This window comes from Bradyrhizobium sp. JR4.3, from assembly GCF_040547695.1.
Lineage (GTDB): Bacteria > Pseudomonadota > Alphaproteobacteria > Rhizobiales > Xanthobacteraceae > Bradyrhizobium > Bradyrhizobium canariense.
This window is the reverse complement of the sequence record NZ_JBEPQF010000007.1, coordinates 1-113,110: the sequence shown is the minus strand read 5'-3', so window position 1 is coordinate 113,110 and position 113,110 is coordinate 1. Positions and strand designations below refer to the sequence as shown.

Here is a 113,110-nt window from a genome sequence, read left to right as displayed (position 1 = left end):
AGATCTGTTCGGTGAATTGCCCCATCGGACCTGCCCGGACCATCAGAGTAAACAGCTGATGTCGGCGTTCGACATCCTCCCTGTCGCTGCGAGCGGCAATCAGGCGACGAGCGTCTGCAAGGACGAGGTCGGCGTGGTGGGAGAGCGCCGCGAGCCGGGTGGGGTCGCGCTCGGAGCTTGCGACTTGTGTCATCACCTCAATCATTCGGATCGAAATTGCAGGCTGGGCGCCTGCGCTTTGCCGGATCATATGAAACATCGTCCCGAGCAGTTGATCGTATTGCACATGCGGCACCACCAGCACCGGCTGACTTCCTCTGATCGACACTCCTGATGGCAGATGCAGGGGTACGAGATCGCAGAGCGCCGCACCCAGTCGATCCATGACCGAGAGCGCGGTGTGTGGATCGTTGATGCCGGGCGAAAGTGCCCTCACCGCGACTTCGACGAGTTGGCGAACGGCAAAGCGCAGATCGGAAGCGATGCTGCTTGTTGCGCCCAGCGCCGTCGCATTCCGGATAGCCGCTTCGGCACCGTCGACGGGAGGATTAACCAGAGCGACGGTCGCCCCCGGAAAAACATAGTCGCCGGGGCCGATCAACAGCCGAATGGTGGCTCTATGCTTGGCCGCCCAGGTGGCCAGGCCCTCTTCGTCCAGATGCTGCAGATAGCCGCGCCGCGAGTCCTTCAGGGGCAGGGAGCCGATCCAGTACTCGCCCGGCGGAGGCTTCGGCTGCGGATCCTGGACGGTTAGCTGGCGCATAGCGCTGCGGAGGTCTTCACTGACGAGTTCGACGACAGTTTCAACGTTGATCCGGCCGGCGACGTGACCGACGAAGTAGACGAGCGTCCCCACGCAGGCCAATGCGAGCAGAATTCCAACGCTCAGTGATAGATGAGGGACGAAGCCGCCTTCCGGCTCTGTCCGGATGCTTCTCAGCACGACGAGAGCGTAACAGAAGGTGCCGAGCAGCATCCCCAGCGTGAATTGATTGCCGCGATCGCGCGTGAAATTGCGCAGCAGTCGCGGCCCCATCTGACCTGCAGCGAGAGACAACGCGGCAATGGTGATCGAGAACACGGTTCCCGCGACACCGATCGTGGCGCCGGCTACGGTGCCGAGCAGGGTGCGAGCGCCGGTCGCGCCGCCGTCGTACATCCAACTCTGTAGATTTGAGAGGTAGACCGTGTTGCTCTGGTCAATATGAACGAGGGTGAAGGCGCCGATCAGGCTGCAAAGCACCATGACCGTAGGCACCAGCCAGAATGTCTCGCCAAGGTCAGCCAGCAGTTTTTGAGCGCGGGCGAGCATATTTTGAGCTGCATAACCACATCGAACCTGGAACCAACAGCCGGGAGGTGGAGCGGTTCCGCCCAACCGCTCCACCTCAGAAGATTACCCGTTGCTGGGGTACTTGAATTCAGGCGCCGACTTCAACTGGTCGGCCGTCGTGTCCATGGTCGCGGTCCACTTGTTGGCCGCATGATCGAACTTCAGATTGATTGCCGAAGGCCGCACTGCAACGTAATGGTCGCCAATGCCCAAGAACCCTCCCACCGAGAGGATATAGCCGTCGATGCCGTTCTCGTTCAGCGCGACGTCCTTGATCGTGCCAATGTCCTGCTTCGCGTTGTTGTACACCTGCAGACCCATCAACTGCGAGCTCAGGCCGTCCTTCGGCGGCACCGAGGTGAAGGCTCCGCCCGGGCGATCCGAAGTAGCATTGGCGCTGTTGCCGGATGAGTTCGTATTCGAAGACGACGTCTGCGCGTTAGCCCCGACCGTTTTCACCTCAGCGAACGTGTTTGGACCAACGAACATTGTCACCGGATTTCCTGATCGATCCCTGGCCTCCACCAGGAACGACTGCGGCCGTACCTTGACGTCGGTGAAACCTGCCTGTTGCAGATCGTTGACCATCTGTTGCCGAGTGCTCGCCCGACCAGGGTCGGACTGGACCGCGTCCGCCTTGTTGCCCCCCTTGTTTGCAGTGTCGTTTTCAGGGCGTTGGTCAGCCGACTGATTGCGGCTCGAGTTCTGCACGGCGCTATGGTCCGAACCGGTAGCTTGCGGAGCGCCTTGCGCCATCGCAAGCGATGATGCGCCGACAAGAGCTGCCGCCGCCAGGAATGAGGTCGCTTTCATATATGGATCTCCTTGCTCGAGTTCAAAAGTTGATGGCGTCCGAAACGGTCCGCGCCGGCAGAACGCCGTCTTGCTCAGGGACATGGATGCCGTATGCCGTCGTATCCCATGTAGGTCCCGGAGCTCGGGTCGTACGACTTGTATCGCTGGGAGCAGTAGGCGTTGTTCTCGGCAGCTTGCGCCCGGCTGTTGGCGACGGCGCTTCCAATCGCCGCACCTGCCACGAAGCCACCTAACGCTGGACCCCAGCCGCGGCTATAACGGTGCCGGTATCCGTCACGCCAGTGATGACGATGCCAACCCTGGTGGCGGCCATGCCTCCATTGAACTTCCACCAGGCTTGCGTGGTTCTTGGCCATCCCGCTCGCGGCCAACATAGGTGCGGCTTGCGCAGTAGTTCCGACCGGAATCGCGAGCGCCAATACGGCGACGGCAACGTACCATCTGTTTGCTTTCATAAACTCATCTCCGCGGTTTTCATTACCTGAAGAAAATGCGCGAGCTGCGGTGCCGTTGCAGAGACAGTTGGTACGTATGTGTACCCGGCCGGGAGCACCTGCTTCCGGCAGCAGCGGCAAGGCGGTTGAAGCACCACTGGCCCCGTGCGGCAGCGGACCAATTTATGCGGTCTGCAATCCGGCTCCGGGTTGATCACCGCGGCATCATCCATACGATAAGCAAGACTCGCGGGGCTTGCCGCAAGGTCATTGGAGTCCCAATGCGAATAGCCATAATCGAAGACGAATACTTCATCGCCGACGATCTCGCGGTCGAGATCCGACGCAGCGGTCATCAACCAATTGGCCCGTTTGCAGAGCTAAGCCCTGCTTTCCATGCAGCGGCTAACGCAGCTATCGATGCGGCGCTTCTTGACGTGGACCTGCACGGGCAGGCCTCGTTCGAATTCGCAGATCTCCTCTTGAACAGAAGTATCCCCTTTCTGATTTACACGGGATATAGCCGCGAAGTCATACCCAGCCGATTTGCCCGGTACGTGGTTGAAAAGCCGATTCCAATTCGTGATGTGGTTGATCGCTTGTGTCGCCATGCGCTTGTGCACGGCTCGCCGCGGGACTGGTATAGCGTAGGTCCGTAATTGCCGCGACAGGGGCCCATAGTGTTGTGGCTTGGCGTCTGACGTAGCGCGTACGCAGGTGCGCCGGGCATAAAACGTTCTGATCGGAACGCCGAATGCCCAGAACGATTGTCGCTAGGCAAGCCCGGAGCACCTTCGCAGTGGGTGTGCTTCCGAACCGGACTTGTGCATACCTCGACTGTAAAGAGGGCCGTAGGAGCTTGGCATGCTGAAGTGGGCGTTGATCTTCTTTGTGATATCGATCGTAGCCGGTTTCCTCGGGTTCAGCGGAATCGCCGCCGGTGCGTCCACTATCGCCAAGTGGTTATTTTTCGCGGCTGTTGCGATTTTTCTGGTGTTCGTGCTCCTCGCCTTCTTTGCGGGGGAGGTGATTCTTTAGCGCTGATAAACGGGCGCTCGGCACGTCCAGCAATCGCGAGGGTCTGCTCCGAAGGTGGTCCCACTTGGATCTTGGAGAGGCGCCGGGGCGATGGCCGGCGGCGCCTCCGATCTGTCAACACGCAACTACTTTGGAACTCCGACGGTTGCCGCTGTTGAGCTCCTCTCGGCTTTGCACTTCAAGAAAAAAAGTATGCAAGGGCCAGCACGACGTAAACTCCAATGAGCAGTACGCCCTCGAACCAGGTGGTCTCGGCGTCTCTGGTGATGGCATTCACGATGAACGCAGTGCCGGCGATTGAAAAGAGGTCGACGGGATTTTGGAAGACAAGGGTCATCGGCTTGCCGATCACCCAGGAGAAAATGACGAGAAGCGGAGCAACAACCAGCGCAATCTGAATGGCGGATCCAATGCAGAGCGTCATCACGAGTCCCATCCTGTCGCGCCGAGCGAACCAAACAGCCGCAAAAATGTCGGAGCTGGTGCCCACAAGAGCAAGCACGACGACGCCAAGAAAGAGTGGTGTCACACCCGTTGATTTGGCCGCTTCCGTCAGAGCGCCGGACACAAATTCGCTCTGCAGGGCCGCCGCGCCGGTGCACGCCAGTAACACGATCAGGCATGTGGTTGCCGACCACGCCGATTTTGCCGAAGCCTCCTCATTGGTCGCGAAGACATTCCGGTGGGTAACGAGGGTGAAGACAAGATTTCCGGAGTAGAGAATTAGCAGCACCACGGACACAGCCAGGCTAAGTAGCTCATCGGAGGCATTCACGTTATTGACATGACGGATGCTGCGACCCGTGTAGTCGAACACTGCCGGCAGAATAAGAGCGATCACCGACAGAACGAGCATGCTCGACAACAACCCAGCGCGCGCTTGGGTGAAGCTTTGGCGCTCGCGATTGAACCCGCCGGCGACGATGGCCAGACCCAACCCCAGCAAGCAGGTCGCCGCTATGGATCCGGTGATCTGGGCATGGACCACCTCGACATGGCCGCGCGCGAGAACAAATAGCGCAAGAATGAGCTCGGCCAAGCTTCCAAGACTGACGGTCAGGAGACCGCCTATGGCAGGACCGGTGTGGGAGGATAGCTGGTCGGTGGCTACGCGAATCCATTCAGCGAGTACAGCTATTGCGAGAACGCCGGATCCGAATATCCAGATCGGAGAAAGGTGAAAAATGTACTCGCCCATCGGGGTGAGCAGAACGAACACCAGCGGCGCAACGCGCGCGATGGTACCGTATTGCCCAAAGATATTCGTTGCTCTGGAGACGTTGGACTTTGGCAAGCTGGCGACTGGCTCCTGGCGATCCCGCAAGGCTCGCTACTTCGATCTTAGCGGGCACATCGGGCCATTCGCCGCCGACGGAGCGGGGCTTCTGCACCCACAAAGCTCTCATTCGATTCTCGGGCAGCTCGTGACGACTAACGAGGTAAGATACCCAGCGTTCGCTGCGCCGGCCTGAACTCGGTACGCAACCGGACAAGGCAAACGCATTGCGACGCCCAAGCCCTCATTTCTTCGCGCCATCAATCATGAGTTGCTTGCTTGTCGAGCATTGGCTGCATTGAGAGAGTTCTCATGTGCAGATAAAATCACGCGAGAGCAGTTGCAGGACAATTGCTCGAGTTGCGATTGATCCAGAATCTCGACTTGAGCGCGGCCTTGCTTGATGATGCCTCGCGCTTCCATTTCGCCCATTGTCGACGTGATACCTGCGCGCCGAACGCCAAGGGCCTGTGCAATGCATCGATGCGTGAGCGGGATTTCACTGGAGAACAATTTATCCGCTGCAACGAGAAGCCACCGAGCCAGTCGTTGCTGCAGACTGTGACGCGAGTTACATGCAGCGAGCTGCGAGCTTTGGATCAGGGTGGCCTGCACGTACCGCAGCAACAGCTTCTGGATCTCGACATCGCCCCTCACCAGCTCAATCAAAGCATCTGCCTCGATGCGCAAGGCTCTACCGGGAACCTGAACCATGCAACGGTGAGGGGAAACGCGCATGCCAAGGATCAGGGGAATGCCGATGAAATCCTTCGCTCCGACAGTCTGTATCTCGACCGGGAGGCAGTCTCCGGCTCTGGCCGTCAGCGAGGCCGCGCCATTTTCAAGAAAATAAGCATTTTGCAGCAGCACATTGCGTTCCTGCAGCATTTGTCTCGGTCGCAGCGTTACTTCGTCGCAGAGTTCGACTAGCCGGCTGCGTGATGAATGTGGAAGGCGGCGCACCAGATCGTTCGTGGCGTGGTGCGCGTGCGGCGTTTGATCGCGCTCTCGTGACGGCGCGAGAGATGGCGTCGGACTGTGCGTTGGCAGGACGTTTTCGAGTTCGTTGCTCAACATTTCGCGTCTCCTTGGAACGGCTATTCGCCAAGATGTGGGGCGCGCGCCGGCCTCCTCACAGTCGGGCTGAAGGTGAAGACTCGTCAGGAGAAACCTGACCTGGTCCTCAAGGCCTGGATCGTGAGCTTGCCTCTGATCGCGAGCAATTAATGAAGTACGTCGGCCGAGGCATGTGATGGCCTTGCCTGAATGTGCACGCATGGATCTGCGGTGCGTTTCCCAAGGGCCGGGTATTCGATTGGTCACTGCACTTTCTCCTTGGCACGGCAGCGGACCGTTCGCTCGACGGGGCCAGAACTTTGCGCATCGGAAACGATTATACGATCAATGGTAATGTTGGCGCGACGGATCGCAGGAGCACTGAATGGGAAAGAGCAGGATCACCCTTGCAATTGCCGTAGCTACAATCTCGACCTCCGTGCTGTTGGGTCCCGCATGGGCAGAGACGGCGACGCAGGCTACGACGGAACTGTCGGCGCAGTCACAGCAGTTCGCCAGCACGGTCTATAATGGATACCGTGCGTCGCGGCTGCTTGGGAGCGCGGTGTTCTCGTTGAAAGGTGAGTATTTGGGAGCCGTCCGGAACGTGACCTTGGCGGACGACGGGCAGATTGATTCTTTGCTCGTCGAAGGCTTCAGAACGAAGGATGAGCCGGAGTTCATCTCCCGAATTCCCTTCAGCCGGGTGCTGCGCCCGCTTCATGAAGGAGCTATCGTGGCCGACTTTTCCGATTTGAGGTCGCGAGAATACGGCCTCTTCGTTGACCCTGATCAGGCGCAAGCAGAGCCGCACGAATTCTCGGTCTCAAAGGTCATCGGAGACTATGCGCGGCTGCAGGCAGGCCAAGGCTATGGCTATGTCTCCGATCTCGTTTTCGACAGCGGGGGAAAGCTCGCGGCCGTTGTGATATCCCGCGAGGCGTCCGTTGGCGGAGGGACGTATGCCTTTCCGTACCCGGGTCAAACGGGGCGGTGGAGCCCGAAGCTAAGCTATTATGGTCTGCCTTACGTAACGGCAGAGCAAGCAAACAAAGCCGGTCTGCGGCTCAATATGAAGGAGTTTCAGAACTCGTGAGCCACCAACGTCCGCCTAATGGTCCCCGGCGGTGTGCCTCATGAGAGAGGCGCGCGGCTTCACGAGCGAACTGGTGCAGTCACGCCTTTGAGCGCAGCGAAAGTTCTCCTCTCCGAAGCTTGCGTTCGAACGTGGCTGCATCAGAGCGCTTTGCTCCCGTGCGTCAGATGCGTGCGAGAACATCAGCGAAGGTCAATGCGAACATCGCGATCACGAAAACAAGCCCCGAGATCGCCGCGATCCGGACCAGCGGCTTCGCTGAGGCGAGTTCCATGAAGAGCAAGACGACGAGGGTCGATTTCACCCCCGCAATGATGATGCCGCTGGCTGTTGTCATTCGGCCCATGGGAACATAGGCGGCGAGGAGGCTGAGCACGAGGAGTGCGAGGAGCGCTGCCCAGATCAAGAGGTTCCTCGCCCATAGGCGGCGCACAATACCACCTGATTCGCCCGGCCTGCTCATGATGCGCGCCCCGGCAAATAGATCAGCGGATAGAGGAAGATCCATACGATATCGACTAGATGCCAGTAGAGGGCTGTGACCTCGATTTCGGGATTATCTTTGGCCGGAAGTTGGCGCCGGAGCAGCACCCAGAACAAGCGGCTCACGAGAGCAATCCCGATGGAAAGGTGGATCGCGTGGACGCCCGTGACCAGCCAATAAAATCCGTAAAACAGCTGCGCTCCGGGCTGAGACAATGCAAACCCGGCTCCCGGCACGAGCTGCTTGTCAATGTCCTCCTTGTACTCGAAGCCCTTGATGACGATGAACGCGAGCCCGAGCATCGCGGTGAGCATGAGGCACGCGAGGACGAGCCGCCGCAGTGGTGCCGACTCCTCCGCCGCCTGCGCGGCGATCGCCATGGTGAGGCTGCTGGTCAACAGCACGGCGGTGTTGATCGTGCCGTACCAGATATTTGTCTCCCTCCCGGCTACAGCGAACGCCTCCGGATGCTCGACTCGACAAACCGTGTAGGTCAGCATCAAGGCTCCAAAGAACAGCGTTTCGCTGGCGAGGAAGACCCAGATGCCGAACTTACCTGCCTCGCGCTGCCGGCCGAAATTCGACCAGGGTTCTCTCAGCAGTGCGCTTTCGTCGCTCATCGCGTTTCTCTTGCGTTTTGCATTTCGGGAGGATCGGTTCCGGCCGACATACCTTCGGCGTGGTAATCATAGGGTCCGCGATCTACGCGGGGCTGCCTGTCAAAATTCTTCGGGGGAGGCGGAGAACCCGTGGTCCACTCCAGGCCTGTCGCGCCCCAAGGATTCTTCGCGGCGTTTCCGCCGTAGAACAGGGACCAGGTGAGATATCCCAGAGGCAACAAGTAGGCGATGGCGAGGACTGCCGCTCCCGCAGACGACATGACGTTGTAGATCTGAAACTCCGCCGGATAGGTATGATAGCGGCGCGGCATGCCGAGGTACCCGGCAAAGAATTGCGGCAGGAATGTCATGTTGAATCCGGCATACATCAGGATGGCCGCGAACTTCGCCCAGCTCTCCGGGTAGAGCTTGCCCGTAACCTTGGGCCACCAGAAGTGGAGCCCGGCAAAGAAGGCGGATACCGAGCCGCCCACCATGATGTAGTGGAAGTGCGCGACGACGAAGTAGGTGTCGGTGACATGGATATCCACCGGGATCGACGCGAGGAACAGTCCGGAGAGCCCGCCGGTCGTAAACAGACCGACGAAGCCAAGCGCGTACAGCATCGGCGATTCGAAGCTGATCTGGCCGCGATACAGCGAAGCGGTCCAGTTGAAAACTTTGATTGCCGACGGCACGGCGATGATGAAGGACAGGAAGGAGAACACCAGGCTGGCAAGGGCCGACTGTCCGGAGACGAACATGTGGTGGCCCCAGACGAAGAACCCGACGCCCGCAATCGCAAGCATGGCGTAGACCATGAAATCGTATCCGAAAATGCGCCGCCTCGCGAAGCACGGGATGATTTCGGACACGACGCCCATGGCCGGCAGCACCATGATGTAAACCGCCGGGTGCGAGTAGAACCAAAACAGGTGCTGGAACAGGATCGGATCGCCGCCGCGAGCCGGATCGAAGATCGGCAAGCCCAGCACGCGCTCCGCGATCACGAGCAGGAGCGAGATGGCGAGCACCGGGGTGGCAAGCACCATGATCAGCGACGTCGCGTAGATCGCCCAGACGAACAGCGGCAGCCGGAACCAGGTCATGCCGGGAGCGCGCAGCATGTGGGTGGTCGCGATGAAGTTCACGCCGGTGGCGATGCTGGCGAAGCCGACGACGAACACGCCGGCGGCGGCCGCGAAGACGTGGGTATTGGAAAACATCGACGAATAAGGCGTATAGAACGTCCAGCCGGTGTCGACGCCACCGGCGACAAGGGCATAAACGGTGAAAGCGCCGGCAGCGACGGTCAAATACCAGCTGAAAAGATTGAGGCGCGGAAAGGCGACGTCAGGCGCTCCGATCATCAGCGGCAGCAGGAAATTGCCGAACGTATTCGGGATCGACGGCACCAGGAAGAACCAGACCATGATGATACCGTGGAACGAGAACAGCTTGTTGTAAGTGTCCGACGTCAACAGCCATCCGTTCGGCTGGAACAACTCGAGCCGAACGGCGGTGATTGCGGCGCCTCCCAGAAAAAAGAAGAACGTGATGGTGATGGCGTAAAGGATTGCAATGCGCTTGTGGTCTGTCGTGGCAAGCCAGGACGAGATCGTCGACCCGTGGCGCAGATAGTCGGGGCGCGGCGGCAGAGGCAGCTCTCCGGCGAGCAGGGCGTCAGTCATTTTGCTGCTCCTCCCTGAGCGAGCGGATATAGGCGGTCAGGCTCTGGATCTCTCCGTCGTCGAGCAGCCCTTTGAAGCTCGGCATGATCGGCTCGAAGCCGGCCACGACGTCGCGCTTCGGCTGCAGGATCGAATCGCGGATGTAGGCATCGTTCGCGGAGACGGTGCGTCCATCCGCCAGCTGCACTGCGCGGCCGTAAAGACCCGCCAGGCGCGGCGCGTGGACGTTCGAGGAGCCGGCGTGGCAGCCCGAGCATCCCTGCGATACGAACAGTTTGGCGCCCTCATGGGCAAGGTCGTCGCCCTCCGGCTGCTGCACCAGCCATTTGGCATAGTCGTCCTGCCGCATGACGACGATCTTGCCTTGCATCACGGAATGGTTGGTGCCGCAATATTCAGCGCAGAGCAGTGGAAAGGTGCCGGTTTTGCTGGCCTGGAACCAGAGATCGGTGTCCCGTCCGGGCAGCACGTCCTTCTTGACCCGGAACGCGGGGACGAAGAAGGAATGGATCACGTCCTGCGAGCTCATCAGGAGATGGACTGGTTTTTCCAGCGGCACGTGCAGGGCATTGATCTCACGCGCGCCGTTTGAATGCTGCGTCTTCCACATCCACTGCTTGGCGACGACGTGAATTTCAAGTGCTCCCGTGGGCGCGGCAAGGCTGCTGAGGTCAGCAGAAGATGCCCACCAGAATAGGAAGGCGAACGTCAGCAACGTCGCGACCGTCCAACCGATTTCGAACTCGCGGCTGAGAATCTCAGGCATCGGGCCGCGCTTGGCAGCTGATCCGCGGCGGTACCGGACAGCAAACAGCAGGATGAGGCCGAACACGAGGACCACGGTTGCGCCGGACAGGACGAGCAACAGATAGAAGATGTGGTCCACCGTGACGGCGTGCGTGCTCGCTTCCGGCAGCCTGAACAGCGAGTTCATGCCGACGCTCCGCGACCTCTGCTGCGGACCAGCATCAGTCCGATGAAGGCGGCCATGATGGCAACCGTGGAGGCCCCGACAATCTGCAGAATGACGGTGATCCTGCGGGTGTAGATGCCGTGCACCGCGTCAAATCCGTAGCAGAGCAGCGCGACGCGGCCGGAAAGTCCGCCGATCCGACCGTCACCGGCTTCCAACAGAGCGAGGCGAATATCAACGGGCTGCAGCGCGAGGCTGGACAGCCCGCGGACGACCCGTCCGTCGGGCGCGAGCGTGACGAAGGCTGCCGGATGCGCAATCGCGTCATGCTTGTCGTCGATTTCGGTATGGTAGCCGATTGCACCGAGCAGCGCGGCAACGGTCTCCTGTGATCCTCTCAGGACCGATGTTCCTGCGCCCCCGATCTGCCCCTGGGTAAAGCGGCGGGCATCGTCAATGGTGTCGCGCGGATCGATGCCGACAACGACAAGGCTGTAGTCGCGTCCTGCGACAAGCCCGGTCTGCTGCAGCGCCGAGCTTGCGATCGTCAGCGCCGGCCCGCAAATCTGCTTGCAGGTGAAGTCCGCTGGAAGGAGCAGGGTCGGACGTCCGTCGATCGCATCGCGAAGGGTGACGGTGTCACCGCCGATCGCCCTAAACTGCAGGGATAACGGAACGTGCGCGCCCTGAGGAGGATCGAAGCCGACGCGCCCGATCTGCTGCTCGGTCAAACCGGCATGCGCGAGCCCCGGCCAGAGCGCAAGCGCCAAGACAACGATGGCCTGCCTCATGGATTGCCTCCACCTGCACCAGGCGTCGAGGCGGGCGCTGCCTCGAGGGCATCGTAGGCGTGCTGGCCGCGTCCAGAGACGAGCTGCATCGCCTCATCGATCGGGATGCTGGCAATGTTGTGGTCGCGATCGATCCAGGCATAATTGGAGAGCTTGGCGCGCTGTACGGCCTCGAACCGGGTCAGGTCGTCCTCCGGAGAGGTCTGGAGCTCCGGCGAGGGAAACCGGCGCTCTGCGCGTGGGGTGAGTGCGCCCGGTGCTTGGGTATTCAGGAATAGCAGCATTCCCGCAATCGCGGCCCCCACGAAGAGCAGGAAGCTACCCACGACGACGAGAACGGCACGGTTGTGAATGCCGGCCGGTTGCGGAAGCGCGCGGCTGCCCATCTCCTCATTCGGCATGGCGCACCTCCGCGGATGCGATGCCCTGCCCAAAGAGGACAGAACCTATCGTCAAGGTCAGGAGAGCGCCCAGAGCCGTGAGTGCAACAGGAGCTTGCGCCGGAAATGCGGGCACTAGCAGCCAAGCGAAATGCATGACCGTCCCGAAGAGCAGCAAAAGGCCGACGATGCGCAAGCCTGCAGGGCTGCCGCGCACGCCCTCGAACAGCAACATCGCAAATGGAAGCACGGCTCCGGTGACGAATGTCACGAGCAGAATGCCCGTCCATGCGTCCGTGCTGCGCCTCAGGAACCACTCGGCCTTGTGAGGCAGATCGCCGTACCAGGCCACCACATATGTCATGTATTCGAGGTAGACGACGCCCAGCACTGTCGCGATCAAAAGGTTGCCGATATCGCTCAGCGCTCTATCTTCGAAATTGGTCGTTGCAAGCACAGCGACAACTGCAAGCGCGGCGAGCAGCTGCTGTATTGCAACCATGGAGGCGAAGGCGGTGGAAACGTAGTGCGGCTCGACGGAGAGGAACCAATCGACCGCAACCATGCTGATGGTAAGCCCGAAGAATGCAAGTCCGAGCGCGGCCAGTAGCCGTCCACCTCGTCCGAGACCGAAAGTCACTCCGAGCACGGACCATCCGATCAATGCGATCCCGGCACGCAGGACAAACCACGGCGGGCCGAGGTACCAGCGCGCGATGTCGGGCTTGATCTGGCTGGCATCCGCGGCCCAGGGGTAGATGTCAGTCAGTCCGGCGAGAACGGGGATGAAGGCGATGGCGACGAGGGGCACCATGATTGCGAGGGGTCGCAGCACCGGTGCGGCCGCAAAGCCCCAGCGGCCGCCGGTCAAGCGATGAATCAGCAGCAGGGTCATGCTGCCGATGGGGGCGCAGCTCCAGATCGCAAATCCCAAGAGCCAGCCCTGGAGCAGGCTCGGATAGGGGCCGACCCTCCCGGCCGCGAGCACGAGCCCAGATGCGAGCAAGATCACCACGAGGCCCGCTGCAATTCGCGGCGTCCCGATTGCTCTCAGGGCAGGGCGGCGGAGCACGGCGGTCACGGCAGCTTGCTCCTCAGCTCCGGGACGTCGGCGACGTCGGCGTGTTGCGACTGCTGCAGCGCGCGGATGTAGGCGATGATGGCCCAGCGGTCGCGCGGCTCGACGCGCGCGGCATAGGAATACATCGCGCCGTAGCCATGGGTGATCACGTCGAAGAAGTGTTGAGCATCGGCCGAGCGGAGGCGGGCGGAATGGTAGGAGGGCGGAGCAGGAAAGCCACGCTGCACGATCATGCCATCGCCGTGGCCGGAGAACCCGTGACACGGGGAGCAATAGATATCGTAGCGCTCGTGGCCGCGGGCGAGCAGCGCCATGTCAACCGCGGGCGGCTTGGTGATCTGCTGCAAACGGTCGAGATCGCCCTGTGCGACGACCCCTTGCGGTAAGGCCTGGGCTTCGGTGCCATCCTTGAACAGCGCAGCCTTCGAGAACGTGGCGTAGCGATTCTGCTGAGACATGGAATGATCGCCACAGCCGGCGAGCGCCGATGACAGCAACAGCAGCCATGGCAGCGCGCGGGCGGTCATGGCGTGCGCAGCTCCGTGACCGCGACGGCGCCGGCGTCGCGGAGGACTGTTCTCAGCTCGTTCGGGTCGCCGTCAGAAGCGGCCAGCAGGAAGTAGCGATCCTGCGTTGCGCGTTCGAAGCCCGGAATCTCGAACATTGCATCGTGCAGACGAGGCAGGCGGCACGACCAAAGAAAGGTGATGGCGCCGGCGAGCGCCGCCGCGAGGACACCGACCTCAAACGGCACCAGCAGGAACACCTGCCAGGAGTTCAGTGGCCGGCCGCCGCTGTTGATGGGATAGTCGATCACGGCGCTGTACCATTGCAATGCGAAGGCGAATGCTGCAGCTCCGAGACCGCCGGCGAGCATCACACCGCGAATTGCGGATCGGCCCTGCCCAAGCTGTTCGGCGAGCCCTTCGATCGGATACGGCGCGAATGCTTCGAGTGCGGCGTGTCCCGCGCTACGCACGCGCTCTAGGGCCGCCTTCAGCGCTTCACCGTCGAGAAATTCCGCCACAAGCTTGGCCGTCATGCCGCGGCCTCCTGATGGGCGAGCTCGCGCACGTCGAACATTGATATGCTCGGGACGAGCCTCATGAAGATCAGGAACAGGAAGGCGAACAGGCCGAGCGGCGCGACAAGAAAGCTCCAGTCCCAGAACGTGAAGTGAAACGTCCGCCACAAAGACGGCATGTAACCGTGCGAAAGCGTGTTCCAGACGATGAGGATGCGCTCGAGCCACATGCCTATGTTGATCGCGATAGCAACAGGAATCAGAATGAAGAGCGACCGTCGCGCGAAGGGCCACCATAGCAACTGCGGGATCAGGCAGTTGCAGGCCAGCAAGGCCCAGTACAGCGGCGCGTAGGTCCCAGTGAACTCGAAGCGCACCACCTCACGGTCGGCATGCTCACCGCCGTACCAGCCCATGAACCACTCAGTCGCATAGGAATAGAACATGACGATGGAGGCCATCAGCAGGATGCGGGCCATCACCTCGAAGTGGCGGCGGGTGATGATCGCCTGAAGGCTGAGGCCCCAGCGGATCGCCGCCGCCAGCACCACGACCATCGCGAAACCGGAGTACATTGCGCCGACGACGAAGTAGGGTGGGAAGATGCTCTCCTGCCAACCGGGCATCAGGCTCGCCGCGAAGTCGAGACCGACGATCGAGTGCACCGAGCAGACCAGAGGCACGCCGAGGGCGGCCATCGTGGTATGCAGTGTCTGCAGCCGCGACCACTCGCGCGACGAGCCGCGCCATCCGAGCGCAAATGCGCCGTAGAGCAGTTGGCCGGCACGGCGGGGCGTGCGGTCGCGCATGGTCGCAAGGTCGGGGATCAGGCTGACATACCAGAACAGAATGGAGAACAGCAGGTAGCTCACGATGGCCCAGAAGTCCCACACCAGGGCGCTGCGCCATTGCGGCCAGAGCGCCATGGTGTTCGGATAGGGCGCGAGCCAATAGGCGTAGATTGGTCGACCGAGGTGAACGATCGGCATCAGCCCGGCGATCGCAACCGCAAACAGCGTCATGGCTTCCGCGAAGCGATTGATCGAGGCGCGCCATCTTTGCCGGGTCAGCAGCAGCATCGCCGAAATCAGCGTGCCGGCATTGCCGATTCCGATCCACCAGACGTAGTTGGCGATCGCGACTCCCCAGACGATGGTGGAGTTGATGCCCCAGATGCCGATGCCCTGGTAGAACAGCCACGCGATTGCAACGAACAGCCAGAGCACGAACGGCAGGGTGATCAGCAGCGCCAGCCACCATGTTTTGCCGAACCCGGTGAAGAGCGGATCTGCCACCGCCTGGGTAACTGCGGCGTCGCTCGCCCGCGCGGCCGAGATCCATCGATGCGCCGGTGGATGCTGGGGACGGAGAACTTCGCTCATGTCCGCCCCTCCGGCTCCGAAGGTGCGGGATTGCGCACGTCGGCAAGATAGGTGGTGCGCGGCCGCGTGCCGAGGTGGCCGAGCAAGGCATAGTGGCGCCGGTCGGCTTTCCTGTGGTTGATCTCTGCGTCAGCCTGGTTCAGGTCTCCGAAGCTGATGGCGCGGGTCGGACAGGCACTCTGGCAAGCCGTTCGTACTTCATCAGGACCGAGTGGACGGTTCTCACGTTCCGCCGTGCGCCTGGCCCCGCTGATCCGCTGGACACAGTAGGTGCACTTCTCCATCACGCCGCGCGCGCGAACGGTCACCTCGGGGTTCTTCTGCCCGCGATAGGATTCCGCGCCGAGATTACCGTATTCCTCGCCGTCGGCATAACCGAAGAAGTTGAAGCGACGGACCTTGTAAGGGCAGTTCGCCTCGCAGAAGCGGGTGCCGATGCAGCGATTATAGACCTGCGCGTTGAGGCCCTCACTGTCGTGAACGGATGCGGCGACAGGACAGACGGGCTCGCACGGCGCGTGCTCGCAATGCATGCACGGCACCGGCTGAAAGCCGATCTGCGGACTGTTCGCCGAGCCATGATCGTAGCCATCGACGCGCATCCAGTGCATGTCGCGCCCCATCGCAACCTGCTCGGGACCGACCACAGGGACGTTGTTCTCGGCTTGGCAGGAGACCACGCAGGCATTGCAGCCGATGCAGACCGAAGTATCGATCACCATCGCCCAGGCATGCCCGTCGCCGGGCTTCACGGCCGGCGGCATCAGGCTGGGTGGATCCGGGTCGACTGGCCCTGGCAGCGGCTGGCCGAGCTGAGACAGCGGATAGAGTTCGCGCACATCTTCCGGCGTCCGGACGATGTTCTGCGTCGTAAGGATCGGCTCGCGGCGCCCCGTCGGCTGGATCGAGACCTGCGGAAGGTGCCATCGGTGCCCGGACGTCCGGAGTGTATAGGCGTTGGCACCGACCCCATTGCCGATCGCGCCGGCCTTCTGCCGCCCCCCGCCGAGCGTGAGCGCGCCGACGCCCATGGCCATCCCAGGTTCAGTCAGCACCGGCACCTCGATTGATCGGCCGTTCGCGGCGACCGTGACGACGTCGCCGGACGTGACACCGAGGCGGGTTGCCTCATCCGGATGCAGCGCGAGCGCATTGCCCCAGACCTGCTTGCTGAGCGGTTTCGGACACTCCTGGAGCCAAGCGTTGTTGGCGTATGAGCCATCCCAGAGGCAAGGATCAGGGCGCAGAACCAGGCTGATCTCGTCAGCGCGCTTGTCGTGAGGTTCGGGATCTGCGAGTGTCGGCAGGAGCGGAGCAGCGAGGGAAACAGCAGTGGCGCCGCTTCCTGCAATGATCCCGTCGTGCAGCACGCGCTGCCACCATGCCTCGAAATCCGCAGCGGCCGCGGTCGGCCAGGTCTGCCGCACCAATTCGTAAGCGCCCGCGTCTTCTGCGCCGCTCAGCCAGGCGAGAAGCTCGTGCTCGCTGAAGCTCTCGTACAGCGGCTTGATCAGAGGCTGTATGATGCTGGCCGTCCCGTCGCCGGCCCGTAAATCCGACCATGTTTCGAGACGATGGCTTTGCGGGACATGCCAGTTGGCGATAGCCGCGGTTTCGTCGGCGTACTCGCCCATATGAAGGCGAAAGGCCGCTTTCTGTGCGCGGGCCCCGAAGTGCAAATCGGATGGTGCGTCATAAGCGGGATTGACGCCGATCATGACGAGCTGACGCACGCGGCCGGAGTCCAGATCGCCAGCGAGCTGATCAAGCGTTCCCGCCTGCTTGCCGGATGGAGTGCGATCAGTGGGATCGACGAGCCGAGCGGGCGCATCGAGCTGGGCATTGATCCAATGCACCAATGCGTGGACTTCCCTAGACATTGCCGGGCCCGCGATGACGAGCGCCTCGCCCTTGTGGGAGTTCAAGTCGGCCGTGATCTTCCGAAGCAGCAGGCGCTCGCGCTCGACAAGTTCGCTGGCGCTTGCACTCGCGCCGAGCTCCCGCGCGAGGCTCGCCGCGAACCGCTCGATCGCCTCGGGACGAAGCGCCAGACGTTCGTCCGCCTTTGCTCCGGTGAGCGTGAGTGCGCTCTCAAGGCAATAGAGACGCGAGAAGGCCTTCGGCTCCCCGCGGCCGATTGCGTAACCGCGGCCAATCCGTATCTGATCGGGGCCATGCCCGAGCGGATCGGCATCGAGCGCGACGATCACCCGGGCCTTTGCGAAATCGGCAATGCTGCGCACAGGTTGGCCATAAGCGAGCTGCCCGCCTTCATGCGCGTTATCGTCGTCCGTTGGATCGTACGCGTGCCACGAAGCGGCCGGAAACTCTTGAAGCAGGCCATCGATCTGGCGCAGCAGAGTCGGGGAGGTGGTTCGCCCGGTCAACAAGCGCAGGCCTTTACCCTGGCTGCTGCGGGTCTCGGAGAGTTCGGCCATCAGCGCTCGGTTCAACGCTTCACGCGGCGCAATCGCGCCATTGTGCAGGATCGTGCGCGAGCGGTCGGGATCATACAGCGAAAGAACGGCTGCTTCAGCGAAAACGTCGGTGGCACCCAGGCTGCCCGGATGACGCGGGTTGCCTTCCACTTTGATCGGCCTGCCGTCAATTGAAGTCACGACCACGCCGCGACCGATCCCCGCCAACGGAAGTGTCGTCGCGAATTTCAGCGGTTCCCCGGGAACGATGCGCTCCGGCATCCTGACATAGGGCAGAATCTGCTCGTCGGGTTTGCTGCAAGCCGCGAGCCCACCCGCAATGCCGGTCGCCAGCAAGTTGAGCGCCTGACGGCGATTGAGCTTGCTGCGCCCGGCAGGATTTGGCCGCGTCGGCAATTCCTTCAGCGGTGGCATATCGTGCAATCCGTCAAATGACCCGTGTTGATGTGATAGCCTGCGGCAAGCTTGGGCCCGACCTCGGCCTGGTTCTTCGGGGTCTGCCAGGTTGGATCGAAAACCGCTTCGCGTGGACGCAGGTAACGTTCAGGAGCGCGGTGACAATCGAGACACCATTGCATCGTCAGCGGCGCGGCCTGGCGCATCAGCCGCATCCCTCCCACGTCGCCGTGACAGGTGGTGCACCCAACCCCTTTTGCGACATGGACCGAATGATCAAAATAGACGTAGCCGGGGAGGCGGTGCACGCGCTCCCAGGCCATTGGCTGGTTCTTGGCAAGACTTTCGCGGACCGGCGCGAGCATCTGCGCGTTGGTCCATATCTGCGAATGGCAGGTCATGCAGGTCTCGGTCGGCGGGATGCCGGCGAAGCGCGCCTTCTCCACCGAGGTGTGGCAATAGCGGCAGTCTAGGCCGAGACCAGAAACGTGATGCTCGTGACTAAACGGCACCGGCTGGTTCCGCGTGATGTTCTGGTTGGTGACGTAAGGGGATCGCATCACCTCATAGGACAGTCCCATCGCAAGCACCGGCATCGCTCCAATCGCTGCGATCACCACCGTCGCAATCGTGTTCGCGCCGGGACGAAAAAGCTGCATTCATCGCCCCCCTGCCGCACGCCTTAATCACGGGCGAATTCGGACCGGTACCGACTTTGCGGCCGGCGTCTTCGAATGGATGTCGTGGTGCGACAGCGGGATCAGGGGATTCATTTCCGGATAATAGGCTCCAAGGCATCCATCCGGCAGCTTGAACGGCGTCACTTTGAGCGGCCCAACTTCACGCTCGATGCCGTCTTCTGCGTCGCTGACGAGATAGACCATCTGGCCATCCTGGAGTCCGGCGCGTGCAATCTCTTCGGGGTTCATCAGCAGCACATCCCGTGTGCCCTCGATTCCCCGCAGGCGGTCGCTGTACCCGTAGATCGTGGTATTGAACTGGTCATTGCTGCGCATCGTGAGCAGCCGGAATCGGCCGGGGGCGTCCGCGAAACCGGTGGAGCTGAGAGTCTCCGGAGCAGTAAATTCCGCCTTGCCGGTTTCCGTCTTCCAGATCCGCTCGCGCGCGGAGTTGCCGCGATAAAAGCCGCCGGGCGTGAACATCCGTTCATTGAAAGCGTGGAATTGGTCCGGGTAGGTCTCCGCGATCTCGTTGCGAATGAGATCGTAGTTGCCGACCCATTCGTCCCATTTCAGCTTCGGGTTCGTGGGCAGGGTCGCCTTGGCGAGACCTGCGACGATCGCCACCTCCGATTTCAGGTGTTCGCTTGCCGGCTTGCGCAACCCGATCGAGCCCTGGATGCAGCTGAAAGTATCCTCCATGCTGACGGCTTGCTGCCCGCTTGCCTGGATGTCTTCTTCGGTGCGGCCGAGGCACGGCAACAGATAGGCGGCCTTGCCCTGCACGAGGTGGCTGCGGTTGAGCTTGGTGGCAATCTGGACCGTCAGCTCCAGTCCGCGCCAAGCTTCTTCCATCTTCGATCGCTCGGGAATGGCACGGACGAAATTACCGCCGAGCCCGATGAACGCCTTGACCTTGCCGGCGAGGACGCCTTCGCAGGTCTCAACGGTGTTCATGCCCTTGTCGCGTGGCGGCTCGAATCCGAACTGCTTGGCGTATTTGTCGAGAGGGACCAATTCAGGCTTCTCGGAGATGCCGACGGTGCGCTGGCCCTGGACGTTCGAGTGTCCACGCACGGGCGAGATGCCGGTGCCATCTCGTCCGATGTTGCCCTTCAGGAGCAGCATGTTCACCAGCATCGCCACGTTCTCGAAACCGTGCACGTGCTGGGTCAGGCCCATGCCGTAGATCCCGATCACGCGATCAGCCTCGACATAGACCTGAGCTGCGCCTTCGATGGCCGATCGGCTAAGACCGGATGCGGTCTCGATCTCGCTCCAGTCCGTTGCCCGGACCTTGGCCTCGAACGCTTCGAAGCCGTGGGTGTGCTGTTCGATGAAGGGGGCGTCGAGAACTCTCTTGCCCTGCTGTTTGGTTGCGTCGTCCGCGGCGAAGACGTGCTTGCAAATTCCCATGATGACGGCAATGTCGCCGCCGGCCTTCACCTGGTGATACTGACTGCTGATCTGAGTCGCCTTGCCGGTCAGCATCTCCGTCGGATTTTGTGGATTGACGAAAGTTTCGAGGCCTTTCTCGCGGACTGGATTGAAGGTGATGATCTGGACGCCGCGCCTGGCTGCGTCCTGCAACGGATGCAAAAACCGCGGACTGTTCGACCCGGTATTCTGACCAAAAAAGAACATCGCGTCACAGTTGCTGAGATCGTCGAAGACCACAGTGCCTACGCCCGCGCCGATCAGCTTCTTGAGCGCGACGGACGTCGTCTCGTGGCACATGTTGGAACTGTCAGGCAAATTGTTGTTGCCGTAGACCCGCGCGAACAGCGCGTACAGGTACGATGTCTCGAGGCTCGCCCGCCCGGACGAATAGAAAATTACGGTTTTCGGATCGAGCGCCTTCAGCTGCGCGCCGATTTCTTGGAATGCGTCCTCCCAGCTACATGGCACGTAACGGTCAGTCGCGCTGTCATAGCGCAGCGGCTCGGTCAGCCGTCCCTGCTGTTCGAGATCGTAGTCGTTCCAGGAGCGAAGCTCAGTCAACGTATGCTTGCCGAAGAAATCCGGCTTGCATCGACGCGTGGTCAGCTCCCAAAGAGTAGCCTTGGCGCCATTCTCGCAGAACTCGAAGGCGTGATAGTCGGCCGGCTTGGCCCACGAACAGGAAACGCACATGAAGCCTTTAGGCTTGTTCTGGCGACGGAGCGTGTTCAAGGCCCCCGGCGAGTCCCACTCCTTGCCGAAGATTCGGGCTATTCCTTCGAGCGACCCCCATCCGCCAGCTGGACCGTCGTATTCCACCGTCTTCTCGGGGGGCTCGTCACCAGCTTCGCGTGCTCGCGTCATGATCTTGCTTCTCTTCGGGAACCGGCCAGCCTGTGCCTCGGCAACGTATGTTGGTGACGCGGGTTCCTCGGTCCGAGTTGTTTGACAGCAGAGGAAGCACAGCTACGGTCGCGCGAAAACAGCAGTGTGCTCAACGCCATGGACGGAAGTGAGCCTCTGTCTCTCCGCGCCGACGATAGTTTGCGCGCTGCCGTACAAAGGAATCTCGAGCTGGAACCCGGCTCGCCGGAAGAGGTTGCCAGACGCAAATCGGGAGCGGGACATGGATGATCGCTGCACACTGGACAAGCCGGAGCTGGTGTGGCGAGGCAGCCGACCAATCCCGTCCTGGCGCAGAGTGGCAGAGGAGCGGCCGATCGCGCTCACTTACAACGGCTCGACTTATGCGGTGATGATGGCCTCGCCCGCCGACCTCCTAGATTTCGGTGTCGGCTTCAGCTTAAACGAGGGCATTGTCGAACGTTGCAACGACATCATCAGCGTTGACGTCGTCGAGCTCGAGCTCGGTTGCGAGTTGCGGATCTGGCTCGACGACTCCCATTGTGATCGCCTTGCCACCAGGCGAAGAGCCATGGTCGGGCCGGTCGGCTGCGGCCTATGCGGAATTGAAAGCCTGGAGCAAGCTTCCCCGCCGCCGCCGCGCATCGTCAGCCAGGGTGGATTTCGCCCCTTCGACATCCTGACAGCGATGCGCGCCCTGCGCCCGCTCCAGCATCACAACCAGGCGACGGGGGCGATGCACGCTGCGGCGTTTTGGGACGGCAGTGCCATTCGATTGATAAAGGAAGATGTCGGCCGCCATAACGCCTTGGACAAACTCGCGGGAGCGGTCGCCAGGGCCGGCCTGGAGACGTCACAGGGAGCTGTACTTATCACCAGTCGGGTCTCCGTCGAGCTGGTGCAAAAGACCGCAAGAATGGGCGCGCCGCTCCTCGTCGCCGTATCGGCGCCGACTTCGCTGGCGATCGAGACCGCTGAGAGGGCCGGCGTCACGCTCGTCGCGGTCGCGCGTAACGATGGCTACGAGATATTCAGCCACGCCAGCCGACTGGCGTTTGGAGAAGGAGACTTGGTTTCAAAAGCCGTGCCCGTCCGCTCCTGAATTACTTCCTGCAAATTCACCGGAGAGCCTTGGGGAATCCTGGTCCGCGCGTCTGTTCGCTCTCGTACTGACTTCGGGTGCCGAAAGGGCTCCAGTCGGAACGTCTGGGGCTGGCCAGCGCTGTAGCTGTGTTCATCAAAACCAAAGGAGACAGCAATGAAGAACACGCTTTTGGCGGCCGTCTTGCTTACAGCGGCGGCTTCTAGTCCTGCATTCGCGCAAGGTGGCACCAATTCCGCGACATCCTCTCCATCTGCCGCCAACTCAGGCCAGAACACGGTGGTGCAGAAAATCCAGGATGATCTGAAGAAGGCAGGTTTCACCGACATCAAGATCGTTGCCGAATCCTTCGTCGTCCAGGCCAAGACGAAGGACGGCAATCCGATGGTGATGACGATCGGTCCACATGGCATGTCCGTGTTCGAAGCCATGAACACGGCCACGACCGGCTCGGGCTCCACAACCAACTCTCAGGGCACGACCGGGTCCAGCTCTTCGAACAACAACGCGGCTTCGAAGTAGTCCTCCATCTTTAGACGAACATCGCCACTGGTCCATAGCGGGCCAGCGATGTTCGTCTGCTGGCGCGGGATGGTGAGCCAATGAAGGCTCGGAGACGTACGCGAGCGTACAGAGATCCGCGAGAACCGGCCAGTAGCAGAAGGGTTTTAGCTACGTCTGCTGCGCGAAAGCGAGAAATCCAATGAACGTCAGCGAATTTGTTTGGCACCGGCTCTCCAAGTGGGGCTTGAGCAGGGTGTTTGGCTATCCTGGGGACGGGGTCGGAGGATTGGACGTCGCTCTGGAAGGCGCGAAAGACAAGATGGAATACGTGCAGGTCCGGCACGAGGAGATGGCCGCCTTCATGGCTTCTGCTCATGCCAAGTTTACAGGGCAGGTCGGGCTTTGTTACGCGACCTCGGGGCCCGGCGCGATACATCTCCTCAATGGTCTGTACGACGCCAAGATGGATCATGTACCTGTGGTCGCTCTCGTCGGCCAGCAGGCGAGGAGCGCGATCGGGGCGAGCTACCAGCAGGAAGTCGATCTGCAGGTCCTGTTTCAGGACGTGGCAGAATACGTCGGACAGGCGAGCGTACCCGAGCAGGTGCGCCACCTGATTGATCGCGCCGTGCGCATTGCCCACAACAAGCGCGCCGTGACTTGCGTGATCCTTCCTAAGGACGTGCAGGAACTGGACTACCGGGATCCGCCGCTGGCGCATGGGGCAACACATACCGGGACCGGTTACGCCGATCCCGCGAAACGTCCCGATGAAGCTCCGCTACGCGCGGCGGCGGAGGTGCTGAACAAGGGCAGCAAAGTCGCCATGTTGGTCGGAGCGGGTGCTCTGACTGCGACCGATGAAGTGATCGCAGTCGCCGAGCGCCTTCAGGCCGGAGTCGCCAAGGCCCTACTCGGCAAAGCCGCACTTCCTGACGACCTGCCCTTTGTCACGGGTTCGATCGGCTTGCTTGGTACCAAGCCGAGCTGGGACCTGATGAAGAACTGCGACACCTTCTTGATGGTGGGGTCGGCGTTCCCGTACAGCGAGTTCCTGCCGAAGCCAGGCTCTGCGCGGGGCGTCCAGATCGACATAGACGGCGCACGTTTGAGTCTTCGCTATCCCATGGAGGTCAACATCGTCGGGGACAGCTCGACGACCTTGCAGGCGCTGCTGCCCCTTCTGCAGCAGAAGCAGGATTCAGCGTGGCGGCAAGAGATCGAAGAGGGGGTGCGGGAATGGTGGCAGACCCTCGAACGGCGGGCAATGGATTCAGCAGAGCCTCTCAACCCACAGCGCGTATTTTGGGAGCTGTCGCCGCGTTTGCCGGAGAAGGCGATCATCACCGCGGATTCCGGCTCTGTCGCCAACTGGTACGCGCGCGATCTGAAGATGCGGCGCGGTATGAAAGCCTCGCTGTCCGGTGGTCTGGCTTCTTTGGGCGCGGGAACACCTTACGCTGTTGCGGCAAAGATGGCTTACCCGGACCGCACCGTGATCGCGTGCATGGGTGATGGTGCCATGCAGATGAACGGCCTCAACGTTTTGATCACCATCTCCAAATACTGGAAAAATTGGTCAAACCCTCGATTGATCGTGCTGGTTCTGAACAACCGCGATCTCAATCAGGTCACATGGGAGGAGCGGATTCAGCTCGGCTCGGGCAAGACGCTATCGACCCAGAGCATTCCGGATTTCCCCTACCACCGATATGCGGAGCTTATTGGCCTGAAGGGCATCTTTGTCGACAATCCGGACCGTGTGGGTGCTGCTTGGGATGAGGCGCTGTCCGCGGACTGTCCTGTGGTCCTCGAAGCGTATACCGACCCGAACGTGCCGCCGCTTCCGCCGCATATCACCCTCAAGGACGCCAAGAACTTCGTCAGCATGATTCCTTCCGAGCCCGAGCTTGGAAGCGTTCTGAAGAACAGCGCCAAGGAGCTGCTCACGAGTGTGATGCCGGGGAAGGGATGATGCCAGAGGTGCCGATCGAAAGGTTGCAGGCGCGGGCGTTCGAGGTCCCGACCGATCGGTCTGAGGCGGACGGCACGATCAGCTGGAGCTCCACCACTCTCGTGCTTGTGGAAGTCTTCGGCGGTGGCAAATCCGGGGTCGGCTACACTTACACCGATCGAAGTGCGGTCGGGCTGGTCGCGGGCAAGCTCGCGGGCTTGGTCCAGGGCAAGGATGCCTTTGCACCCCAGGCGGCGTGGCTGGCCATGCAGCGTTCGGTGCGCAATCTGGGCCGCGAAGGTCTTGCGGCAACGGCGATCTCAGCCGTGGATACGGCGCTCTACGATCTCAAGGCGCGCCTGATGCAAGTGCCGCTGGTTCAGTTGCTGGGAAGCTACCGGATGACCGTCCCGATCTATGGGAGCGGCGGGTTCACCTCCTATTCCGACGATGAACTCCGTCGCCAGCTGTCGGGCTGGGTCATGGAGCAGGGCTGTAGATTTGTCAAAATGAAAGTTGGCTCGGAACCGGAGCTCGATCCTCACCGCGTCGACGTTGCGAGGTGCGCGATCGGCGAGCGGGCGGAGCTTTTCGTTGATGCAAACGGTGCCTACGGCGTGAAGCAAGCGCTGCAGCTTGCTGGCGTTTTCGCAAGGCAGGGCGTGACATGGTTCGAGGAGCCGGTATCGTCGGATGATCTGCGAGGGCTCAGGGCGATCCGCGAGCGCGCGCCCGCAGGCATGGACGTGGCTGCCGGAGAATATGGTTATACGACCGACTATGTGCGGACGATGCTGGAAGCGTCCGCGGTCGACGTGCAGCAGGCGGACCTCACACGTTGCGGCGGCGTCACCGGGTTTCTGCAGGCCGCCGCGATTTGCGACGCGTACCACATCGACCTCTCTGGCCACTGCGCGCCTGCGTTGCATTTGCATGCAGCTTGCGCGGTGCCCCGGCTTCGCCACCTCGAATGGTTTCACGATCATGTTCGCATCGAGCACCTGTTGTTCGATGGTGCTCCGTTGGCGCGCAATGGCGCGATCGAGCCCGACCTGACCCGGCCGGGCAATGGTTTGATCTTCAAGGAAGCGGATGCTGCACGGTATGCGGTCTGAGCACGCGAGAATACAAAGAGCCCACGGCCTCACCCCAAACAGAGTGGCGGAGGAGGGGAGCACGCTCGCACGCCGCGAGTACGACAACGTGTTGGCGGCGCGACGGCTAAATCGGGCGGCGGGCACGCTCGCTGCATCGGTTCTTGCCGACAGTGCCGTGGAGCACTACCGCGGCTCTTTCAAGAACAAAGCCATGCTGACGCCGATCGTCGTCGCGGGCCTGACTTTGGCAATTAGCCTGCATGGCACGGCCGACAAGCGCCCCGTCGCTCACAACGCGCGCGACACCTCCTACCTACTGGCGGCTGGAACAGGCCTGCTTGGCACGAGCTTTCACATCTACAACGTCACCAAGAAGGTGGGCGGGTTCAGCTGGCAGAACCTCTTCTATGGGGCCCCGCTGGGGGCCCCCATGGCTATTCTGCTGTCAGGCCTGCTGGGCTTCTGCTCGGAGCGGCTGCGCGCCAATGGGCCGCGGCGCCGTCCCCGCGTGCTCAGCCTTCCGGCCGGCAAGACCGTTGCGACGGTTGCAGCGCTCGGCCTCCTGGGCACGAGCGGGGAGGCGGGTCTGCTGCACTTTCGCGGTGCCTTTCACAACCCGCTCATGGCCATTCCGGTCACCCTTCCTCCAATCGGCGCCGGGTTGCTCGGCGCCACCGCCGCCGGGAGCGGAAAGAGCGCGTACCGCGCCACCAGGTGGTGGATGCGGCTGCTCGTCGTAATGGGATTCGCTGGTGTCGGCTTGCACGCCTATGGGATCTCACGAAACATGGGTGGCTGGCGCAACTGGACCCAGAACATTCTCAATGGTCCGCCGCTGCCCGCCCCACCAAGCTTCGCCGGACTTGCGCTGGCCGGGCTTGCCGCGCTCGAGCTCATGAAAGAGTCGTCCGATGGCTGACAAGACCTCTCAGCGCGGCCCAGGGAATGTTTACCCCGGCTATGACGTCCTTGCGAAGTGGAACAGTCCGTCCTGGAATGACAAGACGCGGGACGTCATCTCGCATCGGCTTGCGGTCGCGAACGAGCCGCGTTTTTTCACGGCGGAAGAATTCGAATCCGTCACGGCGATGGCGAACCGAATAGTTCCGCAGGCCCGCTTGCCTTCGCGTATTCCGGTTGCGGCACTCCTTGATAGGAAGCTGCAAGATGGCGTCCTGGACGGCTATCGCCCAGCAAGTATGCCGCGAGATGGTGAGGCGTGGCGAGTTGGGCTCAATGCTCTCAATGCCGAGGCGCGAAGTCTTCACAGCTTGCGGTTCGCCGAGATCGCCGGGCCTGATCAAGACGCATTGCTGCAACGCTGCGAGGCCGGTGAATTGCATGCCCCCGAATGGGCCGGCATGCCGCCTGGCGCGTTCTTCAAGCACCGCCTGCTCCACGATCTGGTTCTGGCATATTACTCGCACCCGGCCGCCTGGAATGAGATCGGCTGGGGCGGACCGGCCAGTCCGCGCGGCTATGTGCGTCTCGATTTCGACGATCGCGACCCCTGGGAGGCCGCCGAAGCCAAGCCCGGAGATGAGGTTACCGCTCTGAGGATCAACCGCCATGTCCGATGATCCTCGGCACAGTCCCCGTGCCCGCAACGGTCGCGCGCCCGACGTTTTCCGGCCGGGCCGCTGGGTCAGCATGAGGGAATACGCCGACAACGAAGCGGTGGATTTCGTCATCGTGGGGACGGGCGCGGGTGGAGGAACGCTGGCCTGCAAGCTGGCCGAATACGGCTTCTCGGTCGTCGCACTCGACGCGGGCCCTTACTTCCGTCCTCTGGAGGACTTCGCCTCCGACGAATCCGAGCAAACCAAGCTCTATTGGACCGACGATCGCATCGTCGACGGGGACAACCCGCTGCAGCTCGGGAGCAACAACAGCGGAAAGGCCGTTGGCGGTTCGACGGTGCATTTTGCCATGGTGTCGCTCCGCTTCCGCCCCGAATGGTTCAAAGCTCGAACCAAGCTCGGCTACGGTGCGGATTGGCCGATCGATTGGCGCGAGATGTGGGCTTACTACACGGAGGTCGAGCAGGCCCTCAAAATATCCGGACCGATCAATTATCCATGGGGACCGCCGCGCCCGCGCTACCCCTACCGCGCCCATCCGCTCAATGCTGCAGCCCGCGCGCTGGCCCGCGGCTGCGAGGCCATGGGCATCGCGTGGACGGAAACGCCGCTCGCCACCCTTTCTGCTCCGCGCGGGCTGGCGCATCCCTGCGTCTATCGCGGCTTCTGTGTCGCCGGCTGTTCGACCAACGCGAAGCAGAGCGCACTCGTAACCTGGATTCCCCGCGCCCTCTCGGCAGGTGCCGAAATCAGGGACTTGGCGATGGTGGGTCGGATCGAGACCGACGACAACGGGCTCGCCGTTGGGGTGCACTATCATCGTCATGACAAGTGGCACTTCCAGAAGGCACGGAATGTGGTGGTCGCCGGTTATGCGATCGAGACGCCCCGGCTGTTGCTGAATTCTGCAACCGATAAGTTTCCGGAGGGACTAGCCAACAGTTCCAGCCTCCTCGGCAAGAATCTGATGGCTCAGGCGAACCAGGCGGTCTGGGGCGTCATGGACGAGGAGGTTCGCTCATACAAGGGACCTCCCTCCCTCGCGATCACCGAGCACTGGAATTATACGGACGAAGGCAAGGACTTCTTCGGCGGCTACTCCTACATGAGTCAAGGCCCTCTGCCGCAACTCTGGGCCAACACGCAGGCCAGCGCGCATGGACTTTGGGGAGCCCGGCTGGTCGAAGAAATGAAGCGCTACAACCACGTGGTTGGCCTGAAGATCGTCGGTGAAATGCTGCCTCAGGAGAAAAATCGGGTCACGCTCGCCGACGAGGTCGACCAATACGGGATCAGAATTCCCCGCGTCACGTACTCCTGGGGCGACAACGACAAGCGCCTCATCGATCATTCGATCGGCTTCATGAGCCGGGCCCTGACCGCCGCCGGCGCCAAGGACATTTGGGTCCAGCACGACGATACCTGTCACCTTAACGGAACAGCGCGAATGGGCAGCCGCCCGGAGAACAGCGTGGTCAACGCGGATTGCCGCAGCTGGGACATTCCCAATCTATGGATATGTGACGGCTCGGTATTCCCGACCGTTGGCGGCGCGAATCCGTCGCTCACGATTCAGGCGATCGCATGCCGCACGGCGGACCGGATCCGTTCGCTGGCGCGGCTGGGAGAGATCGGGTTTTAGCCACCAGGCATGGGAGAGAGGACCGATGCAGCACAAGCTTCTCAACGACGATGCTCAGCGAACCTATGCTGTTGTCCTGGACACCGGTGATGAGGCGATGGCGAGCATCCGTTCCTTCGCAGCAGCGCAGCAGCTTGCTGCAGCTCAAATCACCGGTATTGGGGCATTCAGCAGTCTCACGCTGAAATATTTCGATTGGGAGAAGAAGGCCTACCTGGAAAACCGGGTCGATGAACAGGTCGAGGTTGCATCACTCGTCGGGGATGTCGCGCTTGCGCCTTCCGGCGATCCTTCCGTTCACATTCATCTGGTCGTTGGCCGGCGCGATGGCACAGCGCTGGCAGGGCACTTGGGCTCGGGCGTGGTGCGCCCAACGCTTGAAATGATCGTCATCGAAAGCCCGGCGCATCTCCACAAGATGCACGATCCCGACACCGGGCTGGCGCTGATCAAACTGGAGCAATGACGATGACAAATCTCGGTTCGACGGTATGGGCGATCCCCGAAGGTTACATCCCCAGCGACAGCGTTAGCGATGCTCACGACCTTGTCTCTCACGAGGCGGCCTGCTTCCTGAACGCCGGAGATCGAGAGGTGCAGGTCGAGATCACGCTGTTTTTCGAGAACAGGGAGCCGGTCGGCCCGTACCGCGTGAAAGTGCCGGCTCGCCGCACCCTTCACCTGCGCTTCAACGATCTGAGCGACCCTGCACCAGTTCCGCGCGACACCAGCTACGCGTCTTTGATCGAAGCAAGCGCTCCGGTTATGGTCCAGCACACCAGGCTGGACTCACGCCAGCCGGCGATGGCGCTGCTGTCGACCATCGCCTACCCCGCTGCGCAGCCATGAAAAGGATAGCACCGAGTCCACGGAGTAGGAACGCGCCGGAGAAGCCTGCACCCTCGCCTCTTGTTGTCGTGATCACCGGGGCAACCGCCGGCGTCGGACGGGCGACGGCTCACCGTTTCGCGCGCGCGGGCTGCTCGATCGGTCTCATCGCGCGCGACCCCGAAGCGCTCGAGGAGGTGAGGCGAGAGGTCGAGGATCTGGGCGGACGAGCCATCGCCATGCCGCTTGACGTCGCAGATGCCGCTGCCATGTTCGCCGCTGCTGATCGCATTGCCGCGGCGTTCGGCCGGATCGACGTGTGGGTCAATGATGCGATGGTGACGGTGTTCTCGCCGGTTTGGCGCATGACCCCCGATGAATTCCGCCGCGTCACCGAGGTGACCTATCTAGGATTCGTGCACGGCACGATGGCTGCTCTTCGTCACATGCGGCCGGCCAACGGGGGAACCATCATCCAGATCGGATCGGCGTTGGCCTATCGCGGCATCCCGCTGCAATCCGCTTATTGCGGCGCCAAGCACGCCATCCGCGGCTTCACGGATTCGCTACGAAGCGAGCTCATTCACGAGCGGAGCAGGATCAACCTGTCCATGCTCCAGCTGCCGGCGGTGAACACGCCGCAATTCGATTGGGCACGAGCGCATATGCCCCATTCGCCCCGGCCGGTCGCCCCCGTCGTGGAGCCCGAGGTGATTGCGAATGCGGTCTATAAGGCCGTGCAAAAGCCGGCGCGGGAGTACTGGATCGGTCTTAGCACGCTCAAGGTCATTTTCGGCAACATGCTCGCGCCCGCTTTGCTGGATCGCTATCTCGCCCGAACCTGTATCGCCGGCCAACAGACCGATCGAGCCATCGATGAAAGCCGGCCGGACAATCTCGATAAGCCGCTGCACGGCCCTCATCGCACCCGAGGCAGCTTCGGCTCGGAAGCGGTCGATCACGCCTTCGTCGCGCCTGCGAGCCTGCTGCGGCTTGGGCCTGTTGCGGTATTGATCGGGGTCGTCGCAGTCGCGCTGGCCGCTCAAGCCAACGCGTCTCAACGCAGACAGACGAGGATCGAGCCGCCTCGTCTACGCAGCCCGCGATCGAGGTGAGCACGGGTGGCGGAGCCAAAGCCCATCGAAGATTATGGAATGATCGGGGACGGCCAGACCGCCGCCCTGGTTCATCGCAACGGTTCAGTTGATTGGCTGTGTTGGCCACGGTTCGATTCGGATGCATGTTTTGCGGCTTTGCTCGGAACGAGATCACACGGATGTTGGAAGCTCGCGCCGGCCGGTAGCAGCACTTCTTGCGGCCGCCGCTATCGCGCTGATACGCTCATTCTGGAGACCGATTTCGAGGTGCCGACCGGCCGCGTCCGGCTGATCGACTTCATGCCGATTCACGATGGCGCATGCGCCGTGATTCGGATCGTGCTCGGGCTGGCAGGACGAGTCGAGGTGCGGAGCGAGCTGGATCTGCGCTTCGACTATGGATCCTTGAGACCCGCGCTGGAAGTCGGCGACGATCGGGCGGTTGCGTTTGTGGGACCGGATCTTGTGGTGCTGCATTCTCCCGCGAAGCTTTCGCGCCAGGGATCGTGCATCCTTGGCGAAGTGGAAGTGCGTGAAGGCGAGCAGGTCGCCTTTTGCCTTCGCTACGGCAGCGCCACAGCGCTGCCGCCTCCGCCGCTGGCCGCGAGCGCCGCGCTGCATGCGACGGAAGACTATTGGCGCGGTTGGATTGCGAAGTTCGAAATCGAGACACAGTGGCCTGAGGCTGTCAGGCGCTCGCTCTTGACGCTCAAGGCGATGATCTTTCGAGCTTCAGGCGGCATCATCGCCGCTCCCACCACGTCACTTCCGGAAGCGCAGGGTTCGCACCTGAATTGGGACTACCGTTACTGCTGGCTGCGCGATGCGACGTTTACACTGAGCGCTCTGCTGGAGGCTGGCTATCGCGACGAAGCCAAGGCGTTCCGCGACTGGCTTCTCAGAGCCGCCGGCGCCGAACCGGAGAAGATCAGGATCATGTACCGGGTCGACGGCTCGCGCCGGTTAGAGGAATGGACCGCGTCCTGGTTGCCCGGATATGCGGGCGCTGGACCCGTGCGGATCGGAAATGCGGCCGCTTCCCAGCGTCAGCTTGACGTCTACGGCGAACTCTTGAACTCCATAGCTGCCGGAGCCAATGCCGGGATTGCGCCTACGGAGCGGGAAAGCGAGCTCATCACAGCTGTCGTCGATCACGTTGCGCGCGTATGGGATCAACCTGACCACGGTTTATGGGAGCTGAGGGGGGATTCGCGTCACTACACCTATTCCAAGGTCTCAGCCTGGGCTGCGGTGGATCGTTTCGTCAGTTGCGCTGATTTGCATCGCGCAGCCGATCGCCAGTTTCTCCAGCAGATGGCGGCGTTGCGCGACCGGATGCATCGCGAAATTTGCCAAAAAGCTTTCGACCGCAAGCGTGAAACCTTCGTGGAGTACTATGGAGCTGATGAGGTAGACGCCAGCCTTCTGAACCTTCCTCTGCTGGGCTTTTTGCCCGTTACCGACGAACGCATCCGCAACACCATCGCAGCGATCGAGCGCGATCTCGTGCATGCAGGCTACGTTCACCGCAGGTCGTCAGGTGCGATCCGTCAGGGAGCATTCCTGGCCTGCAGCGGCTGGCTGACGGAATGCCAGCTCATGCAGGGGAGGCGGGCTGAAGCGGAGAGGACCTTCGAGCATCTGTTGCACGCGCGAAATGAACTGGGGCTTCTCGCTGAGGAGTTCAACGTTCGTGATCGACGCCTTGCTGGCAACTTCCCCCAAGGATTGAGCCATTTGGCTTTGGTGCGGGCCGCCCTTCGTTTGGAAGAAAGCGCCTCAGACAGGAGCGGGGCACACGGAAAATAGTAGCATGCACGAAAAGGGAACCGCTGCCGGCTGAAGCGCATACTCTCTTAGGACTGGCGGACGGTTTCGAACTGGTCCCCGGACTAGGGGAGCATTGCAATGCAGGATGGCCAGGCGACAGGCCCGGATTCGGGCTCGATTGAGCTTAAAGGCACAGCTCGGCCCTTGCTGACGCGTAACAGGCTGTTGCGTTGCATTCCAGGGACCGAGCTGGCAGTGCTTCAGTCGATGGGGACGGATGTCGAGCTTAAGCCACGTCAGGTCCTCCATCATTGGCGTTTGCCGATGGAATACGTCTACTTTCTTGGCAGCGGCCTCGTATCCGTCTCAGCCAAGGTCGAGGCTGGACGCTTCGTGGAGGCTTGGCTGGTCGGCTCGGAGGGAATGATCGGCGCGCCCTGCGTATTGGCGCCTGAGGATCCGATGCCGCCGCACCGTCGGGTCGTTCAGGTGGGCGGAACGGCCCTGCGGATTCCGGCGCGGGACTTTCTCGCCGCGCTGGACGATCTTGGGGTACTCCGCGGAGTGATCCTCTCTTACATCAATCTTGTCCTGTTTCAGACTTCACAGGCGGGAGCCTGCAATTCGCTCCATTCTGTCAAGCAGCGACTTGCCCGGTGGCTTCTCGTTGCGGCGAACGCGATGGGGTCCAGCGAGCTGCCGATCACGCATGCGGTCTTGGCTCAATTGCTCGGGATTCGTCGAGCAAGCGTCAGCGAGTGTCTCGAAGCGCTCGAACAGGCCGGCATCATCCGCAACAGCCGGGCCGCGATAACTCTGGCTGACCGGGTTCAGCTGGAGCACTCGGCTTGTTCGTGCTCTGGATTGATACAGCGCGAGTATGATCGGCAGATCGGCCGCCGCCTGCCGGGTGAGAATTGAACGTCGAATACGACTTGTGCAGAGAGCTCGCCGATAAGGCTCTTGATCCTGGCCAACTCCACCATTCGAATTGAACGAAAGCGATCTTCAGAACGTTTTCGTCTCCGAGTAACGGAGGAGCCATGATTCCAGTTTGGCTTAGCGATGTGGCGCTGGCTAGTCTGGCCGTCGGACTTGTCTGCGCGGTTGTGATCGCGATCGACCTGATCCGCCATCCACAGCGCATGTGGATCATGAACATCGTCTGGCCAGTCAACGGTCTGTTCGGTACCGTACTGACCTTGTGGTTATACTACCGATTTGGACGGCTTGCGGCACGTGATGCAAGCGCGCGGAATAAGCGCTCCGAAAGCAAAGAGGAGATGCCTTTCCCAGTCATGGTGGCAAAGGGTGCCATGCACTGCGGAGCCGGATGTACTCTCGGGGACATCATCGCTGAAAGCCTTGCGCTTGCGTTCCCGGTGATTGCGATCTGGGCGGGATGGAAAAGTCTATTTTCAGAGAGGATGTTCGCGATATGGGTTGTGGATTACCTGTTCGCGTTCGTAGTCGGCGTCGCATTTCAGTACTTCACGATCAAACCGATGCGCGACTTGTCACCCCGCGCAGGTATCGTCCAGGCTGTGAAGGCAGACACTCTCTCCCTGACTGCCTGGCAGATCGGTATGTACGGCTTTATGGCAATCGCCCAGTTCGCGATCTTCAGGAATCTATTCGGGGTAAGGCTCGAGCCGTCGATGCCGGAGTTTTGGTTCATGATGCAGATTGCGATGATCGCGGGATTTCTCACGAGCTATCCAGTGAATTGGTGGCTCGTAGAGGCGGGCATTAAAGAACGCATGTAGGGCGCTAAGGATGAGCCTCGCTCGTTCGTCCCTGCCTTTCTGAATTCTCCAGCTGCGGATTGCGGCCGACAGGCTCCCGAGGAACCCAATGGCTTCCGGGGCGTCGTCACAGCGTCTCGAATTCAGCATGAGAGCAGAGGTGGAGCCCTCAACCGCAGCCGGCTTCAAGCTTTTCGGCGTGCCTCTGATCGGCGCGACGCCCGAAAACGCGCATAAGCTGCTCCTGACGATAGGTCTGGTAGCCTGCGTGCTTGCACTCGGGTGGGGGCTGCGTAAGGTCATCGCGCTCGGGCAAGGACTGGTCAATTGGCACAGGGTCCTGTTTTGGGTACGGCAGGCGATCAACCTTCTGCTTGCTGTGACCCTCGTTTTCGGTGTGCTCTCGATCTGGTTTGATGATCCGGCGCGGCTCGGGACCGCCGCTGGCCTTCTGTCGGCGGGGCTCGCTTTCGCTTTGCAGAAGGTCATCACGGCAACGGCGGGATACTTCGTGATCCTAAGGGGGCGAACATTCAACCTTGGCGATCGCATCGTCATGGGAGGCGTTCGCGGAGACGTGATCGCGCTGAGCTTCATGCAGACCACCATTCTTGAAATGGGGCAACCGCCACCCGTCCAATCGGATTCGCCTGCAATGTGGATTAGAAGCCGGCAATATACCGGACGCATCGTGACTGTGTCGAACAGCAAGGTGTTCGACGAGCCGGTCTACAACTACACCCGGGAATTCCCGTTCATTTGGGATGAGATCAAACTGCCGGTGCGATACCAGGATGACCGAGCAAAGGTGGAGCAGTTGCTGGTCGATGCCGCGCGGGCACATACCGATGGTTTTAGGTCGAGGGCCGAAGAGTTCTCGGACGAGATGAAGCGCGTCTACGGACACGCAATGTCGGACTTCGAGCCCCGCGTTTACTGGCGCTTGACGGACAATTGGCTTGAGCTGACGCTTCGCTTTCTTGCTCCCGTGCACGGTGTTCGCGAGCTGAAAGACGCAATCAGCCGGGACATCTTATCTGGCCTGGATGAAGAGGGAATCTCCGTGGCGTCCGCAACTTATGACGTTGTGGGAATGCCAACCTTGCGGATCTCGGCCGATGCTCGTCTCGGCGCCCCGCCTGCTTCTTAGGTGCGATTCAGCCAGGTCTGCTTAGGAACACGGCTGTTCAGGTGGCGTTGCGTTCGGAGTGGCGCCGAACAGGCCGGCGTCCAGTGGTGGCTCCGCCAACGCGAGAGGCTTGATTCTTCGATGTCCCTAGCGCTCACCGCCGGCTTATGGGGACTGTTGGGAGCCTCGTCCCTGATCGCAGGTGCTGCGGTGGCCTTTCTGCTGAAGATGCCCCGAACTGTTGCCGCCGGAATCATGTCGTTCGGTTGCGGAGTCCTCATATCGGCCGTGGCCTACGATCTGCTGGAGGATGGCTTCCACGAAGGCGGTATTTGGCCAATCGTGGGCGGCGCGCTCGCTGGATCGGTCTCGTACGCTGTCGCCGACTGGATCGTATCACAGCAGGGCGGCCATTGCCGCAAACGTTCCGGCAACGAGCAGAGAAACGCGGGCGAGGGAGGTGGCCTCGCAATAGCGATCGGTTCATTACTTGACGGAATTCCCGAAAGTGTTGTCCTCGGCCTCGGAGTACTCAGCGGCCAACGCGTCAGCATCGCCATGCTCTCCGCGATTTTTCTGTCGAATTTTCCCGAAGGGCTGTCCAGCGCCCTTGGGATGCGATCTGCCGGAAGGTCGGCCGGATATATATTTGGATTGTGGAGCGCTATTGCGGTGCTTTCGGGGTTGGCATCAGCGGCTGGCGCTGCGTTTCTGGGCGGCGCGCCGCCGGGAATTGTGGGGACGGTCGATGCGGTTGCAGCGGGCGCACTGCTGACGATGGTCGTCAATACGATGATCCCCGAAGCCGTCGAGGGCGATCGCAAATTCACGGGAGTACTGGTCGTTTCCGGACTCCTGGTGGCCTTTGCCCTTTCCAACGGTTCTGGTCCGGCCCATTGAACTGCGAAAGTGGTGACGCGGATTTCCCATTATGAGGACCGCCCATCGTCGGTGACGTCTAACAGCGCCGAAGCGCCCGGATGAACCGATTTAAGGACACTCAGAGAACCATTGGATTCGAGTACGACCGCATCAACATCTTCAATGCGGTCGATCCCCCGCGAGCGGACAGCGGCGCGGACATCCTGCTCCGCAATCCGGTGTCTCTTCATTCTTGAAGCGATGAATTTGCCGTGACGAAAGATAAGCTCGGGTGGAGGGTTAAATATGCCACGAAGACGAGGCCAGCGAGTGTAGATGGTGGCGAACATCAGCTGCAAGCTCAGGAGAAGAGCAAATGCCAGAGTACTTTGTAGGATTGAAACGCGTGCCGATAAGATGCCCGTTGCCATCGCAGAGCCGAGCGCGATCGTGACTATGAATCCGAAGGCGTTCCATTTTGCCAGCGCGCGCTGGCCGAAGGCGCGGATCAGAATGATGAGCACGAAATACGAGAGCACAGCGGCCACTGCGGCGTGGATGAGCGCTTGCCAACTCGGACCAAATCCAGTCATACAGTGGCTTTCCAGTAGCTTCCGAACAGAGTGCCTGTTGCCCGGCGCAGTTCTCCACTGAATGCCCCGGGCACTTTGCTACACCCAGAGCGCGTCACCACCGATGGTGCGCACGGATCACGCCGTGATGGTGGTGCCGATAGTGTCGCGGCGCCCAGCCGTAGCTATGACGCCAAGGTTGCGCGCGCCGGACCGTATATGCCCATGGCCTCGGCGCGGACCAGCCGTAGCTATAGCGCCAGGGGCGCGGGCCCCAAGCGTATGACCGCGGCCGCCAGCCGTAGCCGCCCCAGTAAGGTGTATAGGCGTAAGCCGGGTAGTACCCACCATAGCCGTAGGGGTATCTGTAACCATAGTATGGCGGATATTCCTCGTAGTACGGCGTCGCAATGGCAGAGCCGATCAAGGCTCCTGCCAGCAGGCCGGCGCCGATTCCCCAGCCGCTACCCCAGCGAACCTGGGTGAGATTATCCTGCACTGCCGACGTGTACACCGTCTGGCTCGCGGCTGCCGAGAGCGGTGTCAGAGGCGCAGCCTGGGTACTGCCGAAAGGAGATATCGCGATCAGGCCGGTGAGAGAAAGGGCAAGTGTGAGTCTCCGCATCTGCGGCTCCTGTAATTTCAGAATGCGGTCTCAACATCAGCCTGCAATGTTGGTTGCTCGGGTCAAGAGTCCGAGACACTTTGTCGCGCCGATTGCCGGTCAGACACACGAGTGTACGACACCGTACCAACTCCATGGGCTCCGTCCCTTTTCAGCAGTGTTTTTGAGCTACGCAGCCTGTTTACTCTCGCGCTCCAAAAAACCTTCGACATAGATCATGCGGACGGCAACGAGCAGGACAGCGATCAAGGGCGTGGCAACGATCAACCCGATCAGACCGAAGAGAGTGCCGAGAACGGTCTGGGAAAGGATCGTAAGTGCCGGCGGAAGCGAGACCGTTCGTTTCTGGATCCAAGGTGCGATGACATTTCCCTCCAACAGCTGGATCGTCAAAAATAAGAGGGCGACCCAGGCGGCGAGGGCAGGAGACTGTGCCAGAGCCACAAGGACCGCCGGCATTGCGCCTGCCAGTGCCCCGATGTATGGCACGAAGTTCAGAAGGGCCGCCAGCAGGGCCAGTGATAGTGGCAAGGGCGAACCCATGAGGAGAAGGCCCAATCCGAGGAGCAGGCCCACGATCAGCATGTCGATAAGTTGTCCGACAAACCAGAGCCTAAGCGTAGCACCGAGTTCTCCGGCAACTTCTCGGCCGCGAGGGCGCCAGGCCATCGGAAGCAAACGAAGCGAGCCTTCGAGATACAATTGGGGCGACGCAGCGAGGAATATCGCTGTCGCCACCGTAACGACGAGAGTGCCGCCTATGCCGAGAACGGAGCCAACGACGCCTGTGACGTAGCCGGTGAGGCCGGCGCGCAGAGACTTTCCGGCGATCTGCAACTGTTGAGCCAAAATCGAACCCCACGGGCTGTTTTGCAGTTCGCTCCAGATCCGTGCCAGTTGGGTTCTCAGTTGCTGGCTGATCTCGTCGGCTTGGATGAAGATGGCGCTGCCGCGCCACCACAGCAGCCCACCGAGTGCGAGGCCTGTTACGAGAATGACCGAAATCAAAGACGTGTACGGCCCGAGGCGCGTTACCCGACGGACAGCGTTGCCGGCGCCCTGCAGAACGCAGGCGATGACGACGGCACTGAACAAGAGCAACAGTATGTCTCGAAGCACCCAGACCGAGAGGGCGAGAAATAGCGCGATTGCGCTTACACGAAGGGTGCTCTCGATATGCCTCACATGAACAATCAACTTGTCTTCCAATTCGTCTCCTTTGTCGGAACAGTCCAGATTCCGAGGTTCGACATTGAAGTTGTGCTGGCGAGACTACTCGGAACATCGTCGGGGCGATCGCGTCGCGATGTATGTAATACTCTGTTGCGGCTTCAAATGTTCTTGTACGCAAGCGAATAAATCTCGTCCGAAGACCGCCGAAGCACCAGAGCGAGCTCGGGCATCGTGTGCTGATCGTCGTTCGTTTCTGAGGAGATGGCATGAACAGCGTTCTAATCTCCGGGGTTGGAATTGCCGGGCCCACGCTTGCCTATTGGCTGAAAGCAGCCGGCTTCCAGCCGACGCTCCTCGAGCGCGCCTCCGCTCTACGGAGCGGAGGCTATGTCATCGATTTCTGGGGGCTCGGCTACACCATCGCCGAACGGATGGGATTGATCCCGGAGATCAATCGCGACGGCTACTACGCCCAAGGATTTCGGATCGTTGATGAAGCTGGCCATCGACTTGCGGGCTTCGGTACCGACGTCTTCTCCGAGTTGACGAATGGACAATACGTTACTCTTCAGCGCAGTGACCTCTCGCGCATGCTGTTCGAACAGATCAATGGCGTTGAAGCCATTTTCGGAGACGAGATCATTCTCGTCGAAGAGAAACCAGATTGCGTCGAAGTCGAGCTGAAGCACGGCGGAAGGCGCAGGTTCGACCTTCTCGTCGGGGCAGACGGCCTGCATTCAGCCGTGCGCAATCTGGTCTTTGGTCCGCAGGCTCGGTTCGAGCGGCGTCTGGGGTATAGCGCGGCCGCCTTCGAAGCTCAAGGTTATCGACCGCGCGACGAGGACGTGTATCTGATCTACAGTCAGCCGGGCCGCATGGTAGGCCGCTTCACGCTGCGTGATGACCGTACCTTGTTTCTCTTGGTATTTGCCGAGCATCGCCCACTTTTGCCGGAAACGCCGGGCTCGCAAAAGGCGCTCCTTCGTGAAATCTATGGCGGAGATGGCTGGGAGTGCGATCAGATGCTTGCCGAACTGGAGCGCGCCGGTGAACTCTATTTCGACACCGTCAGTCAGATCAGGATGCCGAACTGGTCACGAGGTCGGGTGGCGCTCATTGGTGATGCCGCTTTCTGCGTCTCGCTCCTGGCGGGGCAGGGATCTGCGCTGGCGATGATTTCAGCTTATGTGCTGGCAGGCGAACTCGCCATGGTCGGTGGACGATATTCCGAGGCGTTTGCCGGATACGAGGCGCGGCTGAAGAGCTATATAGGCCGGAAACAGCGGGGTGCGGAGCGCTTTGCCGGGGCGCTGGCGCCGAGAACGCGTGTGGGAATGCTCTTCCGCAACGTCGTGGTCAGAAGTTTCTCGATACCGGGACTGGCGAGGCTCGCTATTGGGCGGGACATCGCTGACGAACTGGAGCTTCCTGACTACCGCTGGGCGGGCACCATGAATCGACGGACAACGACTAAGGGCGTCCAATGGCGGTGACGTGGAGGCTCGGTGGGCGCGGATCGTCGCCATGCCTCCTGGCAGGAACCGCCTTTCGGAAACAGAGTTCATATCGGTGTCTGGGCGCAATTGTGGTAAAATGCCCTCGGTCCTGACTTACGGCACGCGAAAAGCCTTGATCGGCAGCAGCATTAAACCGTTTGCTGAAGAGCGGAAGGTCAGCCTTCTCGTACTTTGCGCGCTCGCCTTGGTGATTGGCGTCATGACCGGACTTGGCGCCGTCGGCTTTCGCGCGCTGATCGGCCTCGTGCACAATTTGTCTTACAATGGCAGGCTGAGCGTCGTTTACGACGCAAACGTCAGTGAGGGCCCCAGTCCTTTCGGCGACTTTGTTCTTCTTGCGCCTGTGATCGGCGGCCTCATCGTCGTCTTTCTCGTCCGGCGGTTCGCTCCAGAAGCAAAGGGACATGGCGTACCCGAAGTGATGGACGCCATATTCTACAAGCGCGGCAAAATTCGGGGTTCGGTAGCTTTGATAAAGGCGCTGGCGTCCGCGATATCGATCGGAAGCGGCGCGGCCGTCGGGCGGGAGGGGCCCATCATTCAGATTGGCTCAGCCGTGGGCTCAGCCTTTGCCCAATTCATCGGGCTTTCCACCCGGCAGAGGATCACGCTGCTGTCCGCGGGCGCGGGCGCGGGCATTGCCGCAACCTTCAATACTCCGCTGGGTGGCGTGCTGTTTGCTCTGGAAATTCTTCTGCCGGAAGTTTCAAACCGGACATTCCTCCCAGTCGTCGTGGCCACGGGGGCTGCGACGACGATCGGGCGCATCCTGATCGGTCCGGACCCGGCCTTTTCGGTTCCGGATGTGCAATTCAGCATGGTCGCATCCTTCAATGCGCAGGAAGCTCTCGCATTTGTCCTGCTTGGCTTGTTGTCTGGAGCGGCAGCCTGGGCGTTTATCCGTCTACTTGTCTTCATGGAAGACGGGTTTCCGAAGCTGTCTGGCAACGAGTATGTTCAGAATATCATCGGCATGTCGTCAATCGGCCTGATGATGGTGGTGCTCACCCATGCCTTCGGCCACTCCTACGTCGACGGCGTCGGCTACTCCGTCATTCAGGAGATACTGGACCACAAGATGACGGCGGCGGGGTTACTGGCGCTGCTGTTCGTGCTGAAGCTGTTGGCAACGACGGTCAGCCTCGGCTGCGGGGCGTCGGGCGGGATCTTCTCGCCATCGCTTTACCTTGGCGCCACGCTGGGGGCCGCCTTTGCCGCTGCAACCAATTCAATCCTGCCTCATTCAGGGCTAACGCCATCTTCGGCCGCAATCATTGGAATGGCGGCCATCGTCGGTGCAGGTACGGGCGGCGTCATGACGGCGATCGTGATGGTCTTCGAGATGACCCGCGATTACGCAATCATCGTTCCGGTGATCGTTGCGGTCGCGTTGGCTGCAGGCGTCAGGCGTGCACTCGTCAACGAGACGATCTACACGGTCAAGCTGCGTCACCGCGGGCACCGCATTCCGAAGGAGCGGCATATCAACCTTTATCTGGTGAGGCAGGCCCAGGACATCATGGAGAGGCGCTTTATCGTCGCCGGAGTAGGAACGACGCTAAAACAGGCTATGGCTGCGGAAGATATCGATGATGCACTTCCTATCGTGGTTGAGCGCGAAGGCCGGATTGTCGGGCTGATCCCACCACGTTCCGGATTGTGGGCGGAGTCGCAATCGAATCCAGCCCTCATGGTCGAGCAATTCGTCGAGCGGCGGATGGTCATTTGCCGCGATCAGGACCTTTTGAGCTTGGTGTTTGCCAGGTTGAAGCGCCATCGGGCCGGCGCGGCAATTGTTGTCCGCTCTGCCTCGCGCCCGCGCGCGAACGATGTCGTTGGCGTCCTCACCAAACGCGTGATCGCCGATGCCGTCATCGACAGCTATGAGGATTGATCCGTGCAAAAATGAGACGCTTGTCGCCTGCACGTGAAGGGTCATTGGAGATGAGACCTATTGTCCCACAGTCCGCTTTGCCACCCAGCCCAGAGTCGAACCTTGAATGATGATGCTGAACAGGACGACCGCATAGGTTGAGGCGAGCATGGCTGCCTTGGCCGGGCTATCCGGGATTGATAGGGCGAGTGCAACTGAAATCCCGCCTCGAACGCCCGCCCAGGTGAGAAAGGGCGCGTTGCGCAGGGAAAGCAGTTGAGTCCATCCGAACAAAAACGGTTGGACTGAAACGGAGACAAACCGGGCGAAGAGAACGACTGGAATTGACGCTGCTGCCAGGCCAAGGCTGCGAAGATCAAAGCGCAGTATCAAGGTCTCGAGCCCGATAAGCAGAAAAAGGACGGAATTGAGGATTTCGTCGATGAGGGTCCAGAGCGCGAAGACATATCCTTGTGTCCGCTCGCTCATCGCATATCGCGGTCCTCGGTCGCCGATGAGGAGGCCTGCGGCGACCATGGAGAGCGGCCCGCTGACGTGCAGATGTAACGCAAATGCGTATGTTCCGGTGACGAGCGCGAGGGAGATCAGTACCTCTATGGCGTAGTCGTCGATGAGCCGCATCGCGCGATACGCAACATAGCCAGTCAACAAGCCCAGCACTATTCCGCCACCAGCTTCGCGAACAAGTAACTCAGCGACATCGGCAGCCGAAACCTGAGCGCCGTCTCCGGTGCTCGCAAAGCGAAGCATGATCGTGAACAGAACAATCCCGACGCCGTCGTTGAACAATGCCTCGCCCTCCGTCTCGATCTGCAGCTCTTTCGGCACTTTGGTGTTGCGAAGCGTACTCAGGACAGCAACGGGGTCAGTCGGGCTGATCAATGCGCCGAACACGAATGCCCAAGCCAACGAGACGGGTAGGTTCACAAGGCCGCAGATGAACCAGAACATCAGGCCTACGAGGACGGTTGAGATCGAGGTGCCGAGAACGGCCAGAATAAATACCGGAATGGCGCGGCTTCTGAGTGTGTCCAGATCTACGTGCAACGCGCCGGCGAACAGCAGAAATGCAAGCATTCCGTTGACGACGACTTCGGTAAAGTCGATCTGTTGGAGTCCGTCGGCAAGTTGGTTTAGCAGATGAGCTGTCGGGACCGCTGCATCCAGACCGATCATCAGCAGCGACGTCAGGACACTCATCAAAAGAAGACCTACGCTGCGGGAGAGCGGCAGGAACTTGTGATTGAGCCAGCCGAAGGCGGCAGACAATGTGAGCAGAACGGCAGCAATATCCATCAGCGAAAGCACGGCAGGCTCCCTTGTGCTCTGGCGAGAGTGCCTGTTCACTCCCTTCCGTCGAGGCCGCTGTTCGCTCTAGCCGGTGAGGGTAGTGCGTTCGAGATAGCGACTCTTGAGACGTGAATAAGCAAAAAGCAACTTCGGCAGTTCCTGCGGGACATCTAAGCGGATTGAGATAAGCCTCCAAGCACCTCTCAGCGGCGGGTCAGCTATCCATTCTGCATCTGCGGCGAAAGATCGCGACGACGACGGTCAATATTGTCGTTCACTCCGCATTCATTGGACCGACCTAGAAGTGCGGAGGGGGCGTGCGACAACGAAAAACGATGAAGAAAATCGCCTATGGATTTGCGGCCGCTGCTCTGCTTGCAGGCACTCAGTTCTTGGTTCCTGCCAATGCGATGATGGCGCCACCGGTCGGCGCAGCGGCAACATCCGAACGATGCAGGCCGGCTATCGCTATCATCATCATCAGAGGGTCTGCACCGTGCGAACCATAGTCACACGCGGCCATCATGGTCGGCGTATCGTCAAGCACGTGCGTGTCTGCCGATAAACGCAAACTTGGAGGGCCGTCGATCGAGGAGGCTCTCACCCCATAACAGCAATTTTCATCGCGCAGTGAGATGGGCGCGCCGCACATTACATCGGAAGCTGACGCTCAAAATAATCGAACGAGTTCCTGCAAGGGATCGGGATGATGAATCCGAGTTCGTGATTCTGTCGGTTGCCACACGCCTGTTGCCATCAAGCAATCGCGTACGCAGAGAACAGAAGACAGGTGATGTAGACGCAAGCGAGGCAAATGCCCGCGGTTCTGGTCGTGCGGGCATCTAGCCGCGAGTTCGTCCGAGTCGCGAGCTCGGGCAGTTTCTCATACTGTCCAAAGAGCTGACGACGGGCACGTCCTCGGAAAAGTACGTTTCTCATGTATGCCTCCAAACAACACTGATCCGTCCAAAAAGGTGCGGAGTGCAAAAGCCGTTCGGCCGGCGATTCGCGTTGGTTCTCTCGTCCGCTTCATGGAAGATAGTGGACGGCGTCCCATCGGGCAGTCAGGACATGAGCGGGGCCTGTCGGGATAATCCTGACGCCACGCAGGGCCGTTTGGCCCACCTACTTGCCGCTCAAACTTAATCCGCACTCTTTCCCGAATGGCTCAACCAGCCAAGGGCCACGCCGTAGCGCACTATGTCGGCACGCGTGAACAGTCCGAGCTTTTCGACCGCCCTCGCCTTGTAAGTTTCGACGGTCTTGATGCTGATGCTTAGCTGATTGGCAATTTCCTTGTTGCTGAAGCCTTGTGCGATGAATCTGAGAACCTCACTCTCGCGCGGTGTCAGCTCGCCGGCTGTGGAAGCGCCGGAAGACGAGTGGGCGCCCTGCGCGGATGGAAGTGCTTTCTCCGCTATTGCTGGATCCAGATACAAACCACCTCCAGCGATCGCGCGAACTGCGCGCTCGAGCTCGTCGGCCGCAGAGCGCTTCAGCAGATAGCCGCGAGCTCCCGCTTGCAGCATCGGCTGAACGTAGGCGTGATCCTCGTGCACGGTCAGTGCCAGAAGACGAACTTGAGGAAGCTGCTTCGCTAAGGTGCGAGCAACTTCGAGGCCACTGATACCGGGAAGTGAAATGTCCAGGATGGCAATGTCCGGTGTGGCCCGGCGAATGATGTCTAGGGCGGCCTGTCCATCCGTTGCTTCCCCGACGATCTCAATGTCCTGCACGTCCTGAAGCAACGCCTTCATCCCGGCCAGAACAAGCGGATGATCATCAGTCAACGTGATCCGGATCGGGCACATAGCCCATCTCCTCTATTGGCACCGGTATTCTCATGAAGAGGGAGGTGCCGCGGCGGGGTTCAGATTCGATCGCCAAAGATCCGCCGAGCAGCGTGAGGCGCTCCTCGATCACGGACAGGCCCAATTTCGCGTGGCGGGTCTCACCCTGCGAGAATTCCTGAAAGTCGAAGCCGTTCCCGTCATCTTCGACGACGATCCTAAGCTCGGCTGTGCGTCGGTCGATGACCACGCTGACGTTTTGAGCTTGGGCGTGCTTGACCACGTTGTTCACGGCCTCCTGAACGGCGCGGTAAACCGCGATTTCGACATCCTGGCCGAGACGATCTCTTGTGCCCAGAGGCTGAAAATCAACGCTGATCCCGAACCGGCGCCGGATCTCCGCGCAGAATGCCTCCAGCGCCTTGTAAAGGCCCAGGTCATCAAGGGCGGTCGGGCGCAAGTCAGAGGCGATTTGATGGATATCGCGCCCAATCCCTCTCGCGAGTCCTTGCAGCCAATTGAGCCTCTCCAATCCGAGCTTGCGTTTGGGGCTCGTGCCCAGAAGCGGCTCCAGGTTCTTCAGACCGAGAAGTAGACCTGTGACCGTCTGGCCGATCTGATCGTGAAGCTCTCTTGCGATTCTACGGCGTTCATTTTCTTCCGCTTTGGAAAGACGTCGAAGCAGTTGCTGTCGCTCCAGCTCAGCTCGCTTGGTCTCATCGATATCCAGAATGACGCCATATACGACGTCCAAGTTCTTATCATCGATGCGAGACAGCCGTCCGCTGGCCCGCAGCCACCGGCTGTGAGGGGGAGCGGTCCGGAAGTCGGCAATCGCCACGTTTCCCGAACGGCAACTCAGCAAGGAAGCCTCAAAGTTCCGCTGGTCGGCGGGATCAATACAGCTCAGTATCCGATCTATCGGAAGGATCGTATCTCCTTCGGAGCGCGAACCGTCGATCCGGAGCATCTCCCGGGCGCGGGGCGACACGATCGCTTCTCTGCTCGCAAAATCACAGCTGAACACGCCGAGATCTGCGGCATCGATCGTCAGCCTCCGTCGCTCTTCACTTGCGCTGAGTGCCAATGCTGCCTGCGCCTCTTGCTCGCGCCGGCGAAGCGAAATGTCGCGTATGGTGTACCAGGCCAAAGTCAGAGCCAACACGAAGCTCAATACCCCACCCCCGGCAAGGAAAATGGCTGAGCGCTGGACGGGACCATTCAGTTCCTGCGTCGGTATTCCGAAATGGACCGACCATCCGCTGGTTCCGGGGATGACTTTGTAGATTGAGTCGACTTGTTCGCCGGCAGGCGTGGTTTTGACGTAGCTTCCTTCTGGCGCTGAGGCTATCGCCTGGCGGACTGTAGCGCTGGCAGATTGTCCGAGTTCGGATTGTTCACCGAAGGTGCGGGCGACGATGTTCCCCTTGGCATCGACGACGAAACCCACCCAGCCGGCCGGGGCTCCTGCGCTCTTCAAAATCTGGCTTATTGCATCAGGCACCAGGGCCACCGTGAGTACAAACTTCAATTGCCCATCGCGCTCAACGGGGGCCCTGACGGCCACCACGCGTTTGCCGGTGATGGGACCACGTGGCCCAATTCCGCCGATTGCCGGCTTTCTCGTTTTCAGAATTTGTTCGAAGTTCTCTCGGTCGGCGGTGGCGCGCATCCCATCTCCGAGCGGACGGCTAACATCCAGAACCTGATTTCCGTCGGGATCGACGAGCTGAATGGTCTGCCAAAGAGGACGTGCTTCGTTGACACGCGTCGCTTCGCGATAGAACGCGTCAAGGTCCGGCTTGTCGAGTGTTGCGGAAGCCGCGACGGTCTCGGCGATCTCGAGCTGGAGGCTGATCTCGGAGGCAAGCCGGTTGACGACGCTATCGAGCGTCTCTACGGCGGCAGCCTGAGATCCCCTGCGCTGCTGCTGCGCGTTCAGGAAAACGACCCAACCCGCAAAAAGCGCAAGAGGCATCGCTGCCGCGATGAAGACGAGGATCAAGGGGCGCCGGGCTGCGCGCCGGGAGATTGAGGTGGGCGCCTCCTTGCGGGTGGGTATCAAATGAGACAGCAAAACGCCCACGTGCTGGCACTTCCCCGATATTTTTGGTTCTTGTCAGGTTTTTCCCGACACTTCTATCGGTCACCCTGACTCCCAGGATCGCTCGATCCATCCCATCGTACAGGCAATCCTTGTAGCGGTCTAGAATTGGGCTTGACATGGAACATTCTTCATCGCCGCTGCGGTTGATCGAAAACGAATTCAACCCGAAGCGGCTAGGTTTGGACGAGCCCTTCTGCGGTACTAGCCGCAACGAACTCGTCTCCCGACTGTCGGCTTCATCGCAGTGCCGTTTTCCAGGCACACGCTGCACCAGCGCCTCGCGCGGTGGCTCCTGGTTGCCAGCGACAGGCTCGGGTCTCGCGAGGTACCTTTCACGCATAGTTACATAGCCAATGCTCTCGCGGTCCGGCGCGCCGGCGTTACGGTCGCTCTCGGGAGTATGATGCGCGACGGAGTGATTGGATGTCGCAGGGCGGGGATCGTCGTCATGGACGAGGCCAGGTTGAAGACGATGTCTTGCGATTGTCAGGGGATCATCCTGTCGGCGCACAACCGTCCTTGTGCGGTGCCGCCCCTCCGCATTGCATATTCGTGAACGCAATTCCCTGCTGCCGTTAAGGCGACTGTACGGCAGCCAACAGAGTACAGATATTCTTGAAGCGATAGAGGCGGAGATGTCATCGCAAGAAAGCCGGATCCGAACCGATACCGAAGTTCTGGTGGGAGCCTTGGAGGAGGCCCAAAGGCTTCTTGCCGTTTACGAGAACCCCTGCTGCAATCGCACCAGGGACGACATTATCGCTATGGTCGAGTTCGTCATATGCAACCCTTCCGTGACACGTGCAATGCTTCATCAAAAGATGCGCAGCCGCCTCAAGCTGGTCGGATAAGTCTCGTGCGGCAGCGTACCTTCGCATTCAGGAAAACGAAACTTGCGAGCGTGCGATGAGTTGACGATGATCCAACACAACTAGGAGCAATCGTCATGAAGACATCACTTTGCATTCTTGCCTCCGCGATGCTGCTGGCTACGCCTGCCATGGCGCAGTCGTCCCAGAACAACGCGACGACCGCGGCGCCCAACATGCAGCCGGCTGCCTCGACCGCCTCCATGCACAAGGAAGGTGAATGGCGTGCATCGAAACTCGTTGGTGTGAACGTCTATAACAACAGCAACGAGAAGATCGGCGACATCAATGATCTGATCCTGGATTCCAGCGGGCGGGTTGCCAACGTGGTGATCGGGGTGGGAGGATTCCTTGGAATGGGCGAGCACAACGTCGCCGTAACGTTCGATCAGCTTAAATTCGCCAAGGAACCGGTGAAGACTGCATCCAGCGATGGCGCTGGAAAGACCGGCAATGCCGGTTCGACGAGCACGACGGGAAGCGCATCAACGTCGGCCCACCGAAGCGACAATTGGTATCCGGACCACGTGGTGCTGAACGCCAACAAGGATCAGCTGAAGAAGATGCCTGAATTCAAGTACTGAGCCGATTTCGGTCGGTATTTCCAACATGCTTATCGGCGGTGTCATCTGAGATGGCGCCGCCTTTTCCAGTTGTCTTTGATCCGGTCGGCTAGATTCGTGGAGCAGGAAGAGCAGTCTTGAATTTCCGCATTGAATCGATCAGCTTGCGTGCCGCTGGCTGAGGTCGACGATGTCTGATGAAGCACTGCCGGAAGAGGTAGAGGAGCTTGTCCGACGCTACATTCGCTCTGTGGCGCAGCTCGAAGCCCTTTTGTTCTTCCACAAGCGGCCCGGCGAGCGGTTCGACGTGGAATCGCTCGCTGCACGTCTTTACGCGGGCAAGATTGAGATGGCCGATGCTCTAGCGTCCCTGAGGAAGGATGGCTTCCTCGACGGCGAGGCAGGGATCTATGCGTTTGCGCCGCGGCCCGAATTGCGGCCAGTGGTCGATAGCTTGGCCTTGGCGTATTCGCGGCATTTGATCCCAATCACACATATCATCCACAACAGCCCACACCGCATCCAGGCATTTTCAGATGCCTTCAGGATTCGAAAGGATTAGTCATGGCTGCGGTGATTTACACACTTTGCGCGATCACGAGCGGCTTTTGTGCATGGCTGCTCATTCGGGCATATATCGGTAACAGGTCGAAGTTGCTCCTATGGAGCGCCGTCTGTTTCGCGGGTCTGACTTTCGAAAATGCTGCTCTCTGGATCGATAAGATCGTATTTCCTCAGGTTGATCTTTCCGCCGTGCGTCTATCGATCGGCCTGTTCGCCATGACGGTCCTGCTTATCGGCATGATCTGGGAGGCCGACTGATGGACCATTTGAATCCCGTTCTTTCAGGTGCGACGGCATTCGCATCGCTCCTGGCGAGCATATATTTCCTGAAGTTTTGGCGTAAGACGGACGACACCTTTTTCCTGCTCTTTGCGGCTGCGTTTGTGATCGACGCCGTTGCGAGATTTGTCCTGGCCGTGGTGCAAGTGACGAATGCGAGCGAGCCGGTGTACTTCATCCCGCGCCTGATCACATTCGGTCTGATTGCGCTTTCGATCGTCGGGAAGAATGCGCTGCCGAAGAAGCGCAAGTGAAGCGCGAATTCAAGAGGCGCTGACTGGCAAGATTGCTCGGGGTGCAAACGTACAACCGGTTTCGCGCTTTGAACGACGGGCAGGGGAATTGACCACTGACCTTACCCGGGACGGATGGAAAGGTCGTGCCGTCAGGAGAGGCGGACCCCAGCCGAGGAACGCTGGGATCCCAGCTCCCGCCGCGCGCTAATTCACCCGGGACGTTGGCGGGCTGCTGTGTGGGACAGGAGTGATCTTCGGCAGAGCGCGCACAGCCTGCTAGGCGACGAAACACGGTACAGTTCTGTACAATAGGCAGCCGATCTGCCCCGCTGCCGCTTGCTCGCGGGCGACCTCCGAAGGATATTGCGCAGGGGGCTTTCATGATCAGCAAATCGAATCAAACGGCACTCGATGTGTTTCCGCAAGCGTACTGCCTGTCTTGCGAGGAAAAGACGCCGCATCGGCATGAACGGCTGGCAATCCACGGTATGCAAATGGCACGTGCGACTTGTCTCACCTGCAACAGCGAGCGTACGGGCTTTGAGGCGGGGAGGCGGCTCGCCAATCCGAGCTAACAGCAGCCGTCCTTTGGTCTGGTATATATTCGCTTACTACCGCTTAGCGTAATCGGCAGTGCCCAATGCGCCGCGAGAGCTGCGCCTGCTAGACGGCGCTCGAGCAAATGCCTGCGGACAGTCGGGGTAGCTCCGGAGTGACCCCGATATCGTACAAGGAGTGCTTCCGCTATGGCATTTTCGACCTGGTGGTAGCCGCAGTCGTGGCGTTCGGTATCTCGCCATTTACCGGAGGAATCGTACAGCAGTAGTCGCGAAGCGATGTTGAAGCCAGATCCAAGCTGGTCTTCAACGCCATCCAGCCGTTGCTTAGTCGTGATCTGGAAGACCAGGCGTGGGACCGGCTCTCCGACCTTTTCAAGAGAGTGGCGCTCGACAAGAAGATTCTCGCGGTTGGATTTTGTGATCCGGAAGGCTCGTTGCTCGCGCCAACTCCGGAGATGCCGGCGAGCTTCTCCTGAGAAAAGTCGGCCAAATCCGAGAACGAGAGTTTCGCAAGCATCGCCAGCGGCGGGCGACGAATTCTTGTAGCTGCGTTTCCGATCTCGAGTAGCCGAGGTCGTTCCTACCTCGTCATTCTAACCGACCTCAGCTTCGCGGCGGCCAGGTCCAGCCAGGTGATGGCGTATCTGCTCGCCGCGCTTGCCGGCGTCGTTCTGGTCCTGACCGTTGGCACGATCATTTTCGCCGTCCTCATGATGCGCGGCTGGATGAAGGCATCGCGACGCGCGGTCGAGGAGGTCCGTCGAGGTGCTCAGGGAGTGCACCTTCAACTCGGTGGCTCGTCTATCGATCGAGAAATTCACAAGCTGTTGCGTAGCGCCGAACAAGTTACGTTTACAAGCCAGATCGAGTGGACGCCGAAATCGCTTCAAGAGGTGCTGCAAAGCGTCTTGCCGGGGGCCGAAGTTCTCGTCGTTTCCAATCGGGAGCCCTACATTCACAACACTTCGGAAGCGGGGACTGTGGTGCAGCGGCCGGCGAGTGGACTGGTCTCGGCCCTGGAGCCGATCATGCGTGCCTGCGGTGGCACTTGGATCGCACACGGCAGCGGCAGCGCCGATCGGGAGACTGTCGACGACCACGATAGGCTCCGCGTCCCCGAGGCAGCCCCGGCCTACACGCTTCGGCGCATCTGGATCTCTGAGAAAGAACAGGACGGATATTACTACGGTTTTGCCAACGAAGGGCTCTGGCCATTGTGCCATATCGTTTTCGTGCGCCCTACGTTCAGGTCCAGCGACTGGCAGATGTATCGGCAGATCAATCAGCGCTTTGCCGATGCAGTCGTTGCCGAGGCGCGGACCGAGGACCCCATCGTGCTGGTCCAGGACTATCACTTCGCGCTCGCTCCAAGAATGATCCGTGAGCGCTTGCCGAGGGCGACGATCATAACCTTCTGGCACATTCCGTGGCCGAATGCGGAAACCTTCAGCATCTGCCCATGGAAGGCGGAGATTATCGAAGGATTGCTCGGCAGCACCGTTGTTGGATTTCATACCCAGTTTCACTGCAACAACTTCATCGAGGGTGTAGATCGCTTTTTGGAGAGCAGGATCGATCGCGAAGTGCAGGCGGTCAGCCTTGGAGGACATGAGACCAGAATACGTGCTTATCCGATCTCGATCGAATGGCCGCCAAGGGAACTGGAAAAGCTACCACCTCCCACGGAATGCCGATCTAGCATCCTCGCCCAGTTCGGTTTGGCGGAGGATACGAGGCTGATCGTAGGCGTTGAGCGATTCGATTACACCAAAGGCATTCTTGATCGCATGCGGGCCGTAGACGCGCTTTTGTCGCGAACTCCGGCCTGGACAGATCGGCTTGCATTCATCCAGGTTGCAGCGCCGACACGCAGCAAACTCAGCTCGTACTCGAAGCTCCAGGTTGAAGCGGAGGAGCTCGCTGCCGAAATAAACCAGCGGCACCGCGGTCGCCAACCCGTGATGCACTTGATCGCGCGGCACTACGAGCGGTCAGACGTGTTCCGGCTGTTCAGAGGGGCCGATGCCTGCGTCGTCAGCAGCCTGCATGACGGAATGAATCTTGTCGCAAAGGAGTTCGTTAGTTCGCAGATGACAACGCTGGGGTCCTTATCTTGTCGAGTTTCACCGGGGCGTCACGAGAATTGTCAGAGGCCCTCATTGTCAATCCTTATGACACCGAAGAAATGGCATCGGCGATCGGGCTTGCACTTGCAATGCCGATCGAGGAGCAGGCCGAGCGCATGAAGCTCATGCGACAGCAGGTGAAGGGAGTATAACGTCTATCGCTGGGCAGGCGGGATGCTGGTGGACGCAGCGAGAAGTCGCACCCGAGAACGGGTTCTTGGTCTGGCTGCCAAGGCCCGTCATGGCGTGAAGCCGATCTGAGCGAACTCTCCAAATGCCGACTTTTCAAGAAACACCGTACTGAAGCGTACCGTTCCCTCTTTCCACGGCGAATAGCTCGCTGGCACTCTTGTTGTCCGCGTTGTTGTCTTGGGCATGTGGAAAGGAAGGCCAAAATGGACATCCTGATCGGAGCTGTCATGATTGCAGCTGCAGGCGTCCTGATTTTCATTGGGCTCCCGAGTCACGCTGGCGATCATCCAAAATTCCTGCGCTTCGAAGCCGCTCTGGTCCTGTACCCTCCAGTCATTCTGTCGATTCTGGGCCTTGGCGCCGCGGCGCTGATTTCAGGCCTGCTCACCAGATAATCGCCTTTCGAGCCGTGAGAGACGGCATAGCCGAGCCGATAGTGCCAAGCGTCGGTAAGCCTGAGTAGACGTGGCCTTCTCGGGGCTTAGCGCGCTGGGTTCGGCCCGCCAGATTTCCGGAACGACCTCAGCAGGCGATCGAGTGCCGGGCTCGCGGCACGGCGGAGCTCCTCAAGGTTTTTCTGCGAAAGTGCCCGCAGTTTTCGCTCACCTTTCCTGGTCAGTTTGAGGTGCACACGTCTGGCATCCTGCGGGTCGGCAACCCGATCTACCAGCCCAAGTTTGACCAAACGATTGATCAATTCGACTGCCGAGTGAGGCCGGATCAGCAGAAACCGCGCGACGTCGCCGACAGTCGCGGGGCCTGGGCGCACAAAGCCCTTGATGCCAAGCAGCGCCTGATGCTGCGTCGGCGTCAATCCCTGCTTTGCCGCGGCTGCCTCGCTGAAGGCCAGAAAGCTCCGGATCTGGTACCGGAACTGCGCCAGCGCAGCATAGTCGGAGTCATGCATCGTGTCGGTGGCTGCGGACGGCGCAGACCTGACCGCAGTCGCCCGCTGCGCCTTCTTCGCCTGAGCCATGCCGGGCCGCCTCCGTGCTTGCCACCCGGCAAAGCGGGCAGCCTAGCCAAAAGTAGCAAGCAGGAGCGCCCGTACCAAGCCGCGAGAACTCCGGATACACAGCTATAGGGCGCTCTACTCGAAGCTCGACAGCAGGATCTTCACCAAGATGACCTGAAAGGCGATTGGGATGCGAACGCTCTTCCGCCGGATCGAGCGCTGCAGCGCGCCGGCGATCTCGGCGCCGGTCAGGTTGCCTGCCGAGCCATTGGCGATCAGCTCGCTCCACATCTGCGACAGCGAACCGCCGGGCGGGATTACCGGCTTGATGGTCACGCCGCAGGCCTGCGCCCAGTCCACGATCTCCCGCATCGTATGCGGCCCGCAATTGCGCGCGGTGGCGAGGCGCTCGGCCGTGAGCGCCCGCAGCAATTCGCGCGACGGCGACCAATTCCCTTTCGGCGGCTGCTCGCCGTTGAGCTCGACTGCGAGCTCCTTCAGGACGTTCTGGGCGCGCACGCTCAGCTTCTGCATTGGACCGGGTGCGCGCTTCGCCTGAACGGGGCCGACGACGGGCCCGCGCCGCTCGGCCGGCCAGTTGCGCGGACCGGGCATGCGAGAGCCGTCGCCGGACTGCGGTATCGCCCGCTGCCCGTTCACCTCTTCCACCGGCCACGTCGCCTCCTGCCGCTCCGCACCTCGCGGCCATGACCGTCGCTTCCGGGTACCCGCCACTGTCGTTCGTCGCGCCATCTCTCTCGCCGAGCCCGCCAGCCTCGTACTCACAAAGGCTAATATATATCGTGATCCGATATGTTTTCACGAGATAAATTTCGGCGTTCGACCAAAGACGAAATTGACAGAGGGGCTTTACAAGCAATGCTTAAGGCCAAGAGCTACACGCGGATGTGACGTGCCCGGCGCAGCAGGCCTTTGGGTCGGCTGGCGCCGGACAGGTCGTGCTTTGCCTGCAAACAACAACGATGTTCGGAGGAAACGACCATGACTGACGATCTCATTCGCCGCGGCCTCTCGCGCCGTGGCCTGCTCCAGACCACAGCGGGCCTCATCGGCGGCTCGATGCTGCCGGCGATTCCGGCCTTTGCCGAGGACAAGCCGGCGATCGGCACCTATCCCGCGGGCGTGTCGGGTTCCACCGCCTTCATCGGCATCTCGGTGCCGCGCACTGGCACCTATGCCGTACAAGGTGAAGACGAGCTCAAGGGCTACCAGCTCGCGATCGAGCACATCAATGAAGGCCACGAGCTGATCAAGAAGATCTCGCCCAAAACCAGCAAGGGCGTGCTCGGCAAGGAACTGAAGTTCGGCGTCGCGGATTCCGCGGCCAAGCCGAACGAAGCGGTGCAGGCGCAGCAGCGCTTCATCAGCGAGAACAAGGCGATCATGATCACCGGCGGCACGTCCAGCGCCGTGGCAGTCGCACTCAACAAGCTCGCCCAGCGCGAGCATGTGATCTTCGTGTGCGGCATTTCGGGCTCGAACGACACCACAGGCAAGGACTGCGTTCGCTACGGCTTCCGCCAGAACTTCTACGGCCAGACGGCGGCTGCAGCGATCGGCCCTGTGATGGTACGAGAGTTCGGCAAGGGCAAGAAGGCCGCCTATCTCACACCGGACTACACCTATGGCCACACCGTCACAAAATCGATGCAGGATTTTCTCGCGACGGCCGGCTGGACTAGCGTGACCAACCAGGTCGCCCCGCTCGGCGCGCCGGACTATTCCTCTTACCTGCTGAACGTCGCGAACTCCGGCGCCGACGTGCTCATCAACGTCAATTGGGGCCATGACGCGGTACTGTCGACGCAACAGGCCAAGCAGTTCGGAGTACTCGACAAGATGAAGCTGGTCGTGCCGTACCAGGTGCCTTTCATCGCGCGCGAGACCGGCGGCCTGATGCAGGGCGTCTATGCCGCGACCGACTATTGGTGGACGATTGAGGACAAGTTCCCGCTGGCCAAGATGTTCAACGAAGCCTTCGAGAAGAAGTACGGCTACAAGCCCGAATGGGGCGCCGAGAACGCGTATGTCAGTTTCGCGCATTGGGCGCACATGTGCGAGCAGGCCGGCAGCTTCAATCCGCCCGACGTGATCAAGGCCTACGAGAAGGGCGAGACGATCCCCTCGCTGGTTGGCGACGTGCATTACCGCCCCGAGGATCACCAATGCGTCCGGCCGGTGATCATCGTCAAGGGCAAGCAGCAGAAGGACATGAAGAGCAAGGAAGATTGGTACGACGTGGTCGAGATCGTCCCGGGTGAAGGCCTGATGCAGAAGCCGGACGCCTTCGGCTGCCATCTCGGCGACTACAGCTGAGACCTGGCTAACCCCTTTGACGCCGCGGACTGCACTCCGGTCCCGCGGCGTCACCTTTTTCTGACGCGCACCCTCGCGCGCCACAACAGCGATTGTCGCATGATAAGTTGGCCCAACCTCGTTTCACAGCTTTTCAACGGGCTCGCGCTCGGCGCGCTGCTCGCGCTGATCAGCTCCGGTCTGACCATCATCTATGGCACCCTCGGCGTGCTGAACCTCGCGCACGGCGCGATGTTTATGATCGGCGGCTATGCCGGCTTTGTCGCCTACCAGTACACGGAGTCGTTCATCCTGGCCGTGATCGCGGGCTCCCTGTTCGTGATGTTGCTCGGCGTTCTCATGGAGCGCGTCATCATCCGCCATTTCTATCATCGTCCGCACGAAGATCAGTTGCTCGTGACCTTCGGGCTCGGCATCTGCTTCGTCGAGCTGGTGCGCCTGATCTTCTCGAGCCAGTCGCAGCTGGTGCCGCCGCCGGCCCTGTTCCGGGGCATCACCAATCTCGGCTTCATGTTCTATCCAACCTACCGCCTCGCCGTCGTCGGTATCGTCGCAGTCGCCCTCGGCGCGCTGTTCATCGTCCTCTACCGGACCCGGCTCGGCATGATCGTGCGCGCCGGCATCGAGGATTCGGTGATGGTCGATTCGCTCGGCATCAACGTCTACCGCGTCTTCATGATCGTGTTCGGCATCGGCGCAATGGCGGCCGGCTTTGCCGGCATCGTCAACGCGCCGGTGGTGTCGCTGACACCGGGAATCGGTGACGACATCCTGGTCCAGACCTTCGTGGTGGTGGTGATCGGCGGCGTCGGTTCGTTCCCCGGCGCGATTCTCGGCGGCCTGATCGCCGGTGAGATCATCAGCGTCACCTCCATGTTCAACCCCGGCTACGCCTATGTGATGCTGTTTGCGGCGATGACGCTCGTACTCGTGGTACGACCGCATGGCCTGCTCGGCGTCCAGGGCCGCGAGTAAGCGATCACCTGATGCTCAAGCAACGCCCCTTCCTGATCGAAGCCCTGACTGCGATCGGCTTGATCGCAGCCCCCTTCGTGCTGCCTCATCTCGGCTTCGCGCCAAATACCGTGAACCGGATCCTGGTCTGGGGCCTGTTCGGGCTCGGCTTCGACATCCTGTTCGGCTTCACGGGCCTGCTCTCGTTCGGCCAGTCCGCCTTTTACGGCACGGGCGGCTTCGTCGCCGCCTACCTGCTGACGCGCGCCGGCTTCGGCAACGTGCTGGGCGCGCTGATCATCGGCATGATCGCGGCCGCCGCGACCGGCTACCTGATCGGCCTGATCGCATTGCGACGCACCGGCATCTACTTCGCGATGATCACGGTGGCGATCGCAGAGGTGTTCTTCTTCGTCGAGTTCAATCCGCTGTCGGACTTCACCGGCGGCGAGAACGGCCTGCCGGGCGTGCCGACGCCGAGCTTCAATCTCGGCTTCACCACCATCCACTTCACCAATGGCTGGTCGCTCTATCAGTTCATCGCGCTTTGCTACTTCGTCGGCGTCATCATCGCGCTCAGGATCGTGCGCTCGCCGGTCGGCGCTATTTTCAGCGCGATCCGGGACAATCCGCTGCGCGCTACCGCGGTCGGCCACAACATCCACGGCTACAAGCTGACGGCTTTCGTGATCGCGGCGGCTTACGCCGGTCTCGCCGGCGGCCTGCTCGGCGTGCTCCAGGCCTTCATGCCGCCCGACGCCTTCACCTTCGACACCTCGGGCCAGCTCGTGATGCAGACGGCCATCGGCGGCAGGGGCACGTTGTTCGGGTCGCTGGTCGGCGCGACCGTCTGGCTGTTCCTGCAGGATTTCCTCCAATCCGCGCTGGGCCTCGGCGCGGCCTGGAAGCTGGTGCTGGGTGTCGTATTCGTGCTGCTGGTCTGCTTCCTGCGCGGCGGCATCATCGGCGGTCTTGCCGATCTATATCGCCTTGTCTCGGACGGGCGGAAGCGGGGGGAAGCGGAAGTGGGGCAAGAGGCCGCTGACAGCGAGGCCGCGCAGCAACTCCCGCCCGCGCCGATGCAGGCGAAGGAGGTCGCGCATCCCGTCTATTCCGGGCCGATCCTCAAAGCCAGCGGCCTCACCAAGCGCTATGGCGGCCTGGTCGCCAACAGCGACATCGATTTCAGCGTCAATCAGGGCGAGCTGCGCGGGATCATCGGCCCCAACGGCGCCGGCAAATCGACCTTCTTCAAGATGCTGACCTGCGAGATCGCGCCGAGCTCTGGTCAGATCGTGTTCGAGGGGCGCGACATCACCGGATTGAAGGTCACCGAGGTCTGCCAGCTCGGCCTCACCAAGAGCTATCAGGTCAACCAGCTCTTCACCGGATTGACGGTGCGTCAGAACCTGACGATCGCCGCGCTGGCCGAGCTGCGCGGGAAATTTCGGCTCGACCTGTTCCGTAAGCTCTCCAGCGTCAAGGGCCTGACCGAGCAGGTGGAGCACACGCTTGCCCTCGTCAATTTGAGCCGCCGGGCCGATACGCCGGTATCCGAGCTCGCCTATGGCGAGAAGCGGAGACTGGAAATCGGGCTCGCGCTCGCCACCTCGCCACGCCTGCTGCTGCTCGACGAGCCGCTTGCGGGCATGAGCCCACGCGAGCGGGTCGAGACCGTCAAGCTGCTCAAATCGATCGCGCGCGGGCGCACCATGATCATCATCGACCACGACATGGATTCGCTGTTCGAGCTGGTCGAGCGCGTGACGGTGCTACAGGAAGGCAAGGTTCTGCTCGACGGCACGCCGGAGGAAATCAAGTCCAACGCCGCCGTGCAGGAAGCCTATCTCGGCGGAGTTCACGGAGAGATCGCCGCATGAGCCTGATCGAGGTCAACGGCCTGAACAGCTACTACGGGGACTCCCACATCCTGTTCGACGTCGCCATGCATGTCGAGCGTCACGAGGTGGTGGCACTGCTCGGCCGAAACGGCGCCGGCAAGAGCACCACGCTGAAGAGCCTGATGGGTGTCGTGACTCCGCGTAGCGGCAGCGTGAAGTTCGACGGCATCGATATCGCCGGCCGAAAGAGCCACAGAATCGCGCAGGCGGGCATGCAGCTCGTGCACGAGGAGCGCCGCATTTTCGGCAGCCTGTCGGTGGAAGAGAATATCCTGCTCGCCGGGATCACGGCGCCCAAACGCTGGCCTCTCGACCGCATCTACGAGATGTTTCCGCGACTGAAGGAGCGGCGTAGCAACCGCGGCACCGAGCTGTCGGGCGGCGAACAGCAGATGCTCGCTATCGCGCGGGCGCTGGTGCGCGATCCCAAGATCGTGCTGCTGGACGAGCCGTTCGAGGGGCTCGCGCCCGTCATCGTCCACGATCTCGTCAAGGCCTGCCGCGAGCTCGCCGCCGCCGGCCAGACCATCGTGCTGGTCGAGCAGAATTTGGCGGCGACGCTGGCCCTGGCGAGCCGGATCTACATCATCAACAACGGACACATCGTGCACGACGGGCCAGCTCGGGAGCTCAAGGCACAACCGGAGCTGCTCCAGCGCTATCTCGGCGTCTAGTTGATTTGACCCAGCGCGACGTGACGACGCGAAGTCCTGACGACCTCGCGCTGAAATCGAAAAGGAGGAACACGTCAAATGAAATACATTGCGGTAAGAACGGTTCAACTGCTGCTCACAGCGTCAATGGCGGTGACGACTGCACACGCGGCCGAAAACAAGGTCGTGATCGGCGATATCGACGACATGTCCGGCCTCTATGCCGACGTTATCGGCCCCGGCGGTGTCGAGGCGGCCAAGATGGCAATTGAGGATTTTGGCGGCAGCGTTCTGGGTAACAAGATCGAGTTCATGGTCTCCGATCACCAGAACAAGCCCGATGTTGGAGCGCAAAAATTCCGGGAATGGGCTGACCGGGACGGCATTACGATGATTCTCGGCGGATCGAACACGGGAGTTAGCCTGGCGATGAACAATGTCGCCAAGGAGAAGAAAATTCCGTTCATCGCTATCGGCGCAGCCGGCGCATCACTGACCGGCAAGGACTGCACGCCGTATACGGTCCACTACGTCTACGACACGACTGCGCTCGGCAACGGTACCGCCAAGACCATGGTGAAGCAGGGCGGTAAAACCTGGTTCTTCCTCACGGCCGACTACGCCTTCGGCACCCAGTTGCAGGAGTCGGCGTCGAAGGTGGTCGAGGCCAATGGCGGCAAGGTCACTGGCGCCGTGCGCGTCCCGCTCTCCACGTCGGACTTCTCGAGCTATCTGCTCCAGGCGCAAAACGCGGGTGCGCAGGTGCTTGGACTGGCCAATGCCGGCAACGACTTCACCAACTCGATCAAGGCTGCCGACGAGTTCGGCATCGCCAGGACAATGAAGCCGGCCGCATTGCTCGCCTTCATCAGCGACATTCACAGCCTCGGCCTCAAGACCGCACAGGGCCTGTACCTCACCACCGGCTGGTATTGGGATCTCAACGAGAAGACCCGCGCCTTCGCCAAACGCTATTATGAGAAGACGAAGCGCGAGCCCACCATGAATCAGGCGGGCTACTATTCGGCGACCATGAGCTACCTCAACGCGGTCAAGGCTGCCGGCTCCACAAATTCAGAGAAGGTCATGGCGGAGCTCAAGAAGATGAAGATCGACGACATGTTCACCAGCAATGGCAAGATCCGTGCCGATGGCTTGATGGAGCATGAGATGTACATCATGCAGGTCAAGAAACCCGATGAGTCCAAACAACCTTGGGACTACTACAAGCTGGTTCACACTATGTCGGGCGAAGAAGCATTCGGGAAATTATCCGACTCGGCGTGTCCGCTGGTTACACACTGATAGTCGTGTTCCGACAGCGTCGTCGCATAAGAGGAGCGCACCAGCAAGTGCGCTCCTCTTTGTAGTGCGGAATGGGCGCGCGTGCGCGGCGGCACATCCGTGTCGCTTGCTCTCACTGCCGGACAGCCCGACCAAAACGCCGGACTTGGCTCCAACCTATGCTGCCGTGCTGTTCAGCACGATTTGCTGCGAGGTTATACGTTGTCATACGCGCGCAAACTGACGTCGCGACGGCGAATGCAGCGCCGTTAAGCAGATCGAAATTCGGTACAAATACGTACCGACCGATCGATCATTTTGCATTCGAGCGTGTTTTGCATACGTGGGGACGAATTGAGAAGCCGCGAGCTTCAGAAGTTTAGCCCGGTAGGAGATTGCAGATGCAGAAAGCGATTATCGCGGCGGCAGTGCTGATCGCCGCGTTAGCCACGAGTGCCGGAACTTCGAACGCCGTCGAATTCAGTGTCGGTCCAAACGGCCTGCGTGTCGGGCCAAATCATCATCGCCGTCACTTCTACGATTCCTATAACCGAGATCGCGATTGCCGAATTGTTGTCCGTCACCGAATGAATCGATATGGCGAGCGTGTTACGGTCCGCAAGCGGATTTGCGAATAGTTTCCGACCCTTTGGGATATAGCCGCTTTATCGAGCTGGGTACGGTTGCGCGCCATCCCCGGCTTCCATCGGTACTGCTGGACAAGCACACATGTCACCCTTTTAAGGGAAAGCGGGTCGGCCGGGAGCTGCCTTGCTCGGGGCTGCGGGCGTCCTCATCTTCATCGGGATACCCAATCCTAGGGACGGGCGGCGCAAGATGTTGCGCCTCGAAGTTGTGCTGGCCTCAATTCTGTCGTTCATTGGACTTGGCGCCGCACTTCTATTTTCAGGGCTGCTGACCGGTTAGTACACAACCGAAGATGAGGGGCCTCCCGGGCATCAGCTCTTATTACAAGCCTATGCCTGCAGCCCGAGGCTTGCCGGCATCTACACGCGAAGTTTCTCGGCTCTACGGCCGGGTAGTTTCTAATGCTGCGCAAAAAGTTGCCGGTTCGGCCCCTCGAAAACCTACGTTTTCACGGGAGTCTCCACGAACGATCACTTCAGGCGCAACCGAATACAGTGATTGCAGCTCGCCAGGCAGTCTGGAGATTGCTTTTCGACTGTCGGGAAAACCCTGACTATCAACACACCCATTCGGGCGGGAAGGTTTGGTCGTGAATGTGGCTCTGTGTCAAAACCTCGACTGGCCGCGGGCATCTGCATTACTCTACTTGCCTATGCCGCAACCATGGCTTGGCACATTCGTAGTGTCCGTCGGTGATCAGACTAGGGAAGCACACAGTCTCCGCGAGCCTAGTGCAACACTGCCGGTGGATGTGCGGCAGCACGAAGCGCCTCGTGCGCTGCACGATGGGAATCGTGCGAGGAGTGGGAGCATGCTTCAGCGTGTGCCAAAGACGGGCGCTTGAACGCCGCACAAAATTACATCAGCATGGAGAGGCCGCTCTTCAGGGCGGCCTTTCCAGGAGGTTAGGAGGAAAGGCAAATGCATCTAACGGCTTGTATCGATCGTGACGCGGAAAGGTCGCGCAAGAGGGCGCTGTGGTTGCATCAACTAGCCGAAGGGACGGCTCACCCGCAGTTCGCTGAAAAGCTCAAGGATCTCACTGAAGAATATGACGGACTTGCCGAAAAATTAGAGCAAGAGGACCAGTAGGGCCGTCTCGCGACCGACTTCTGGGAATACTGGCTACCGAGTCGATGCGGCGGCCGCGAATACCTCTACTTCCCGTCTTTCATCCATCACGCCGCGCAGGTGATGACGTTCCTGCTGCACTAGGTCAGGACCTGACGGATCAGGTCGGGTCTTGAGCAGAACGTGGCGGTGGACATCGCCCAGCATCTTACCATTCGTGCTATTGACGAAGTGGAGCCAGCCCCGAACCGCCGACGCAATGAATCAGTTGAGACGGGTCAACCCGAACCGCGGAGCCCAGTCTAGGATTGATCCGCAGCGGCCACTACGGCGCCGGTGTGTGGCGAGGCGAGCCTTGGACACCTAGACAGTTCGGCTCCTGCGTCTCGCTCGCTCACTCGGCACTGCTAGAGAACCCAACAGCGAGTTCTAACATTCGAAAACCGGCATGGCGGCACTGCCATGGCGCCCAAGCTTACAAGCGTCACCGTTCCTGACGTTTCAAAAAAGATAAGAACAAAAACCGCCTCACGAGGTTAGAGAGCAAACTCGCGAGGTGAGATCATGCGTCGATCAGACATGGCCGCAATCCTTTTTGTAGTCTCCAGTTTCATTCCCGTTGCGGCCTTCGCTCAGCAAACAGGGCCAGATGCTAATCAAGCCTCTCCCCAAGCTCGGCCGGAGGTAACCCCGCAACAGCCGGACCAAGTCCAATTGCAAAAGGCTCCAGTCCAGCCGGAGCGATCACCGCAGCAATCAGATCAAGCGCGCGAACGAGATCGTCAGAGCGCCGAGGGCACGCGCATTAATCGCGATTGGACTACCCGGCAGGATCGTGGAGACGACCGCATGGATATGGATCGCATGCGTCAGATGCATCGGCAGATGGGCCGTATGATGGACCAAGATGAGGATCATCGAACCACGGGACGAAACTGGCGTCGCGACGATGATGATATGGATCGCGGTTCTGGATACCGGTCGCCGGGCCGCGGCGAAGGCCGGTATGAAGGCGGGTTTAGTAGGGAAATGCGGTCTTACGCTCGGGTTAAGACCTGCATCGAGTATGAAAACGGCGACGAGTTCTGCCGGTATCGAGATTAGCCGGTAAGCATTAGCGTGCCAGACATGGCACGGCGACTGGCGGGTGACGTGATTGCGGATGTGATCCTCGAGCAGTTCGGACGTCAGCCCGGTGACGGCGTCCCGGACCGAAGCTACCAGCATCAGCACGTCGGAATCGTGATTGTGGTTGCAGGGAGTGGTCCTAAGACAGGGCAAGGAAAGCGCCTCGCCGGCCGTCGGCGAGGGGCGCCCGCAGGGTCCAGGAGGACGCAGGGTCTGGAGACCGCGTACGCAAGGCTAGACGAGCACCCTCAGAGCATCGAGACGCTTGCGCAGAAATGCCAGCACCATGATCTCGTCGGAAGTGAGCTTGGCGTGCTGGCGCTTGAACTTTTGCGCGATCTTGGCTTCAATCATCTTCACGAGGTCACCTGACATGTAGGCGTTCAGGACTTCCGGGTGCACGTAGCACTTTCGGCAGATGGCCGGTGTGTTGCCGAGCTGCTTCGAGACGCTTTCGATCGCGGCGACGACGTTGCGCTTCGCCTCGGCCTGGCTGTCGTACTTCTTGAATTCGGCCAGCGCCAACGCCGCCAGAACCGTTCCCGCCCAAGTCCGAAAATCCTTGGCACTGAAGTCCTCGCCCGTGATGTCCTTGATGTAGGCGTTGACGTCGCCGGAATCGACCGTGCGGGGCTTTTCGTCGTCGTCCAGGTACTTGAAGAGTTCGTGTCCCGGGATCTCCGCACAGCGCTTCACGATCGCGGCTATCCGCTTGTCCTCGACGCGAAGCTTCCATTGCTTGCCCGACTTGCCCGTGAAGTCGAACCGAAGCACGCCGCGCCCGACCGCGACGTGCTTGCGGCGCATGGTGGTGAGCCCGTAGGACTTGTTTTTCTCGGCGTACTCGGCGTTGCCGACCCGGATCAACGTCTTTTCCAGAAGACTAACGATCGTGGCCAGCACCTTCTCGCGGGGCAGTCCGTCCCGCTTCATGTCGGCAGCGACCCGTTCCCGCAGCGCGGGCAGCGCGGCAGCGAACAGGACGATATGCTCATACTTGTTCTGGTCTCGGAGCTCGCGCCACTTCGGATGGTAGCGATACTGCTTGCGACCCCGCGCATCGAGCCCGGTTGCCTGGATGTGGCCGTTCGACGACGGGCAGATCCACACGGACTCGTAGGCCGGCGGGATGCCGATTGATTTGATGCGTCGGATGACGGCGGCATCGGTGATGCGCTTGCCGTCCTTGTCGTAGTAGCTGAAAGTGGTTCCAGTCCGCTTGCGCGTGTACCCCGGCGCGGAGTCGCTGACGTAGCGGAGGCCTTCTTCCGCGATGGTGGCCGCGACCTCGGCGGTGCGGTCCAGAACCTCTTCTTCGTTGCTGGCTTGGCGGAGCATGGGCCGGCCCCCTCGGAAGCACCCGGGAATCGAGGCTCCACTCTTTCTCAAGGGATGAAGACACCGGTTGGTTCCGCTCTGAGGTCGAACGCGAGGTCTGGATCAGTGGCCCTCCAGAATAGCGAGACCTCAGATGGCGAGCCGGTCCGGTTCCTTTCGACAAGGCGCTGCGCAGTCGATGACGGCATGGTCTAGCTTCAGACAATCGCCACAAATTTCACCGACACGCTTCCCACAGTCAGTCTTCACGAAGGCCACTATGCCCCAGTATTCGCTCGATGCGTTGCGCCGGCGCTATGTCATCGAGAAAAGACCGCTCGAGGCCGGCGTCGAGCAGATCTTGCGGGCCGACACCCGCGCGGGAGCCCGTGCAATCCTGGCTTCAATCGACAAGCGGCGCTCCGAAAATAGGTCGGAAGGGCAGCGCCTCCGCAAGATGCTTCGCTTCGAGAGCTCTCTCTGGGAAAGCGGCCATCATGCGGTGGCAGGCGTGGACGAGGCGGGAATGAGCCCTCTCGCCGGGCCAGTTTCCGCTGCCGCCGTGATCCTGAAGCCCGGGACGCGGATAGTTGGAATCGACGACTCGAAAAAACTCGACGCCGCCACTCGCGAAGAACTCGCGAAGGAAATCAAGGAAAAGGCAGAGAGTTGGTGTGTAGCATTCGTCGAGGTCGAGGAGATCGACGAAATCAACATCTATTGGGCAGGCATCCAAGCGATGCAACGTGCGGTCCGGGGGCTCGGGTTGGCACCGCAGCACTTGCTGATCGACGCGAAGCGGTTGAAGGAAATCGACATCCCTCAGCAGCCCATCATTAAAGGTGACGCCAAGTCCGCCAGCATTGCGGCCGCCTCCATCCTAGCGAAAGTCGAGCGCGATACGGTCATGCGGACACTCGAGGTGCGTCACCCCGGCTACGGCTTCGCGGATCACAAGGGCTACCCGGTGCCGGCTCATTATGAGGCGCTCGCCAGGCTTGGTGCATGCGCAGCTCACCGGAGGTCGTTTGGACCTGTACGCAAGGCTCTCGGGTTGCCGCCCCTGCCGCCTTGGCCTTCGGCAGCCGAGCGCGCAGCCGGCTGACCGGGTCGGACGTCTCTTCTCGGGTCCGTTATTTTCGCGACCAACTCTTTTCGCGAACGACGTCCTTGGCCTTTTTGTCGGACCGCAGTCCTAGATAGACCGGCTGGCGCAGCTCTCCCTTGCTGGTCCACTCGGCGAACTTCACTTCCGCGACCAACGAAGGACGCACCCAGGTCGTGACCTGCTCATCCTTCACCTTGGCAGCGAACGGCGATTTGGTTGTCTTGAGCCTCACGAGCTTGCCGTGAAGCTCTTCGAGAACCTGGTGACTGAAGCCGGTGCCGACGTGGCCGATGTACCGCCATGCGTCGCCTTCGCGTACCGCCAGCACGAGGGCGCCGAAGAATGGCCGGGTTCGCCGCGGCGCCGTGAAGCCGGCGATCACGACCTCCTGCCGCTGCGCCGTCTTCACCTTCAGCCAATCGGCGGTCCGGCGTCCGGATGCATACGGGCTGTCGGCACGCTTGGCCATGATGCCTTCGAGGTGTCTCCGCTCTGCTTCTGCGAAGAATTTCGTTCCGTTGCCTTTGCGGTGGTCGCTGAACGCGATCAGCTTGTGGCGCGGCAGGAGGGCGTTGAGCCGCTTCTTGCGCTCGAGAAGCGGCAGCGCGCGCAGGTCCTCGCCGTCCGCGAACATGAGGTCGAACGCGCAGTACAAAAGCTTAGCCTCGTGGCGCAGGGCGTTTTGAAGCAACTGGAAATGGGATACGCCGTCCTTCCCGATCGCAACGAGCTCGCCATCGATCACGGCGTCCGCCTTCACTCCCTCAAGTGCTTTCGCAACCTCGACATAGGAGTGGCTGATGATCTTCCCGTTGCGGCTGTAGAGCGCGACCCGACCACGCCGGATTTCCGCCACCATGCGGAAACCATCGAATTTGTCCTCGAAGACCCAATCGGGATCGTCGAACGGCGCATCCGTAAGCGTGGCCAACATGGGCTGCAGACGATTAGGCAGGGTCGATTTGCGGGTCATGGTAGGCTCTTCTACACGGCCGGCAGAGGCCGAAACGAGGAGGACGGAGGGCGAGCCCGCGCGGTATCACCAGCCGCGACCATCCCGCCGGCCCGTACCACGCCCAGCACCCCAGATTTGAACGGAGGGCCCGTTTCCGCCGACGAGAGCACCTGTTGCTTAAGGCCGGGCTGGAAGCGGTCGATCAGAACGCAAGGCGTCCGGAGGCCGGTCAGCTCCACGATCGCCGTTGGTCCAAGCTCGATGAGCGTCCGGAGAGGCATCCGCTCAAGGTCCAGACCGGCAGTGGTGATATTCTCGCCCAGGTCCCCCGCTGCGACCTGGAAGCCGGCATCCGAAAGGGATGCAAAGAGCTCGGTCGGGATGAGGTGCACCTGCCGGAGATTGGGTAGGCGCGGCTGCCGACGGGCGAGATACCGGTGCTTGACGAACGAGCCGGCGTGGGCGTCGCCTTCGACGCCATGGCCTTCCACCAGCATGATGCGGTCCTGGAGCGGTTTGCTGAAGTGGTGACTGCGATCGGCGGCAACTGCGACCACGGTGCCCTCCAGCGAGAAGCCGTGCCCTTGCTGCATCAGGCCGCCCGGGCGAACGAGCGCCGCTTCTGGCGCAGGTAGCGCGTGATCTCCGGAAGAGCCATCGCGTTCAGGACCCGGTCGGCGGGGACACCGCCCTTCCGAGCCATCTCGACGCCCCAGTGCATGTGGTCGAGCTCGGGGATCGAGTGCGCGTCCGGATTGATGCTCATCAAGCAGCCGAACTCAAGGGCGGCCTGGTGCCAGCGCCAATCCAGGTCGAGGCGCCACGGGTGCGCATTGATCTCCACCACGACGTCATGCTTGGCACAGGCGCACAGCACCTTGTCGACATCGATCTCGTAGCCTGGCCGCCGCTGCAGCTGGCGCCCGGTCATGTGGCCGATGATGGTGGTGTGAGGATCGGAGATGGCGCGCAGCAGCCGCTGCGTCTGCGCCTTGCGATCGAGTTTGAAGCGGCCGTGGATGCTCGCGACCACGAAGTCGAAGCGCTGCAGCACGTCGTCCGCATAGTCGAGCGAGCCGTCGGCCAGAATGTCGGACTCGATGCCTTTCAGGATCCGGAAATCCTTGCCGAAGCGCTTGTTCAACCGGTCGGCGTCCCGGTGCTGCTGCCTGATCTCTTCCTCCGAGAGGCCGCCCGCGTAGTGCGCGGACTTGGAGTGGTCCGCGACGCCGAAATACTCGAAGCCGCGCTGGCGCGTGGCCTTGGCCATCGTCTCCAAGGTCTCCGTGCCGTCGGACGCATCGGTGTGGCAATGAAGGATTCCGCGCAAATCCTTGTCGGTGACGAGCTTCGGCAGCTTGCCCTTCAGGGCCAGCTCGACCTCGCCGCGGCCCTCACGGAGTTCAGGATCGATGAACGGCAGGCCGAGGGCACTATAGATTTGGGCTTCGTCGCCGGCGATCAGGGCGCGACCCTTGTGCAGCCCGTCGCTCTCCAGCCGCATTCCTTTCTCCGCGGCCAAAGCCTGGAGCCTCTCGATGTGAGCGGCTGAGCCGGTGCCGAAAAGAAGGGCGGCGCCGAAGTGCTTGCGGTCGGACAGGCGGATTTGCAGTCCGTCCGCAGCGGATGCCTTCGAGGTCTTGTCGAGCTTGGGAGCCTCCGCTACGATCGTGAGGTCGCCGACGAGTTCGCAGCCGCGGCGGAAGTCGCCTGCGATCGTCACGCGCTTGAGCTCCGGCCGAGCCTTGCGCAGCGAGTCCTTGGCGTGCGCGAGCAGGGCGACGGCACGATGCAGGTGGAGGCGACCTTCTCCGCTTTTTGCGATCGCCAGATTTTGCAGAATTTTGGTCTGCAGCGCGGCGCCGAGGCCTTTGGCCTTCTTGATGCGGTCGTCCTTGGCGGCGGTCTCCAACTCCGCGAGCGAGGTGATGCCGAGATCCTTGTAGAGCCGAAGCACCTTCTCGGGGCGGAGGCCGGGAACGGCGAGCATCTTGAGCACGCCCTCGGGTATCTCCTTCCGGAGCTTCTCAAGGCTTGGATGAGAACCCGTCTTGTGAAGCTTGGCGATAATGTCGGCGATCGCCTCGCCGACGCCGGGGATTTCCTTGAGACGGTCTTCCGCGATCAGCACATGCAGAGGGACGGCAAGGGCTGCTAGGCTGTCGGCGGCCCGAGAATAGGCTTTTGCCCTGTAGGGGTTGCCGCCGCGCAAGGCGGTACGCTGCGCGTATTCCCGCAGGAGGCTTGCTACACCACGGGTGTCGAGGGAAGGCACTCAACAAGCCTCCCGTCCCGCGTCCTGCGACCTCGGCGGACTAAAGCAAGTCCCAGCGCCCGAGCCTTGGCCAGGCGGACGATCGAGAGACCTCTCCAGCCTCTGGGCTGCCCGGAAGTCTTCAAGGTGCTGCGCATTCGGGCCGTAAGCGGCCTCTTTCTTGAGAAGATTATAGATCCGCCCGGCCAGCAGCTGCAGATGCTTCATCCTGCCCCGCGGCATCGACCGCGCTTTGCAAAGAGCCCGCACGGCGTAGGCGCGGAAGTAATCAAATGCGTCAGACATGATCTCGGTAAACGCAGGCCACGGCCGATGGTTCGGTCGGCAACGGTCGGGACTCGAGGCCGGTTCGGCTGGTCCGTTAGGAACCTAGTGCGTGGGCGCGATGCCAAAGGTTCGCGGATAGATCGCATAGTCTCTCGCTGTTCGAATATGAAGCAGAGACGGGTGCGTCTCTCACGGTCTAAGGGCTTATGGCAACAGCGAGGAGCTTGGGGAACCTCCGGAATCCTCAGGGCGTTGCACCGCCATCAGATTCGCAGAAGGAGGTGCCGATGGCAGCCGCGAAGAAGAAGACCGCGCGAGGACGCAAGCAGGACCGGGCGCGCGTCGCCGGCGGACAGAAGTACGAGGTCGGCTATGAGGCGAAGAAGACCGGCCGATCGGTCTCCGCCGTCAAGAAAGCGGTCAAGAAAGTCGGCAATTCCCGCAAACGGGTCGAGAAGCGTCTCGGCCGCTGAGGCCCGCGCTCTCGCTCCAATCCAGAGGCGGCCTGCTCCAAGCTGGCCGCTTAAACGCGGGTGGAGAAGCGGGTGAAGGCGGTCAGCGTCTGCAGGCGCGGCTCCACGTCGCGCAGGTAGATCTCGGTCCGGAGAAACGCGAGCTCGGTGTCCAGCGCGGACTCGCGGACGTCGACGTACCAGGACTTTGGCCGACCGTCCGTGCCGTCGCTCCAGCGATAGCCGCGGCGCTTCAGCGAATCCTTGAGTTCGAACGGCGACTGTTCGGCCCAGATCCGGACGGTTTTCTGTCGTGCGGTCTCGAGCAGGACGGCGAGCGCGGGCGCGCCGGTCGTTGGTAGGTCGAAGTCCAAGATCTCGAGCAGCGCGTGACAGTCGTCAACCGCGCGGTGCGCCTGGTGGAAATAGCCGGCGCCATTCAGAAGGTAGCCGAGCTTCGCACCATCGAAGCCGTGCTGCCGCCAATCGACCTCGGTCGCGGAGCATGCCCACGCCTTCCGCTCGAAGACGGGCCAGTAGCGCTCGGAAAATTTGCGATCAAACCCGCTGTTGTGCGCAATGACGACGACCACGGAGTCGTCGACGAAGGCGTTCACGGCTGCCTCGTCGATTTTGTGGCCAGCCACCATTTCGTCGGTGATGCCAGTAAGCGCCGTGATCTCGGCCGGGATCGGCTCGGACGGCTCATTGAAGGCGGAGAACGTCTCCCTGACCTCAATGATGCGCCCGTCCGGCGTGTAGCCGAACTTGACCATGCCGAGCTCGATGAGTTCGTCCTTGCGGTGGTCGAGGCCGGTGGTTTCGGTGTCGAGCAAGATGCCGATCTTGGTTTCCTGTCCAGAGGCCGGTATGGACGTCGGCCGCGGCACCAGGCGCCGCAGCACCCGGTAGTCGCTCGACCGGCCTAGTGCCTCGGCCATCGCGGCCAGATCCGATGCGTCTTGAAACATCTCTTCTCGTGTGGGCCGATGAGGTAGTCCCGTGAGGCCCCACAATATCGGGAGCTCCCGGCACGAGATATCTGAAAGACAAAGCAATTCACGGGCTTTTGGGAGTGTCGGTGCAGTTGGATTCGCTTGCGGGACGTTCGCGCAGGCCTCGATCGCTCCGGAGGTGCCCGCCTATGAATGGGGGCGGATCGGGCGGGGCATCTGCGGACGGCTCGACAGCATCTGCGTATGGTTGCCGACCCCGGATTGCTACGGTCCCACTGGTGCGTGATCGTTTACGATCTGCAGCTATATTTGTATCCATGGATCTCGAGTACGACCCCAAGCGCGAGGCCGCCGCGGCGATGAAGCTTGCCGCCGAAGCAAAGGGCGCAGAGCGGCAGAGATGGATCACTGCCGCGCTCGCGTGGTCAGAACTCAGTTCCCTGCGCGGGGCTGCCGAGCACAACGTGCCGGAAGGGTAGCCTACGCGGCAGCTCGTTACCGGTGCAAGGCGCAGCACCTTCCCGGACCCCCTTCCAGGGCGCTAGGATCGCGTTCAGGGGAAACGCGATGCCGCACCCGCTCACGGCATCAAATCGTCGCAGGTGAGGCCAGGACCACCGGCTGGGTACGCGAGCTTGGTCCTGGGGAAGCGTCTGTCGGCAGATCCCTTCGCGCACTGTGGGACGGCCGCCAGGCTTCATCGGCTGCGCGCTGCCGCACCATCGAGAACGACACGGGTGTGGGCGTCATGCCTCGCCGGCCCAGAGAAAATCGCTGCAGGCGGCGTCGTGCGAGGCGTCGGCAGCTCGGTCGGTCCGGATGCCGAGGGCTGACCGCCCCTGCTGTCATACCGTTTGGCGAGATCTAGGAGACGACGCCGGGTGAACGGATCGGCCTTCTCCGCCATACCTCGGACCCTTTGGGCCAGACCTCGGTAGAACTCCTGCTCCATGACACGCCCCTCAACATCACTGCCCAGAGTTGAGTGCTGTGCGGCGGCGGAGTCAAGAAGGCGCGCAACAGTGCGTGAACCCGACCTAATTTTTATCGGCCAGCTTGAGCTCGCGATCTCAACTGAACTAGAGTGCCATCGCAGGGGGAAAACAGATGGCCATGCTCCATCCGGTCCGGAAGGCGTGCCCGGGGTGCGGCAAGCCGATGAAAGCTGTGTCCGACGAAGCTTCGGAACGGCGGCCGCGGTACGTGTGCACCAATTGCAACGATGACCCGCTACACGACCCGGATGCCCGCAAGTGGGCGGATGGCCCGCTGCGGCCTCCGGACCCCTAGGTCTTCGCTGCGCGCGGGCTTGAGTCGAGCATGGAACGGGCTCGGCCGAATACCGTTGATATGGCGGGCCCGCGCGAATGCACGGCCCGCGTGGCTCCGCCATCAAGCCCCCCAGCCCCCAAAAGGCGGGGCCACGCTCATTCTTCACGTTCCGGCGGGATTTTTCGGCACGTATCTCAGACGGGCGGGTTCAGCAGGACGGCTGGTCGCCGCCATGCAGACGTGAAGTCGATGGGGAGCAGGGTCAGGCCGCTCGCACAGTAAGCAGGAAGCGATCGAGTTCGCTCCTCAGCCGGTTGCTCTCAGTCGACAAGGAGCGTGCTGCCGCAAGCACCTGTGTAGATGCAGAACCGGTCTCAGCTGCCCCGTGCTCAACTTCTGTAACATTTGACGAGACCAGTTGCGTGCCCTGCGCGGCCTGTTGGATGTTGCGTGAAATCTCTTGGGTCGCGGCGCCTTGCTCCTCGACGGCGGCGGCAATGGTCGATGACACCTCGGACAATAGCTCAATGGTGCCCGAGATTTCCTTGATGGCCTGCACGGATTCGTCGGTGGCCGACTGGATGCTGCCGATCTGCTGACCGATCTCGCCGGTTGCCTTGGCTGTCTGCTCGGCCAGGGCCTTAACTTCGGAGGCGACGACGGCAAAACCGCGGCCCGCGTCGCCGGCGCGCGCAGCCTCGATGGTCGCGTTGAGGGCCAACAGGTTCGTCTGCCCGGCAATGGTGTTGATCAGCTCTACTACGTCTCCGATTTTGGCGGCGGCCTTCGAAAGCTCGCTGACCTTTGCTGTTGTAGTCCTGGCTTGGCCCACGGCTGCAGTGGCCATACGTGCTGAAGACTGAACCTGCCGGCTGATCTCGGTCACTGAGGATGTCAGCTCTTCTGTTGCAGAAGCGACCGACTGGACGTTGGTTGAAGCTTCCTCCGAAGCGGAAGCGACGTTGGTTGCAAGATCCTGGGCGTGCTCGGCCGTCTTTGTCAGCGTTGCTGCCGATGCTTCGAGCTCGGTGGATGCCGAGGACACGGTTTCGACGATCTCGCCAACCGCCGCCTCGAACTCGCTCGCCAAACGATTCATATCCGCCTTGCGCTGCTCGGCCTGGCGTCGCGCACTGTCCGCTTGTTCCGCCCGCAGGCGCTCGGCTTCGATCATGTTGGATTTGAAGACGTCGACGGCACCGGCCATTTCGCCGATTTCGTCATGGCGGCCGACGCCGGGGATGGCGACGGTCATATCACCCTTCGCAAGTCGGACCATGGCTTGGACCATGGACACGATGGCTTTGGTGACCGCCCGGGAGATCGTCAGCGAGAGGCTCGAGACAACCAGTACCATGAGGGCCAAGGTTATCAGCATCCAGCGCTTGATGCTCGCAATCGTTTCCGTCTCTTTGGCCTGAGCCGCGTTGTACCGGTGCTCGATGTCGGTTGCGATCTGTTCGATCCGCGGCTCCATCTGTGCATAAGCTTTGGACATGGCGATTGCACTGGCGGCCGCCTGCTGTGCGCCGTCGGCCCAGGCATTGAAGTCGGCCCGATACTTTTGAAGTTTACTCTCGATGTCACCCTTCATCGCTGGAGCGAGATCGGATGTTTGCACTGCCTTTGCAAATTCGTTGGCGCTTTTCTCGAATTGATCGACATAGACGCGGTCGCGACGGAGCATGAAATCCTTCTCATGCCTACGCATCATCAGCATGCCCGCGGCCAACTTCGAGTTGTCCAGCTGCGTCAGCTTCGCCTCAATATCATGTACCGAACTGCGCAGCGCTCCACTGAGCCCCAACTTTTCGTTCAAACCAAGCTTGCCTTCGTTCTGCTCCAGCGCAGAAAATTGCTTGGAATATTCGGTAAAACCTTGCGCAAGCACACCAACTGTTTCGGCCAGAGCGGCGAACTCGCCAATCCTGACGGCCTTGCCGAGGTGATCGATGTCGCTGTTGATGGTCGTAGTCAATGCGGCATGGCGCTTGGAGGTCTCCTCGTCTCGCCGAAGCAGAAAGTCCTTCTCGGCCCGGCGCGCATTTAACAAGTCCCGCCCAAGTTTATCGTTCAGCGTGGAAACCTTACGAGCCTCTTCAGCGACCGTTCGCGCTGCTTCCTGCGAAGCATTACCGTTCAGATAGATGCCGCCGAAAACGATTAGTCCGGCGATGCCGACGATCCCGATGAGCAATATTTTATGGCTCAGTCGCAGCGAGAGACCCGTCATGAATACACCCTAAAGTGGCTGGAAATGAGAGCAAGTATCTGGTTTCCCTTGTAAAATGCGGTGCCTTCCAGAAAGGAAGCGTAAACGAAAGCGGGCTGCCGTACTTCTACGGATGATCTCGCGACGTTGCCCTGCCTGGCTTGGCACCGACAGACGGCATGAACACACTCGGCAACCGGTCACAGTTGGCCGGTTCCGCTCATAGTCGGAGCTTCCGCTTTGCGCTGGTAAGCCGGGGTGAGTACAGGTCCTAGCGTACGCTTACGCGTGGACCGACAGCCTCGCGTCTAGGTACACCTGATCGACACATCGCTGTACCGGTGCCGGATACTCTCGCTCTACCCAGGACGCATCGGCGAAGCGAACGTCGTCGACCTTCGACAGCCGAAGGCAAATCCATCTGCTTGGACCAGACGCTTCGTGCTCGAAGTTGGCTCCACAAAGAAGCGCGAGCGCGCGCTCCTCCCCGGCGGCGTGGCCTAATATGAATATGTGTGGACAGACCATCTGGCGCTGGCCGCCATTGCTCACGTGCACGGGCCGACGTACGAGAGGCGCCTCCCGGAGCGCCGTGAAGACCTCGCTGTGGCCTTCGCTCAGTATCTGGAAAGGTCGCTCGCGACCGCGGCGGGCTCGGTATGCGGCGAAGTCCGGGTTGAACGTCGCGGCTCCGGTGGTCCCCAGGCGCTCCATCAGCGCAAAACTCGTTCGGTCGATCAAGGAAAAGCTCTCGTCCGGAAACCTTGCGTCAATCTCCGAAGCCGCATCCAGATCGGCGCGGACGACGGGTTCGACCCGAACTCCGCTGTCGCGCAGACGCTCCCAGAAAGTGTCCGCAACGTCCTTTCCGAACTTGGCCTTGAGCAGTTGCCAAGTCTCGGTCAGCAACAGGTCGGTGGTAAGGTGCTGGTCGATGCTCTGGAGGATCGATTTGGCGCGCCCATCTGAGCATCCCGCTTGGCGGCGGCGACGCGACATTTGGGAGTACCCTGTTCAGGAGTGACGCGGATGAGTGCGTTCGTTGACAGCTCGGCGGTTCGGCTCGTTGGCCTCAACCCACTTCTTCGCGCTGTCTTTGGAAACAATGAGCCTGACCCAATCGGCGTCCCCAACGTCTCGGGAGCCCGGGTCCGGTGAGTAGAGCCAGACCGATCCTTCGGCTGGACCACCTTCCACTTCGTATTCCCAGGCCACGCCTTCAGGGTCATTTTCCTTGAACCACCTGTCGGCGACGTCGGCGGACGCAAACACCTTTATCCATCCGGGCTCGCCTGCCGCGTGCGTTCTGCCGTCCTGGTAATCGTCGAGGTAGAGCCAAACGGTTCTTCCCTCGCGGCGAGCCTCTTATGGTGGCGGACGGCCTCGTTCACCCTCTGCCGGTCGGAACGATCGTCTTCAGGCAGGGACATCACCGCGGCGTAGAGTTCGGCAGGAATGCTCCGCCTGTCACGGGAAGGTTTGTGGCGCCATTCCACCCATCGATCAAATGCATCCGACATGTGGCTCACCTCCTCGACTTCGCGCGGAATGGACTGCCGATGGTGAAGGCGTCCGGCGCGATCCCGCTCTCGACGCGCTTCCAGGTCACGGGCGCTGCGATCGGAAATCCCTGCCGCACACGCGGGGAATAGGTGCCGATGGCCGTGGTACCGCGGCCATTGCGCAGATAATCGAGGAAGATGCGATCGCGACGCTTTGCCTGAGCAGACAGGAGGTAGCGGTCTGGATGACGCGTTGCGAGGGCGGAGACCAACTGATGCGCGACCCGATGCGCTTTGTCGTGCAGCACCGGCTGGTCCAGCGGCGCCATCAGATGGATTCCTTTGCCGCCGGTGAGCTTGGGCCATGTCTCGAAGCCCTCGCGTTTCATCAGCGTGCGCAGGTCGAGCGCGGTTTCCACCACGGCATCCCAATCGACGCCCTCTCCGGGATCGAGATCGATCACGATGCGGTCGGCATGTTCGAAGTCCTCAACGATCGCATTCCACGGGTGCAGCTCGACGGCCCCGATCTGGACCAGTCCAAGGAAACCATCCAGGTTGTCGACCCACAGGCGCGTTCCCTCACCACCCTCGCGCTTCTGAATCCGGAGCTGGTGCACGGCGGCCGGAATGTCCTTCGGCAGCGGCCCCTTGTGATAGAAGGTGGTGCCGTGCACGTGACGCACCAGCTTGAGCGGACGATGCCCGAGGTGCGGGAGGGCTTTCTTCCAGACCCGGCTCCAATAGTCGGCGAGTTCTTCTTTCGAGGGGACAACCGCTTCGGGCAGAAGCTGCAGGATGTTTTCTCGGGGAACGCCCAGCTTCGGCCGGCCAGCCACGGAGGGCACCAGCCGCGGCGCCTTGACCTTGCGCACCGCAAGATCATCGCGAAAGCCCTTGAATACGGCCTCTCGGAGCAAGCCATCATCGGTCCGCGCGCCATATTGAACCTCGATTTCAAGGGTCGGCTCGACCCAGGTCGCCTTCGGCTTTTTGACGGTCACATCGAGCGGAGAAGCCTTGCGGATCAATGGATCAAGCCGCTCGCGCAGTTCGCGCGCGGTCGTCTCGGTGTAGCCGGTACGCACCTTGCCGGCGTAGAGCAGCTTGCCGTTGTCGTGTCGGCCGACGTAGAGCGAGGCGACTTTCCGGGGGCGCGCCCCTAGCTTCTCCACGAACGCGATGATCGGGAAGGTCTCGCTCTTCTTGCATTTGAGCTTGATCCAGCTCTCCTGCCGCCCCGAGCGATAGGGTTCGCCGAGCCGCTTGCCGATCAGGCCTTCCAGCCCCAGCTGGCACCCTTTTTCGAGGATTACGTTGCCGTCGCCCGCAAGCGCTTCGACATAGATGAATGTCTCCGGTGCGCCCTTCAGAAGGCGCTGCAGCAGGCGCTTGCGTTCCTCGTACACGACGCGGCGCAGGTCGTACCCGTCAAGGTACAAGAGATCGAAGGCGTGATAGCGCACGCGCTCGCTTTGCTTCGGGCCGAGCTCTCGCCTGAGCTGCTGGAAGTCCGGCAGGCCGCCACTGCCGTACACCACGGCCTCGCCGTCGATGACGAAGCTGTTTGCCTTGAGCAGCTCGGCGCTCGCTGCGATCGAGGAGAACTGTTCGGTCCAATCTAGGCCCGTGCGCGAATAGACTTTGATGTCGCAGCTTCAAGATGCAGTTGCGCACGGTAACCGTCCGCCTTGATCTCGTAGACCCACTCTTCGCCGCGAGGCGGCTTCTCCCGCAATGTGGGATCACACGGCTCGATGTAACCAGGGATAGCAACTTTGATGGCGCCGTGGACACGCGATACTCCCGAACGAGACTGACGCAACGCCACGGCACACATGCCGATTCAACGCCGTCGCCCTGATTCGTTCCGTGTCTCGCTGAGGACCCGTTCGGAACGCGGGTTGTCTCCGAGCGTTGGCGGCTGTGGGCGCGGGTAGGAGCGGTGCGATGATAGAATCGGAGACCCTGCTGGAGAAATGTCCCCAATGCGGTGCATGGCCTATGGCGGCAAACATCCAAAGGTCTGCTTTCGCGCTACGCGAAATCCAGTTCAGGTGCCCGAGGTGCCAGGCGGAGGAGGCCGGCCGGCTCCGCCGACCAACGTCCCCGCGGCGCGCTGCCTGACAACGCAGCCAAAGAACCGGAGGAGCTATGACCGCGCCTTTCGAGGTGCCGGGTTCCGGCGGGCGTCGAGACCGAGCTGACCAAGCTCGGTTCCAGTAATCGCCACAAGGAAGGTGAGTGGCTCGCGCGTTCCGGCAGCATCAGACGTCTGGAACGTAATTGACGATCCGGCTTTTTGCTCCGTGTCGGTCGGAGGGAAGTGCGATGAAATCGATGAGCGCTCTCGCCTTTGCATTTGTCGTCTCGACAGCGACGGCCTCGGCGCAGCCGGTGCGATGGACCAGGTACACCATTCCCCAGACCGGCACCTCCATGGATTTTCCCTCCTCGATCTTCACGGAAGAAGCTGGCCGACCCGACGGATACGGGCAACGGTTCCGAAGACCCGACGGGCGTGCCGACATCACGATCCAGGCCGCGCCCAACGTCGAGAACGATTCACCTGCGGCCTTTCTCGCGAAAAAGCACCCGCCTTCACGCATTCAGTACAAGCGAGTGACACCACGGTTCTTTGCGGTCTCCAGCTACAAGGGCGACAAGGTCTGGTACAACCGCTGCAACTTCTCGGGGCGGCTGATCCATTGCGTGTTGATCGACTATCCCGCCGAGGAAGAGCACGCCTGGGACAACATCGTCACTCGAATGAGTCTGTCGCTCAGCGGAAGGTAGTCGCCTTGCGGGTCTCTTCGCAGCACTTCTCCGCGCGTCCCTTCACAGGGTGCTCAGGTCTTCCGGCAGGTCGCCGAACTTGCGGATCACCGTTGCGTCTCCGAATTCGCCCGTAGCCGGATCCCCGCTGCGGCTGAAGGCCACCGCTCCGACAACGCCGTTCTTTCGCGAAAGCGCCTCGGCTTTCATCACGGCGGCGTTGGGATTGAAGCATTCGACGGCCTCGCCGGCAGCGACACCGTCATCCGAAGGGAGGAACGGCAGAGCCACATAGTAGGTCACCGCGGGCATGTCAGTCGTACCAATCCTTTCGGTCGCGCGGTACGTCGAACCGGCCGCGCGAATAGCCGGCAGAAATCGAAGCCCGCAGCTCTTCGAGCCGCGCCTCCAGGAAGCCATTTGCGACGATGAGCGCCTTGAGAGCTTCCCGGGCGCCGCCCCCACAGGCCGCAATCGCCTGGTCGGCGTCCTCCAAGTCGAACCTGGCCGGTCCGGATGGCATGGGTTGGGTCATCAGCGCATGTTCTTATTTTGTTCGTAAGAGTCAAGGCTGTCCCCCACGTCCGCCGGGCGCTTGACCGGAAGTGGCATCAATTTGCGGTGGACGCCTGCCGGCGGTGTCGGAACTGTGTCGCGCCGTTCGTCTTGAGTCCACGTCCCCGCACCTGGAGCGTTGCGTAATCATGGCCCCCCGCGCGAACTGGAAAGGCTTCCTTCGGCTGTCTCTCGTGACCTGTCCGGTCGCGCTCTACCCGGCGACGTCGGAGAGCGAGAAGATCTCCTTCAACCAGCTCAACCGGCAGACCGGCCATCGTATCAAGTACCTGAAGGTCGACGCCGACACTGGCGACGAGGTCCCCAACGAGGACATCGTGAAGGGCTACGAGCTCGAGAAGGGCCAGTACATCGAGGTCTCCAAGGAGGAGCTCGAGGAGATCGCGCTAGAGTCGACCCGGACCATCGAGATCGATGAGTTCGTCGACCGTAGCGACATCGATCCGCGCTATCTAATTAGGCCCTACTACATCCGGCCGGACGTCAAGGTCGGGCACGACGCCTTCGCGGTGATCCGCGAGACCATCCGCGAGATGGACAAGGTCGCGATCGGGCGCGTGGTGCTGACCAACCGCGAGCACATCATCGCGCTCGAGCCCATGGACAAGGGCCTCGTCGGCACGCTGCTGCGCTACCCCTACGAAGTGCGCTCAGAGCAGGAGTATTTCGACGAGATCCAGGACGTGAAGGTAACGAAGGACATGCTCGATCTCGCCAGGCACATCGTGAACCAGAAGGCGGGCAGCTTCGAGCCGGAGAAGTTCGAGGACCACTATGAGACCGCGCTTATCGAGCTCATCAACCAGAAGCGTGCCGGCAAGCCGATCACGCCGAAGGATCGGCCGAAAGGCGAGAACGTCGTCGATCTGCTGGACGCGCTACGCAAGAGCGTCGGCAGCGCAGCAGCCAAGACCGAGGCTCCGAAAAAGCCTGCCAAGAAGACGAAGAAAGCTGCGGCAGCTCAGAAGGAGATGCTGATGCCGATCGCGGGCAAAAAGCCCGCGAAGGAAGCGGCAGCAAAGAAACCCTCCGCAAAGCCGCAGCGGAAGTCCGCCTGAAGCGAAAGGAGAGCACATGGATATCAAGGAAGCCTCGGCAATGACGGAAGCTTCCGGCTTGGTCGACGAGCAGGGTGGGATGGAACGATCTTCTGGAGCGACATCCAAGGCTGACGCGGGAGCCGCGCGCCGGTCAAGCCCGCCGTCTGCTTCGGATGCAGCGATGCGCTTCGCAGATCAGCTCCGCGAAGTGACCGTGAAAGCCCCGCTACGTTCTCTGCTTGTCGCCTTTCTGATGGGAGCTTGGATTTCACGTAGGCGGTAGGGCCGACGGGCGGTTCAATTCAGCGGCCGGACCGGAAGCCTCACGACCGTCCTGCACCCAGCATGTCGCGGGTCGCGCGACAAATCGCCCTGCATCTGAGCGGCCAACAAGCGCACCAGGCGGGATCCCATCCCCTGAGAAGGCTCCGGAGGACAGCCGACGCCGTCGTCCTCTACGACGAGTTCAACGCCGCCGCCGGTTTGGGAGAGACTGACCTTGACCGTGCCTCCGCGATCATCGGGAAAAGCATATTTGATGGCATTCGTGACGAGCTCGTTGACGATCAGGCCGATCGAGACAGCATCGGACGAGTTGACCTCGAGCTTGTCTGCGCTCACCAGCACCGCTATCGGCCGCACATCCCGGAGCATGTCACCCAGCGTGCGGCAGAGGTCTTCGAGGTAGGCGGCCATTTCCACCGAGCCACCGTCATTGTCACCCCGCAGCCGCTCCTGGGCGCGCGCGATCACCGCGACGCGGGCGACGGCGGCCTGCAACGCGGCTCTCACATTGGGATCGCTCTGCGCCCTCGCCTGCAGCGTGAGAACGGAAGAGACCATGAACAGGTCGTTCTTGGTCCTGTGGCTCAGCTCCTCCAGCAACAGGCTCTTCTGCGTCTCGGAGCGGGCAAGTTTTTGAATAGCCTGCCGCAGCGCCTCGGTGACTGCCGAAATGGTGAATTCCGTAACGATGAAAATCGACAACGGCACGAATTCGCGGATGTCGATCTCGAAGCTCTCACTTGGAGCGATGAACAGGTATGCCGCGACGACAGCGCTTACGATCGTCGCGAAAAAGCCCGAGCCTCGATCGAACAGAAGAGCCGATAGAAACACCGCCGGGAAGAACAACAGAACAGGGTAATGTTGAAGTGCGTCCGAGAGCGACAGGCGCAACAAGGTTGCGACGCCCACGATCAGCAGGGTGGCCGCATATCGGACCGCCACCGAATATTGTTCTTTGGGAAGCAGGCTGACCAGCAGGTTTTCCATAGAGGATCATGCGCGGCGCCATGTGCTAGTTCCAAGGACTGACCCAGCAAAAAGGGGTTCATCAGAATGGCCGGCCTTCTTTCGTCGACCATCCGACCACAACGGGTCTTCACACAGATTGAAGAGGCATGGAGAACGTAAACCGGGTCTCCTCAGACGTCGAGGTCACGGTCAACTTGCCCTTGTGAGCTTCTGCGATCTGGGACGCGATATAGAGGCCTAGCCCTAGGCCCTGACGGCTGGCGCGGGCCTTTCCGCGAAAGAACGGCTCAAACAGCTTGTCCATCGCTTCCGGCGGGATGACATCCCCCGCATTGGAGACCCAAAGTTCGAACGTGGTCGCGGTCGTCTCGGCATAGACCACGACCGGTTTGTTCGAGGACCCATGCGTCAGCGCATTGCCCACGAGGTTTGACAGAAGCTGACCTATCCTGGTGCGGTCGCAATTCACGGGCCGATCGATCTCGAATTCGGCTTCGATCACCCGGCCGGGCGTTGCCAATCTGAGCTCGTCGACCACCTGGGCAAGGGTGCGTTCCAGCGGTTCACTCGTGTTGCGGTCGAGAGATATTCCGCCGCCAAGCCGGCCGCGCGCGAAGTCGAGCACGTCGTCGATCAGCGCGGACATCCGCATCACAGTCGTCTGCATCATCGCGATGATCTGGCGCTCCTTCTCGCTCTGGACGGTGCGGTCCAGGATGCGAGCGCCGGCGCTGATGGAGGCGAGCGGATTGCGGAGGTCATGGCCGAGAACCGCGATGAATTGCTCGCGCAGTTCGGAGGCTTGGTTCTCGCGCTGAAGCCGCTCCTCGATCGCCTTCTCGGCCGCTTTGGCCAGCTCGCGCGCCGCGAGCAGCTCCTGCTCGTACCGCCGCCGATCCGTCGCCTTGATCAACGCAAGCCGTATCAGCAGCAGCTTGCCGTCGGCATCCCGGCGCTCGTTCGCGTTGGCGATCATCTGCAACGGGGTGTCGTCCGCGGCCAGCATGTCGATGGCGAACTCCTGAAAGGAGCCCTGCATACGCAAAAGCGGCGCGATGTGGGTCTCGTAGTAAATGCGGCCCGGCATGGTCAGGAAGTCGCTGAAGCGCTTGCCGATCATCTGCTCGGCCGAACGCCCGCTCCAGTCCAGGAATGTCCGGTTCACCTGGTCGACGCGACCGTTCGCCTGCAGGGTGATGTAGCCGCACGGTGCGTTCTCGACCAGGTCCTGGAAATCGGAGCGGGAGACGTCCACTACACGAATGTCCGCATCGCCTCGACCACTTCGTCGGGCGCGCTGAGGTTGGGACAGTGGCCGGTCGCCTGCAGAACGATCATCCGGCTCTTGGGAATGTTGCGGTTGACGTAGTCGCCAACCTGCTCGGATGCGATGATGTCCTCACTGCACTGCAGGACCAAGGTGGGCACCCCGACGCCCGGCAGATCCTTGCGGTTGTCGGACGTGAAGGTCACCCGGGCGAACGCCTTTGCGATCTCGGGATCCGTTCGGCAGAAGCTGTTGGTCAGCTCCTCGCCAAGCTCCGGCCGATCAGGATTGCCCATGATCGCCGGCGCCATCTGCGTGGACCAGCCCATGTGGTTGGACTCCAGGAACTGCAGTAGTTCCTCGATCTGCTTGGCGCTGAAGCCGCCCACGTAGCCGTCGTCGTCGATGTAGCGGGCCGAGGGGCCGATGAGCACCAGCTTTCCGAACATGCCCTGCGACTTCTGCTCGGCGAGCACGCCGATCATGCTGCTGACAGAGTGCCCGACGAACACCGCATCCTTAAGGTCCAGTTCCCGGCCGATTTCCACCACGTCGTCGGCATAACCCGCCAGGCTCGAATACTTGCTACGTTCGTACGCGGAAAGATCCGAACCGCCGGCGCCGACGTGATCGAACAAGACGGTCGTGAATTCCTTCTCGAAGGCCGGCGCCACGAAGCGCCACATGTTCTGGTCGCATCCGAAGCCGTGGGCGAAGATCATCGCCCGGTTGCCCTCGCCGCGGAGGTGCACATTGTTGCGTTCGATCACGCCTGCCATCGGCACTCCTGACCCGTTTTGGGATGTAGTCGGACTTTAGCCATGCTCGTTGCGGAATTGCGAGTGCCGTGTGCGCAACCGAGATGCCCAAATTGGCCGAGCTAGTGCGAGATGCCTGGGGTTCCCCTCGCCATCTCTCGCACCGCGCTGACGATCGCGTCGGGATGGTACGGCTTCTGCAAACATCGGCTGCCCGGCACTGGACGGGCCGCGACGGGTGAGTAGCCGGTCGCGTAGATCACGGGCAGGTCGGGATCATGCTCCCGGCAGCGCTCCGCGATCTCCCATCCATCGATGCGGCCCGGCAACCTGATATCCGTGACGAGAAAGTCCGGCTCGTGTCCTCCGTACCAGGCCAGCGCCTGCTCCCCGTTCTCCGCCTCGACAACCTCGAATCCTTCCTCGCGCAACGCCTCGACGACGAATTCTCGAATTAGTTCATCGTCCTCGACGACAAGTATGCGCACAGGCGGTGCCTCAAACATTGATTTACGTGCGGAATCAGGAACGGCCGGAGACCTGGGATGTTCCGGCCCGATCTGTCCAGGCACTCAGGGCAAATGTCGCCAACCGTCGATTCGTTGGTCGGGCGTGCCGCTGTGCTGCAGTTGCTCAATCCGGTCTGGCGAGCAATTCGGCCAAAGCGGATTGTAGTTCACCTACCTTGAACGGCTTGTGAAGCATGCGCGAATGTTTGCTTTCCTGCACAGGAGTGAGCGCTGCGGTTTCCGAGTAGCCACTCGCGAAGATGATCGGAAGATCGGGCCGGGTCTGTCGAGCCCGCTTCGCCACTTCCGCACCGTTCATGCCGGGCATCGCGAAGTCCAGTATCACCGCTGCAGGAGCGATCCGTTCGACCACCTTCAGCGCCGACGCGCCGTCCTCCGCGACGACGGACGAGTACCCCAGGGTCTCCAGCGAATCTGTCAGGAAGGTGCGCACGTCCGGATCGTCATCGACGATCAGCACCGTGGCCGCAGGCGCGAGGTCTGCCGGGACCGAAAGCTCCTCGGCTCGCCGCGGCTGGATTTCCGTCCTGCGTAAGTAGAGCCGCACGGTCGTTCCGGTACCTGGCGCACTCTCGATCCTCACGGCGCCTCCAGATTGATGAAGCGTGCCGTAAACCTGACTGAGGCCGAGGCCGTTGCCTTTGCCGACGTCCTTCGTCGTGAAGAACGGTTCGAAGGCACGCTCCGCGACTTCTGCGCTCATGCCGGTCCCCGAATCCTTCACCGACAGCTCCACATAGTCGCCGTCCTGTAGGTCGGGCTCACCTGTGAGGCGGCACCGGCGGGCGGCGATGAAGAGCTCGCCTCCGCCCGGCATGGCATCACGCGCATTCAAGGCGAGATTGAGCACGGCCAGTTCGAGCTGCGTCCGATCTCCCTTGGCGAAGACGCCGTCCGTATCGAGATCCATGCGGAGGTCGATCGACGGTCCGATGGTCCTGCGCAGCGTGTCGGCGAACCCGGCGAGAGCGCTCGATATGTCGATCGATGCGATATCCAATTTCTGGGTGCGGGAGAACGCGAGCAGCTGTCCGGCGAGGCGCCCGCCGCGGTCGGCGGCCTTCAGTCCCGCCTCCGCCCATCGGCTGACACGGCCCGCATCGTCTGGCTTGCGCCGGATCAGATCGAGGCTGCCGGTGATGCCTTGGAGAAGGTTGTTGAAGTCGTGAGCTATCCCGCCCGTCAGCTGGCCGACAGCCTCCATCTTCTGCGCCTGGCGCAGCGCGACGTGGGCGCGCTCGAGTTCGCGGCTCCGCTCCATGACCCGCTGCTCGAGCTTCTCGTTCAGGTCCCGCAGGCGAGCCTCGCTATCCCGGAGTGCCGCCTCGGCGCGCACGCGCTTGGTCGTCTCCGAGACGATGCACAGCACGCCTCCGACGCCGCCATCGCCGTCCGGAACGGCCGAGTAGGAAACGTCGAAATAGACGGTCTCTCCGAAGCCGTGCCGCTCGATGTAGAACGGCCGATCCTTGGACGAAAACGTTCTTCCGGTGTCCCGTACGCTCCGGAGCAGCGGCTCCAGATCGTCCCAGAGCTCGCTCCAGCTCTCCTTTGCCGGGCGACCGAGAGCGCGAGGGTGCTTGTCGCCGATGGTGGGGGCGTAGGCGTCGTTGTACAGGGCCACGAACTCCGGACCCCAAAACAGCACGATCTGGGCTTCCGCCCGAAGCAGCATGGACAGGGTCGTCTTAAGCTCGGCCGGCGGCTGCCCGTCGAAAAGATCGCTGTCTCGGAGGAGGTCCCCATGGTGCCCCGGTCATCGAGCGAGCCGAGGCTCGAATGGATTACGTTAGAAATGCAATCCTTCACAATGCTTTAGGGGCCGTTTGGTTCCGAGGCTGCGCGACCCGCTTCCGAGCTCGCCTGCTCCCTGCACGGCCGCAAGGTTCTGTCGGTAGCCTTGATGCGCAGAAGCGCTATCCGCTGTGGATCGGACCTGCGGGCGCTTACGCCCGAGCGCACTCGGCGGAGGAGTCAGTCTATTCCATGTCGGAGGGGCATTCCGGGCAGGTATCGCCGATCGAGTCCAGCACTTGGCGGAGCTCGGCCACCGCGTCATCCGGAGACAAGCTGGTTGGTGGCTCCTGTCTGGCCAGATCCAAGGCGTGCTCCCGCGCATGTGGGTCGGCACGGTCCTTCGCCCAGCCGTGCTCATCGCATTCGTGGATGGCGCCGGCCTCCTGCAGCACCGAGATGGCCCAGCCGCGCAGCGTCCGGATCGCCTTTGGTTTTTCCCTCGTCATCAGCTTCAGAGAGCTCCTGCCGAGGACGAATCCTTGGGACCACCGCCTCGTTCCTGGCGGTTAGCACGGGTCAGGGATTCCGGATTGCTGAGGCCCCGGTATGTCCACCTGTTCCGCCGAGCCTGTGCAGAACCTCACGGGGTCTGCGCCGGGTCTTCCTTTACACCACCGGCAACGATGCGGAGCGCGCCGTCCGGAAGCGGGCCGCTGCGTGTGGGCACGCTCGCGGCGCCCCTGATGCCTGGATCCTCGAAACCGAGACCAGCGCTTGCAGATTTCGTACGGAGCTAATGCCAGACCGCATAGAGCGGTGTCCGGACCGTTAGCAGATAGGCTGCCTTCGGTCCCCAGGCGATCTCTGCGGTGCTTGAGCGCGGCGCTCGCCCGGATGAGCGAGGTGGCGCCGCTGGTCTGGTCTTGCGAGCGTGCAGGACGTTCTGGCGGCGTAAGGCTGGGAGCTAGGGCTTTCGAGGTGGCTCGGCGGCTCGAAAGCGGCAATCGTTCCAAGATGTGCGCCGCTCCGACTATCTTGCTCTTCCAGAGAGGCGCCGTCGTCGGCTTGTCCGCAAGAAGCCCGATAGTGCCTGATATGAGCTGCCAGCGGTTCGACTGTCCGCGAGGAGTATCATGAAGATCGACGACATGTTCACCAGCAACGGCAAGCTCCGTGCCGACGGCCTGATGGAGCATGAAAATCATGCAGCTCAAGAAAACCGAGGAGTCCAAACAACCTTTGGACTATTATAAACTCGTTCAGACTATGTCCGGCAAAGAATCATGGGCCTGTCCGCTGGTTGCACACTGATAGTCGCTTCTCAAGAAGATGGATTTGAGGGTACTCGCACCGGGCCGTGGGGTGACCCGACGGCGAGCCGCTGTAATTGCCTCGGGTAACACAAGATTGGGTCTTTCTGCACGCCAGAAGGTTCTTATGTAGTTTCGCCGCGGCTCGCCGACCTCGACGGTCACGGTCCGTACCTCGAACTTGGGGGATCAAGGTCCGTCGCGATCTCGGCAACCGCCGTAGCTGCAACCAAATTCGGGTACCCGCCAACCTTGCCTGGTACCGCATTGTTTACAGAATAGCGGGTCGGCTGCGGCGGGTCGGCCAAGCAAGGTTCTTCAGAACTGGTCACTCTCGCCTCGGCACGAGCTGCCTCGAGTTCACGCTCGAGTTCAGCGCATTCAGCCTCCAGGCGAGCGACTTCCGAGCGCGCCGCGCGTTCCTGGTCACGTCGTTCCATGGCGGGGGTCTTCTGGCCCGTGCGCTGGTAGTGCAGGACGTGCCAGTGCGGTAAGCGGACTTCGGCCGCGGGCAACCCGCGCTCGACATTCGAGCGGGGGTCGACCTGACAGTCCACGCCCTTGCTTCGGCAAAACTCGTTCAACATCTCCGCCATTTTGTAGCGGACGACTTTGGCAGCGCCGTGGAAAATCTTATTCCAGTGGCGCGCCTTCAGGCGCGAAAACGTTCCGTCTACGATCTCGCGCATCGTGGTCATGAAGTGCACGTGAGGATTGATGTCGCCGACGGACGCCATGGGGCAGTGGATGCCCACCTGCACGATCATGCCGTGAACAGCGAAGGCGCTGGCTACGTGGCGCGCAAGCTCCACCCAGTGCTTTTTTGGGATGGAACGCGGGATCGTCAACTCGAAGAGTCGGGCTTCCTGCGCATCCGCTCGCTTCTCCGCCGCGACCGCGCGCCTCCACAATTGCGTGCTGTCGGCAGCCCAGGCCGGCGCGCCTTTCGGCTTCACGACGAAGGCGGCGACAACGTCATTTCGCGCCGAAAAGTCGACGACTGAGCCGTCGGCGAGGCGCGCCGAACCGCCGCACACATAGGCGGAATGCCAGAGCGCATCGCCGCCTCGCGAGCGTTGCACCAAACCCATGTCGAACCCGAGGCTGCTGATCACGTTGGAAACCTATGTATAGATGAAGCGCGCCGTTCTGCTTCTGGATACCGGGCATCCTAGACCCGCAGGCCGCAAGCTCAAAACGGGCAGCGGAGACAAAACACAGGACGCCGGTTCTGGGTCATTCGACGTCGGCACGATCAGCTCCAGAGGGGCCACCATGGTCCTTGTGCCGATCCCGCGGGATACGGCCGAGCGGAGCAGAGCCCGCCCGCTACCAGGAGTGCGACCTCTCGGCCTCCGAGGCGGTCTCCGTTTCGGCGCTGTATCCGGAAAATGGCCCCCGCATCGTTCGCTCGGAATAGCGCCTTGCGAGGGGGTGGCGACTTGCTGCTCCAGCTGGATAATGAGCCGCTCCGGTAACCCGATCACATCCACAGGAGCTCTAGATGTCTGCCTTCCCCCGGCCCGCGCCCAGCTATGTCAGTGTCAAAACGGATCCGAACCCGCGCGAGCTGCCGCGCAGCCGGGTCGAGATTGCGGAGGAGCGCGTCGCTGCCGTTCGCCGCCAGCTCGCTCTCGGCAAGCGTCGGCTCCGCAGCGCGTCGGTGCGAGAGCAGGGCATTCGCGATGGTGAGGTCGGGCGAGCGGTGTGGCATCTGATCGAACAGGCCGAGCTCGGGAATGCCGTGATTGATTTGATCCGCACCGAATTGCGCGCCAGTCTGACCCCGGCGCAGGCCGCCGCCTTCCGCGGCACCATCTTCGAGCAGTAGCGCGCTTGGCAAGCTGCTTGACCGGACGCCCGTTGCCCAAAGCCGCGGCTTGCGTTGCCGGCGCACTGGTTCCGCTCTGCGGCCGGTGCTCCTTCGGTGGAGGGCCCCGCGCGCTCCCAGCCGCCGCTTCCGTCGACGTGGAGGCCGTTGCCGAGGCTGCAGGCCCAGAGCCTGCTGCCCGCCACGCGTCAGCCCGCGATCGACGGCGTGTTCCTGAGCATCGTGGGCGTTCCAACAAGCGCACGGCCTGACGACGCGCTGTCCTCGTCGATTGCAGTGTCATCGAGGACAGTTTTCATCGCCACAGCGCAGTTCGTAACCCCGATCATTGGCGCACTTGATGGTGAAGCACCGGGGTGATACACACCCCTTGATGTCGCCCCAATTTGTCTGATTTTTCAGGTATATAGCTGCCCCGGCGAGGTGACCGGAATGTGGGTGGGGACCCTCCCGCCCCAGCCAGCGCTTAGCTCGCGGCGCTTACTCGGTCGCTTCCATGTGGTTTTGGTCGACGACCCGCAGCGTCCGCCGCACCATGCCCTCGACAATGACCGTCGACTCGCTTGGACGCAGATGGATCGCCGTGGACCTGAGCAGCCATGGCAACACCGACTGCTCGAGCCGCTCTTCATAGGCGTGGCGCATCATGTCGAATGCCATCAGGCCTGGACCCGCCAGGATGACATGGTGCGGCCGCAGCACCGATATGGTTGCGGCGACCGCCTCCGCGAGCGCGCGACCCGCCTGCAGGAACAGGTGCTCGAGACGTGGATCTCCGCCCAGTGCGCGCTCGCGCAACAGAGCCATCTGTCCTTCGGACGGCTGCTGCGAGTCCGCCGGCGGCAGATCGAGAAAGGTGCGGGCGTCGCGGTAGAGCGCATAATCGGCAAGATAAGCCTCGATGCAGCCGCGCTGGCCGCAGCGGCATTGCGGGCCGTCCGGCGCCAGCTTGACATGGCCGATCTCGCTGCCGGCGCCCCAGCGTGCTTCACCATCGGCAACGACGCCCATCCCGATGCCGTGACCGACCATGATCGTGGCCGAGAGGCCTTGCGCCAATGCCGGTTCGGCGGACGTGAGGGCGAGCGCGACCGCGACAGCGTCGTTCGCCATCACGACCTCGACCCCGAACGCCTGACGTATCGGCGTCGCCAGATCGACTTCGGTGATCGACAGCGCGGGACTCCACAGCGTCGTGCCGGTGTCGACGTTCACGATGCCTTGCAGCGCAATCCCGATTCCCAATAGCCGATGGCGCGGCGTCGCCGTCGCATCGAGCAGCGCATTGATCTGCGCGATCACGAGATCGCGCAGCGCGTCTGCATCGAGCGCGCGCGTCGACAGTGCAAGTCGCGACTGCGCCACGCCGGAGCCCCGGAAATCCGCGATCAGCGTCTCGATCAGGTTCATACGCACGGAGATCGCGACGATGCGCCCGAACTCCGGGTTCAAGGTCAGCAGCACGGCCGGCCGGCCGCGGCGACGGCCATTCGGCCCGTCCGCATCCTCTTCGTCGGGATCGTCGGACCATGCGGTTGCCGCTGTCTCGGTCTCGCACAGCATCTCTTCCGCGATCAGCCGCGACGTCAGGCCTGAAACGGCCGGGAAGCTCAATCCCGTGTTCCGGGCGAGCTCCACACGCGGCAACGGCCCTTGGCGTCGCAAGACTTCGACCAGGCGGCCACGGTTCGAGCCGCGGGCCACGGTTGAAACGCGTCTCGGCGGCTCAGTCTGGTCAACCATGTTGCCCCTTTAATTCTATTGGTGAATTTAATATGCGCGCGGTGCAGTACTGTGGCGTAAAAAGCACATTCGGAAAACGTCTTTGGGCGCCATGTTTACTAATATCGTACCTTATGTACTATTTACGCTTGAATAAGACGCTCGTACATCCTGATCTTGACACTTTGCGCTGCGTCATTTCTTCGCGGCGTAAATAAAATAAGGGCGCAAAAGCGCTGTGAAGCCCCGGAGTGGGTGAACAAAGGGAGATACACATGAACGGATCAATCAAGAAATTGATAGTGCCGCTGCTCGCGACCGCCGCCGCGCTCGCGATGGCCACGGGAATGGCGCAGGCTCAGCAGAAAAAGACCATTGCGCTGGTCACCAATGCCGCGGCCGATTTCTGGACCATCGCGGGCCGTGGGCTCGAGAAGGCTCAGAAGGAGCACCTGGAATACGACATCCAGTTGATCGTCACCAACGAGGCCACCGCGGCCGGCCAGCGGCGCGAGCTGGACGACCTGCTGGTGCGCGGCGTCGCCGGCATTTCCATCTCGGTGGATGATGCGCCGCACGCAACCGAAGAGCTCAACAAGGTTGCGGCCAAGACCGTGCTGATCACGACGGACAGCGACGCGCCGCAGAGCAATCGCCTTGCCTATATCGGCACCGACAACGTCGCGGCCGGACGCCAAGCAGGCGAGGAGATCAAGAAGGCGCTGCCGAACGGCGGCAAGATCGCGCTGTTCGTCGGCACGATGGATGCGGACAATGCCCGCGAGCGGGTGCAGGGTATCAAGGACGCGATCGCCGGCACCAAGGTCGAGCTGGTCGACGTGTTCACCGACCAGGTGGACTTCGCCAAGGCCAAGGCGAACATGGAGAACGTGCTCGTCAAATATCCCGACATCGCGCTGTTGTCCGGGCTTTGGAGCTACGAGACACCGCTGATCTATGACGCCGTCAAGGCGGCGGGCAAGGCCGGCAAGGTGAAGATCGTCGGCTTTGACGAGGACCAGCGCACACTGCGGGGCGTTTCCGACGGCACGATCGAATCGACGGTGGTGCAGCAGCCCTACGAGTTCGGCTATCTCTCCGCCACCAACATCATCAAGACGCTGAACGGCGATAAGTCCTGGATCCCGGCGGGCGGCAAGCTGATCGTGCCGACCAAGGTAATCAGCAAGGCCAACGTCGCGGCGTTCACCGCAGACATGAAGAACCTCCTCAAGAAGTGAGTATCAGGCGCCCGGCGGCACGTCCGCCGGGCGTCGTGCGGGAGGAAATGAATGGCGGAAATCCTGTTCGAACTCGCCGGGATCAGCAAATCCTATCCCGGGGTCATGGCCCTCGATGACGTCAGCCTGCGGGTGTACCGCGGCGAGGTGTTGGGCCTGATCGGCGAGAACGGCGCCGGCAAGTCGACGCTGATGCGCGTGCTCGGCGGCGTGATCGCGCCGAGCGAGGGTGTGATCCGCATCGGCGGTAACGACTACGCGCGGATAACGGTGAACGAGGCGACGCAGGCCGGCATCGCCTTCGTGCATCAGGAATTGAACCTGTTCGAGAATCTCGACGTCGCCGCGAACGTCTTCATCGGGCGCGAGAAGCTGGTGGGCGGGCCGCTGAAGCTGGTGGACAGCGCGCAGATGCGCGCCCGCGTGACGCCGCTGCTGGAGCGGCTGGGTGCGGATTTCGCGCCGGATACGCTGGTCGAAGACCTGTCCATCGCCGAGCGTCAGATGGTGGAGATCGCCAAGGCGCTCTCGATCGACGCCCGCGTGATCATCATGGACGAGCCGACCTCCAGCCTGACGATTTCGGAGACGGAACGGCTGCTCGAGGTGATTGCCGACCTGAAGGCACACGGCATCTCGGTGATCTATATCTCCCACCGGCTCGGCGAGATCATGACCTGCGCCGACCGCGTCGTGGTGCTGCGCGACGGCCGCACGGTGGGAGAGCTGGCGCGGAACGAGCTAAGCCATGCCGCGATGATCCGGCTGATGATCGGCCGCGACCTGAAAGCGCTGCATACTCCGCCGAAATACCCGCCGCAGCCGGGCGGCTGCGACATCGTCGGCGTCGTGACATCAGCCTTTCCCGACCGGCAGGTCGATCTTTCGGTGCGGCATGGCGAGATCCTGGGCCTGGCGGGGCTGGTAGGCGCCGGCCGCACCTCTCTTGCCCGCGCGGCCTTCGGGGTTGACCCGCTGCTGGGCGGCGAGATCAGGATCGACAACGCGCCGATCGCAATCGCATCGCCGCGCGACGCGATCAGCCAAGGCATCTATCTGGTGCCGGAGGATCGCAAGAAATCCGGGCTCGTGCTGGAGCTGCCGATTCGCGAGAACATGACGCTGGCGAGCCTGTTGGATCATGCGCGGATGTGGCTGGTCAGCGGCGCGGCCGAACGCAAGGTCGCGAAAGAGCAGGTCAGGCGCCTCTCCATCAAGGCGCCGAGCATCGACATGGAGGTGGTGACGCTCTCCGGCGGCAACCAGCAGAAGGTCGTGCTCGGCAAATGGCTGTCCATGCAGCCGCGCGTGATGTTCTTCGACGAGCCCACCCGCGGCATCGATGTCGGTGCCAAGAGCGAGATCTACGCGCTGATGCGCGACCTCGCCGACCATGGCGTCGCGATCGTGATGATCTCCTCGGACATGGAGGAAGTCATCGGCGTCTCCGACCGGGTGGCGGTGATGCATGAAGGCAGCGTCAGCGGCGTGCTCGAGCGGGAGCAGTTCAGCGAATACAACGTATTGCGACTGGCCATTGGCCAGGCGCTCGAAACCGCGGAAGCGGCTGCGCCATGATCAGGAAAGAGCTCGGTCTGGGATTGCTGCTGGTGGTGATCGCCGCCATCACGGGCGCGATCAATCCCGCCTTCCTGTCGCTGGTGAACCTCTTGAACATGGCCAATCTGATCGGCCTGTTCGGTGTGTTCGCGCTCGGCGAGGGGCTCGTGATCATAACCGGCGGCATCGACCTGTCGCTCGGCTCGATGTTTGCGCTGCTCGGCGTCGTGTTCGTCGACCTTCTGACGACCTACGACGTGCCGTGGCCTCTGGCGCTGGCGGCCGTGCTGCTGGGCGGGCTGGTGCTTGGCGGCATCCAGGGGTTCCTGATCACCCGGCTGAAGATGCAGCCCTTCATCGTGACGCTGTGTGGGTTGCTGATCTATCGCGGCGCCGCCCGCTACTACACGAGCGATTCGACCCGCGGCTTCGGTTATGGCGACGAGGCGGCGACACTGAGCAACATCGCCTCGGGCAATGTGGCGGGAATCCCGAACACCTTCATCCTGCTGATCGTCCTTGCGCTGATCCTCGCTGTGCTGCTGCACCGCTCGGTCTACGGGCGCTGGCTTTATGCCGTCGGCAAGAACGAAGAGGCGGCGCGCTTCTCGGGCATCAGCACAAACGTCGTGATCGCAACCGCCTATATCATCAGCGGCGGGCTCGCCGGAGTTTCGACGGTCTTGTTCGTGTTCTACACGAACTCGGTCTCGCCGAGCTCCTTCGGCAATTTCTACGAGCTCTACGCGATCGCGGCCGCCGTCCTGGGCGGGTGCAGCCTGCGCGGCGGCGAGGGGTCTATTCTCGGTATCGTGCTGGGCACGGCGCTGCTGCAGGTGTTGCAGAACCTCGTGAACATCCTGGGCATTCCCAACTCGCTGAACTTCGCGGTGATGGGCACGGTCATTCTGATCGGCGTGTTGGCGGATCAGCAATTGCAGGCACGACGGCGCCGCAAGCTGGCGCTGGCCGGCCTCGCCCGTGCGGCGCCGAAATCGACATTGGCCGAGCAAGTCCAAGGCGCGTCACCGCGCCCCGCGGATGCATTGCCGGCGAGAACGGGTGATCGGGCATGACAGATCCACGCTCCAGTTGACACAAGGCCGCCTGGTCGGCGGCCGCTGGGGGAGGGAGCGCGTTCCAGGCTCGAGGGCTTTGGGCAGGGGCGTGAGGCGAAACAAGCAAAGCCTGAGACGGCGGGAGGACGAGACAAATGTTGCGCAGGTTTATAAACACCGCAGGGGTGTGCGGTGTGGGGATTGCTTTCTCATCGCTGTTTTGCGGTGGAGTACATGCGGCCGATTTTTCGACGAAAGCTGCACCTGTTCCTTATGCGGCTGACGATTTCTGGACGAGACCGTATCTGTTCGGCGATCTCGGCAGGACCAGGCTGAAGGAGCAGGGCATCGATATCGGCCTGACGCTCGGTAACGAATCCGTCGGCAATCTCTCCGGCGGAAGCAGGAACACTGCGGCCAACGCCGGTCAGTTGTGGTTTGGCGCGAAGCTGGACATGGGGAAACTCGCCGGCATCCCCGGCGGCACCGTCGGTCTCACGCTGGTCGACCGCTTCGGCAAGAATCTGAATACCGAAGCGGACATTCCCGCCCTGCAGCTGACGAACGAAGTGTTCGGTCGCGGCAATATTCTGCGCCTGACGCAGCTCTACTACTCGCAGAAGCTTTTCGATGACCGGCTTGAACTCAAAGGCGGCCGTCTTCCGGTCGGCTCGGACTTCTTCTTCGGCCTGTGCGAGTTCATCAACCTGACCTTCTGCGGCGGCCAGCCCGGCAACATCCAGGGCGGCTACATCTACAATTGGCCGGTGAGCCAGTGGGCCGGTGTCGTGCACTACAAGATCGCGCCGGAATTCACGGTGTCGGTCGGTGTCTACGACGCCAATCCGGGTTACCTGACGACGTCGGACCCAGGCGTCTACTTCTTGCCCGGCATTCCCGCCTCGAATCGCGCCAGTGGCGTGATGGTGCCGGTGGAATTGGTTTGGACGCCGAAGGGGCCCTTGACCGGGACCTGGAGACTTGGCGGCTGGTACGACAGCGCCTCGTCTATTGATGGTGGCCTTCCGGGTGTTATCAGCACCATCCCGGGCGTCGGTGGTGTGCCGGATCAAAATATCAGCGATCAACGCGGCCGCTTCGGCGTCTACGAGTCGATCCTGCAACGATTGACTGTTGACGGTCCCGGTGCGGTAGGTTGGTACACCTTCCTCAATACGACCGTTGCCGATCACCGGACGTCGTACCAGGATTACCAGATCGCCCTGGGCTTCAGGCATACCGGTACGTTCTCCTGGCGTCCCCAGGACGAAGTCGGCTTCGCGGTGGGCACGACCCACGTGAACACGGCTGCCCTCAGTCCCAACGCCGGCGGCAACGAAGTGCCGCTCGAAGTCTGGTACGGATGGCAGGCGACCGGCTGGCTGAACCTCAAGTTCGACGCCCAGTATGTCATCAATCCCGGCGGGCGCGGCTATAACGGGGTGGGCGTGAAGACCGACAATGCCGTGGTTCTTGGCATGCGCACCGAGGTCCACTTCTGACGGGACGCTCACCCGTCTGATGCGAAAGGTGGGGCATGCCCGTCCCACCGGAGCGCACGCAACATGTGGCGGCTCCGCTCAGCGGAGCCGCCCGGCCGCGCCTTCGGTCATTCCGACGTTGCTGCGGCTAGGCGCGGGACTTGGTTATCACCTATCCCTCGTATTGATCCGGCCCCATCGCCCAAAGCGCCTGATCGTGGCCGGATGCATAGTTCCGATTGTTCAGCGCCGGATTGCGATTGACCATCGGCCGCATGAACATCGGGTGGGTGGCGCTGCGCACCTCGTGCTCGACCGTGAACAGCGGCTTGCCGCTGTCGAGATCGACGATGTCGCAGAAGCGGTACTGGTACTGATTGTCCTCGCGCGAGATCAGATCGCGGGCCAGCAGCTTGCGATAGGGGCCGGAGAAATCGGTGATGTACATCTGCACATGGTGGCCGTCATAGTCGCCTTGCGGCCGATCGGTCTCGCGAAACAACAAATGCTGGTCGCGGCCGGTCTTCACGGCGGCAACCGTGCCGTCGCCGTTCCGCAACTCGGATGGCATGCCCATGATCTCGGGGTAGAAGGTGCAGATGCGCGCGGCAGATCCCACCGGCACGTCGAACTCGACATAGGGAATGCCGAGCGCGACGCGACCGAAGCGCGCGGCGTCGGGCTCGTAACAGCGTAGCCGGTTGCCCCACGGACAAATCGCTTCGACATGGTCGTTACGCTCGGCGAAGGCGAACGCCGTGCCCTCGAGCTTCTTCGCGACTGACGCCAGTCGCGCCAGCAGCGCCTCGCGGCCCGCGATGACCAGCCCGACATGACCGCGCAGCACCTGCGGCCGGCCGCTCGGCAAATGAAACTGGCTCCGTCCGGCGTTGATCCACATGTTGGTGTCGGACACCATGAGGTAGGGATCACGGGTGAGCCCGAGGCCTGCGACATAGAACAGCGTGGCGAGGCGCTGGTCCGGGACCTGGATGTTGACGTGCTCGAAATGGATCGCGTTGCCGAGATCTTCTTTGGATCGATCGAATTGTTGCGGCATGGACGGGGCTCTGATGCGGGAGGGGCAGGTCCATACTAGAGCACAATTTCCGCCAGTCGAAATGATTCGCCGATCACATCTCGAGGGCGGGGCATGGCGTCTGTTGCCACCTTGCCGCAAATGCCAATCCCTGTAAGCTGACGAACAGCACAAAGGAAAGAGATCGATGGGAGGGGTTCTGGACGGCGTCCGGGTTCTCGATTTCGGGCGCTATATCGCGGGGCCCTATTGCGCGACCTTGCTGGCCGAATTCGGCGCCGAGGTCATTCGCGTGGAAAAGCGCGACGGCAGCGAGGATCGCTTCGTGGCGCCGGTCGGCGAAAATGGCGAAGGCGCGCTGTTCCTTCAGGTCAACCGCAACAAGAAGTGCCTCACGCTCGATCCGATGAAGCAGGAAGGGCAGGAGGTGATGCGCCGGCTGGTTGCGACCGCGGACGTGGTCGTCGCCAATTTGCCTCCGCAGACCTTGCGCGCGATGAAGCTCGACTACGATTCGCTCAAGGCGATCAAGCCGGACATCATCCTGACGACGGCCACCGCGTTCGGCGGGCCGGGGCCATGGTCCGACCGCGTCGGCTTCGACGGCGTAGGCCAGGTCATGTCGGGCTCGGTGTACATGACGGGCGCCGGCGATCCGCCCTATCGCGCCGCGGTCAACTGGGTCGATTTCGGGACCGCGCTGCATTGCGCGTTCGGCACGCTCGCCGCGCTGATCGAGCGCGGCAAATCCGGGCGCGGGCAGATCGTCGAGGGCGCATTGCTCGCAACCGCCTTGTCCTTCACCAATGCCACGCTGATCGAGCAGGCCGTCATCAACGTCAATCGGGTGCCGACAGGCAATCTCGGCCAGACCGCGGCGCCCGCCGACATCTACCGCACCAGAGACGGCTGGGTGCTGTGCCAGGTCACGGGGCATCCGTTGTTCAAGCGCTGGGCGAAACTAATGGGCGAGGAGGAGGTCTGGCTGAACGATCCGCGCTTTACCGACGACATCAGCCGCGGCAACAACGGCCCTGTCATCAGCGAGCGGATGGCGCGCTGGTGCGCCGAGCGCACCACGCAGGAGGCCGTCGACACCCTGGGCAAGGCCATGATTCCGACCGGCCCCGTGCTGAGCCCGCAGCAGGCGCTGGATCATCCGCACGTCCGCGCCGCCGGGTTCATGCAGGACGTCGACTATCCCGGCCTGCCGAAACCCGCACCGGTGGCACGCGCCGCCGTCCGCCTGTCGGAAACGTCCGGCGAAATCGCGACGCGCCCGCCCACGCTCGGCGAGCATACCGACCTTATCCTGAGCGAGCTCGGCTACGACAAGGCCGCGATCGCGGCGCTCCGGCAGGGCGGCATCGTCTAGCGGTGAACAACGGCGCCTGCACGGCGGCTTGCCGTCGTGATCGCCGCGCTTTGCCGCACGTTGAGCAATTGCTTCAACGCCTGTGCATCGGCCGGCGCCGCGCTCTTCTGGTCGTTGTCGAAATAGACGTAGACGTCGCAGCCCTGCCGCTTCCAGGACGTGATGCGCCGCGCCCATTGCGCCAGCGTGGGTTTCGTATAGTGCCCGTGATAGCGACCGCTTGGTCCGTGTCCGCGCACATAGACGAAATCCGCGGTGCGCTTCCACGGCGCCGGCGCGTCGTGATGGTCGGACAGGCACAGCGAAATGTTCTCGTCGGCCAGCATCCGCAAGATGCGCGGTTGATACCAGCTCGGATGACGGAATTCGAAACTGTAACGCCGCTTCCGCGACAACAGCTTGAAGAAGCCGGCGAGGCGGTCCGCGTCGGCTTCGAATTGCGGCGGCAGCTGGAACAGGATCGGGCCGGCCTTGCCGCCGAGCCGTGAGATGCGATCCTCGAGCAGCTCGAGGCTGTTCACCGAGCGATCCGAGAGGCGCTTCCAATGCGTGATGAATTTCGAGGCCTTCCAGGCAAAGACGAAATCGCGGCCGGTCTGCGCCCGCCAACCCTCGACGGCCTCCGGCGTCGGGGTGCGGTAGAACACGCCATTCAGCTCGGTGGTGTCGAACTGTCCGGCGTAATAGCTCAGCTGCTGCTTCAGCGTCACGCCCTCCGGAAAGAACGGACCTCGCCAGGAGGCGTAATGCCAGCCGGAAGTTCCGATCAGAACGCGCGCCATGTTTGACGTGTCCATCCGTTGCGATTTGCCGGATGGGAACGTCCGTGCGGCCGATACGTTGCTCGTGAGATTGATCAACGCAGGACCGGAACCGATGTACGCGCTGTTCGAAGGCAATAAGCAGATCGGCGACCCCTTTCCCTCCGAGAAGGAAGTGTGGGAAGCCGCCTTGATCGAGGGGCTGGTGACCGACGTGCCGGTCGCGGACGAGGAGGGCGGCCGCCTTCTGCCCGCCGGCTATCACGTTGCGCAGGTCGAGGAGACGTTCGAGCCGAAGCCCGGCTGGAAGCTGCCGCGCGAGATCTCGTGAGCGGGCGCGTGTTCGCAGGGCGGTGAGCTTACTACGCGCAGCCAGGCTTAGCCGGATGAATGCGCAAGACCCGGTGAGTTCGTTATCGCTTGAAGCACGGCAAGACGGTCGGGCCTCAAGATGATCCGCCGCGGCGGCTGATCGCCGACTTTCGAAATTGGTCCGTCGACGAAGTAAGTGGCGCACCTCGTTGAGGCCCGTTCAGCGAGGCATGACGGATTTGGATTTGCTCAGGTTCAGTTTTTCGATGCCGCTATCGCGATGTCGGGCCGAAACCCGAAAGCTCGTCGAGACCATCACATGGTTTGCATCGAGGTTAAAATGATACTTGGCAGATCTGACGGCATTTGGCTGAATGAGCCGAAACAATGGACCGAGAAGGGCAACAGCCTTGAAGTGGTCACTGACAATGCCACCGACTTCTGGCGCGAGACTCATTACGGCTTTATCCGCGACAACGGACATTTTCTCGGGTTTCTGGCCGGGGATGCCTTCACGGCCGAGTTGCGGGTGCGAGGTAATTTCCAAGCGCTCTACGATCAAGCCGGCATCATGGTGCGCGTAGACGCTAATCGCTGGCTTAAGGCCGGAATCGAATTTGCGGACGGACGGGCCATGCTTTCGAGCGTATTGACGGATGGGCGGTCGGACTGGGCAACAGCACCCTATGAGCACGACGCACGTGACTTCCGATTGCGGGTAACCGTTGCTCATGGCGTTCTTCGTGTGCAAGCTTCGAACGATGGCAAGGTTTGGCCTCTCATGAGGCTTGCGCCGTTTGCCAAGAAACCTTCCTATCTTGTTGGACCGATGGCTTGCACGCCGGAGCGGGCCGGGCTGGAAGTGGCTTTTTCGGAGTTTCGGATGACGGCGCCGCTCGGCAAGGACCTTCACGATCTAGAATGAGGCTGCTGGCGCGGCCGGAGGCAGCGCTGAAGTCTGAAGTCGCCCATCGCCGTCGGTTGGCGCATTGCAGCGGCAGGTGTGGAGTCGGGGTAGGGCAGAAGTCGTTGCCCGGTGCAGACCGCCGCCTTTGACCCGTCGGAAGCATGGCGGGCATCAAGTGCAGTGTCATTCATGGATACACACTCTAGTTCGAGGCCAGCGCCGCCTTGGCGACTTCCACCATCCAGCTCGATGCCACCGGCAAAATCGCGTCGTTGAAATCATAGCGCGGGCCGTGCAGCTCGGCGCCGTCGCGCAATTCGCCGTTGCCGATCCAGACGAAAGCGCCGGGGCGCCGCGAGAGATAGTGGGCGAAATCCTCACCGGCCATGCTGGGCGCGAGGTCGCGTCGGAGCTCGGCCCGCACCTTGTCCGCGGCGAGGCGCGCGAGATCCGCCTCGGCCGGCGTGTTGATCACGACGCCGACGCCCATGACGATCTCGGGCGTGACCTTGACGCCGAAGCTCGTGGCAATCCCGGCGCAGATCTGTTCGATCCGCGCCACGACGGTGTCCTTCACCGCATCGCGATGGTAGCGCAGCGTGCCGCCGATCGAGACGCGTCCGGCGATTTGGTTGCGTGCCGTGCCGCCTTCGAGCGTACAGAGCGAGAGCACGGCGGTGTCGAGCGGATCGACGCTGCGCGAGACGATCGATTGCAGCGCCACGATCAAATGGCCGGCCGCCATCACCGGATCGCGCGTCAGATGCGGCATGCCGGCGTGTCCCGCATGGCCATCGATGGTGATGGTGATGCGCCCGCCGGAGGCCATGACGACGCCGTCATGGACCGCGATGGTGCCGGCGGCAAGCCCCGGCCAGTTGTGAAAGCCGAACGCCCGCTGCATCGGAAATCGCTCGAACAGCCCGGCCGCGACCATCGCGCGCGAGCCGCCATAACCTTCCTCGGCCGGCTGGAAGATGAAATCGACCGTCCCGCTCCAGCTGGTGTCGGCGGCGAGCAGCGCGGCGGCGCCGAGCAGCGAAGCGGTATGTCCGTCATGGCCGCAGGCATGCATCACACCGGGATTTTGCGAAGCGTAAGCTAGCCCCGTATCTTCGGTGATCGGCAGCGCATCCATGTCGGCGCGCAGGCCGACGCGGCCCTGGGCGTGGCCGCGCGTGAGGGTCGCGACGATACCGTGGCCGCCGATGCCTGACACGAAGGGAATGCCGAGCTCGGTGAGCTTGTCCTGCACGAAGGCGGCGGTGGCTTTCTCCTGGAGGGACAGTTCGGGATGCGCATGCAAATGCCGGCGCCACGCGGTCAGTTTCTGGTGCAGCTCGGGTGTCAATGCGGGAATCTCTCGGCTTGTGTGTCGGCATCGACACCATAGCCGAATAACCGCAGCTTGCATCAAGCGTCAGCGAATGCCTCGCGTGCAGCAACGCGTTAGTGATTGCCGGGGCAGACCGACTGCGCTCCACTTCACCTCTCCCGCTTGCGGGAGAGGCCGGGAGAGGGCTCGATCGTCATTGGGGATCTCACTGCGGAGACACCCTCTCCCCAATCCTCTCCCGCAAGCGGGAGAGGGGGCGCACTCGCGGTCGTGGCTCCGCGCTACGCCGACAGCTTCGCCAGCCCGTCCCAATCGAAGCTGATGCCGTGGCCGATCCGGTCCGGCGCGAGCGCAAGCCCGTCCTCAAGCACCAGCGGATGCTCGATATATTTGTCGAGCCCAAAACCGTGCGCCTCCAGATACGACCGGTTCGGGCAGGCTGCGAGCAGGTGCACGGTGATGTCGTGCGCGCCGTGGCTGGTGACGGGCAGGTTGAACGCTTCCGCCAGCCGCGCGATCTTCATGAAGGCGGAGACGCCACCGCAATTGGTGACGTCAGGCTCGGGATAGGACACCGCGCCTGCGACGATGTAGTTCTTGAACTCCCACAGCGAACGCAAATTCTCGCCCGCCGCGATCGGCACGCCGCCGGCCTGCATGATGCGGGCGTGGCCCGCGACGTCGTCGGGAATGATCGGCTCCTCGAGCCAGGTGAGGTCGTAGGGTTGGAATGCGCGGGCGGCGCGGATCGCTTCCTCGACCGTCCATTTCATGTTGGCATCCACCATCAACGGAAAGCCGTCGCCGAGATGCTGTCGCATCGCCGCGACCCGCGCCACATCCGATTTGAGATCGGGCCGGCCGGCCTTCATCTTGATGGCGCGAAAGCCCTTGGCGAGATTGCCGTCGGTCTGCCTGAGCAGGGCCTCGACCGAGAGATCGAGGTCGATGCCGCCGGCATAGCAGGGCACGCGCGCATCGAAGCCGCCGAGCAATCGATACAGCGGCAATTTCGCGCGCCGCGCTTTCAAATCCCACAGCGCGATGTCGAGCGCCGAGAGTGCCAGCACCGCCGGCCCGCCGCGCCCGCCATAATGCAGCGCCCACCAGACCTGATGCCAGATCGCTTCGGTATCATCGGCTTCGTGACCCTCGACCAGCGGCGGGATTTCGCGCTTGAGGATGTCGGCGACGGCGCCGCCATTGCGCCCGACCGTGTAGGTGTAGCCGACGCCCTCGGCGCCATCGGCATCGCGGATGCGGCAGGTGATCAGCTCGAACGCGGCGATGTCGCCGTGGGTCGAGTCGGAGAGCATGACGGGGAGGGGGATCCGGTAGAATCCGGTCTCGATGGTCGAAATGCGCGGCATGCGGCCTCCCTTATTTTTTTCTTGTAGGATGGGTAGAGCGCAGCGAAACCCATCATCGTCATCTTCGCAAGTAGCGATGGGTTTCGCTGCGCTCTACCCATCCTACAGGCTACGTGCTCACCGCATCGTTGCGAGCTGCACGGCCAGCGCGCAGGCGCGGTCATATTCGTCGAGATTGATCCACTCGTCGATCGTGTGCGCCTCGTTCTGGCCGGCGCCGAAGGTCACGGTCGGAACGCCGTGGCGGACCATCCAGTTGGCATCGAGGCCGCCATTGGCGGTGCGCACGTTCGGGGTACCGCCGACGGCGGACACGGCCTCGACAGCGCGTTTGACGACGGGCAAATTGTCCTTCATGCGGAACGGGAAATAATCGGTCTCGGCCTTGAACTTGACCTTGCCGGACTTGCCTTGCGCGTTGGTGACTTTCTTGGCCGCCTTCTCGAACGCGGCCTTGTAGGCTTTCGTGATCTCCTTGAAGAACTTTCCGTCATGGCTGCGGCTTTCGCCGCGCACATGCACGTAGTCGGTGACGACGTTGGTGGCGTCGCCCGCAGGCCGCCCCTCGCCGCCGGTGACGGGGCCGACATTGCTGGTGCCTTGCTGCTTGCGCTTGACCACCTTGCCGAACCAGCCGCCGGCCTTCACGTCGGCGAGCGCGAGGGCCATGATCATGGTCGATGAAATGCCGCGCTCCGGCGCGACGCCGGCATGCGAGGCGCGGCCGAAGATTTCGACGGTCCAGCGGTCGGCGCCGACTGCGCCGATGACGACGTTGGAGGCCGAGCCGCCGTCATAGTTGAACGCCATCACCGGCGAGCCGAGTTCGTCGAGCTTGACGTGGCGCGCGCCGTAGAGCCCGCTCTCCTCGCGCACGCAGAACAGCAACGTGATCGGCGGATGATCGAGCTGCTGCTTCTCGAGCTCGGCCGCCAGCGTCACCAGCACGCCGCAGCCGCAGCGATTGTCGCCGCCGAGTGCGGTCTTGGCCTCGTTGACGATCTTGCGACCCGACTTCTTCGGCTTGGCGCCGGCGCACAGCGGCACGGTGTCCATGTGGGTCATGAACATGACGCGCGGCTGGTTGTGCAGCGCGCCGCGGCCGGGCAGGTCGACGATGAGGTTGCCGGTCTCGGTCGGCACCGGAATGCGCGTATTGGCGTCGTCGAGCCGGATCGCCTTCGCCGGCACGCCGCTCTCCTTCAGCGCGGCCGTGAGCTCATGCCCGATCGCCGCCTCCTGTCCGGTGACGCCCTCGACGGCGAGAAAGCGCATGAGGCGTTCGGTGGCGGCTTTGGTGTCGACAGGCATGAGATGTCCCTTTGATGCACGGTGCCTGCCAGCATCCCCTGCGGCAGCTTGTTTCGCAAGGCGGCCTCAACGCATGAACTGTGGCGCCGCGTTGCTGTGCGCGCATGGTCCCAGAACCAACCGCTATTCCCGTCCGATCAGTCGTGCACGATGGCCGTCGCCTCTATTTCGACACGAGCCCGGGCGGGGGTTAAAGCGGCTACCTGAACGAGCGTGCTTGCCGGACGCGTCGCCCCGAATGTTTCGCTATGCGCGCGGGCGACTTGGTGTGTGTCCGCCATATCGAGAACATAGACGACTGTTCTCACCACGTGCCGCAGCTCCGCTCCAGCATCTGCAAGCGCCTCGGCGACTATCGCGATTGCGCCCAGCATCTGTATGTACGCATCCCCTTCGAGTGCTGGAGGACGAGCCGTCGTTCCGGAGACGAAGACATGGTCCCCGACACGGACGGCACGCGCATAGCCGTAGCTGTCCTCAAAAGGATAGCCGGACATGACGCTTTTCCTGATCAAAACGATTTCCCGCATCTGCATCTACGACATCAGCACGCCTTCCGCACCGGATGTCTGCGAATTGACATCCTCCGGTCGGGACTTCGCCGGCTACATCTGCCGGGCCGCCCCGGAGACCCGGATGCTCGCGCCGGCTTCGGCGCTGATCTCGGCACGCAGCCGCGACGGCACGCCCATGTCCTCGCCCTGAACGATACCAATCGTGCCGCCATGAGGCCAGCCAAGGTCCCGCAGATATCCGGCGAGGGCCGCGGCCGCGGCGCCTGTCGCGGCATCCTCGTAGACCCCGCCGGCTGCGAATGGATTGCGGGCGTGGAACAGCGTGTCGGTCTCGGCATGGACGAGGCTGATGGTGACGAGGCCGGCTGCAGTCATCAGCTGCCGCCCTTGCTCCAGGTCATAATGCATCGCGGCCAACTTCTGCCGGCTCGCCAAGGCCAGGACGAGATGCCGGGCGCCGGCCTCGGCGATCGCGGGAGGCAGGCGCGGGTCGAGATCGGCAACGCTGTACGAAAACAGGCCGAGCGCGGCCGCGACCAGTGCGTCGGGCGCCTGCGCGCTGCGCGTGCGCGGCGATTGCAGCGCCGCCATCAGTGCGGACTGCTTCCGCCAGCCTGTCACTGTGATCGCTGTGTCGTTGAGCTGGAGCGCGAAGGTGCCTTCGCCATGGGCAAGGGCAAGCGCGGCCCCGAGCGCGATCGTTGCATGGCCGCAGAACGGCACCTCGATCTCGGGGGCGAAGTAGCGTACCCGCCAGCCATCCTGGTTTGGCGCGGCGAAGACCGTCTCCGAATACCCGACCTCCGCCGCGATCGGCAGCATCCGGTCGGCCCGAGGCAGCGCGTCGCAGAGTACGACCCCGGCAGGGTTGCCCCCGTTCTCTCCTTGCGAAAAAGCGGCGATCCGCTGCACGTCCATTCGTCCCTCCAGAATGAAGACCAGGAACTCCGAGCCTACCGGTTTTGGACGGTCCGCGTATAGGCCAGAAAGATGAGCGTACCGAACAGAAGCATGGCTGCCATGAACAACAGCACCGCCGGCAGTCCCGCGAACGCGGCCACCGCGCCGGTGATCGACTGCATCAGCGCCGCGCCGAGGAAGAAGGCGAGATTGATCGCCGCGAGCGCCTTGCCTGCCACTTGCGCATCGACCAGCTGCCGCGACATGCCGAACAGCAGAGGCTGTGCCGAGGTCGCCAAGCCAATGAGCACGAACAGTACGAGGTCGTATTGCGGCGGCATCACGGGAAGGCCGAGCAGCTTCGAGACGGCATAGTGCGGCGCCCCTAACGCCATCAGCGCCAGCAGCAATGCGCCGACCAGGTGCGTTCCCGCCACCAGCGCGCGGCGGCGGCCGATCCTGCGGTCGATCATGCCGACGAGAAGCGGACCTGCGATCATCGCCAGCGTGAACGCGCCGAGCTGGTTGCCGGCCTCGACCCGCGACAATCCCTTGACCTGCATCAACCACGGCCCACCCCACAGGCCGCGCAGCACCAGCGAGGTCGCAAGCGACACCAGCGCCAGCGCGATCAGGCCGCGCAAGGGCCGCGACAGTCCGAGCCTGAGCACCTCGATCATCTGCGACAGCGGCGAGGATTCGTCCTTGTGCTCGGCCGGCTGGTTCGGCACCAGCAGGAACACCGCGAGCGCCACGGCGACGCCGCCGAGCGCCGAGATCCAGAACCCGGCGCGCCAGCCGTAGGTGTCGACCACGAAGGCGAGCGGGCTCGACGACAACAGCATGCCGATATTGCCGATCGAGAGGATCGCGCCCGACCAAAGCCCGAAGCGGGCGGCCGACAATTGCTTGGCCGCCAATGTCATCGGGCACATCAGCATGCCGGAGGTGGCGACGCCCAGCAGCACCTGACCGACCGCGAAGCTTTCGGGGCCCGTCGCGAATCCCGACGCGATGGCGCCGACCACGGTTCCCGCAAGCAGGCTCAGCGACACCGGCCGCACGCCAAAGCGGTCCATCGCCGCACCGACCGGGATCTGCGCGGCCGCAAACGCGAACGGATAGACCGAGGTGAGGCTCGCCAGCGCCTGCGGTTCGATGCCGAAATCCGCCGCCATCAAATCGAGGCTGACCGCCGGAATGGTGCGCAGCAAGGTCGAAAGCATGTGACCGCAGGCGAGCGCGAGCAACGCGAGGATCAGCGCGCGGGTAGCTCCCGCGTCGTTGGTGGCGGCAGTGGTCATGGGCGTTGCGTCCCGAGAAGGTTTCGGGTGGGGTTACATGATTGACGGGTGCGTGCCAACATCGGGAACGCCATGGCCGCAATGTCATGGATGCACAAGGCAAGTGACATCATGTATCTCGGCATCGACCTCGGCACCTCTGCCGTCAAAACCGTTCTGGTCGACGACGCGCAGCGCGTGGTGGCGAGCCGCAGCCGGTCGCTGACGGTCTCTTCGCCGCGTTCCGGCCATTGCGAGCAGGACCCGGCGAAGTGGATCGAAGCGACGTTTGCGACGCTGGACGCGCTGAAGGCAGATCACGCGCGCGAACTGGCCGCGGTCGAGGGCATCGGCCTGTCCGGCCAGATGCACGGCGCGACGCTGCTCGACGCCGGTCACATGCCGTTGCGGCCCTGCATTCTCTGGAATGACGGACGGTCCGTTGCGGAATGCGCCGAGCTGGAGCGGCGCTGGCCCGCCTTGCGGATGACGACAGGCAACAAGGCGATGCCGGGATTCACGGCGCCCAAACTGTTATGGGTCGCCAGGCACGAACCTGAGATCTTCGCGGCGACAACACTCGTGCTGCAACCCAAGGCCTATCTGCGCCTGGTGCTGACGGGCGAGGCGATTGAGGATGTCTCGGACGCCTCGGGTTCGCTGTGGCTCGACGTTGGCAGCCGCGATTGGTCGGATGTGGGGCTTGCCGCGACCGCGCTGTCGCGCCGGCAGATGCCGCGTCTGGTCGAGGGCTGCGCGCCGGCGGCACGGCTGCGCAGCGAGATGGCGCAGCGCTGGGGCATGACCGGGCGGCCGATGCTCGCCGGCGGGGCCGGCGACAATCCGGCGGGAGCCGTCGGCATCGGCGCCATCAATCCCGGCGCAGCCTTCATTTCGCTCGGAACCTCCGGCGCATTGCTGGTGCCGGCCGAGACGATCGCGGCCAACCCGGAGCGCGTCGTGCACACGTTCTGTCACGCCGTCCCCGACAGGTGGATACAAGCCGGCGCGATCCTCTCGGCGGCCTCGTGCCTGGCCTGGATCGCGCGGCTGTTCGGGACCTCCGAGGCCGACCTGCTGGCGCCGCTCGGGTGCCGCCCGCGGGCGCCGTCGCAGGTCAGCTTCCTGCCGTACCTCTCCGGCGAACGCACCCCGCACGATGATCCGGATGTGCGCGGCATGCTCGACGGGCTCAGTCACGCCACCGATCGTGATGCGATCGTGCAAGCCGTGCTCGAAGGCGTCGCCTTCGCGCTGGCGGATTGCCGGGACGTCCTTGCCGAGACCGGATTGGCGATCGCGGAGGCGGATGTCATCGGCGGCGGCTCGCGGTCGCGGTTCTGGCTTTCGGTGCTGGCCAATGTCCTGAACATCCCCATGCATCGCTTTGCCGACGGCGAGACGGGCGCGGCGTTTGGTGCGGCGCGGCTTGGCCGCCTCGCCGTCACCGGGGAGGCGATTGATGCCGTCTGCACTGCACCACGGCGCGTCGAGACCTTCGAGCCTGAGCCCGCGCTTGCGCAGGCCTATGCCGAGCGGCTTCCGCAATGGCGCCGCCTGTACCGGCCGCGGCGCTGATCGCGATACGCGATGATGTGGCGAAGAAAAGGCATCACGCGTGGGATCGGTTCCGTCTGCAAAAGATAAAAGCAGCGCCGGACCGTTCGTCGGCATGCGTGAGGTATTGCCCTGCGCCACAACCTTTTGTTTAATGCTTGCACCCGCGCCAGGGACCAACGAGACGCGGGTGAGATTGCGATGCCGCCGTCGGCGCATCGGGGAGGTGTGATGAGCGAGCCCATCCTCGAGATGCGCCGGGTCTCTAAATCGTTTTTCAGCATCAAGGCGCTGCGCGACGTCGACCTCACCGTCTACGCGGGCGAGATCCACGCTTTGATGGGCGAGAACGGCGCCGGCAAATCCACCCTGATGAAGATCCTGTCGGGTGCCTACCGGCCGGACCCGGGCAGCGAAATCCGCATCGACGGCCAGCCCGTGCAGATCAGCGGTCCGCTCGGCGGCCGCGCGGCCGGCATCGCGATCATCTATCAGGAACTCTCGCTCGCCCCCAATCTGAGCGTTGCGGAGAACATCTATCTCGGTCGCGAGGTCTCCCGCGGCGGCTTGCTGGCGCGCGAGGCGATGCAGGCCGGCGTCGGTCCGATCCTGGCGCGGCTCGGCGCGGATTTCACGCCGCAGACGCAGGTCGCCAATCTCTCGATGGGCCAGCGCCAACTGGTCGAGATCGCGCGCGCGCTGCACGCCCGCTCCAGGATCCTGATCATGGACGAGCCGACCACCGCGCTGTCGGCCGGCGAGAGCGAAAGGCTGTTCGCGCTGATCCGCCAGCTGCGCGCCGAAGGTCTCGCCATCATCTACATCTCGCATCGCATGGACGAGGTCTATGCGCTCGGCGACCGCGTCACGGTGCTGCGTGACGGCACGCTGGTCGGTTCGCTCGACAAAGGCGACATCCGCGCCGACACCATCGTCCGGATGATGGTGGGTCGCGACGTCTCCTCCTTCTACAAGAAGGAGCATGATCCCAGGAATGATGCGCGGTCGGGAGCTCCCGTGCTCGCGGCCGTCGACATCGCCGACGGCAGGCGCGTCAAGGGATGTTCGCTGACGGTGCATGCGGGCGAGGTCGTCGGCCTTGCCGGCCTGGTCGGCGCCGGCCGCACCGAGCTTGCGCACCTCATCATCGGCGCCGCGCCGATGGTCTCCGGTCATGTCGAGATCGAGGGGCGCACGGTCTCGATCCGCACGCCCGGTGAGGCGCTGGATGCCGGCATTGCCTATCTCACCGAGGACAGGAAGGCGCTCGGCCTGTTCCTCGACATGTCCTGTCTCGACAACATCAATCTTGCGGTGCTCGGCCGGGATGCGAAATTCGGCGGCATCCTCGATCGCGACAAGGCCCGCGACCGCGCCAAACGCGCGTTTGCGGGGCTCGGCATCCGTGCTGCCAATGTCGGTGTTCCCGCCGGCGGGCTCTCCGGCGGCAACCAGCAGAAAGTGCTGCTGTCGCGGCTGCTCGCGATCGGCCCGAAGATCCTGATCCTCGACGAGCCGACGCGCGGCGTCGACGTCGGCGCCAAGTCCGAGATCTATTCGATCATCGACAATCTCGCGAAGTCGGGCACCGCGGTTCTCGTCATCTCGTCCGACCTGCCCGAGATCATCGGCATCTGCGACCGCGTTATCGTGATGCGTGCGGGACATATCGCCGGGCAGATCCGGCGCAACGCGACATCGCCGCTCAGCCAGGAGGACATCATGGCCCTCGCCACCGGAACGGAGCAGCTCGATGCCTGAGAACGGCGCTTCCTCCAGCACCGCCCCCGCCAAAGCCGTCCCCGTCGCGCCCGGTCTTGCCGCCGCGCAGGAGACGAAGCGGCAGCGGACGCGGATGATCATTCGCGCGGTCGGCATGCTGCCGGTGCTGCTGCTGCTGTGCATCGGTTTTCACGTGCTGTCGGACGGCCGCTTCTTCACCGGCCAGAACATCGGCATCGTGGTGCAGCAGTCCGCGGTCAATACGGTACTGGCCGCAGGCATGACCTTCGTCATCCTCACCGGCGGCATCGACCTGTCGGTCGGCTCCATCCTGGCGGCGTCGGCGATGGCGGGGCTGATCATCTCCAAATTCCCCGATCTCGGGGTGCTGTGGTTGCCGGCCGCGGTGCTCACCGGCGCCGTCTTCGGCATTCTCAATGGCGGCTTGATCGCGCTGTTGCGCCTGCCGCCCTTCATCGTCACGCTGGGGTCGTTGACCGCCGTGCGCGGCGCGGCGCGGCTGCTCGGCGCCGACACCACGGTGTTCAATCCGTCGATCCCCTACGCCTTCATCGGCAACGGTGCCTTGACCCTCATTCCCGGCGTGTTGTCGATTCCCTGGCTCTGGGTGATCGCGTTGCTGGTCATCCTGGTGTCGTGGCTGGTGCTCAAGCGCACCGTGCTCGGGGTCCACATCTACGCGGTCGGCGGCAACGAGAGCGCGGCGCGGCTCGCCGGCATCAAGGTCTGGGCCGTGCTGATCTTCGTCTATGGCGTGTCCGGCCTGCTCGCGGGCCTCGGCGGCGCGATGCAGGCGGCGCGGCTCTACGCCGCCAATGGCCTGCAGCTCGGCCAGTCCTACGAGCTCGACGCCATCACCGCCGTGATCCTGGGCGGCACCTCCTTCGTCGGCGGCATCGGTTCGATCTGGGGAACGCTGGTCGGCGCGCTGATCATTGCGGTGTTGTCGAACGGCCTGATCCTGATCGGCGTGTCCGACGTCTGGCAATATGTGATCAAGGGCCTGGTGATCATCGGCGCGGTGGCGCTGGACCGCTATCGGCTGCAGGGCTCGGCCCGCACGTGAGCGCGGAAAAAATGCAGCGGGCGCTGCGCCGTCATGTTCATTTCGTCACGGCAACTGGTCGCCGTGCCGGAGCTTCAAACGGACCAGGGAGGAAGCCAATGTTGAAGTCGATCTCGTTTGCCGGCGCCGCGATGGCGCTCGTCCTGAGCTCCGCGCCGTCCTTTGCGAAGGAGCTCAAGTCGATCGGCGTTTCGCTGGGCTCGCTCGGCAATCCGTTCTTTGTCGCGTTGTCGAAGGGCGCCGAGTTCGAGGCCAAGAAGACCAACCCCAACGTCAAGATCACCACCGTCGGCTTCGAATATGATCTCGGCAAGCAGGTCACCCAGATCGACAATTTCATCGCCGCCGGCGTCGACCTGATCCTGCTCAACCCCGGCGATCCCAAGGCGGTCGGACCGGCGATCAAGAAGGCGCAGGCCGCCGGCATCGTCGTGGTTGCCGTCGACACCGCGGCCGAAGGCGCCGACGCCACGGTGACCACCAACAACGTCCAGGCCGGCGAGATCTCCTGCCAGTACATCGTCGACAAGCTGGGAGGCAAAGGCGACGTCATCATCGAGAACGGCCCGCAGGTCTCCGCGGTGATCGACCGCGTCGTCGGCTGCAAGAACGTGCTCGGCAAGAACCCCGGCATCAAGGTCCTGTCCAACGACCAGGACGGCAAGGGCTCGCGCGAAGGCGGCCTCACGGTGGCGCAGGGCTATCTGACCCGCTTCGCCAAGATCGACGCCATCTTCGCCATCAACGATCCGCAGGCGATCGGCACCGACCTTGCCGCGCGCCAGCAGCAGCGCACCGGCATCATCATCACCGCGGTCGACGGCGCACCCGACATCGAAGCAGCCCTCAAGGATCCGCAGGCGGCGCAGATCCAGGCCTCCGCCTCGCAGGACCCGTTCTTCATGGCCCGCCGCGCCGTGCAGGTCGGCGTCAACATTCTCAACGGCCAGAAGCCGGCGTCCACGGTCGAGCTGCTGCCGTCGAAACTGGTGACGCGCGACAATGTCGGCGAGTACAAGGGCTGGACCTCGGACCGGACGCAGTAGCGGGCGCGAGACGGCCGGCGCCGGATGTGGCGCTGGCCGGCTTGCGTGGCGTGGTGCTAGCTCGGCATGTAGCGTTTGACCGGGGCTGGGTCGACCGCGCTCTCGTTAGGCTCATGATCTTGAGGTCGCAGGTTCAAATCCTGTCCCTAATCATACCCGCAGACTCAACCACCCGACGTCCGCTTTTCGACACGAAGCGGGCCCTGGCTTTCGATGCACCAGTTCAGCTTGTGTGAAGGGTTTCGGATGCCGGCCGCATGATTGACGGCGCGGCACATTCGGGCGGCCGGCGTCCGAAAGCCTCCAAGGGAGGAAACCGCG

The 113,110-nt window shown here is 62.1% G+C and carries 105 protein-coding genes and 2 pseudogenes (1 of these 107 cut by a window edge); 52 read left to right on the top strand and 55 right to left on the bottom strand.

All coding sequences use genetic code 11. The features are described 5' to 3' along the window. The 3 genes from ABIB91_RS13910 to ABIB91_RS13900 form a co-directional block, all read right to left on the bottom strand. Window positions 1–1,312, bottom strand: the 5' portion of a protein-coding gene (locus ABIB91_RS13910; RefSeq protein WP_354161820.1) for a DUF2254 domain-containing protein. It extends 71 nt beyond the left edge of the window; only the first 1,312 of its 1,383 coding nucleotides appear in the window; the start codon lies at window positions 1,310–1,312; its stop codon lies off the left edge, out of view. Between the two features lie 84 nt (window positions 1,313–1,396). Continuing rightward, window positions 1,397–2,146, bottom strand: a complete 750-nt coding sequence (locus ABIB91_RS13905) for a PRC-barrel domain-containing protein (RefSeq protein WP_354161817.1) — start codon at window positions 2,144–2,146, stop codon at window positions 1,397–1,399. Between the two features lie 74 nt (window positions 2,147–2,220). Next, window positions 2,221–2,505: a BA14K family protein gene (locus ABIB91_RS13900; protein ID WP_354162134.1), complete on the bottom strand. Its 285-nt coding sequence runs from the start codon at window positions 2,503–2,505 to the stop codon at window positions 2,221–2,223. 359 nt (window positions 2,506–2,864) lie between these two features. Between ABIB91_RS13900 and ABIB91_RS13895 the strand changes: the two genes are divergently transcribed. Both ABIB91_RS13895 and ABIB91_RS13890 read left to right on the top strand, forming a co-directional pair. Next, a complete protein-coding gene (locus ABIB91_RS13895) occupies window positions 2,865–3,242 on the top strand; it encodes a response regulator (RefSeq protein WP_354161815.1) in 378 nt (125 codons plus the stop codon). Window positions 3,243–3,447: 205 nt separating this feature from the next. After that, on the top strand, window positions 3,448–3,621 hold the full coding sequence (locus tag ABIB91_RS13890; protein WP_354161813.1) for a DUF1328 domain-containing protein: 174 nt from the start codon (window positions 3,448–3,450) through the stop codon (window positions 3,619–3,621). Window positions 3,622–3,799: 178 nt separating this feature from the next. On the opposite strand, the gene cax is transcribed toward ABIB91_RS13890, so the two are convergent. Together cax and ABIB91_RS13880 are read right to left on the bottom strand one after the other, a co-directional pair. Further along, window positions 3,800–4,915: a calcium/proton exchanger gene (gene cax, locus ABIB91_RS13885; RefSeq protein WP_354161810.1), complete on the bottom strand. Its 1,116-nt coding sequence runs from the start codon at window positions 4,913–4,915 to the stop codon at window positions 3,800–3,802. A 246-nt stretch (window positions 4,916–5,161) separates the two neighbouring features. Next, window positions 5,162–5,974: a Crp/Fnr family transcriptional regulator gene (locus ABIB91_RS13880; protein WP_354161807.1), complete on the bottom strand. Its 813-nt coding sequence runs from the start codon at window positions 5,972–5,974 to the stop codon at window positions 5,162–5,164. A gap of 364 nt (window positions 5,975–6,338) precedes the next feature. Between ABIB91_RS13880 and ABIB91_RS13875 the strand changes: the two genes are divergently transcribed. Beyond that, window positions 6,339–7,049, top strand: coding sequence for a PRC-barrel domain-containing protein (locus tag ABIB91_RS13875; RefSeq protein WP_354161804.1), 711 nt, complete (start codon window positions 6,339–6,341; stop codon window positions 7,047–7,049). Window positions 7,050–7,212: 163 nt separating this feature from the next. Here ABIB91_RS13875 and ABIB91_RS13870 read toward each other — a convergent pair whose 3' ends face one another. The 13 genes from ABIB91_RS13870 to ABIB91_RS13810 are packed head-to-tail and all read right to left on the bottom strand — an operon-like array spanning window position 7,213 to window position 21,212. Further along, window positions 7,213–7,512, bottom strand: coding sequence for a cytochrome C oxidase subunit IV family protein (locus ABIB91_RS13870; protein ID WP_354161801.1), 300 nt, complete (start codon window positions 7,510–7,512; stop codon window positions 7,213–7,215). After that, on the bottom strand, window positions 7,509–8,153 hold the full coding sequence (locus ABIB91_RS13865) for a cytochrome c oxidase subunit 3 family protein (protein WP_354161798.1): 645 nt from the start codon (window positions 8,151–8,153) through the stop codon (window positions 7,509–7,511). The genes ABIB91_RS13870 and ABIB91_RS13865 overlap by 4 nt, the downstream gene beginning before the upstream one ends. Further along, entirely contained in the window at window positions 8,150–9,823 is a 1,674-nt protein-coding gene (locus ABIB91_RS13860) for a cytochrome c oxidase subunit I (protein WP_354161796.1), read from the bottom strand. Before ABIB91_RS13860 ends, ABIB91_RS13865 begins: the two co-directional genes overlap by 4 nt. After that, window positions 9,816–10,757, bottom strand: a complete 942-nt coding sequence (gene coxB, locus ABIB91_RS13855; RefSeq protein WP_354161793.1) for a cytochrome c oxidase subunit II — start codon at window positions 10,755–10,757, stop codon at window positions 9,816–9,818. Before coxB ends, ABIB91_RS13860 begins: the two co-directional genes overlap by 8 nt. Further along, on the bottom strand, window positions 10,754–11,527 hold the full coding sequence (locus ABIB91_RS13850) for an SCO family protein (protein WP_354161791.1): 774 nt from the start codon (window positions 11,525–11,527) through the stop codon (window positions 10,754–10,756). The genes coxB and ABIB91_RS13850 overlap by 4 nt, the downstream gene beginning before the upstream one ends. Then, on the bottom strand, window positions 11,524–11,928 hold the full coding sequence (locus ABIB91_RS13845; RefSeq protein ID WP_354161788.1) for a hypothetical protein: 405 nt from the start codon (window positions 11,926–11,928) through the stop codon (window positions 11,524–11,526). The genes ABIB91_RS13850 and ABIB91_RS13845 overlap by 4 nt, the downstream gene beginning before the upstream one ends. Continuing rightward, a complete protein-coding gene (locus ABIB91_RS13840) occupies window positions 11,918–12,988 on the bottom strand; it encodes a hypothetical protein (RefSeq protein WP_354161785.1) in 1,071 nt (356 codons plus the stop codon). The genes ABIB91_RS13845 and ABIB91_RS13840 overlap by 11 nt, the downstream gene beginning before the upstream one ends. Then, window positions 12,985–13,515 carry a c-type cytochrome gene (locus ABIB91_RS13835; RefSeq protein WP_354161782.1) on the bottom strand — a complete coding sequence of 177 codons (531 nt, stop codon included), beginning with the start codon at window positions 13,513–13,515 and terminating at the stop codon, window positions 12,985–12,987. Before ABIB91_RS13835 ends, ABIB91_RS13840 begins: the two co-directional genes overlap by 4 nt. Continuing rightward, on the bottom strand, window positions 13,512–14,030 hold the full coding sequence (locus ABIB91_RS13830) for a DUF3341 domain-containing protein (protein WP_354161780.1): 519 nt from the start codon (window positions 14,028–14,030) through the stop codon (window positions 13,512–13,514). Before ABIB91_RS13830 ends, ABIB91_RS13835 begins: the two co-directional genes overlap by 4 nt. Continuing rightward, window positions 14,027–15,394: an NrfD/PsrC family molybdoenzyme membrane anchor subunit gene (gene nrfD, locus ABIB91_RS13825; protein ID WP_354161777.1), complete on the bottom strand. Its 1,368-nt coding sequence runs from the start codon at window positions 15,392–15,394 to the stop codon at window positions 14,027–14,029. Before nrfD ends, ABIB91_RS13830 begins: the two co-directional genes overlap by 4 nt. Then, complete coding sequence (locus ABIB91_RS13820; protein WP_354161774.1) at window positions 15,391–18,246, bottom strand: 4Fe-4S dicluster domain-containing protein; 2,856 nt, start codon at window positions 18,244–18,246, stop codon at window positions 15,391–15,393. The genes nrfD and ABIB91_RS13820 overlap by 4 nt, the downstream gene beginning before the upstream one ends. Next, a complete protein-coding gene (locus ABIB91_RS13815; RefSeq protein WP_354161771.1) occupies window positions 18,234–18,887 on the bottom strand; it encodes a cytochrome c3 family protein in 654 nt (217 codons plus the stop codon). The genes ABIB91_RS13820 and ABIB91_RS13815 overlap by 13 nt, the downstream gene beginning before the upstream one ends. A 27-nt stretch (window positions 18,888–18,914) precedes the next feature. Beyond that, the gene (locus ABIB91_RS13810; RefSeq protein ID WP_354161769.1) at window positions 18,915–21,212 is read right to left on the bottom strand and encodes an FdhF/YdeP family oxidoreductase; all 2,298 of its coding nucleotides are present in this window, start codon (window positions 21,210–21,212) and stop codon (window positions 18,915–18,917) included. Window positions 21,213–21,474: 262 nt separating this feature from the next. On the opposite strand from ABIB91_RS13810, the gene fdhD reads away from it, so the two are divergent. The 15 genes from fdhD (at window position 21,475) to ABIB91_RS13735 (ending at window position 36,560) form a co-directional block, all read left to right on the top strand. Beyond that, complete coding sequence (gene fdhD, locus ABIB91_RS13805) at window positions 21,475–22,314, top strand: formate dehydrogenase accessory sulfurtransferase FdhD (protein ID WP_354161766.1); 840 nt, start codon at window positions 21,475–21,477, stop codon at window positions 22,312–22,314. A gap of 156 nt (window positions 22,315–22,470) precedes the next feature. After that, complete coding sequence (locus ABIB91_RS13800) at window positions 22,471–22,836, top strand: hypothetical protein (protein ID WP_354161764.1); 366 nt, start codon at window positions 22,471–22,473, stop codon at window positions 22,834–22,836. A 181-nt stretch (window positions 22,837–23,017) separates the two neighbouring features. After that, complete coding sequence (locus tag ABIB91_RS13795) at window positions 23,018–24,793, top strand: thiamine pyrophosphate-requiring protein (RefSeq protein WP_354161761.1); 1,776 nt, start codon at window positions 23,018–23,020, stop codon at window positions 24,791–24,793. Next, a complete protein-coding gene (locus tag ABIB91_RS13790; RefSeq protein ID WP_354161759.1) occupies window positions 24,790–25,887 on the top strand; it encodes an enolase C-terminal domain-like protein in 1,098 nt (365 codons plus the stop codon). Before ABIB91_RS13795 ends, ABIB91_RS13790 begins: the two co-directional genes overlap by 4 nt. Next, window positions 25,865–26,788, top strand: a complete 924-nt coding sequence (locus ABIB91_RS13785) for a hypothetical protein (RefSeq protein WP_354161757.1) — start codon at window positions 25,865–25,867, stop codon at window positions 26,786–26,788. Before ABIB91_RS13790 ends, ABIB91_RS13785 begins: the two co-directional genes overlap by 23 nt. Next, the gene (locus tag ABIB91_RS13780) at window positions 26,781–27,449 is read left to right on the top strand and encodes a gluconate 2-dehydrogenase subunit 3 family protein (RefSeq protein WP_354161754.1); all 669 of its coding nucleotides are present in this window, start codon (window positions 26,781–26,783) and stop codon (window positions 27,447–27,449) included. The genes ABIB91_RS13785 and ABIB91_RS13780 overlap by 8 nt, the downstream gene beginning before the upstream one ends. After that, on the top strand, window positions 27,439–29,091 hold the full coding sequence (locus ABIB91_RS13775; protein ID WP_354161752.1) for a GMC family oxidoreductase: 1,653 nt from the start codon (window positions 27,439–27,441) through the stop codon (window positions 29,089–29,091). The genes ABIB91_RS13780 and ABIB91_RS13775 overlap by 11 nt, the downstream gene beginning before the upstream one ends. A gap of 25 nt (window positions 29,092–29,116) precedes the next feature. Beyond that, the gene (locus tag ABIB91_RS13770; protein WP_354161751.1) at window positions 29,117–29,557 is read left to right on the top strand and encodes a PPC domain-containing DNA-binding protein; all 441 of its coding nucleotides are present in this window, start codon (window positions 29,117–29,119) and stop codon (window positions 29,555–29,557) included. Window positions 29,558–29,559: 2 nt separating this feature from the next. After that, on the top strand, window positions 29,560–29,940 hold the full coding sequence (locus ABIB91_RS13765) for a sensory rhodopsin transducer (protein WP_354161748.1): 381 nt from the start codon (window positions 29,560–29,562) through the stop codon (window positions 29,938–29,940). Then, complete coding sequence (locus tag ABIB91_RS13760) at window positions 29,937–31,034, top strand: SDR family oxidoreductase (protein WP_354161746.1); 1,098 nt, start codon at window positions 29,937–29,939, stop codon at window positions 31,032–31,034. The genes ABIB91_RS13765 and ABIB91_RS13760 overlap by 4 nt, the downstream gene beginning before the upstream one ends. A gap of 6 nt (window positions 31,035–31,040) precedes the next feature. Continuing rightward, complete coding sequence (locus ABIB91_RS13755; RefSeq protein WP_354161744.1) at window positions 31,041–32,825, top strand: glycoside hydrolase family 15 protein; 1,785 nt, start codon at window positions 31,041–31,043, stop codon at window positions 32,823–32,825. 99 nt (window positions 32,826–32,924) lie between these two features. After that, window positions 32,925–33,707, top strand: coding sequence for a Crp/Fnr family transcriptional regulator (locus ABIB91_RS13750; protein ID WP_354161742.1), 783 nt, complete (start codon window positions 32,925–32,927; stop codon window positions 33,705–33,707). A gap of 122 nt (window positions 33,708–33,829) precedes the next feature. Continuing rightward, the gene (locus ABIB91_RS13745) at window positions 33,830–34,552 is read left to right on the top strand and encodes a DUF4396 domain-containing protein (protein WP_354161739.1); all 723 of its coding nucleotides are present in this window, start codon (window positions 33,830–33,832) and stop codon (window positions 34,550–34,552) included. Window positions 34,553–34,679: 127 nt separating this feature from the next. Continuing rightward, the gene (locus ABIB91_RS13740; RefSeq protein WP_354161736.1) at window positions 34,680–35,681 is read left to right on the top strand and encodes a mechanosensitive ion channel family protein; all 1,002 of its coding nucleotides are present in this window, start codon (window positions 34,680–34,682) and stop codon (window positions 35,679–35,681) included. Window positions 35,682–35,801: 120 nt separating this feature from the next. Then, window positions 35,802–36,560 carry a ZIP family metal transporter gene (locus tag ABIB91_RS13735; RefSeq protein WP_354161733.1) on the top strand — a complete coding sequence of 253 codons (759 nt, stop codon included), beginning with the start codon at window positions 35,802–35,804 and terminating at the stop codon, window positions 36,558–36,560. Window positions 36,561–36,589: 29 nt separating this feature from the next. On the opposite strand, the gene ABIB91_RS13730 is transcribed toward ABIB91_RS13735, so the two are convergent. The 3 genes from ABIB91_RS13730 to ABIB91_RS13720 all read right to left on the bottom strand — a co-directional run bounded on the left by ABIB91_RS13730 (window position 36,590) and on the right by ABIB91_RS13720 (window position 38,927). Continuing rightward, on the bottom strand, window positions 36,590–37,114 hold the full coding sequence (locus ABIB91_RS13730; RefSeq protein WP_354161730.1) for a DUF421 domain-containing protein: 525 nt from the start codon (window positions 37,112–37,114) through the stop codon (window positions 36,590–36,592). A gap of 94 nt (window positions 37,115–37,208) precedes the next feature. Continuing rightward, window positions 37,209–37,718, bottom strand: coding sequence for a hypothetical protein (locus ABIB91_RS13725; protein WP_354161727.1), 510 nt, complete (start codon window positions 37,716–37,718; stop codon window positions 37,209–37,211). A 168-nt stretch (window positions 37,719–37,886) separates the two neighbouring features. Then, a complete protein-coding gene (locus tag ABIB91_RS13720) occupies window positions 37,887–38,927 on the bottom strand; it encodes an AI-2E family transporter (protein WP_354161724.1) in 1,041 nt (346 codons plus the stop codon). A gap of 230 nt (window positions 38,928–39,157) precedes the next feature. On the opposite strand from ABIB91_RS13720, the gene ABIB91_RS13715 reads away from it, so the two are divergent. Both ABIB91_RS13715 and ABIB91_RS13710 read left to right on the top strand, forming a co-directional pair. Next, window positions 39,158–40,384 carry an FAD-binding domain gene (locus tag ABIB91_RS13715; RefSeq protein ID WP_354161721.1) on the top strand — a complete coding sequence of 409 codons (1,227 nt, stop codon included), beginning with the start codon at window positions 39,158–39,160 and terminating at the stop codon, window positions 40,382–40,384. A gap of 136 nt (window positions 40,385–40,520) precedes the next feature. Further along, window positions 40,521–42,302 carry a chloride channel protein gene (locus tag ABIB91_RS13710; RefSeq protein ID WP_354161718.1) on the top strand — a complete coding sequence of 594 codons (1,782 nt, stop codon included), beginning with the start codon at window positions 40,521–40,523 and terminating at the stop codon, window positions 42,300–42,302. A 57-nt stretch (window positions 42,303–42,359) separates the two neighbouring features. Here ABIB91_RS13710 and ABIB91_RS13705 read toward each other — a convergent pair whose 3' ends face one another. The 4 genes from ABIB91_RS13705 to ABIB91_RS13690 form a co-directional block, all read right to left on the bottom strand. Next, window positions 42,360–43,610, bottom strand: a complete 1,251-nt coding sequence (locus tag ABIB91_RS13705; protein ID WP_354161715.1) for a cation:proton antiporter — start codon at window positions 43,608–43,610, stop codon at window positions 42,360–42,362. A 367-nt stretch (window positions 43,611–43,977) separates the two neighbouring features. Further along, window positions 43,978–44,139, bottom strand: a complete 162-nt coding sequence (locus ABIB91_RS13700) for a hypothetical protein (RefSeq protein ID WP_354161712.1) — start codon at window positions 44,137–44,139, stop codon at window positions 43,978–43,980. A gap of 595 nt (window positions 44,140–44,734) precedes the next feature. Further along, complete coding sequence (locus ABIB91_RS13695) at window positions 44,735–45,403, bottom strand: response regulator (RefSeq protein ID WP_354161709.1); 669 nt, start codon at window positions 45,401–45,403, stop codon at window positions 44,735–44,737. Continuing rightward, the gene (locus ABIB91_RS13690) at window positions 45,375–47,468 is read right to left on the bottom strand and encodes a sensor histidine kinase (protein WP_354161706.1); all 2,094 of its coding nucleotides are present in this window, start codon (window positions 47,466–47,468) and stop codon (window positions 45,375–45,377) included. The genes ABIB91_RS13695 and ABIB91_RS13690 overlap by 29 nt, the downstream gene beginning before the upstream one ends. A gap of 265 nt (window positions 47,469–47,733) precedes the next feature. On the opposite strand from ABIB91_RS13690, the gene ABIB91_RS13685 reads away from it, so the two are divergent. The 7 genes and pseudogenes from ABIB91_RS13685 to ABIB91_RS13655 all read left to right on the top strand — a co-directional run bounded on the left by ABIB91_RS13685 (window position 47,734) and on the right by ABIB91_RS13655 (window position 53,273). After that, window positions 47,734–48,045: a Crp/Fnr family transcriptional regulator gene (locus ABIB91_RS13685; RefSeq protein ID WP_354161703.1), complete on the top strand. Its 312-nt coding sequence runs from the start codon at window positions 47,734–47,736 to the stop codon at window positions 48,043–48,045. A 423-nt stretch (window positions 48,046–48,468) separates the two neighbouring features. Continuing rightward, complete coding sequence (locus ABIB91_RS13680; protein ID WP_354236261.1) at window positions 48,469–48,942, top strand: PRC-barrel domain-containing protein; 474 nt, start codon at window positions 48,469–48,471, stop codon at window positions 48,940–48,942. Window positions 48,943–49,111: 169 nt separating this feature from the next. Beyond that, window positions 49,112–49,483 carry an SMC-Scp complex subunit ScpB gene (locus ABIB91_RS13675; RefSeq protein WP_007607493.1) on the top strand — a complete coding sequence of 124 codons (372 nt, stop codon included), beginning with the start codon at window positions 49,112–49,114 and terminating at the stop codon, window positions 49,481–49,483. 2 nt (window positions 49,484–49,485) lie between these two features. After that, window positions 49,486–49,743 carry a DUF5985 family protein gene (locus ABIB91_RS13670; RefSeq protein WP_007607494.1) on the top strand — a complete coding sequence of 86 codons (258 nt, stop codon included), beginning with the start codon at window positions 49,486–49,488 and terminating at the stop codon, window positions 49,741–49,743. Next, window positions 49,743–50,018, top strand: a complete 276-nt coding sequence (locus ABIB91_RS13665) for a DUF5985 family protein (RefSeq protein ID WP_247395144.1) — start codon at window positions 49,743–49,745, stop codon at window positions 50,016–50,018. The genes ABIB91_RS13670 and ABIB91_RS13665 overlap by 1 nt, the downstream gene beginning before the upstream one ends. Window positions 50,019–51,195: 1,177 nt before the next feature. Beyond that, window positions 51,196–52,838, top strand: a pseudogene (locus ABIB91_RS13660) (alpha,alpha-trehalose-phosphate synthase (UDP-forming)). 243 nt (window positions 52,839–53,081) lie between these two features. Further along, entirely contained in the window at window positions 53,082–53,273 is a 192-nt protein-coding gene (locus ABIB91_RS13655; protein ID WP_354161696.1) for a hypothetical protein, read from the top strand. An 86-nt stretch (window positions 53,274–53,359) separates the two neighbouring features. Here the strand turns inward: ABIB91_RS13655 and ABIB91_RS13650 are convergent, their stop codons facing one another. Both ABIB91_RS13650 and ABIB91_RS13645 read right to left on the bottom strand, forming a co-directional pair. Beyond that, window positions 53,360–53,854 carry a MarR family winged helix-turn-helix transcriptional regulator gene (locus ABIB91_RS13650; protein WP_354161693.1) on the bottom strand — a complete coding sequence of 165 codons (495 nt, stop codon included), beginning with the start codon at window positions 53,852–53,854 and terminating at the stop codon, window positions 53,360–53,362. Window positions 53,855–53,968: 114 nt separating this feature from the next. Continuing rightward, window positions 53,969–54,502, bottom strand: a complete 534-nt coding sequence (locus tag ABIB91_RS13645; protein WP_354161690.1) for a hypothetical protein — start codon at window positions 54,500–54,502, stop codon at window positions 53,969–53,971. 333 nt (window positions 54,503–54,835) lie between these two features. On the opposite strand from ABIB91_RS13645, the gene ABIB91_RS13640 reads away from it, so the two are divergent. The 7 genes from ABIB91_RS13640 (at window position 54,836) to ABIB91_RS13610 (ending at window position 62,702) form a co-directional block, all read left to right on the top strand. Next, entirely contained in the window at window positions 54,836–56,170 is a 1,335-nt protein-coding gene (locus ABIB91_RS13640; protein ID WP_354161687.1) for a substrate-binding protein, read from the top strand. Between the two features lie 99 nt (window positions 56,171–56,269). Next, window positions 56,270–57,145 (top strand): branched-chain amino acid ABC transporter permease, encoded by an 876-nt coding sequence (locus ABIB91_RS13635; RefSeq protein ID WP_354161684.1) that lies wholly within the window; start codon window positions 56,270–56,272, stop codon window positions 57,143–57,145. Between the two features lie 11 nt (window positions 57,146–57,156). Next, on the top strand, window positions 57,157–59,004 hold the full coding sequence (locus tag ABIB91_RS13630; RefSeq protein WP_354161681.1) for a branched-chain amino acid ABC transporter ATP-binding protein/permease: 1,848 nt from the start codon (window positions 57,157–57,159) through the stop codon (window positions 59,002–59,004). Beyond that, window positions 59,001–59,699, top strand: coding sequence for an ABC transporter ATP-binding protein (locus ABIB91_RS13625; protein WP_007607511.1), 699 nt, complete (start codon window positions 59,001–59,003; stop codon window positions 59,697–59,699). The genes ABIB91_RS13630 and ABIB91_RS13625 overlap by 4 nt, the downstream gene beginning before the upstream one ends. A 78-nt stretch (window positions 59,700–59,777) precedes the next feature. Next, the gene (locus ABIB91_RS13620; RefSeq protein WP_354161678.1) at window positions 59,778–60,983 is read left to right on the top strand and encodes an ABC transporter substrate-binding protein; all 1,206 of its coding nucleotides are present in this window, start codon (window positions 59,778–59,780) and stop codon (window positions 60,981–60,983) included. A gap of 380 nt (window positions 60,984–61,363) precedes the next feature. After that, window positions 61,364–61,600 (top strand): hypothetical protein, encoded by a 237-nt coding sequence (locus tag ABIB91_RS13615; protein ID WP_354161675.1) that lies wholly within the window; start codon window positions 61,364–61,366, stop codon window positions 61,598–61,600. A 931-nt stretch (window positions 61,601–62,531) separates the two neighbouring features. Beyond that, window positions 62,532–62,702: a hypothetical protein gene (locus ABIB91_RS13610; protein ID WP_354161672.1), complete on the top strand. Its 171-nt coding sequence runs from the start codon at window positions 62,532–62,534 to the stop codon at window positions 62,700–62,702. Window positions 62,703–63,437: 735 nt separating this feature from the next. Here the strand turns inward: ABIB91_RS13610 and ABIB91_RS41705 are convergent. Together ABIB91_RS41705 and ABIB91_RS13600 are read right to left on the bottom strand one after the other, a co-directional pair. Continuing rightward, window positions 63,438–63,908, bottom strand: coding sequence for a hypothetical protein (locus ABIB91_RS41705; RefSeq protein WP_502916978.1), 471 nt, complete (start codon window positions 63,906–63,908; stop codon window positions 63,438–63,440). A gap of 135 nt (window positions 63,909–64,043) precedes the next feature. Next, complete coding sequence (locus tag ABIB91_RS13600; protein ID WP_354161669.1) at window positions 64,044–65,147, bottom strand: DNA topoisomerase IB; 1,104 nt, start codon at window positions 65,145–65,147, stop codon at window positions 64,044–64,046. 259 nt (window positions 65,148–65,406) lie between these two features. Between ABIB91_RS13600 and rnhB the strand changes: the two genes are divergently transcribed. Next, entirely contained in the window at window positions 65,407–66,231 is an 825-nt protein-coding gene (gene rnhB / locus ABIB91_RS13595) for a ribonuclease HII (RefSeq protein WP_354161666.1), read from the top strand. A 28-nt stretch (window positions 66,232–66,259) separates the two neighbouring features. On the opposite strand, the gene ligD (ABIB91_RS13590) is transcribed toward rnhB, so the two are convergent. From ligD (ABIB91_RS13590) to ABIB91_RS13580, 3 genes are read right to left on the bottom strand one after another with little or no spacing between them, the layout of a single operon-like run. Beyond that, window positions 66,260–67,207, bottom strand: a complete 948-nt coding sequence (gene ligD, locus ABIB91_RS13590; RefSeq protein ID WP_354161663.1) for a non-homologous end-joining DNA ligase — start codon at window positions 67,205–67,207, stop codon at window positions 66,260–66,262. Between the two features lie 11 nt (window positions 67,208–67,218). Next, window positions 67,219–67,782: an MOSC domain-containing protein gene (locus ABIB91_RS13585; RefSeq protein ID WP_354161660.1), complete on the bottom strand. Its 564-nt coding sequence runs from the start codon at window positions 67,780–67,782 to the stop codon at window positions 67,219–67,221. Beyond that, window positions 67,782–69,464 carry a DNA polymerase/3'-5' exonuclease PolX gene (locus ABIB91_RS13580; protein WP_354161657.1) on the bottom strand — a complete coding sequence of 561 codons (1,683 nt, stop codon included), beginning with the start codon at window positions 69,462–69,464 and terminating at the stop codon, window positions 67,782–67,784. Before ABIB91_RS13580 ends, ABIB91_RS13585 begins: the two co-directional genes overlap by 1 nt. 554 nt (window positions 69,465–70,018) lie before the next feature. Between ABIB91_RS13580 and ABIB91_RS13575 the strand changes: the two genes are divergently transcribed. Then, window positions 70,019–70,204 (top strand): DUF3606 domain-containing protein, encoded by a 186-nt coding sequence (locus tag ABIB91_RS13575; protein WP_354161654.1) that lies wholly within the window; start codon window positions 70,019–70,021, stop codon window positions 70,202–70,204. Between the two features lie 50 nt (window positions 70,205–70,254). Here ABIB91_RS13575 and ABIB91_RS13570 read toward each other — a convergent pair whose 3' ends face one another. Further along, window positions 70,255–71,154 carry a 3'-5' exonuclease gene (locus ABIB91_RS13570; protein WP_354161651.1) on the bottom strand — a complete coding sequence of 300 codons (900 nt, stop codon included), beginning with the start codon at window positions 71,152–71,154 and terminating at the stop codon, window positions 70,255–70,257. Between the two features lie 302 nt (window positions 71,155–71,456). Here ABIB91_RS13570 and ABIB91_RS13565 point away from each other — a divergent pair, with 302 nt between their 5' ends. Next, on the top strand, window positions 71,457–71,618 hold the full coding sequence (locus tag ABIB91_RS13565) for a hypothetical protein (RefSeq protein ID WP_354161648.1): 162 nt from the start codon (window positions 71,457–71,459) through the stop codon (window positions 71,616–71,618). A 218-nt stretch (window positions 71,619–71,836) separates the two neighbouring features. On the opposite strand, the gene ABIB91_RS13560 is transcribed toward ABIB91_RS13565, so the two are convergent. The 4 genes and pseudogenes from ABIB91_RS13560 to ligD (ABIB91_RS13545) form a co-directional block, all read right to left on the bottom strand. Next, complete coding sequence (locus ABIB91_RS13560) at window positions 71,837–72,091, bottom strand: hypothetical protein (RefSeq protein WP_354161645.1); 255 nt, start codon at window positions 72,089–72,091, stop codon at window positions 71,837–71,839. A 582-nt stretch (window positions 72,092–72,673) separates the two neighbouring features. Next, window positions 72,674–74,644 carry a methyl-accepting chemotaxis protein gene (locus ABIB91_RS13555; RefSeq protein ID WP_354161642.1) on the bottom strand — a complete coding sequence of 657 codons (1,971 nt, stop codon included), beginning with the start codon at window positions 74,642–74,644 and terminating at the stop codon, window positions 72,674–72,676. Between the two features lie 261 nt (window positions 74,645–74,905). Beyond that, complete coding sequence (locus ABIB91_RS13550) at window positions 74,906–75,622, bottom strand: type II toxin-antitoxin system VapC family toxin (protein WP_354161639.1); 717 nt, start codon at window positions 75,620–75,622, stop codon at window positions 74,906–74,908. 526 nt (window positions 75,623–76,148) lie between these two features. After that, a pseudogene (gene ligD, locus ABIB91_RS13545) lies at window positions 76,149–77,965 on the bottom strand (DNA ligase D). Window positions 77,966–78,456: 491 nt separating this feature from the next. Between ligD (ABIB91_RS13545) and ABIB91_RS13540 the strand changes: the two are divergent. Further along, window positions 78,457–78,921 (top strand): hypothetical protein, encoded by a 465-nt coding sequence (locus ABIB91_RS13540; RefSeq protein WP_354161636.1) that lies wholly within the window; start codon window positions 78,457–78,459, stop codon window positions 78,919–78,921. A gap of 42 nt (window positions 78,922–78,963) precedes the next feature. Here the strand turns inward: ABIB91_RS13540 and ABIB91_RS13535 are convergent, their stop codons facing one another. Together ABIB91_RS13535 and ABIB91_RS13530 are read right to left on the bottom strand one after the other, a co-directional pair. Then, window positions 78,964–79,212 (bottom strand): hypothetical protein, encoded by a 249-nt coding sequence (locus ABIB91_RS13535; RefSeq protein ID WP_354161633.1) that lies wholly within the window; start codon window positions 79,210–79,212, stop codon window positions 78,964–78,966. Window position 79,213: 1 nt separating this feature from the next. Then, entirely contained in the window at window positions 79,214–79,435 is a 222-nt protein-coding gene (locus ABIB91_RS13530) for a hypothetical protein (protein WP_354161630.1), read from the bottom strand. A 169-nt stretch (window positions 79,436–79,604) separates the two neighbouring features. Between ABIB91_RS13530 and ku the strand changes: the two genes are divergently transcribed. Then, entirely contained in the window at window positions 79,605–80,534 is a 930-nt protein-coding gene (ku, locus tag ABIB91_RS13525) for a non-homologous end joining protein Ku (protein WP_354161627.1), read from the top strand. A 16-nt stretch (window positions 80,535–80,550) separates the two neighbouring features. Then, window positions 80,551–80,799: a hypothetical protein gene (locus ABIB91_RS13520; RefSeq protein WP_084777410.1), complete on the top strand. Its 249-nt coding sequence runs from the start codon at window positions 80,551–80,553 to the stop codon at window positions 80,797–80,799. A gap of 14 nt (window positions 80,800–80,813) precedes the next feature. On the opposite strand, the gene ABIB91_RS13515 is transcribed toward ABIB91_RS13520, so the two are convergent. The 7 genes from ABIB91_RS13515 to ABIB91_RS13485 form a co-directional block, all read right to left on the bottom strand. Then, a complete protein-coding gene (locus ABIB91_RS13515; protein WP_354161624.1) occupies window positions 80,814–81,791 on the bottom strand; it encodes a sensor histidine kinase in 978 nt (325 codons plus the stop codon). A gap of 109 nt (window positions 81,792–81,900) precedes the next feature. Continuing rightward, window positions 81,901–83,028: a PAS domain-containing sensor histidine kinase gene (locus ABIB91_RS13510; RefSeq protein ID WP_354161621.1), complete on the bottom strand. Its 1,128-nt coding sequence runs from the start codon at window positions 83,026–83,028 to the stop codon at window positions 81,901–81,903. Then, complete coding sequence (locus ABIB91_RS13505) at window positions 83,028–83,819, bottom strand: alpha/beta fold hydrolase (protein ID WP_354161618.1); 792 nt, start codon at window positions 83,817–83,819, stop codon at window positions 83,028–83,030. The genes ABIB91_RS13510 and ABIB91_RS13505 overlap by 1 nt, the downstream gene beginning before the upstream one ends. A gap of 101 nt (window positions 83,820–83,920) precedes the next feature. Further along, a complete protein-coding gene (locus tag ABIB91_RS13500; RefSeq protein ID WP_354161615.1) occupies window positions 83,921–84,286 on the bottom strand; it encodes a response regulator in 366 nt (121 codons plus the stop codon). Between the two features lie 145 nt (window positions 84,287–84,431). After that, a complete protein-coding gene (locus ABIB91_RS13495) occupies window positions 84,432–86,003 on the bottom strand; it encodes a response regulator (RefSeq protein WP_354161612.1) in 1,572 nt (523 codons plus the stop codon). A gap of 304 nt (window positions 86,004–86,307) precedes the next feature. After that, window positions 86,308–86,571, bottom strand: coding sequence for a hypothetical protein (locus tag ABIB91_RS13490; protein WP_354161609.1), 264 nt, complete (start codon window positions 86,569–86,571; stop codon window positions 86,308–86,310). 965 nt (window positions 86,572–87,536) lie between these two features. After that, window positions 87,537–88,490 (bottom strand): MobA/MobL family protein, encoded by a 954-nt coding sequence (locus ABIB91_RS13485; protein ID WP_354161606.1) that lies wholly within the window; start codon window positions 88,488–88,490, stop codon window positions 87,537–87,539. A gap of 389 nt (window positions 88,491–88,879) precedes the next feature. Here ABIB91_RS13485 and ABIB91_RS13480 point away from each other — a divergent pair, with 389 nt between their 5' ends. After that, window positions 88,880–89,206 carry a hypothetical protein gene (locus ABIB91_RS13480; protein ID WP_354161603.1) on the top strand — a complete coding sequence of 109 codons (327 nt, stop codon included), beginning with the start codon at window positions 88,880–88,882 and terminating at the stop codon, window positions 89,204–89,206. 480 nt (window positions 89,207–89,686) lie between these two features. Here the strand turns inward: ABIB91_RS13480 and ABIB91_RS13475 are convergent, their stop codons facing one another. Further along, a complete protein-coding gene (locus ABIB91_RS13475; RefSeq protein WP_354161600.1) occupies window positions 89,687–90,949 on the bottom strand; it encodes an ROK family protein in 1,263 nt (420 codons plus the stop codon). A gap of 254 nt (window positions 90,950–91,203) precedes the next feature. On the opposite strand from ABIB91_RS13475, the gene ABIB91_RS13470 reads away from it, so the two are divergent. The 4 genes from ABIB91_RS13470 to ABIB91_RS13455 all read left to right on the top strand — a co-directional run bounded on the left by ABIB91_RS13470 (window position 91,204) and on the right by ABIB91_RS13455 (window position 96,289). Further along, on the top strand, window positions 91,204–92,169 hold the full coding sequence (locus ABIB91_RS13470) for a sugar-binding protein (protein ID WP_354161597.1): 966 nt from the start codon (window positions 91,204–91,206) through the stop codon (window positions 92,167–92,169). A 51-nt stretch (window positions 92,170–92,220) separates the two neighbouring features. Further along, window positions 92,221–93,747, top strand: coding sequence for a sugar ABC transporter ATP-binding protein (locus ABIB91_RS13465; protein ID WP_354161594.1), 1,527 nt, complete (start codon window positions 92,221–92,223; stop codon window positions 93,745–93,747). Then, the gene (locus tag ABIB91_RS13460; protein WP_007594180.1) at window positions 93,744–94,805 is read left to right on the top strand and encodes an ABC transporter permease; all 1,062 of its coding nucleotides are present in this window, start codon (window positions 93,744–93,746) and stop codon (window positions 94,803–94,805) included. The genes ABIB91_RS13465 and ABIB91_RS13460 overlap by 4 nt, the downstream gene beginning before the upstream one ends. 137 nt (window positions 94,806–94,942) lie before the next feature. Next, on the top strand, window positions 94,943–96,289 hold the full coding sequence (locus ABIB91_RS13455) for a carbohydrate porin (protein WP_354161590.1): 1,347 nt from the start codon (window positions 94,943–94,945) through the stop codon (window positions 96,287–96,289). A 151-nt stretch (window positions 96,290–96,440) separates the two neighbouring features. On the opposite strand, the gene ABIB91_RS13450 is transcribed toward ABIB91_RS13455, so the two are convergent. Beyond that, a complete protein-coding gene (locus ABIB91_RS13450) occupies window positions 96,441–97,328 on the bottom strand; it encodes a VOC family protein (protein ID WP_354161587.1) in 888 nt (295 codons plus the stop codon). 166 nt (window positions 97,329–97,494) lie between these two features. On the opposite strand from ABIB91_RS13450, the gene ABIB91_RS13445 reads away from it, so the two are divergent. Next, window positions 97,495–98,682, top strand: coding sequence for a CaiB/BaiF CoA transferase family protein (locus tag ABIB91_RS13445; protein WP_354161584.1), 1,188 nt, complete (start codon window positions 97,495–97,497; stop codon window positions 98,680–98,682). Here the strand turns inward: ABIB91_RS13445 and ABIB91_RS13440 are convergent. Further along, complete coding sequence (locus ABIB91_RS13440) at window positions 98,679–99,464, bottom strand: DUF72 domain-containing protein (RefSeq protein WP_354161581.1); 786 nt, start codon at window positions 99,462–99,464, stop codon at window positions 98,679–98,681. The two genes, ABIB91_RS13445 and ABIB91_RS13440, sit on opposite strands and share 4 nt — an antisense overlap. Here ABIB91_RS13440 and ABIB91_RS13435 point away from each other — a divergent pair. Then, window positions 99,463–99,774 (top strand): hypothetical protein, encoded by a 312-nt coding sequence (locus tag ABIB91_RS13435; protein ID WP_354161578.1) that lies wholly within the window; start codon window positions 99,463–99,465, stop codon window positions 99,772–99,774. The genes ABIB91_RS13440 and ABIB91_RS13435 overlap by 2 nt on opposite strands. 321 nt (window positions 99,775–100,095) lie before the next feature. Beyond that, the gene (locus tag ABIB91_RS13430) at window positions 100,096–100,680 is read left to right on the top strand and encodes a DUF1349 domain-containing protein (protein ID WP_354162131.1); all 585 of its coding nucleotides are present in this window, start codon (window positions 100,096–100,098) and stop codon (window positions 100,678–100,680) included. Between the two features lie 184 nt (window positions 100,681–100,864). Here the strand turns inward: ABIB91_RS13430 and ABIB91_RS13425 are convergent, their stop codons facing one another. The 6 genes from ABIB91_RS13425 to ABIB91_RS13400 form a co-directional block, all read right to left on the bottom strand. Beyond that, window positions 100,865–102,013 carry an amidohydrolase gene (locus ABIB91_RS13425; RefSeq protein WP_354161575.1) on the bottom strand — a complete coding sequence of 383 codons (1,149 nt, stop codon included), beginning with the start codon at window positions 102,011–102,013 and terminating at the stop codon, window positions 100,865–100,867. A gap of 266 nt (window positions 102,014–102,279) precedes the next feature. Continuing rightward, complete coding sequence (locus ABIB91_RS13420) at window positions 102,280–103,368, bottom strand: mandelate racemase/muconate lactonizing enzyme family protein (RefSeq protein WP_354161573.1); 1,089 nt, start codon at window positions 103,366–103,368, stop codon at window positions 102,280–102,282. Between the two features lie 117 nt (window positions 103,369–103,485). Next, complete coding sequence (locus ABIB91_RS13415; RefSeq protein ID WP_354161570.1) at window positions 103,486–104,679, bottom strand: M20/M25/M40 family metallo-hydrolase; 1,194 nt, start codon at window positions 104,677–104,679, stop codon at window positions 103,486–103,488. A 137-nt stretch (window positions 104,680–104,816) separates the two neighbouring features. Beyond that, window positions 104,817–105,176: a Rid family hydrolase gene (locus ABIB91_RS13410; RefSeq protein ID WP_354236264.1), complete on the bottom strand. Its 360-nt coding sequence runs from the start codon at window positions 105,174–105,176 to the stop codon at window positions 104,817–104,819. Window positions 105,177–105,284: 108 nt separating this feature from the next. Next, complete coding sequence (locus ABIB91_RS13405) at window positions 105,285–106,112, bottom strand: PhzF family phenazine biosynthesis protein (RefSeq protein ID WP_354161564.1); 828 nt, start codon at window positions 106,110–106,112, stop codon at window positions 105,285–105,287. A 35-nt stretch (window positions 106,113–106,147) separates the two neighbouring features. Then, on the bottom strand, window positions 106,148–107,398 hold the full coding sequence (locus ABIB91_RS13400) for an MFS transporter (protein WP_354161561.1): 1,251 nt from the start codon (window positions 107,396–107,398) through the stop codon (window positions 106,148–106,150). Window positions 107,399–107,509: 111 nt separating this feature from the next. On the opposite strand from ABIB91_RS13400, the gene xylB reads away from it, so the two are divergent. The 4 genes from xylB (at window position 107,510) to ABIB91_RS13380 (ending at window position 112,789) form a co-directional block, all read left to right on the top strand. Further along, window positions 107,510–108,955, top strand: coding sequence for a xylulokinase (gene xylB / locus ABIB91_RS13395; RefSeq protein WP_354162128.1), 1,446 nt, complete (start codon window positions 107,510–107,512; stop codon window positions 108,953–108,955). A gap of 210 nt (window positions 108,956–109,165) precedes the next feature. Continuing rightward, entirely contained in the window at window positions 109,166–110,695 is a 1,530-nt protein-coding gene (locus tag ABIB91_RS13390) for a sugar ABC transporter ATP-binding protein (RefSeq protein WP_354161558.1), read from the top strand. Further along, window positions 110,688–111,743 carry an ABC transporter permease subunit gene (locus ABIB91_RS13385; protein ID WP_354127295.1) on the top strand — a complete coding sequence of 352 codons (1,056 nt, stop codon included), beginning with the start codon at window positions 110,688–110,690 and terminating at the stop codon, window positions 111,741–111,743. The genes ABIB91_RS13390 and ABIB91_RS13385 overlap by 8 nt, the downstream gene beginning before the upstream one ends. A gap of 98 nt (window positions 111,744–111,841) precedes the next feature. Further along, window positions 111,842–112,789, top strand: a complete 948-nt coding sequence (locus ABIB91_RS13380) for an ABC transporter substrate-binding protein (RefSeq protein WP_354161555.1) — start codon at window positions 111,842–111,844, stop codon at window positions 112,787–112,789. Window positions 112,790–113,110 lie beyond the last annotated feature (321 nt).

Bases quoted from the DNA above. Each gene is read 5' to 3' on its own strand.
- ABIB91_RS13905 (WP_354161817.1), bottom strand. From the start codon at position 2,146: ATGAAAGCGACCTCATTCCTGGCGGCGGCAGCTCTTGTCGGCGCATCA.
- ABIB91_RS13900 (WP_354162134.1), bottom strand. From the start codon at position 2,505: ATGGCCAAGAACCACGCAAGCCTGGTGGAAGTTCAATGGAGGCATGGC.
- ABIB91_RS13895 (WP_354161815.1), top strand. From the start codon at position 2,865: ATGCGAATAGCCATAATCGAAGACGAATACTTCATCGCCGACGATCTC.
- ABIB91_RS13890 (WP_354161813.1), top strand. From the start codon at position 3,448: ATGCTGAAGTGGGCGTTGATCTTCTTTGTGATATCGATCGTAGCCGGT.
- ABIB91_RS13880 (WP_354161807.1), bottom strand. From the start codon at position 5,974: ATGTTGAGCAACGAACTCGAAAACGTCCTGCCAACGCACAGTCCGACG.
- ABIB91_RS13875 (WP_354161804.1), top strand. From the start codon at position 6,339: ATGGGAAAGAGCAGGATCACCCTTGCAATTGCCGTAGCTACAATCTCG.
- ABIB91_RS13870 (WP_354161801.1), bottom strand. From the start codon at position 7,512: ATGAGCAGGCCGGGCGAATCAGGTGGTATTGTGCGCCGCCTATGGGCG.
- ABIB91_RS13865 (WP_354161798.1), bottom strand. From the start codon at position 8,153: ATGAGCGACGAAAGCGCACTGCTGAGAGAACCCTGGTCGAATTTCGGC.
- ABIB91_RS13860 (WP_354161796.1), bottom strand. From the start codon at position 9,823: ATGACTGACGCCCTGCTCGCCGGAGAGCTGCCTCTGCCGCCGCGCCCC.
- coxB (WP_354161793.1), bottom strand. From the start codon at position 10,757: ATGAACTCGCTGTTCAGGCTGCCGGAAGCGAGCACGCACGCCGTCACG.
- ABIB91_RS13850 (WP_354161791.1), bottom strand. From the start codon at position 11,527: ATGAGGCAGGCCATCGTTGTCTTGGCGCTTGCGCTCTGGCCGGGGCTC.
- ABIB91_RS13845 (WP_354161788.1), bottom strand. From the start codon at position 11,928: ATGCCGAATGAGGAGATGGGCAGCCGCGCGCTTCCGCAACCGGCCGGC.
- ABIB91_RS13835 (WP_354161782.1), bottom strand. From the start codon at position 13,515: ATGACCGCCCGCGCGCTGCCATGGCTGCTGTTGCTGTCATCGGCGCTC.
- ABIB91_RS13830 (WP_354161780.1), bottom strand. From the start codon at position 14,030: ATGACGGCCAAGCTTGTGGCGGAATTTCTCGACGGTGAAGCGCTGAAG.
- nrfD (WP_354161777.1), bottom strand. From the start codon at position 15,394: ATGAGCGAAGTTCTCCGTCCCCAGCATCCACCGGCGCATCGATGGATC.
- ABIB91_RS13820 (WP_354161774.1), bottom strand. From the start codon at position 18,246: ATGCCACCGCTGAAGGAATTGCCGACGCGGCCAAATCCTGCCGGGCGC.
- ABIB91_RS13815 (WP_354161771.1), bottom strand. From the start codon at position 18,887: ATGCAGCTTTTTCGTCCCGGCGCGAACACGATTGCGACGGTGGTGATC.
- ABIB91_RS13810 (WP_354161769.1), bottom strand. From the start codon at position 21,212: ATGACGCGAGCACGCGAAGCTGGTGACGAGCCCCCCGAGAAGACGGTG.
- fdhD (WP_354161766.1), top strand. From the start codon at position 21,475: ATGGATGATCGCTGCACACTGGACAAGCCGGAGCTGGTGTGGCGAGGC.
- ABIB91_RS13800 (WP_354161764.1), top strand. From the start codon at position 22,471: ATGAAGAACACGCTTTTGGCGGCCGTCTTGCTTACAGCGGCGGCTTCT.
- ABIB91_RS13795 (WP_354161761.1), top strand. From the start codon at position 23,018: ATGAACGTCAGCGAATTTGTTTGGCACCGGCTCTCCAAGTGGGGCTTG.
- ABIB91_RS13790 (WP_354161759.1), top strand. From the start codon at position 24,790: ATGATGCCAGAGGTGCCGATCGAAAGGTTGCAGGCGCGGGCGTTCGAG.
- ABIB91_RS13785 (WP_354161757.1), top strand. From the start codon at position 25,865: ATGCTGCACGGTATGCGGTCTGAGCACGCGAGAATACAAAGAGCCCAC.
- ABIB91_RS13780 (WP_354161754.1), top strand. From the start codon at position 26,781: ATGGCTGACAAGACCTCTCAGCGCGGCCCAGGGAATGTTTACCCCGGC.
- ABIB91_RS13775 (WP_354161752.1), top strand. From the start codon at position 27,439: ATGTCCGATGATCCTCGGCACAGTCCCCGTGCCCGCAACGGTCGCGCG.
- ABIB91_RS13770 (WP_354161751.1), top strand. From the start codon at position 29,117: ATGCAGCACAAGCTTCTCAACGACGATGCTCAGCGAACCTATGCTGTT.
- ABIB91_RS13765 (WP_354161748.1), top strand. From the start codon at position 29,560: ATGACAAATCTCGGTTCGACGGTATGGGCGATCCCCGAAGGTTACATC.
- ABIB91_RS13760 (WP_354161746.1), top strand. From the start codon at position 29,937: ATGAAAAGGATAGCACCGAGTCCACGGAGTAGGAACGCGCCGGAGAAG.
- ABIB91_RS13750 (WP_354161742.1), top strand. From the start codon at position 32,925: ATGCAGGATGGCCAGGCGACAGGCCCGGATTCGGGCTCGATTGAGCTT.
- ABIB91_RS13745 (WP_354161739.1), top strand. From the start codon at position 33,830: ATGATTCCAGTTTGGCTTAGCGATGTGGCGCTGGCTAGTCTGGCCGTC.
- ABIB91_RS13740 (WP_354161736.1), top strand. From the start codon at position 34,680: ATGAGAGCAGAGGTGGAGCCCTCAACCGCAGCCGGCTTCAAGCTTTTC.
- ABIB91_RS13735 (WP_354161733.1), top strand. From the start codon at position 35,802: ATGTCCCTAGCGCTCACCGCCGGCTTATGGGGACTGTTGGGAGCCTCG.
- ABIB91_RS13730 (WP_354161730.1), bottom strand. From the start codon at position 37,114: ATGACTGGATTTGGTCCGAGTTGGCAAGCGCTCATCCACGCCGCAGTG.
- ABIB91_RS13725 (WP_354161727.1), bottom strand. From the start codon at position 37,718: ATGCGGAGACTCACACTTGCCCTTTCTCTCACCGGCCTGATCGCGATA.
- ABIB91_RS13715 (WP_354161721.1), top strand. From the start codon at position 39,158: ATGAACAGCGTTCTAATCTCCGGGGTTGGAATTGCCGGGCCCACGCTT.
- ABIB91_RS13695 (WP_354161709.1), bottom strand. From the start codon at position 45,403: ATGTGCCCGATCCGGATCACGTTGACTGATGATCATCCGCTTGTTCTG.
- ABIB91_RS13680 (WP_354236261.1), top strand. From the start codon at position 48,469: ATGCTGCTGGCTACGCCTGCCATGGCGCAGTCGTCCCAGAACAACGCG.
- ABIB91_RS13675 (WP_007607493.1), top strand. From the start codon at position 49,112: ATGTCTGATGAAGCACTGCCGGAAGAGGTAGAGGAGCTTGTCCGACGC.
- ABIB91_RS13670 (WP_007607494.1), top strand. From the start codon at position 49,486: ATGGCTGCGGTGATTTACACACTTTGCGCGATCACGAGCGGCTTTTGT.
- ABIB91_RS13665 (WP_247395144.1), top strand. From the start codon at position 49,743: ATGGACCATTTGAATCCCGTTCTTTCAGGTGCGACGGCATTCGCATCG.
- ABIB91_RS13655 (WP_354161696.1), top strand. From the start codon at position 53,082: ATGGACATCCTGATCGGAGCTGTCATGATTGCAGCTGCAGGCGTCCTG.
- ABIB91_RS13650 (WP_354161693.1), bottom strand. From the start codon at position 53,854: ATGGCTCAGGCGAAGAAGGCGCAGCGGGCGACTGCGGTCAGGTCTGCG.
- ABIB91_RS13640 (WP_354161687.1), top strand. From the start codon at position 54,836: ATGACTGACGATCTCATTCGCCGCGGCCTCTCGCGCCGTGGCCTGCTC.
- ABIB91_RS13635 (WP_354161684.1), top strand. From the start codon at position 56,270: ATGATAAGTTGGCCCAACCTCGTTTCACAGCTTTTCAACGGGCTCGCG.
- ABIB91_RS13630 (WP_354161681.1), top strand. From the start codon at position 57,157: ATGCTCAAGCAACGCCCCTTCCTGATCGAAGCCCTGACTGCGATCGGC.
- ABIB91_RS13625 (WP_007607511.1), top strand. From the start codon at position 59,001: ATGAGCCTGATCGAGGTCAACGGCCTGAACAGCTACTACGGGGACTCC.
- ABIB91_RS13620 (WP_354161678.1), top strand. From the start codon at position 59,778: ATGAAATACATTGCGGTAAGAACGGTTCAACTGCTGCTCACAGCGTCA.
- ABIB91_RS13615 (WP_354161675.1), top strand. From the start codon at position 61,364: ATGCAGAAAGCGATTATCGCGGCGGCAGTGCTGATCGCCGCGTTAGCC.
- ABIB91_RS13610 (WP_354161672.1), top strand. From the start codon at position 62,532: ATGCATCTAACGGCTTGTATCGATCGTGACGCGGAAAGGTCGCGCAAG.
- ABIB91_RS41705 (WP_502916978.1), bottom strand. From the start codon at position 63,908: ATGCTGGTAGCTTCGGTCCGGGACGCCGTCACCGGGCTGACGTCCGAA.
- ABIB91_RS13600 (WP_354161669.1), bottom strand. From the start codon at position 65,147: ATGCTCCGCCAAGCCAGCAACGAAGAAGAGGTTCTGGACCGCACCGCC.
- rnhB (WP_354161666.1), top strand. From the start codon at position 65,407: ATGCCCCAGTATTCGCTCGATGCGTTGCGCCGGCGCTATGTCATCGAG.
- ligD (WP_354161663.1), bottom strand. From the start codon at position 67,207: ATGACCCGCAAATCGACCCTGCCTAATCGTCTGCAGCCCATGTTGGCC.
- ABIB91_RS13585 (WP_354161660.1), bottom strand. From the start codon at position 67,782: ATGCAGCAAGGGCACGGCTTCTCGCTGGAGGGCACCGTGGTCGCAGTT.
- ABIB91_RS13575 (WP_354161654.1), top strand. From the start codon at position 70,019: ATGGCAGCCGCGAAGAAGAAGACCGCGCGAGGACGCAAGCAGGACCGG.
- ABIB91_RS13570 (WP_354161651.1), bottom strand. From the start codon at position 71,154: ATGTTTCAAGACGCATCGGATCTGGCCGCGATGGCCGAGGCACTAGGC.
- ABIB91_RS13565 (WP_354161648.1), top strand. From the start codon at position 71,457: ATGGATCTCGAGTACGACCCCAAGCGCGAGGCCGCCGCGGCGATGAAG.
- ABIB91_RS13560 (WP_354161645.1), bottom strand. From the start codon at position 72,091: ATGGAGCAGGAGTTCTACCGAGGTCTGGCCCAAAGGGTCCGAGGTATG.
- ABIB91_RS13555 (WP_354161642.1), bottom strand. From the start codon at position 74,644: ATGACGGGTCTCTCGCTGCGACTGAGCCATAAAATATTGCTCATCGGG.
- ABIB91_RS13550 (WP_354161639.1), bottom strand. From the start codon at position 75,622: ATGTCGCGTCGCCGCCGCCAAGCGGGATGCTCAGATGGGCGCGCCAAA.
- ABIB91_RS13540 (WP_354161636.1), top strand. From the start codon at position 78,457: ATGAAATCGATGAGCGCTCTCGCCTTTGCATTTGTCGTCTCGACAGCG.
- ABIB91_RS13535 (WP_354161633.1), bottom strand. From the start codon at position 79,212: ATGCCCGCGGTGACCTACTATGTGGCTCTGCCGTTCCTCCCTTCGGAT.
- ABIB91_RS13530 (WP_354161630.1), bottom strand. From the start codon at position 79,435: ATGACCCAACCCATGCCATCCGGACCGGCCAGGTTCGACTTGGAGGAC.
- ku (WP_354161627.1), top strand. From the start codon at position 79,605: ATGGCCCCCCGCGCGAACTGGAAAGGCTTCCTTCGGCTGTCTCTCGTG.
- ABIB91_RS13520 (WP_084777410.1), top strand. From the start codon at position 80,551: ATGGATATCAAGGAAGCCTCGGCAATGACGGAAGCTTCCGGCTTGGTC.
- ABIB91_RS13515 (WP_354161624.1), bottom strand. From the start codon at position 81,791: ATGGAAAACCTGCTGGTCAGCCTGCTTCCCAAAGAACAATATTCGGTG.
- ABIB91_RS13505 (WP_354161618.1), bottom strand. From the start codon at position 83,819: ATGGCAGGCGTGATCGAACGCAACAATGTGCACCTCCGCGGCGAGGGC.
- ABIB91_RS13495 (WP_354161612.1), bottom strand. From the start codon at position 86,003: ATGCTGCTTCGGGCGGAAGCCCAGATCGTGCTGTTTTGGGGTCCGGAG.
- ABIB91_RS13490 (WP_354161609.1), bottom strand. From the start codon at position 86,571: ATGACGAGGGAAAAACCAAAGGCGATCCGGACGCTGCGCGGCTGGGCC.
- ABIB91_RS13480 (WP_354161603.1), top strand. From the start codon at position 88,880: ATGTCTGCCTTCCCCCGGCCCGCGCCCAGCTATGTCAGTGTCAAAACG.
- ABIB91_RS13475 (WP_354161600.1), bottom strand. From the start codon at position 90,949: ATGGTTGACCAGACTGAGCCGCCGAGACGCGTTTCAACCGTGGCCCGC.
- ABIB91_RS13470 (WP_354161597.1), top strand. From the start codon at position 91,204: ATGAACGGATCAATCAAGAAATTGATAGTGCCGCTGCTCGCGACCGCC.
- ABIB91_RS13465 (WP_354161594.1), top strand. From the start codon at position 92,221: ATGGCGGAAATCCTGTTCGAACTCGCCGGGATCAGCAAATCCTATCCC.
- ABIB91_RS13460 (WP_007594180.1), top strand. From the start codon at position 93,744: ATGATCAGGAAAGAGCTCGGTCTGGGATTGCTGCTGGTGGTGATCGCC.
- ABIB91_RS13455 (WP_354161590.1), top strand. From the start codon at position 94,943: ATGTTGCGCAGGTTTATAAACACCGCAGGGGTGTGCGGTGTGGGGATT.
- ABIB91_RS13450 (WP_354161587.1), bottom strand. From the start codon at position 97,328: ATGCCGCAACAATTCGATCGATCCAAAGAAGATCTCGGCAACGCGATC.
- ABIB91_RS13445 (WP_354161584.1), top strand. From the start codon at position 97,495: ATGGGAGGGGTTCTGGACGGCGTCCGGGTTCTCGATTTCGGGCGCTAT.
- ABIB91_RS13435 (WP_354161578.1), top strand. From the start codon at position 99,463: ATGTTTGACGTGTCCATCCGTTGCGATTTGCCGGATGGGAACGTCCGT.
- ABIB91_RS13440 (WP_354161581.1), bottom strand. From the start codon at position 99,464: ATGGCGCGCGTTCTGATCGGAACTTCCGGCTGGCATTACGCCTCCTGG.
- ABIB91_RS13430 (WP_354162131.1), top strand. From the start codon at position 100,096: ATGATACTTGGCAGATCTGACGGCATTTGGCTGAATGAGCCGAAACAA.
- ABIB91_RS13420 (WP_354161573.1), bottom strand. From the start codon at position 103,368: ATGCCGCGCATTTCGACCATCGAGACCGGATTCTACCGGATCCCCCTC.
- ABIB91_RS13415 (WP_354161570.1), bottom strand. From the start codon at position 104,679: ATGCCTGTCGACACCAAAGCCGCCACCGAACGCCTCATGCGCTTTCTC.
- ABIB91_RS13410 (WP_354236264.1), bottom strand. From the start codon at position 105,176: ATGTCCGGCTATCCTTTTGAGGACAGCTACGGCTATGCGCGTGCCGTC.
- ABIB91_RS13405 (WP_354161564.1), bottom strand. From the start codon at position 106,112: ATGGACGTGCAGCGGATCGCCGCTTTTTCGCAAGGAGAGAACGGGGGC.
- ABIB91_RS13400 (WP_354161561.1), bottom strand. From the start codon at position 107,398: ATGACCACTGCCGCCACCAACGACGCGGGAGCTACCCGCGCGCTGATC.
- xylB (WP_354162128.1), top strand. From the start codon at position 107,510: ATGTATCTCGGCATCGACCTCGGCACCTCTGCCGTCAAAACCGTTCTG.
- ABIB91_RS13390 (WP_354161558.1), top strand. From the start codon at position 109,166: ATGAGCGAGCCCATCCTCGAGATGCGCCGGGTCTCTAAATCGTTTTTC.
- ABIB91_RS13385 (WP_354127295.1), top strand. From the start codon at position 110,688: ATGCCTGAGAACGGCGCTTCCTCCAGCACCGCCCCCGCCAAAGCCGTC.
- ABIB91_RS13380 (WP_354161555.1), top strand. From the start codon at position 111,842: ATGTTGAAGTCGATCTCGTTTGCCGGCGCCGCGATGGCGCTCGTCCTG.